At 58.9% G+C, this 115,343-nt stretch carries 93 protein-coding genes, 4 tRNA genes and 1 rRNA gene (1 of these 98 running past the window's edge); 47 read left to right on the top strand and 51 right to left on the bottom strand.

Annotated features, from left to right (window positions below):
- The 5 genes from GE543_RS21820 to GE543_RS21800 all read right to left on the bottom strand — a co-directional run.
- Positions 1-7,248 carry part of the coding region annotated (locus GE543_RS21820) for a calcium-binding protein (protein WP_306092882.1) on the bottom strand (this coding region is incomplete at its 3' end). Its footprint begins 2,902 nt before the window's first position, so 7,248 of the 10,150 annotated nt are shown.
- A 13-nt stretch (positions 7,249-7,261) separates the two neighbouring features.
- The gene (locus tag GE543_RS21815) at positions 7,262-7,711 is read right to left on the bottom strand and encodes a hypothetical protein (protein ID WP_103689987.1); all 450 of its coding nucleotides are present in this window, start codon (positions 7,709-7,711) and stop codon (positions 7,262-7,264) included.
- A 69-nt stretch (positions 7,712-7,780) separates the two neighbouring features.
- Positions 7,781-9,202: an HlyD family type I secretion periplasmic adaptor subunit gene (locus tag GE543_RS21810; RefSeq protein ID WP_103689988.1), complete on the bottom strand. Its 1,422-nt coding sequence runs from the start codon at positions 9,200-9,202 to the stop codon at positions 7,781-7,783.
- Positions 9,195-11,357: a type I secretion system permease/ATPase gene (locus GE543_RS21805; RefSeq protein WP_153222352.1), complete on the bottom strand. Its 2,163-nt coding sequence runs from the start codon at positions 11,355-11,357 to the stop codon at positions 9,195-9,197. The genes GE543_RS21810 and GE543_RS21805 overlap by 8 nt, the downstream gene beginning before the upstream one ends.
- Before the next feature lie 147 nt (positions 11,358-11,504).
- Positions 11,505-12,908, bottom strand: coding sequence for a TolC family outer membrane protein (locus GE543_RS21800; RefSeq protein ID WP_003414802.1), 1,404 nt, complete (start codon positions 12,906-12,908; stop codon positions 11,505-11,507).
- A gap of 187 nt (positions 12,909-13,095) precedes the next feature.
- Between GE543_RS21800 and GE543_RS21795 the strand changes: the two genes are divergently transcribed.
- The 12 genes from GE543_RS21795 to GE543_RS21740 all read left to right on the top strand — a co-directional run bounded on the left by GE543_RS21795 (position 13,096) and on the right by GE543_RS21740 (position 25,029).
- Complete coding sequence (locus GE543_RS21795) at positions 13,096-13,725, top strand: DUF1780 domain-containing protein (protein ID WP_003345130.1); 630 nt, start codon at positions 13,096-13,098, stop codon at positions 13,723-13,725.
- The gene (locus tag GE543_RS21790; protein WP_003317783.1) at positions 13,722-14,255 is read left to right on the top strand and encodes an MOSC domain-containing protein; all 534 of its coding nucleotides are present in this window, start codon (positions 13,722-13,724) and stop codon (positions 14,253-14,255) included. Before GE543_RS21795 ends, GE543_RS21790 begins: the two co-directional genes overlap by 4 nt.
- Before the next feature lie 215 nt (positions 14,256-14,470).
- Entirely contained in the window at positions 14,471-15,769 is a 1,299-nt protein-coding gene (locus GE543_RS21785) for an NAD(P)/FAD-dependent oxidoreductase (protein ID WP_153222351.1), read from the top strand.
- 537 nt (positions 15,770-16,306) lie between these two features.
- On the top strand, positions 16,307-17,524 hold the full coding sequence (locus tag GE543_RS21780) for a methyl-accepting chemotaxis protein (protein WP_153222350.1): 1,218 nt from the start codon (positions 16,307-16,309) through the stop codon (positions 17,522-17,524).
- A gap of 9 nt (positions 17,525-17,533) precedes the next feature.
- Entirely contained in the window at positions 17,534-17,902 is a 369-nt protein-coding gene (locus GE543_RS21775; RefSeq protein WP_002553206.1) for a response regulator, read from the top strand.
- A 23-nt stretch (positions 17,903-17,925) separates the two neighbouring features.
- Positions 17,926-18,216 (top strand): lipid asymmetry maintenance protein MlaB, encoded by a 291-nt coding sequence (locus tag GE543_RS21770; RefSeq protein WP_003347075.1) that lies wholly within the window; start codon positions 17,926-17,928, stop codon positions 18,214-18,216.
- A 46-nt stretch (positions 18,217-18,262) separates the two neighbouring features.
- The gene (locus GE543_RS21765) at positions 18,263-20,380 is read left to right on the top strand and encodes a chemotaxis protein CheA (RefSeq protein ID WP_371927225.1); all 2,118 of its coding nucleotides are present in this window, start codon (positions 18,263-18,265) and stop codon (positions 20,378-20,380) included.
- 29 nt (positions 20,381-20,409) lie between these two features.
- Complete coding sequence (locus GE543_RS21760) at positions 20,410-22,065, top strand: methyl-accepting chemotaxis protein (RefSeq protein WP_046235467.1); 1,656 nt, start codon at positions 20,410-20,412, stop codon at positions 22,063-22,065.
- 36 nt (positions 22,066-22,101) lie between these two features.
- Positions 22,102-22,641, top strand: coding sequence for a chemotaxis protein CheW (locus GE543_RS21755; protein ID WP_003430748.1), 540 nt, complete (start codon positions 22,102-22,104; stop codon positions 22,639-22,641).
- A gap of 9 nt (positions 22,642-22,650) precedes the next feature.
- On the top strand, positions 22,651-23,460 hold the full coding sequence (locus GE543_RS21750; RefSeq protein ID WP_153222349.1) for a protein-glutamate O-methyltransferase CheR: 810 nt from the start codon (positions 22,651-22,653) through the stop codon (positions 23,458-23,460).
- Complete coding sequence (gene cheD / locus GE543_RS21745) at positions 23,457-23,990, top strand: chemoreceptor glutamine deamidase CheD (RefSeq protein WP_153222348.1); 534 nt, start codon at positions 23,457-23,459, stop codon at positions 23,988-23,990. The genes GE543_RS21750 and cheD overlap by 4 nt, the downstream gene beginning before the upstream one ends.
- Positions 23,953-25,029: a chemotaxis response regulator protein-glutamate methylesterase gene (locus tag GE543_RS21740; RefSeq protein ID WP_153222347.1), complete on the top strand. Its 1,077-nt coding sequence runs from the start codon at positions 23,953-23,955 to the stop codon at positions 25,027-25,029. The genes cheD and GE543_RS21740 overlap by 38 nt, the downstream gene beginning before the upstream one ends.
- 94 nt (positions 25,030-25,123) lie before the next feature.
- Here the strand turns inward: GE543_RS21740 and GE543_RS21735 are convergent, their stop codons facing one another.
- The 3 genes from GE543_RS21735 to GE543_RS21725 form a co-directional block, all read right to left on the bottom strand.
- Positions 25,124-25,927, bottom strand: a complete 804-nt coding sequence (locus GE543_RS21735; RefSeq protein WP_003414793.1) for a type III effector — start codon at positions 25,925-25,927, stop codon at positions 25,124-25,126.
- A gap of 165 nt (positions 25,928-26,092) precedes the next feature.
- Complete coding sequence (locus tag GE543_RS27180; RefSeq protein WP_178118654.1) at positions 26,093-26,926, bottom strand: cellulase family glycosylhydrolase; 834 nt, start codon at positions 26,924-26,926, stop codon at positions 26,093-26,095.
- A 555-nt stretch (positions 26,927-27,481) separates the two neighbouring features.
- Positions 27,482-29,590: an NUDIX hydrolase gene (locus tag GE543_RS21725; RefSeq protein ID WP_178118653.1), complete on the bottom strand. Its 2,109-nt coding sequence runs from the start codon at positions 29,588-29,590 to the stop codon at positions 27,482-27,484.
- Positions 29,591-30,295: 705 nt separating this feature from the next.
- Here GE543_RS21725 and GE543_RS21720 point away from each other — a divergent pair.
- From GE543_RS21720 to GE543_RS21680, 9 genes are all read left to right on the top strand, one after another.
- Positions 30,296-31,309 (top strand): LacI family DNA-binding transcriptional regulator, encoded by a 1,014-nt coding sequence (locus GE543_RS21720; protein WP_004409894.1) that lies wholly within the window; start codon positions 30,296-30,298, stop codon positions 31,307-31,309.
- 258 nt (positions 31,310-31,567) lie between these two features.
- Positions 31,568-32,512 (top strand): substrate-binding domain-containing protein, encoded by a 945-nt coding sequence (locus tag GE543_RS21715; RefSeq protein WP_116817766.1) that lies wholly within the window; start codon positions 31,568-31,570, stop codon positions 32,510-32,512.
- Between the two features lie 10 nt (positions 32,513-32,522).
- Positions 32,523-33,299: an ATP-binding cassette domain-containing protein gene (locus GE543_RS21710; RefSeq protein WP_153222344.1), complete on the top strand. Its 777-nt coding sequence runs from the start codon at positions 32,523-32,525 to the stop codon at positions 33,297-33,299.
- A 14-nt stretch (positions 33,300-33,313) separates the two neighbouring features.
- A complete protein-coding gene (locus GE543_RS21705; RefSeq protein ID WP_153222343.1) occupies positions 33,314-34,333 on the top strand; it encodes an ABC transporter permease in 1,020 nt (339 codons plus the stop codon).
- Entirely contained in the window at positions 34,330-35,445 is a 1,116-nt protein-coding gene (locus GE543_RS21700; protein ID WP_153222342.1) for a phosphotriesterase, read from the top strand. Before GE543_RS21705 ends, GE543_RS21700 begins: the two co-directional genes overlap by 4 nt.
- Complete coding sequence (locus GE543_RS21695; RefSeq protein ID WP_004415059.1) at positions 35,442-36,197, top strand: glutamine amidotransferase; 756 nt, start codon at positions 35,442-35,444, stop codon at positions 36,195-36,197. The genes GE543_RS21700 and GE543_RS21695 overlap by 4 nt, the downstream gene beginning before the upstream one ends.
- 12 nt (positions 36,198-36,209) lie before the next feature.
- Positions 36,210-37,352: a M20 family metallopeptidase gene (locus tag GE543_RS21690; RefSeq protein ID WP_153222341.1), complete on the top strand. Its 1,143-nt coding sequence runs from the start codon at positions 36,210-36,212 to the stop codon at positions 37,350-37,352.
- Positions 37,353-37,543: 191 nt separating this feature from the next.
- Entirely contained in the window at positions 37,544-38,071 is a 528-nt protein-coding gene (locus tag GE543_RS21685) for a hypothetical protein (RefSeq protein WP_256664792.1), read from the top strand.
- 14 nt (positions 38,072-38,085) lie between these two features.
- On the top strand, positions 38,086-38,529 hold the full coding sequence (locus GE543_RS21680) for a DUF421 domain-containing protein (RefSeq protein WP_017278666.1): 444 nt from the start codon (positions 38,086-38,088) through the stop codon (positions 38,527-38,529).
- Positions 38,530-38,539: 10 nt separating this feature from the next.
- Here GE543_RS21680 and GE543_RS21675 read toward each other — a convergent pair whose 3' ends face one another.
- The 3 genes from GE543_RS21675 to GE543_RS21665 form a co-directional block, all read right to left on the bottom strand.
- The gene (locus GE543_RS21675) at positions 38,540-39,211 is read right to left on the bottom strand and encodes a haloacid dehalogenase type II (RefSeq protein ID WP_153222340.1); all 672 of its coding nucleotides are present in this window, start codon (positions 39,209-39,211) and stop codon (positions 38,540-38,542) included.
- Between the two features lie 104 nt (positions 39,212-39,315).
- Positions 39,316-39,471, bottom strand: a complete 156-nt coding sequence (locus GE543_RS21670) for a hypothetical protein (RefSeq protein WP_003317799.1) — start codon at positions 39,469-39,471, stop codon at positions 39,316-39,318.
- A gap of 157 nt (positions 39,472-39,628) precedes the next feature.
- Positions 39,629-40,549, bottom strand: coding sequence for a LysR family transcriptional regulator (locus GE543_RS21665; protein WP_153222339.1), 921 nt, complete (start codon positions 40,547-40,549; stop codon positions 39,629-39,631).
- Positions 40,550-40,682: 133 nt separating this feature from the next.
- Here GE543_RS21665 and GE543_RS21660 point away from each other — a divergent pair, with 133 nt between their 5' ends.
- The 3 genes from GE543_RS21660 to GE543_RS21650 are packed head-to-tail and all read left to right on the top strand — an operon-like array spanning position 40,683 to position 42,840.
- Positions 40,683-41,177, top strand: a complete 495-nt coding sequence (locus GE543_RS21660) for a DUF1440 domain-containing protein (protein WP_032697878.1) — start codon at positions 40,683-40,685, stop codon at positions 41,175-41,177.
- A gap of 56 nt (positions 41,178-41,233) precedes the next feature.
- Positions 41,234-41,803, top strand: coding sequence for a hypothetical protein (locus GE543_RS21655; RefSeq protein WP_153222338.1), 570 nt, complete (start codon positions 41,234-41,236; stop codon positions 41,801-41,803).
- Positions 41,804-41,823: 20 nt separating this feature from the next.
- On the top strand, positions 41,824-42,840 hold the full coding sequence (locus tag GE543_RS21650; RefSeq protein ID WP_153222337.1) for an SMP-30/gluconolactonase/LRE family protein: 1,017 nt from the start codon (positions 41,824-41,826) through the stop codon (positions 42,838-42,840).
- 77 nt (positions 42,841-42,917) lie between these two features.
- Here the strand turns inward: GE543_RS21650 and GE543_RS21645 are convergent, their stop codons facing one another.
- A complete protein-coding gene (locus tag GE543_RS21645) occupies positions 42,918-44,495 on the bottom strand; it encodes a carbohydrate porin (protein WP_153222336.1) in 1,578 nt (525 codons plus the stop codon).
- Between the two features lie 167 nt (positions 44,496-44,662).
- Between GE543_RS21645 and GE543_RS21640 the strand changes: the two genes are divergently transcribed.
- From GE543_RS21640 to GE543_RS21610, 7 genes are all read left to right on the top strand, one after another.
- Entirely contained in the window at positions 44,663-45,937 is a 1,275-nt protein-coding gene (locus GE543_RS21640) for an ABC transporter substrate-binding protein (RefSeq protein ID WP_004409861.1), read from the top strand.
- A gap of 21 nt (positions 45,938-45,958) precedes the next feature.
- Complete coding sequence (locus tag GE543_RS21635; RefSeq protein WP_153222335.1) at positions 45,959-46,921, top strand: carbohydrate ABC transporter permease; 963 nt, start codon at positions 45,959-45,961, stop codon at positions 46,919-46,921.
- On the top strand, positions 46,918-47,760 hold the full coding sequence (locus GE543_RS21630; RefSeq protein ID WP_046269812.1) for a carbohydrate ABC transporter permease: 843 nt from the start codon (positions 46,918-46,920) through the stop codon (positions 47,758-47,760). Before GE543_RS21635 ends, GE543_RS21630 begins: the two co-directional genes overlap by 4 nt.
- Positions 47,761-47,787: 27 nt before the next feature.
- Positions 47,788-48,933: an ABC transporter ATP-binding protein gene (locus GE543_RS21625; protein ID WP_371927223.1), complete on the top strand. Its 1,146-nt coding sequence runs from the start codon at positions 47,788-47,790 to the stop codon at positions 48,931-48,933.
- A complete protein-coding gene (locus GE543_RS21620; protein WP_178118652.1) occupies positions 48,930-50,444 on the top strand; it encodes a glycoside hydrolase family 32 protein in 1,515 nt (504 codons plus the stop codon). Before GE543_RS21625 ends, GE543_RS21620 begins: the two co-directional genes overlap by 4 nt.
- 67 nt (positions 50,445-50,511) lie before the next feature.
- A complete protein-coding gene (locus GE543_RS21615; protein ID WP_003414768.1) occupies positions 50,512-51,504 on the top strand; it encodes a LacI family DNA-binding transcriptional regulator in 993 nt (330 codons plus the stop codon).
- A 394-nt stretch (positions 51,505-51,898) separates the two neighbouring features.
- Positions 51,899-53,518 carry a methyl-accepting chemotaxis protein gene (locus GE543_RS21610; RefSeq protein WP_046235449.1) on the top strand — a complete coding sequence of 540 codons (1,620 nt, stop codon included), beginning with the start codon at positions 51,899-51,901 and terminating at the stop codon, positions 53,516-53,518.
- Positions 53,519-54,109: 591 nt separating this feature from the next.
- On the opposite strand, the gene GE543_RS21605 is transcribed toward GE543_RS21610, so the two are convergent.
- The 4 genes from GE543_RS21605 to trpC form a co-directional block, all read right to left on the bottom strand.
- A complete protein-coding gene (locus GE543_RS21605; RefSeq protein WP_371927222.1) occupies positions 54,110-55,291 on the bottom strand; it encodes a glycoside hydrolase family 10 protein in 1,182 nt (393 codons plus the stop codon).
- A gap of 221 nt (positions 55,292-55,512) precedes the next feature.
- Positions 55,513-56,808 carry a glycoside hydrolase family 68 protein gene (locus GE543_RS21595; protein ID WP_004409836.1) on the bottom strand — a complete coding sequence of 432 codons (1,296 nt, stop codon included), beginning with the start codon at positions 56,806-56,808 and terminating at the stop codon, positions 55,513-55,515.
- 11 nt (positions 56,809-56,819) lie between these two features.
- On the bottom strand, positions 56,820-57,005 hold the full coding sequence (locus GE543_RS21590) for a Com family DNA-binding transcriptional regulator (RefSeq protein WP_010207371.1): 186 nt from the start codon (positions 57,003-57,005) through the stop codon (positions 56,820-56,822).
- A gap of 523 nt (positions 57,006-57,528) precedes the next feature.
- Positions 57,529-58,329, bottom strand: a complete 801-nt coding sequence (gene trpC, locus GE543_RS21585) for an indole-3-glycerol phosphate synthase TrpC (RefSeq protein ID WP_046235446.1) — start codon at positions 58,327-58,329, stop codon at positions 57,529-57,531.
- A 645-nt stretch (positions 58,330-58,974) separates the two neighbouring features.
- Between trpC and GE543_RS21580 the strand changes: the two genes are divergently transcribed.
- Positions 58,975-59,874, top strand: a complete 900-nt coding sequence (locus GE543_RS21580; protein ID WP_046235445.1) for a DMT family transporter — start codon at positions 58,975-58,977, stop codon at positions 59,872-59,874.
- A gap of 271 nt (positions 59,875-60,145) precedes the next feature.
- Here the strand turns inward: GE543_RS21580 and GE543_RS21575 are convergent.
- From GE543_RS21575 to rluD, 7 genes are all read right to left on the bottom strand, one after another.
- A tRNA-Pro gene (locus tag GE543_RS21575) sits at positions 60,146-60,222 on the bottom strand.
- Positions 60,223-60,319: 97 nt separating this feature from the next.
- Positions 60,320-60,395 (bottom strand) — tRNA-Lys (locus tag GE543_RS21570).
- A 5-nt stretch (positions 60,396-60,400) separates the two neighbouring features.
- Positions 60,401-60,477 (bottom strand) — tRNA-Pro (locus GE543_RS21565).
- 29 nt (positions 60,478-60,506) lie between these two features.
- Positions 60,507-60,582 (bottom strand) — tRNA-Asn (locus tag GE543_RS21560).
- 293 nt (positions 60,583-60,875) lie between these two features.
- Complete coding sequence (gene clpB / locus GE543_RS21555; protein ID WP_024664665.1) at positions 60,876-63,440, bottom strand: ATP-dependent chaperone ClpB; 2,565 nt, start codon at positions 63,438-63,440, stop codon at positions 60,876-60,878.
- 171 nt (positions 63,441-63,611) lie between these two features.
- Positions 63,612-64,340 (bottom strand): peptidoglycan editing factor PgeF, encoded by a 729-nt coding sequence (gene pgeF, locus GE543_RS21550; protein ID WP_371927221.1) that lies wholly within the window; start codon positions 64,338-64,340, stop codon positions 63,612-63,614.
- Entirely contained in the window at positions 64,337-65,299 is a 963-nt protein-coding gene (rluD, locus tag GE543_RS21545) for a 23S rRNA pseudouridine(1911/1915/1917) synthase RluD (RefSeq protein ID WP_153222331.1), read from the bottom strand. The genes pgeF and rluD overlap by 4 nt, the downstream gene beginning before the upstream one ends.
- A 149-nt stretch (positions 65,300-65,448) precedes the next feature.
- On the opposite strand from rluD, the gene GE543_RS21540 reads away from it, so the two are divergent.
- From GE543_RS21540 to GE543_RS21525, 4 genes are all read left to right on the top strand, one after another.
- Entirely contained in the window at positions 65,449-66,471 is a 1,023-nt protein-coding gene (locus tag GE543_RS21540) for an outer membrane protein assembly factor BamD (protein ID WP_003371138.1), read from the top strand.
- A 119-nt stretch (positions 66,472-66,590) separates the two neighbouring features.
- On the top strand, positions 66,591-66,830 hold the full coding sequence (locus tag GE543_RS21535) for a PP0621 family protein (RefSeq protein ID WP_011266590.1): 240 nt from the start codon (positions 66,591-66,593) through the stop codon (positions 66,828-66,830).
- Positions 66,820-68,412, top strand: a complete 1,593-nt coding sequence (locus GE543_RS21530) for a PAS domain-containing sensor histidine kinase (protein ID WP_371927220.1) — start codon at positions 66,820-66,822, stop codon at positions 68,410-68,412. The genes GE543_RS21535 and GE543_RS21530 overlap by 11 nt, the downstream gene beginning before the upstream one ends.
- 2 nt (positions 68,413-68,414) lie before the next feature.
- Positions 68,415-69,752 (top strand): sigma-54 dependent transcriptional regulator, encoded by a 1,338-nt coding sequence (locus GE543_RS21525; protein ID WP_153222330.1) that lies wholly within the window; start codon positions 68,415-68,417, stop codon positions 69,750-69,752.
- A 129-nt stretch (positions 69,753-69,881) separates the two neighbouring features.
- Here GE543_RS21525 and thiO read toward each other — a convergent pair whose 3' ends face one another.
- The 7 genes from thiO to GE543_RS21485 are packed head-to-tail and all read right to left on the bottom strand — an operon-like array spanning position 69,882 to position 76,815.
- Entirely contained in the window at positions 69,882-70,985 is a 1,104-nt protein-coding gene (thiO, locus tag GE543_RS21515; RefSeq protein ID WP_153222329.1) for a glycine oxidase ThiO, read from the bottom strand.
- 25 nt (positions 70,986-71,010) lie between these two features.
- Positions 71,011-71,418: a type IV pilin protein gene (locus tag GE543_RS21510; RefSeq protein ID WP_046235440.1), complete on the bottom strand. Its 408-nt coding sequence runs from the start codon at positions 71,416-71,418 to the stop codon at positions 71,011-71,013.
- A gap of 11 nt (positions 71,419-71,429) precedes the next feature.
- On the bottom strand, positions 71,430-74,627 hold the full coding sequence (locus tag GE543_RS21505; protein ID WP_046235439.1) for a pilus assembly protein: 3,198 nt from the start codon (positions 74,625-74,627) through the stop codon (positions 71,430-71,432).
- Entirely contained in the window at positions 74,614-75,111 is a 498-nt protein-coding gene (locus GE543_RS21500) for a PilX N-terminal domain-containing pilus assembly protein (protein WP_024641657.1), read from the bottom strand. Before GE543_RS21500 ends, GE543_RS21505 begins: the two co-directional genes overlap by 14 nt.
- Positions 75,112-75,122: 11 nt before the next feature.
- Positions 75,123-75,830, bottom strand: coding sequence for a PilW family protein (locus GE543_RS21495; RefSeq protein ID WP_046235438.1), 708 nt, complete (start codon positions 75,828-75,830; stop codon positions 75,123-75,125).
- Positions 75,827-76,342, bottom strand: coding sequence for a type IV pilus modification protein PilV (gene pilV / locus GE543_RS21490; RefSeq protein ID WP_003408438.1), 516 nt, complete (start codon positions 76,340-76,342; stop codon positions 75,827-75,829). The genes GE543_RS21495 and pilV overlap by 4 nt, the downstream gene beginning before the upstream one ends.
- Positions 76,342-76,815 (bottom strand): GspH/FimT family pseudopilin, encoded by a 474-nt coding sequence (locus GE543_RS21485; protein WP_002551984.1) that lies wholly within the window; start codon positions 76,813-76,815, stop codon positions 76,342-76,344. The genes pilV and GE543_RS21485 overlap by 1 nt, the downstream gene beginning before the upstream one ends.
- A 131-nt stretch (positions 76,816-76,946) precedes the next feature.
- Between GE543_RS21485 and GE543_RS21480 the strand changes: the two genes are divergently transcribed.
- Positions 76,947-77,447, top strand: a complete 501-nt coding sequence (locus GE543_RS21480; RefSeq protein ID WP_153222328.1) for a GspH/FimT family pseudopilin — start codon at positions 76,947-76,949, stop codon at positions 77,445-77,447.
- 6 nt (positions 77,448-77,453) lie between these two features.
- Here GE543_RS21480 and ispH read toward each other — a convergent pair whose 3' ends face one another.
- The 6 genes from ispH to murJ form a co-directional block, all read right to left on the bottom strand.
- A complete protein-coding gene (gene ispH, locus GE543_RS21475) occupies positions 77,454-78,401 on the bottom strand; it encodes a 4-hydroxy-3-methylbut-2-enyl diphosphate reductase (protein WP_003408433.1) in 948 nt (315 codons plus the stop codon).
- 58 nt (positions 78,402-78,459) lie between these two features.
- The gene (locus GE543_RS21470; protein WP_058399122.1) at positions 78,460-78,936 is read right to left on the bottom strand and encodes a peptidylprolyl isomerase; all 477 of its coding nucleotides are present in this window, start codon (positions 78,934-78,936) and stop codon (positions 78,460-78,462) included.
- A complete protein-coding gene (gene lspA, locus GE543_RS21465; RefSeq protein WP_003403535.1) occupies positions 78,929-79,435 on the bottom strand; it encodes a signal peptidase II in 507 nt (168 codons plus the stop codon). The genes GE543_RS21470 and lspA overlap by 8 nt, the downstream gene beginning before the upstream one ends.
- On the bottom strand, positions 79,428-82,259 hold the full coding sequence (gene ileS / locus GE543_RS21460; RefSeq protein ID WP_032702594.1) for an isoleucine--tRNA ligase: 2,832 nt from the start codon (positions 82,257-82,259) through the stop codon (positions 79,428-79,430). Before ileS ends, lspA begins: the two co-directional genes overlap by 8 nt.
- Positions 82,260-82,279: 20 nt before the next feature.
- A complete protein-coding gene (ribF, locus tag GE543_RS21455) occupies positions 82,280-83,206 on the bottom strand; it encodes a bifunctional riboflavin kinase/FAD synthetase (RefSeq protein WP_003371105.1) in 927 nt (308 codons plus the stop codon).
- Positions 83,207-83,338: 132 nt separating this feature from the next.
- Entirely contained in the window at positions 83,339-84,877 is a 1,539-nt protein-coding gene (murJ, locus tag GE543_RS21450) for a murein biosynthesis integral membrane protein MurJ (RefSeq protein WP_153222327.1), read from the bottom strand.
- A gap of 250 nt (positions 84,878-85,127) precedes the next feature.
- Here murJ and rpsT point away from each other — a divergent pair, with 250 nt between their 5' ends.
- Positions 85,128-85,406 (top strand): 30S ribosomal protein S20, encoded by a 279-nt coding sequence (gene rpsT / locus GE543_RS21440; RefSeq protein ID WP_003344603.1) that lies wholly within the window; start codon positions 85,128-85,130, stop codon positions 85,404-85,406.
- A 173-nt stretch (positions 85,407-85,579) separates the two neighbouring features.
- Here the strand turns inward: rpsT and GE543_RS21430 are convergent, their stop codons facing one another.
- From GE543_RS21430 to rplU, 5 genes are all read right to left on the bottom strand, one after another.
- On the bottom strand, positions 85,580-86,050 hold the full coding sequence (locus GE543_RS21430; RefSeq protein ID WP_003318791.1) for a CreA family protein: 471 nt from the start codon (positions 86,048-86,050) through the stop codon (positions 85,580-85,582).
- A 27-nt stretch (positions 86,051-86,077) separates the two neighbouring features.
- On the bottom strand, positions 86,078-87,196 hold the full coding sequence (gene proB / locus GE543_RS21425) for a glutamate 5-kinase (protein WP_003414708.1): 1,119 nt from the start codon (positions 87,194-87,196) through the stop codon (positions 86,078-86,080).
- Positions 87,197-87,285: 89 nt separating this feature from the next.
- Positions 87,286-88,509, bottom strand: coding sequence for an Obg family GTPase CgtA (cgtA, locus tag GE543_RS21420; protein WP_002551973.1), 1,224 nt, complete (start codon positions 88,507-88,509; stop codon positions 87,286-87,288).
- A 216-nt stretch (positions 88,510-88,725) separates the two neighbouring features.
- Positions 88,726-89,001 (bottom strand): 50S ribosomal protein L27, encoded by a 276-nt coding sequence (gene rpmA, locus GE543_RS21415; RefSeq protein WP_002551972.1) that lies wholly within the window; start codon positions 88,999-89,001, stop codon positions 88,726-88,728.
- Between the two features lie 32 nt (positions 89,002-89,033).
- The gene (gene rplU / locus GE543_RS21410; RefSeq protein WP_002551971.1) at positions 89,034-89,345 is read right to left on the bottom strand and encodes a 50S ribosomal protein L21; all 312 of its coding nucleotides are present in this window, start codon (positions 89,343-89,345) and stop codon (positions 89,034-89,036) included.
- Positions 89,346-89,584: 239 nt separating this feature from the next.
- Here rplU and GE543_RS21405 point away from each other — a divergent pair, with 239 nt between their 5' ends.
- Positions 89,585-90,553 (top strand): polyprenyl synthetase family protein, encoded by a 969-nt coding sequence (locus tag GE543_RS21405; RefSeq protein WP_003344609.1) that lies wholly within the window; start codon positions 89,585-89,587, stop codon positions 90,551-90,553.
- A gap of 146 nt (positions 90,554-90,699) precedes the next feature.
- Here the strand turns inward: GE543_RS21405 and GE543_RS21400 are convergent, their stop codons facing one another.
- The 3 genes from GE543_RS21400 to selD are packed head-to-tail and all read right to left on the bottom strand — an operon-like array spanning position 90,700 to position 93,632.
- Positions 90,700-91,464, bottom strand: a complete 765-nt coding sequence (locus GE543_RS21400; protein WP_153222326.1) for a sulfite exporter TauE/SafE family protein — start codon at positions 91,462-91,464, stop codon at positions 90,700-90,702.
- Positions 91,465-91,497: 33 nt separating this feature from the next.
- Entirely contained in the window at positions 91,498-92,598 is a 1,101-nt protein-coding gene (gene mnmH / locus GE543_RS21395) for a tRNA 2-selenouridine(34) synthase MnmH (protein ID WP_153222325.1), read from the bottom strand.
- Positions 92,598-93,632 (bottom strand): selenide, water dikinase SelD, encoded by a 1,035-nt coding sequence (gene selD / locus GE543_RS21390; RefSeq protein WP_153222324.1) that lies wholly within the window; start codon positions 93,630-93,632, stop codon positions 92,598-92,600. Before selD ends, mnmH begins: the two co-directional genes overlap by 1 nt.
- A gap of 235 nt (positions 93,633-93,867) precedes the next feature.
- Between selD and GE543_RS21385 the strand changes: the two genes are divergently transcribed.
- Genes GE543_RS21385 through phnE form a run of 4 tightly spaced genes read left to right on the top strand, consistent with a single transcriptional unit; the run spans position 93,868 to position 97,098 of the window.
- Positions 93,868-94,719: a putative selenate ABC transporter substrate-binding protein gene (locus GE543_RS21385; RefSeq protein WP_003403547.1), complete on the top strand. Its 852-nt coding sequence runs from the start codon at positions 93,868-93,870 to the stop codon at positions 94,717-94,719.
- The gene (locus tag GE543_RS21380) at positions 94,716-95,513 is read left to right on the top strand and encodes a phosphonate ABC transporter ATP-binding protein (protein WP_153222323.1); all 798 of its coding nucleotides are present in this window, start codon (positions 94,716-94,718) and stop codon (positions 95,511-95,513) included. The genes GE543_RS21385 and GE543_RS21380 overlap by 4 nt, the downstream gene beginning before the upstream one ends.
- Entirely contained in the window at positions 95,507-96,334 is an 828-nt protein-coding gene (locus GE543_RS21375; RefSeq protein ID WP_153222322.1) for an ABC transporter permease, read from the top strand. The genes GE543_RS21380 and GE543_RS21375 overlap by 7 nt, the downstream gene beginning before the upstream one ends.
- Complete coding sequence (gene phnE, locus GE543_RS21370) at positions 96,331-97,098, top strand: phosphonate ABC transporter, permease protein PhnE (RefSeq protein ID WP_153222321.1); 768 nt, start codon at positions 96,331-96,333, stop codon at positions 97,096-97,098. Before GE543_RS21375 ends, phnE begins: the two co-directional genes overlap by 4 nt.
- Positions 97,099-97,165: 67 nt before the next feature.
- Here phnE and ggt read toward each other — a convergent pair whose 3' ends face one another.
- From ggt to GE543_RS21355, 3 genes are all read right to left on the bottom strand, one after another.
- The gene (gene ggt, locus GE543_RS21365) at positions 97,166-98,893 is read right to left on the bottom strand and encodes a gamma-glutamyltransferase (RefSeq protein ID WP_153222320.1); all 1,728 of its coding nucleotides are present in this window, start codon (positions 98,891-98,893) and stop codon (positions 97,166-97,168) included.
- 205 nt (positions 98,894-99,098) lie between these two features.
- On the bottom strand, positions 99,099-99,986 hold the full coding sequence (mmsB, locus tag GE543_RS21360; RefSeq protein ID WP_153222319.1) for a 3-hydroxyisobutyrate dehydrogenase: 888 nt from the start codon (positions 99,984-99,986) through the stop codon (positions 99,099-99,101).
- Positions 99,987-100,019: 33 nt separating this feature from the next.
- On the bottom strand, positions 100,020-101,546 hold the full coding sequence (locus GE543_RS21355; RefSeq protein WP_153222318.1) for a CoA-acylating methylmalonate-semialdehyde dehydrogenase: 1,527 nt from the start codon (positions 101,544-101,546) through the stop codon (positions 100,020-100,022).
- Positions 101,547-101,704: 158 nt separating this feature from the next.
- Here GE543_RS21355 and GE543_RS21350 point away from each other — a divergent pair, with 158 nt between their 5' ends.
- The 4 genes from GE543_RS21350 to GE543_RS21335 all read left to right on the top strand — a co-directional run bounded on the left by GE543_RS21350 (position 101,705) and on the right by GE543_RS21335 (position 105,520).
- Entirely contained in the window at positions 101,705-102,652 is a 948-nt protein-coding gene (locus tag GE543_RS21350; RefSeq protein WP_153222317.1) for a LysR family transcriptional regulator, read from the top strand.
- 240 nt (positions 102,653-102,892) lie between these two features.
- Positions 102,893-104,053, top strand: a complete 1,161-nt coding sequence (locus tag GE543_RS21345; protein ID WP_153222316.1) for a polymorphic toxin type 44 domain-containing protein — start codon at positions 102,893-102,895, stop codon at positions 104,051-104,053.
- A gap of 613 nt (positions 104,054-104,666) precedes the next feature.
- On the top strand, positions 104,667-105,101 hold the full coding sequence (locus GE543_RS21340) for a YeeE/YedE family protein (RefSeq protein ID WP_103697182.1): 435 nt from the start codon (positions 104,667-104,669) through the stop codon (positions 105,099-105,101).
- Between the two features lie 2 nt (positions 105,102-105,103).
- Complete coding sequence (locus GE543_RS21335) at positions 105,104-105,520, top strand: DUF6691 family protein (protein ID WP_032697805.1); 417 nt, start codon at positions 105,104-105,106, stop codon at positions 105,518-105,520.
- A gap of 107 nt (positions 105,521-105,627) precedes the next feature.
- Here the strand turns inward: GE543_RS21335 and recD are convergent, their stop codons facing one another.
- The 4 genes from recD to rrf form a co-directional block, all read right to left on the bottom strand.
- Positions 105,628-107,721, bottom strand: coding sequence for an exodeoxyribonuclease V subunit alpha (gene recD, locus GE543_RS21330; RefSeq protein WP_153222315.1), 2,094 nt, complete (start codon positions 107,719-107,721; stop codon positions 105,628-105,630).
- The gene (recB, locus tag GE543_RS21325; RefSeq protein ID WP_153222314.1) at positions 107,718-111,410 is read right to left on the bottom strand and encodes an exodeoxyribonuclease V subunit beta; all 3,693 of its coding nucleotides are present in this window, start codon (positions 111,408-111,410) and stop codon (positions 107,718-107,720) included. The genes recD and recB overlap by 4 nt, the downstream gene beginning before the upstream one ends.
- On the bottom strand, positions 111,407-114,880 hold the full coding sequence (recC, locus tag GE543_RS21320; protein WP_153222313.1) for an exodeoxyribonuclease V subunit gamma: 3,474 nt from the start codon (positions 114,878-114,880) through the stop codon (positions 111,407-111,409). Before recC ends, recB begins: the two co-directional genes overlap by 4 nt.
- A 194-nt stretch (positions 114,881-115,074) precedes the next feature.
- Positions 115,075-115,190, bottom strand: a 5S ribosomal RNA gene (rrf, locus tag GE543_RS21315).
- Positions 115,191-115,343: the final 153 nt, after the last annotated feature.

Here is a 115,343-nt window from a genome sequence, read left to right as displayed (position 1 = left end):
GACATAGGTATCCGAGCCCTTGCCGCCCTCAAGCGAATCGTTGCCCGTACCGCCATCAAGGATATCGTTACCTTCGCCACCCGAAAGGGTGTCATTGCCCGCACCACCCAGAAGGGTGTCATCGCCGGCCTCACCGTTAAGGCTATCCCTGCCATCTCCACCATCGAGCAGATCGTTGCCATTTCGGCCATTGAGAGTGTCATTTCCCGCCAGCCCGGATAGTGTGTCGGCAGTGTCGTAACCCGTAATGGTGTCATTGCCTCCAGTACCATCAAGGAGGGCCGAGGTGATCTGTGCTCGATCCCAAACGCTGCCGTCGGCAAACTGCAGTTGATCGATGGCATAACTCCAGTTGCTGGATTCGGCGCTGAAATGCGAACGAATGCGCAGGGCTTCGCCAGTCTGAAGAATCTGCACAATAAGGTCATCGGATTCGCGGCGCAGACTGACGTCTCCGCTGTTCAAACCATCCAGACGAACGACATCGAGCTTGTTCAGGGTCGTATCGTTGTAAGTCAAATTATCGATTGAATCGGAGCCAGACCCTTTAGCGAAGATATAGGTGTCCGATCCCTTGCCGCCTTCCAGCGTGTCATTACCAGCACCGCCATCCAGAACATCGTTACCGTTGCCGCCAGTCAGGCTGTCGTTGTCGGTACCGCCGAGCAATGTGTCGTCACCGTCTTCACCATATAACGTATCGCGTCCTGCTCCTCCCAGAAGGGTGTCATTGCCAAGCCCCCCATACAGCGTGTCATTGCCTGCCACGCCTTGAAGGGTATCGTCAGTGTCGTAACCGGTGAGCGTGTCATTGAACTCGCCCCCCGTCAGCATTGAAGCCTTGATCTGATCTACACCCCAGACGGTACCGTCAGCAAACTGCAGTTGATCGATGGCGTAGTTGTAGTAACTGCTGGAAGGAGAGAAATGCGAGGAAACACGCAGGGTATCGCCGGTTTCCTTGATCTGGATAATCAGATCACTGTATTCCCGACGCAGGCTGATATCGCTCAGGTTAAGCCCTTCAAGACGAATGACGTCCTGTTTGCCAACAGTGCCCTCGTTGTACACACCGTTGCTGATGGTGTCCTGTCCAGAGCCTTTACGGAAAACGTAGGTGTCAGAACCATAACCACCGTCAAGGCTGTCGTTGCCCGAACCACCATCCAGCACGTCATCGCCATAGCCGCCACTGAGCGAGTCATTGCCTGCGCGCCCCAGCAATATGTCGTTGCCATCCTCACCGTATAAAGTGTCCGAGCCATTGCCCCCGTCGAGCACATCATCGCCCGCACGACCGCTTAGCGAATCGTTTCCATCCTGACCAAAGAGGCTATCTGCTGTGGCATAACCTGTGAGAGTGTCGGCCTCTTCCGATGGCAGAACAACGGCAGCTTTGATCTGTGCGCCATCCCATACGGAGCCATCGGCGAACTTCAGTTGATCAATCGCGTAGGCGGTGACGCCATCCTGACTAAAATGCGAACGCACCGTCAGGGTGTCACCTGTTGCCTTGATCTGAATGACAAGATCGTCACCCGACCGAGAAAAGCGCAGGTCGGCCGGATTCAAGCCATCCAGCTGAATGAGATCAACCTTATCGGCAGCTGTTTCGCCGTAAGAGCTATTGTTGATGCTGTCCTGACCGTACCCTTTTGCAAACCGGTAAGTGTCAGAGCCGCGACCGCCATCAAGCGTATCGTTGCCAGTGCCACCATCAAGGATGTCGTTGCCATCAGCGCCATAAAGAATATCGCTACCGGCGTTGCCCGACAGCAAATCATCCCCGTCCTCGCCATACAGGTAGTCTGAACCGGAACCGCCACTCAAAGTGTCTTGGCCAGTGCCACCGTACAAGTTGTCGTTGCCTTCGTCACCACTGACAACATCGTTGCCGGCAAGACCGTTGAGGACATCATCCCCCTTACCACCAGCAATACGGTCGTCGGATGCATAGCCGGTAAGGGCATCATTACCATCAGTGAAGGTAAAGGCCGCCATGGTCTTGATTTGTTCAACGTTCCACTGAGTGCCGTCAGCAAATCGAATCTGCTCTACGGTATAGGGCGTGTCGCCGTCATTCTGGAAGTAGCCGGAAATCGTTACCTTGTCCGTGGAATTTTTAAGGGACAAGACCAGATCATTATATGAACGGGTAACAATGATATCGGTCGGAAGAATGTTCGTCGCGAACTCGATAACATCTGTCTTTCCTGCACTCGAATCGTAGTTATTGATCGAGTCCTGACCCCAGCCACGGTTGAAACGATAGACGTCGGAGCCCTCGCCACCCGAGAGAGAATCGTTGCCATTACCGCCATCCAGTTGGTCGTTGCCTGAATCGCCATATAGTGTGTCGTTGCCTGAGTCGCCGGTCAGCGTGTCATTGCCCTCGCCACCGGTCAGGTAGTCCGAGCCATCGCCGCCGGATAACTGGTCAATGCCAGCGCCGCCGTACAGGTAGTCGTTCCCCTCCTCACCGAACAGCGCATCATTTCCGGCTTCGCCCGAAAGACTGTCAGCACCCGCTCCGCCTTGAAGGGTGTCATTACCCGCCTGACCATAAAGACTGTCATCGCCTAAACCGCCGTTCAGGGAGTCATCGGTGGCGTAACCCCAGAGGTTGTCATTACCGTCGGTGGTGACAGTGGACAGGGCTTTGATCTGATCGAGATTCCATTCAGTGCCATCGGCAAAGCGAATCTTCTCCAACGCATAGGGAGTAACACCATCATTCTGGAAATAGCCAGAAATCGTGATTCTGTCAGTAGCGTTTTCAAGCGACAGGACCAGGTCAGAGCCTGAACGCGTGACAATGATATCGGCCGGAAGGATGTCTGCCGCGAACTCAATAGCATCCGTCTTCCCTGCGCTCGAATCGTAGTTATTGATCGAGTCCTGACCCCAGCCACGGCTGAAACGATAGACGTCGGAGCCATCGCCACCCGTGAGGTAGTCGTTGCCAGTACCGCCATCCAGTTGGTCGTTGCCTGAATCGCCGTACAGCGTATCGTTGCCTGCATCGCCGGCAAGGGCGTCATTGCCCTCGCCGCCAGTCAGGTAGTCCGCGCCCTCACCGCCAGACAACTGGTCGATGCCGGAGCCTCCATATAGGTAGTCATTTCCAGCATCACCGAGCAGCGTATCGTCGCCGCTCTCACCCGAGAGGCTGTCGCCACCGGCTCCGCCCTGAAGGATGTCATTGCCAGCCTGGCCGTAAAGACTGTCATCGCCCTGGCCACCGCTCAGCGTGTCATCAGTCGCGTAGCCCCACACATTATCATTGCCATCTGTAGTGATGACGGCCGCGGTTTTGATCTGATCGAGAGTCCAAGTGGTACCGTCAGCAAAGCGGATCTGTTCCAGCGCATAAGGGGTAACACCATCATTCTGGAAATAGCCAGAAATCGTGATTCTGTCAGCAGTGTTTTTAAGCGAAAGGACCAAGTCAGAGCCTGACCGGGTGACAATGATATCGGCCGGGAGAATATCCGCCGCGAACTCGATAGAATCCGTCTTCCCTGCGCTCGAATCGTAGTTATTGATCGAGTCCTGACCCCAGCCACGGCTGAAACGATAGACGTCGGAGCCATCGCCACCCGTGAGGTAGTCGTTGCCAGTACCGCCATCCAGTTGGTCGTTGCCTGAATCGCCGTACAGCGTATCGTTGCCTACATCGCCGGTCAGGGTGTCATTGCCCTCGCCGCCGGTCAGGTAGTCTGAGCCGTCGCCGCCAGACAACTGATCGATGCCGGAGCCGCCGTATAGGTAGTCATTTCCAGCTTCACCGAGCAGCGTGTCGTCGCCGCTCTCACCCGAGAGGCTGTCGCCACCGGCTCCGCCCTGAAGGATGTCATTGCCAGCCTGGCCGTAAAGACTGTCATCGCCTTGGCCACCGCTCAGTGTGTCATCAGTCGCGTAGCCCCACACATTATCATTGCCATCTGTAGTGATGACGGCCGCGGTTTTGATCTGATCGAGAGTCCAGGTGGTACCGTCAGCAAAACGGATCTGCTCCAACGCATAAGGGGTAACACCATCATTCTGAAAATAGCCAGAAATCGTGATTCTGTCAGCAGCGTTTTTAAGCGACAGGACCAGGTCAGAGCCTGACCGGGTGACAATGATATCGGCCGGGAGAATATCCGCTGCGAACTCGATAGCATCTGTCTTTCCAGCACTCGAATCGTAGTTATTGATCGAGTCCTGGCCCCAGCCACGATTGAAACGATAGACATCAGAGCCATCGCCACCCGTGAGGTAGTCGTTGCCAGTGCCGCCATCCAATTGGTCGTTGCCTGAATCGCCATATAGGGTGTCATTGCCTGCATCGCCCGACAGGCTGTCATTTCCCTCACCTGCGGTCAGATAGTCAGCCCCTTCGCCGCCGGATAATTGGTCGGCACCAGCGCCACCGTAAAGGTAGTCATTTCCGGTGCCGCCGAGCAAGATGTCGTCACCGGCTTCTCCCGAGAGGCTATCCGCACCGGCACCACCTTGAAGAGTGTCGTTGCCTGCCTGACCATAAATGTTGTCGTCACCCAGACCGCCATTCAAGATGTCATCGGTCGCGTAGCCCCAGACATTGTCATTACCGTCCGTGGTAACAACAGCCATGACTTTAATTTGCTCAAGACGCCACACAGTGCCATCAGCGAAATTAATGGCTTCGAGCTGATAACTACTGAGCCCATCCTGATAGAAATAACTGGAAACTATAATTCTATCAGCCGTATTTTTCAGCGACAGAATCAAGTCATTGCCCGACCGAGTAACCAGTATCTCTTCGGGTTGAATACCCGCTGCAAACTCAATAAAATCCGTCTTGCCAGTACTGGTATCGTAGTTGTAGATAGAGTCCTGCCCCCAGCCACGACTGAAGAAATAACTATCGGAACCTGCACCGCCACTCAGAGAGTCATTGCCTGAGCCGCCGATGAGCAGATCGTTACCTTCCTCGCCATAAAGCGTATCGGCCCCCGCGCCACCTTCAAGGATGTCGATCCCACCGCCCCCAATGAGATAGTCACCCCCCTCACCTCCGACGAGAACATCATTGCCTTCAGCACCACTCAGTTGATCATTTCCAGCGCCGCCATAGAGATAGTCTTCAATGGCAGATCCCGCCAGATATTCATCGGAGGCAAGTCCCAAAATGACTTTGTTTTTGCCACCATAAACTTCAGCAAGCTGCACAGCCTGGCTACCTGTCAGCTCTGCGAGCCAGACAGAAATCTGACCACTCCAATCGGCACGTCCGAGAGCCGAGGACAGCTCAGAGGCATCAACAATCGCATCAACGGGGTTGACGCTGTGGACATCCGACAGTTTTTGAGTGATGAACGATGTATCAAGCAGAACTTCGTCACCGCTAATGGTCAGTTTCAATGCAGAGACGTAGTCACTCAACCGAGTCTGCAATAGAAGACCGGAATAGACAGAAGACATCAAAGCATCGTATGCCTTGTTAATCTGACTAATCTGCTGCGCCTGAAACGAAAAGCTTTCTTCCGTGATATAAAGGGTGCCGATTGGATAAGATACAGATCGAACCGTAGAGGTAGTACGAGTGCCTGTCTTGGCAGAAATGGAGACTTCTTTTTTCTCTTCCTGCCCCGTCTCTGTTTTCTCGAACTGAAAATACTCAACACCGGTAAAAGCCTCAAGTACACTGATCTTCTCAAGCAGATTTTTTATTTCAAGTTGACTGGCTGTTGGCTCTCGTGACGGAGGCTTGGTGGGAGCAGAAGCGCCACCATTATCACTGGCAATAAAAGATGTGTCCGGTTTTTCCCACGAATAGATGAATTGAACTTTATAAAAGCCAGTGGAGAGATCCTCTACCCTGTCATCAAAGCTTTTGAGACTACTCGTCCCCGCCCAAGCCGTTAGTAAGCCTCCGGCTAACGCCAATTGCTCTTGGCGGGTAGTCGCCGAACTGTAACGAGAAACTGCGTCTTGCAAATCGCTACTGAGCATGGCGGCCTGTCGCAGATCACGAACAGCTCCCGCCCCTTTCATATCAGGCAGTGCGTTCACTTGTGGACTAATTACTATTGTATCTGCATAGTCACGATAAAATGTATTCTTGACAAAATTTATACTACCAACGGAGCTTGTCGACTCTTCACCCGTCGCGGGATCAATATGTGTATACGTACTGGTAGCTGTAATAATATTACCGTTATTGTTATGCCCTGCATCAACACTTTTAACGCCAATACTGACAATCCCAAGCTGTTCTAATGTTTTCAACTCCGACGACTGGGAAACACCATCCTGATTGAAGTCCTGCCAGACTTTTACAGCATTGAAGCTTTCATCACCCGCATCAAAAAAACCATCTTCATTACTGTCCAGATCGGCCAAGGCCTCAAAACCATTACTGGCTTTTGTGCCATTAGACATGACACGGTCGACACCAAAAAGCTCTGCGCCACTGTTGATGATATTGTCGCCATTTAAGTCCATGACGAGCAGGCCATCATCACCACTCACCCAGCCGGTGCCTGTTTTATTCTTGTCGCCATCGTGATCGAATACAATCCCGACATTACTGGAGACGGTTTCAATACCATCACCGTCCAGATCCAGCACCAGAGGGTCAACGAATTGCAGTGCAGAATTGAAATAGGAGTAAACGTCGAATGCGATGTCACCCAAACCTTCCATCATAGTATCAAACAGTGACGTCCCAGCATCAGAGGCCCACTTATAAACATCAGACAGCGCAGTTTCAATCATGTCGGAGGTCTTATCAGCGAACTCAATAAAACTATCCGCAAGTTTTTTGAAATCCTCCTTTATCCCATCCCATGACTCTTCAAGCTCTCTATACGTTTCGGGATCAGCCAGCCACTTACCCAAAGATGTCGCATACTCTGCCGTCTGTTCCAACCCCAACCCTATGCCAATAGCACCCGCAACCAGCGCCGCCGCAGGAGAGGCCCCTGCTACAAGTGCTACGGCTGCGATTGTTCCTATCAACGCACCTGTCACCCCAAGAATCTCGTTGGCGGAAAGCTTCCCCTCACTCCCAGACTTGATTGCCGCTGCGCCTTGCCATGTCAGGTTCTGCAACTGCATGCCAGGAGACTTTGCAAGAAGTGCAGCCAACAAACCGTTCGTATTGACTATTCGGTCAAACGTCGTAGTCGACTTATCTAGCTTTACTGCGTTATCTGCAATCGTGTAAGAGTCCATGACACCTGAAGCTAATTTTTCCACCATCGGGTTTACCGCAGCCATAGAAATCTCCCTATTAGATTCGCTTAATTAGATACATAAAAGCAAAAACAGCCAAAATCTTGCACGTCGCCAGACCCCCTTTAAACGCCAGAGAGTACCACTCTCCCCCTTCAACACAGTCCAGACACTGAAGTGTGGGGGGAGACGCCCCCCGCTTTTTAAATTCAAGCTCGCGACAATAGCCATAAAACATGAATGACCAGAGAAGCATGAGAGCCCCCCACCCCTTGACCTGATCTCCAGAAGAGTAAACCACCTCTGGCTCCAGCAGATAAGAAACACCTGCCAAAACAAAAATAAACATACCTACATAAGCCCATTTCTTACGGGCCTTTGGTGATGCTTTAAAATTATTAAACACATCAAAAGGATAAAACCGCTTATCTCGCTGCAACCTATCCTCAAGGGAAACTAAATAACCAGAACTAAACGCAAGCATCCCCACAATCAAAATAAGAATCATATAAAACACTCACTTCTCGCAGAACAAGATTTTAAAAATCAAGGGGCGCATCCCCCCATCAAGCTATACCTACCGCTCCCTCAAACTCTCCGACGCATGCTGCTGCAACGGACTCAGGAAATACTCGATTACCCGCCGCTTGTTGGTCTTCACTTCCGCCGTCACCGCCATACCCGGTGACAACTTGATGTCCACACCATTCACATTCAGCGTGTCGCTGTTTAGGCGGATCTTGCTGCTGTAAATCAACCCGCGCTTTTCATCTTCGATGGCGTCGTTGGAGACGCTGATGACTTCGCCTTCGATCGTGCCGTACTTGGTGAAGGTGAAAGTCTCGACCTTAACGGTAACGGGCTGACCGGCACGGACGAAACCGACGTCCTTGTTCTCCAGCATGGCTTCCACTTCCACGGGCTGGCCGTCGGGGACCAGGACCATCAGTGGTTGTGCAGGGGTGACGACGCCGCCAACGGTGTGCACAGCCAGTTGCTGGACGGTGCCGTCGACCGGCGCTTCAAGGGTGGTGAGGTCTTCCTGATAGCGAGCCTTGGTCAGGTCTTGATTGAAAGACGAGATTTTCTGGTCGGCCTGTTGCAGCAAGTCGAGCATGGCGCGGCGGGTCTGGGCGACTACGCCTTCGCGACGACGTTCTGCTTCCTGGCGGGCGGCGGTGGATTGCAGGACGCTGGCCTGCTGCACGCTCAGTTGGCGTTCCAGGTCCAGGCGGGCCTGTTCCTTTTCCAGGTAAGCGTGACGGGCGATGTACTGCTTTTTCAGGAGGTTTTCGTAGTCACTTGCCAGCTTGGTGGCGATAGGCAGGGTTTTCTGCAAACTCATGACTTGAATACGCGCGGCCTGAATATCGGCCTGGCGTTGCTGAATTTCGGCGTCTACCAGGTCAAGGCTACTGCGGTACTCCTGATACTGGCCCTGCAGCCAGCGCTCAGCCGCCAATACATGCATCGGGTCGGCATCCAGTATGGTGCCGGTCAGATCCCGAGGTGGCTTGCGCTGATTGATTGCGTCGAGCATGGCGGCCGCGCGAGCGCTGTCGATTCGCGCAGCCAGCAAGTCACTGCGAACACGTCCGACATCGGCATCGGCTGATGTGGAATCCAGCTCCAGAAGCAATTGGCCTGCCTTGACGGATTGCCCGTCACGCACATGAATCGCTTTGACCACCGCGGTTTCACTGGACTGAATGGTTTTCGTCTTGCCGCTGGGAATAATTTTGCCGCTGGCTGTGGCGACCACGTCAATCTTGCCCAGGCATGCCCATAGCAACGCCAGGGCGGCAAAAAACATGATTGCCCACATAAAAACACGCGGCGCGGGATGACTGGGCTTATCCTGGAGTTCCAGTGCTGCGGGCAGAAACTGCACTTCATGCGCCAGGCGCTTGGGCGCATCCATTTCTCGACGCTGACGCCACGATTGGCGCCACACACGGCGGTAGCGCTGCAACAGACCGGTAGATTCGGCGTTAGACATGGCTGCCTCCCTGCTGCAGGCGATGAAGGCGCGAGTAATGACCGGCTTGATGTGTGAGCAATTCGGCATGAGTGCCCTGCTCTACAATTTGCCCGCGATCGACTACAACGATGCGGTTGGCATCGCGAACGGCAGACAGCCGATGCGCGATGATGATCACCGTGCGCCCCTTGCAGATGGCCTGCATGTTCTGCTGAACAATGCGCTCGGACTCATAGTCCAGCGCACTGGTGGCCTCGTCGAAAATCAGGATGCGCGGGTTGCCCATCAGGGCGCGGGCGATAGCGATACGTTGGCGCTGACCGCCAGATAACGACGCACCGTGCTCGCCGACCATCGTGTCGTAGCCCTCCGGCAGCTCAAGGATGAAGTCGTGGGCGCCAGCCAGTTTGGCCATTTGCATCACGGCTTCCAAAGGCGCTCCGGCATCGCTCAGGGCGATGTTTTCGCGAATGCTGCGGTTGAACAGCATATTGTCTTGCAGTACCACGCCGATCTGGCGGCGCAGGGAAGAGACGTCTGCCAGGGCCAGATCCATGCCGTCTACCAACACCCGACCGCGCTCCGGTACATAAAGGCGCTGTAACAGGCGCGTCAGTGTGCTTTTGCCAGAGCCGGAACGCCCCACCACACCGATGACCTGGCCTGGCGCGATAACAAGATTGATGCCCCGCAGGATCTCCGAGCCATCGGGACGATAGCGAAAGTGCACCTGATCGAACTCAATGCGCCCCTTGATCGGCGGTAGCGCACTGCGGTTGACTTGCGAGAGTTCGTTACGGGTATTAAGGATGTCGCCCAGGCGCTGCACTGATACGCCGGTCTGCTGGAAGTTGGTCCACAGTTGGGCAAGGCGCATGATCGGTTGGGCAACACGCCCGGCCAGCATATTGAACGCAATCAACTGGCCCACCGAGAGTTGGCCGTCAATCACCAGGCGAGCACCGAACCACAGTGTTGCGACAGTCACCAACTTGCCTATTAGAGAGACACTTTCGTTGGCAATGGTCGACAGGTTCTGAGTTTTGAATCCGGCAGCGACATAGCCCGCCAACTGGTTATCCCACTTGCGAATGGCTTGAGGCTCCACTGCCATCGATTTAAGGGTGTCGATGCCGTTAACCGTTTCGACCAGAAACGCTTGGTTCTCAGCGCCTCGGGCAAAACTGTCGTTAAGGCGTTTGCGCAACACAGGAGTAATGAGCACCGACACCAGAATGTAGAGCGGCAGGGACAACAGCACGATCAACGTCAGCCAACCGCTGTAGTAAAACATCACCGCAATGAACACCACCGAGAACAGCACATCCAGCAACAGGGTGATGGCATTGCCGGTCAGGAAGTTGCGGATGTTTTCCAGTTCACGCACACGCGCTACCGAGTCGCCCACGCGGCGCGCCTGGAAGTACGAGAGTGGCAACGTGATCAAGTGACGAAACAGCTTCGAACCCAGCTCTACGTCGATGCGGCTGGCGGTATGCGCAAATACGTAGGTGCGCAAGCCGGACAGGGCCGACTCGAACAGCATGACCCCCGCAAGACCAATCGCAATGACATCAAGCGTTGTCAGCCCGTGATGAACCAGCACCTTATCCATAACCACTTGAAAGAACAGCGGCGTGATCAGCGAGAAAATTTGCAGGACGAAGGAGACCAGCATCACTTCGCCCAGCAACTTCCGGTATTTGACGATGGCAGGGATGAACCAGGTGAAATCGAAACTTGAAGACTCGCCCGGTGTTCCGGCTTCCGAGCGGATAAGCAATAACTGTCCTGTCCAACGCGCCTGCAAGGCCTCGAAAGTAACAACCTCAGGGCGTTGAGAAAGAGGGTCATGGATGAGCACCTTGCCTTGATCAAGACGCGCAATAATAAAAAAACCACCGTTATTGTCCGCCGCTATAGCGGGAAGTGGTGTACGGTCCAGACGCTCTGTGGTGGTCCTGGCGGCTTTGGCTTTCAAGCCGAGCTTGCGTGCTGCCAGCAACAGGCTGTCTTGCGACAGGCACTGGTCAGGACTGCCGAACTCATGGGCCAGTTGCTCTGGCGAGGCAGCCACCTGATGAAAGCGGGCAAGCATGACCAAAGAGGCCAGCCCGGTATCGAGGCGCGGGGCATTGTCAGGCGTCTGAGCGCCCATTTCCGAATCATTCATTGCGCTTCCCTGCTGACATGCCACTGGTAGGCAAATCTGATCAATCCATCATCTAATAGCAATATGCCATTGTGAAGTGGATCACATTTTTAAAACAAAATGTATATGGATCTTAACTTTTCAGCTACGCCCCTCCAGCAATAGAACTCAGAGACCCGGGGGAAGAAAATCGCGGGAGGGGTCGTAGTTCTGTTTTAGATGTAACGCCAGTGCCTTTAGGTCATCAGGACTGAGGGTTCCGGCAGCCTGTTTCAGCTTGAGGTTGTCAAGAATGTAGTCATAACGGGCATTGTTATAATCGCGAACGGCTGCGTAGAGCTGGCGCTGGGCATTGAGGACGTCAGCTATATTGCGAGAGCCAACGTCCACCCCCACCTGGTTGGCCTCCACAGACTTCTGTCCAGAAACAATACTTTGGCGCCGGGCCGCAATTTGCTCTATGTCTGCATTGATACCGCGAAAAGCGTTACGGGCATTCAAAACGACCTCGCGGCGACGGTCTTCCTGTTCGTCCTGGCTCTGATAAAGACGCTCGGTGGACTCTCTGATCTGAGAGCTTGTCATTCCGCCTGAGTAAAGCGGGATATTAAGCTCAATACCGATGCTGCTTTGCGCGACCTGGTCGCGATAGCCGTTACTGCCGAAGTCCGTCGGATTGCTGTAGCCAAAGCTGTCGTTGTCGCCCTTTCGATAGGACGCAACCGCGTCGATCGTGGGAGCATGCCCAGCTTTGCGCTGGCTGAGCGTCTGTTCTGCGGCACTAACTGCATATTCGCTGGCTTGCAATTGAAGGTTCTGCCGCATCGCTGCGTCAACCCAGGCACGAGCGTCGTTGGGTATTGGCGCCTCCACAGGCAATTGATGCCCCATCCCGGCAATTGACGTGTAAGTGCGCTTGGTCAGACGCTCCAGAGCTTCATAGGCATCATCAACTTTCCGCTGGGCCAGTTGACGATTGGCGCGAGCATTGTCGTAGGCGGCTTGAGCGTCATACACGTCAGTGATGCTTGAGGCGCCATCCTCCAAACGACCTTGAGCCTGATCCCGCTGGCGCAATAATGCAGCCTCTTCTGCCTGAGCTGCGGCATAGGCATCCATCTGACGCAGGGTTTCAAAATAAGCTTGAGCTGCGGTCAAGAGCAGATTCTGTTCCTTGGCAGAAAGCTCAAGCTCCGCCTGGCTCACACTTGACTGCGCAGCCTTCAATTGGAACCAGCGATCAATGCGAACTAACGGCTGACTGACATTCGCGCGAAATGTAGTACCGCTGCGCTCACGGCTTAACGAAGGCTCATCTCGCTTCAGGCTGGTCGCCTCGGTTGTCGCCCCTGCGGTCAGATTCGGCAGGAGGCCTGCCCGCGCCTGAGGTACTGCTTCACGTTGTGCGCTGTAGGCATGACGTGCAGCAGACAGCTGCGCATCGTTAAGCGCTGCGGCCTGGTAAACGCCCAGCAGGTCAGCATGCTGCTCCGTTTGCTCGCGAGAAACAGCTTCGCTGCATGCACAGGTGCAAGCCAGGATGACGATGCCGAGCGGAAGAGAGGGATTCATCTACATTCCATGCGAAAAGAATTCCTGAGTGCCATTAAATTGACCTGTCATGAGTTCGGCGTAATAAAGGAAAGCTTTAGCCTGCTGAAAGGTTTTTTTACGTACTCTCAGACCTCATGAAAAAACTCTCTAAAACACGTCAGTCTTTGTTTATCACCTTCACATTTGAGCGGTAAGCTAGCCCCCTATGGATGACTCAGACTACCTGCGCCTGTTGACGATCCAGGCCGAACAAGCCAACGCCTTTCTTTCCAATGCGCGGAAGTGGGAGCGTGAGCGTTGGGTTTGTCAGCGCCTGTTGCAGGGGCTGAACATTGCGCATCGCAATGAGGACTTCACGCCTGCCAGTCAGGAGCCGCCGGATGTGCTGTTTCGTGACGGGCGCTTCGAGGTGTTTTTCGTGCTGGATGAGGGGCGGCGTCTCAATGACGAGTGGCGTGAGGAGCTGGCGCGACGACGAAGCGCGTTCTCGTTGAGCCAACTGGTACGTCGGGAGGCCAAGCCCAAGCGCATTCCGGCCTCTGAACTGCTGCACCGACTCGCCCCTACCCTGCGCAAGAAATCCACCAACTATCGCGAACGCGGCATTGATCTGGGCGGGCTGGATATCATTGCCTTCGCCAGCCTTAAGCGCGAGGTGCTGGACCTCAACAGTCACTTTCCACCACCGACCGAGTACCTGCGTCAGGGCTGGCGGTCGTTGTCGCTGGTGGGGCCGACCTTCGCTCGGGTATTGTTCGCGCATCCCGGCGCTCCGGATTTTCTGCGTACCAATCTGGGGCGCAGTGTCGTTTTCGATGTTGGAATCAGTTTATGAGCCCCTTGCAGGAACTGCTGGCCGATGTGCCGCAACAAGGTCGTGTGCGCTGGATAGGCGTGCGTCCACAATCGCGGGTCGAGATGATCGAGCTGGATGCCGTGGAAGCGCGTCGCGAAGCGGGTCTGACCGGCGATCACTCGCGGCCCGGCCCGCGTAATGCGCGGCAGGTGACGCTGATCCAGTGGGAACATCTGGCGGTGGTTGGCTCGTTGCTGAACCGCGCGGCGGATAACCCTATCGTGCCGCAGGATTTGCGGCGCAATCTGGTGATCAGTGGCATCAACCTGTTCAGCCTGAAGAATCGCCGTTTCCGGATCGGTCAGGCGATTTTCGAAACCACCGGCTGGTGTCAGCCTTGTGCACGACTTGAACAACGCCTTGGTCACGGGACGTTCCAGGCGGTGCGCGGGCATGGTGGAATCACCGCGCGAGTGTTACAAAGCGGAATCATCCGCCTGGACGATACGCTGCAGGTCGAGCCGCTGGAAATCACCGATCCGTGGCCCCCTGCCCGACAGCACGCCTGAGACAACGGATAAATTGAGCAGACACCTGAACCCGGGACCGCAAAGGTGTGTCGAAGAGTACCTTAGACACACCGGCATCCAGTCGAGCGCAGGCCGCTCCTGACCCGGGCAGTGTGGTGAGGAACCCTTTATTGAGCCTTCTGACGCTATGAGCTGCCTTGCGCTCGCGAAGATCGAGCTACCCCCGAATTCCTTAAACCTTCCGAGTAATCCTTATGACGCATCGTATTGTTATCGTTGGCGGAGGCGCTGGCGGTCTGGAGCTGGCTACCAGTCTGGGCAAGACCCTGGGCAAGAAAGGCACGGCCAGTGTCACGCTGGTTGATGCCAACCTGACGCATATCTGGAAGCCGCTGTTGCACGAAGTGGCTGCCGGTTCGCTCAACTCGTATGAGGACGAGCTGAACTACGTGGCTCAGGCCAAGTGGAACAACTTTCAGTTTCAGCTCGGGCGCATGACCGGTCTTGACCGCGCCAGCCGCCAGATTCATCTGGCCGAGACGCTGGATGAAAACGGCGCAGAACTGGTTCCGGCACGCAGCCTGGGTTACGACTCGCTGGTCATCGCGGTGGGCAGCACCACCAACGACTTCGGCACCAAGGGCGCGGCAGAGCACTGCCTGTTTCTCGACAGCCGCAAGCAGGCCGAGCGCTTTCACCAGCAACTGCTCAACCACTATCTGCGCGCCCACGCCGGTCAGGCCGACAGCGCGCAGGAAATCACCGTGGCCATCATGGGTGCCGGTGCAACCGGTGTCGAGCTGGCGGCAGAGCTGCACAACGCGGCGCATGAGCTGGCGGCTTACGGGCTGGGTCAGATCAAGCCGGAAAACCTGCGCATCACGGTGATCGAAGCCGGCCCACGGGTGTTGCCCGCGCTGCCTGAGCGCATCGGCGCGCCAGTGCACAAGACGCTGGAAAAGCTCGGCGTGACGGTGCTGACCAATGCGGCAGTCAGTGAAGTGACGGCTGATGGTTTGATCACTGCTACCGGGCAGGTCATTCCGGCGAGCTTGAAGGTCTGGGCGGCAGGTATCCGTGCCCCGGCCTTCCTGCATGAACTGGATGGGCTGGAAAGCAACCGGATCAATCAGTTGCAAGTGCTGCCGACGCTGCAAACCACCCGTGACGAAAATATCTTCGCCTTCGGTGACTGCGCGGCCTGCCCGCAAAAAGGCACCGACCGCAACGTCCCGCCACGCGCTCAGGCCGCCCACCAGCAGGCATCCTTGCTGGTCAAATCGCTGCGCTTGCGGATCGAAGGCAAGACGTTGCCGGAGTACACCTACAAGGACTACGGCTCGCTGATCTCGCTGTCGAGCTTCTCGGCCGTCGGCAATCTGATGGGTAACCTGATGGGCAGCGTGATGCTTGAAGGCTGGCTGGCGCGGATGTTCTACGTGTCGCTGTACCGCATGCACCAGATGGCGCTGTACGGCACCTTCCGGACCCTGATGCTGATGCTGGGCAGCAAGATCGGCAAAGGCACCGAGCCGCGGATGAAGCTGCACTAAGGCACGCCAAACGAGAAGTGCACGGGAGAGCACTCTCGTGCCCATGCTCTGAAGTGGGCATGCCTTTCTGGACGCTCTGCGTCTTATCTTGACTGTGCGGGGCAGCGCAGACCTTGCGACGCAGAGCGTCGTGAAATGCATTCCCACGCTGGAGCGTGAGGAACGATCCCCCCTCTATCGTGCGGCGCTCTGCGTCGCATGCCGTTCCGGACGCTCCGCGTCCTCTTGACGACGCAGAGCGTCGTGAACTGCATTCCCACGCGGGAGCGTGAGGAACGATCCCCCCTCTATCGTGCGGCGCTCTGCGTCGCATGCCGTTCTGGACGCTCTGCGTCCTCTCCCAAGTGAATTCGGCTGTTCTGCCAACGCGTTTGCTGCGCCGACTTGCGGTGCCCCGAATACCCGCTATTTTTAACAGGATCGGGTTGTGCGCCAAGCAATCGGACGGAAGGCTCTCGTACTGTTATCAAGTTTGTCTGCGGCGCGCAGATAACCATTGAGTCGTGTACAACGCTGCACTGTTCAGGGATCGAACCCATGATGTCGAATCAATACAGTAGTACTCCTGCACAAAATCATCCGCGTTTCATCTGGTTCTCACTCATTCCCGTCATACCCGCCATTGCCTGGATTCTCACGCAGTTCGGCACGGGTACGGCCAATCTGGTGGCGTGCGCTGTACTGCTGGCGATCGGTCTCGGCGCCTGTGCCTGGGCTGCCCGTTCACAGCAGAACGAAGTGCGCCGCGCCGTGGCTCAGGCGCTGGATCATCACCAGGCGCATAGCGCACAAAGCAGCGCCATGGCGTCCAACGCCCAGTTCAATGAAATACTTCTCGGTGCCATGCCGATCTGGGCCAAGCAGGTCGAGAGCTCGCGCCAGCAGACCGAAACCGCAATTGTCGAGCTGAGCACGCGTTTCATGGGCATTTCCGAGCGCCTGCAGGAAACCGTACAAGCGTCGCAACACGCTGCCGGTGAACTGGACGGTCAGAACGCCGATGGTGCGCTGAAAGTGTTGTCGCAGAGCGACAGCGAGCTGAGCCAGGTGATCGACTCGCTCAAATCCACTCAGGCCAGCCGCGACCAGACGCTCTCCCAGGTCCGCAGCCTCACCGCCTACACCGGCGAATTGCGCACCATGGCGGCCGACGTTGCAGCGATTGCCGCACAGACCAACCTGCTGGCCCTCAACGCGGCCATTGAGGCGGCGCGCGCCGGTGAGGCGGGCCGTGGCTTTGCCGTGGTGGCCGATGCGGTGCGCAGCCTGTCGAGCAAGTCCAGCGAAACCGGTCAGCAGATGTCCGCCAAGGTCGACATCATCAACAACGCGATTACCCAGCTGGTGCAAGCCGCATCGAGCGGCGCCGACCAGGACAGCCATTCGGTGGCCGCTTCCGAACAAAGCATTCAGAACGTTCTGGAGCGCTTCCAGAGCATCACCGGTCGCCTGGCCGAGTCCGCCGACCTGCTCAAGCAGGAAAGCTACGGGATTCGCGACGAAATGACCGAGGTTCTGGTGAACCTGCAGTTTCAGGACCGGGTCAGCCAGATTCTCGCCCACGTACGCGACAACATCGACTCGCTGCACGCGCACCTTCTGCAGGCTAGCCAATCCCCTGACGAGGCCGTCGCCATCGACGCCCGGCAATGGCTGGCGCGCATGGAGTCCACCTACGCGACCGACGAGCAACGTCGCACTCACCGAGGTGAATCGGCAGCACAGCAGGATTCGCAGGAAATCACGTTTTTCTAGGAGTAAATCATGGCTAAGAGTGTATTGGTGGTCGACGATTCAAGCAGCGTCCGGCAAGTCGTCGGTATCGCGCTGAAGAGTGCCGGATACGACGTTATCGAAGCCTGTGACGGGAAGGATGCACTGGGCAAGCTCACCGGGCAGAAGGTGCACCTGATCATCAGCGACGTGAACATGCCGAACATGGATGGCATCACTTTCGTCAAGGAAGTGAAGAAGCTGGCCAGCTACAAGTTCACGCCCATCATCATGCTGACCACCGAATCCCAGGAATCGAAAAAGGCTGAAGGTCAGGCCGCAGGCGCCAAGGCGTGGGTCGTCAAACCGTTTCAGCCGGCACAAATGCTCGCAGCGGTTTCCAAGCTCATCCTGCCCTGAGACCCAGGCCCCTGGAGGCCAGCATGCCCACGCCAGACGAAAACGCTACCGACACTGCACGCGTGCAGATAGACGGCGAGTTGACGATCTACACCGTGACCGAACTGGCCGCCAGGCTACTGCCGCAGATCGGCGCTGCGGCACGCCTGGAGGTAGACCTTTCACAGGTCACCGAGATGGACGGCGCCGGTCTGCAACTGTTGGCTGTGATTCAGCGCGAAGCCGGCAAGACCGGGACTTCGCTGCATTTGACCGGGCAAAGCAAGGCGGTCAGCGAAACCTTCGAGTTATGTAATCCGGGTGTGGTGCTGTAGCGCGTCCATTTGCAGTACTGCCCAGTGATCGATCAAGGAAGTCATCGTGAGTATTAATCTCGATCAGGCACAGCAGACGTTTATCGTTGAAGCGCGTGAGCTTTTGCAGGCCATGGAGGAATCCCTCCTGCAACTCGAAAGCGAGCCCGGCGACCAGGACGCGATCGGCGCGGTTTTCCGCGCAGCGCACACCATCAAAGGCTCGGCCGGACTGTTCGGGCTGACGCCTATCGTCAGTTTTACTCACATCGTCGAAGACGTGCTGGATCGTCTGCGTGAAGGCAGCGTTTCGGTGAACGCCGAGCTGATCGCCGTGCTGCTCAAATCCGGCGATCACATGCTTGAGTTGATCGACGTGGTCGCCAGCCGTGGCCAGCAGATGCAGCAACCTGCACTGGAGCGCGAGGCAGCGCTGCGTCAGGCGTTGCAGGTCTTCCAGGCACCGGCCAGCGCCAGCGCCGCTGACAGCGCGAGTGCGTCGGTCGTCAGCGATGATGAACCGTCAGCCGAAGTACTCTGGCATATCTCGCTACGTTTTGGTGTGGATGTGTTTCGCAACGGCATGGACCCGCTGTCGTTCCTGCGTTACCTCAATACCCTGGGGCAGATGGTCCAGGTCACGACGGTAACCGACAGCATTCCGGCAGTTGAGGCGTGGGACCCGGAATCCTGCCACTTGGGTTTCGAGATCGATTTCCGCTCTGCTGCCGGGCACGCCGCGATCAACGAAGTCTTCGATTTCGTGCGTGAAGACTGCGCAGTGAAAATCACCCCGGTGAACGAGACGCCAGACCCTGTCGAGCCCACCGGCACCGAACTGGTCTCGCAGCCCGAGCACAGCCCTATGGTGGCCAGCGGCGAACTGCTGGGCGATCAGCGCGCAGTGCCACGTACGCCCGCAACGGCAACGGCAACGGCAACCGCTGTAGAGCGCCCTTCTTCGGGCAGCGAGCAGAAAAACAAGGATGGCCGCTATGTGCGCGTCAACGCCGACAAGCTCGACGAGCTGATCAATCTGGTCGGCGAGCTGGTCATTGCCAGCGCCGGCGCCAGCCTGCTGGCCAAGTCGTGCGACAACGACCCGCTTCAGGAAGCCAGTTCCACCGTATCGGGGCTGGTCGAGCAGATCCTGGATGGCGCGCTGCACCTGCGTATGATCCCCATCGGCGACACCTTCAATCGCTTCCGCCGTGTGGTGCGCGATGTCAGCCAGGAACTGGGCAAGGACATCGACCTGATCATCAATGGTGCGGAGACCGAACTGGACAAGACCGTCGTCGAAAAGATCGGCGACCCGCTCATGCACCTGCTGCGCAACTCCATGGATCACGGCATCGAGAGCGCCGAAGCACGTCGCGCGGCAGGCAAACCGGCCAAAGGTCATTTGAGCCTCAACGCGTACCACGACTCGGGCAGCATCGTCATTGAAATCGCCGACGACGGGGCCGGACTCAACCGCGAGCGTATCCTCGACAAGGCCCAGCAACGCGGGCTGGTGGCGGCCGGCGCAAGCCTCACCGATCAGGAAATCTACAACCTGATTTTCGAGCCCGGCTTTTCCACTGCCGAGGCCGTCACCAACCTTTCGGGGCGGGGTGTCGGCATGGACGTGGTCAAGCGCAACATAACCTTGCTGCGCGGCACGGTGGATCTGGACAGTCAGCCCGGTCAGGGCACCATTGTGCGCATCCGCCTGCCGCTGACGCTGGCGATCATCAACGGCTTTCTGGTCGGTATCGATCAGTCGACTTACGTGATCCCGCTGGACATGGTGCAGGAATGCATCGAGCTGGACGAACACAACCGGCAGTTGACCCGCGACAGCGGCTACCTGGACCTGCGTGGCGAAGTGCTGCCGCTGGTCTACCTGCGCGACCACTTCAATCATGAAGGCCCGGCCGCCAGGCGCCAGAACGTGGTGGTGGTGCGTTACGCCGAGCACAAGGCCGGGCTGGTGGTCGACGAGCTGCTTGGCGAGTTCCAAACCGTTATCAAACCTCTGGGCAAGCTGTTCGGCGCGCTGCGCGGCATCAGCGGCTCGACGATCCTGGGCAGTGGCGCGGTGGCGTTGATTCTCGACATCCCCGCCCTGCTCAACCAGATCGTACACATGGAGGCCCGCTCGACCCAGGCGCCTCAATCCCTGTTGCCCACTTCTCGCTGACGGATTCGCAATTCCCAAGGAGTTACTTCATGAAATGGTTCTACGATCTGAAGATTTCCACCAAGCTGATTACCTCGTTTCTGGTGGTTCTGGCGTTGACCGCGGCCATGGGAGTCTTTGCCATCCTCCAGCTCGGCCAGGTCAACCAGGCCGCTCAGGACATCAAGGAAAACTGGATGCCGTCGATGCGTGCGGCCGCGGGCATGCGCTTCTTCGCCGCCAACTATCGCTTGAAGGAAAACCGCCACATTGCAGCCGACACCGCCCAGGAAAAGGCGCAGATGGAGCTTGAAGCAGCGGACGCTCGCAAACAGTTCGAAACCCGCCTGGCCACCTATGAAAAGCTGGTGGTCAGTGATGAGGATCGCCAGCTACTCAACAGCGCTACGGCCACATGGGCTGCGTACCTCAAGAGCAGCGGCGAGTTGTTCGACATGTCCCGTCAGGGCCTCGAAGCCCAGGCACGAGCGATGCTGAAGGGCGAGTCCAAAACGCATTTCGACGAATTGACCGGCCAGTTGCAAAAAATGGTCGAGCTCAACGACGCCGGTGCGACTGTCGCGGGTGACAAGGGCACGAAGCTGTACGAAAACGCACGCATCTCGATCGTCGTTGTGCTGATTGCCGCCTTGCTGATAGGCCTGGGTCTGGCGCTGTTCATCGCCCGGATCATTTCCCGCCCGCTGAAGGAGGCCGCAACGGCCGCCGAGCAACTGGCAGAGGGCAACCTCAACGCCCACATCGGCCACGGTTCCAAGGACGAAACCGGCATGGTGCTCAACGCCATGCGCAACATGGTCGGCAAGCTGTCGCACATCATCGGCGAAGTGCGTAACGCCGCCGACAACCTGGCCAGCGCGTCGGAAGAAGTCAGTGCCACTGCACAGTCGATGAGCCAGGCCACCAGCGAGCAGGCCGCCAGCGTCGAAGAGACCAGCGCATCGGTCGAGCAGATGAGCGCCAGCATCAACCAGAACACCGAGAACGCCAAAGTCACCGATGGCATGGCCAGCAAGGCCGCCAAAGAAGCCACCGATGGCGGCGAATCGGTGCAGCAGACCGTCGTGGCGATGAAGAAAATCGCCCAGCGCATCAGCATCATCGACGACATCGCTTACCAGACCAACCTGCTCGCCCTCAATGCCGCTATCGAAGCCGCGCGCGCCGGCGAACATGGCAAGGGTTTCGCGGTTGTGGCCGCCGAGGTGCGCAAGCTGGCCGAACGCAGCCAGGTGGCCGCGCAGGAAATCGGCGAGCTGTCGTCGAGCAGCGTGGACATGGCCGAGAAGGCCGGCAAGTTGCTGGACGAGATGGTGCCTTCGATCAACAAGACCTCCGACCTTGTGCAGGAAATCAGTGCCGCGTCGGAAGAGCAGGCAGCCGGTGTGGCGCAGATCAACACCGCCATGACCCAGCTCAACCAGGTCACCCAGCAAAACGCATCGAGCAGCGAAGAACTGGCGGCTACGGCGGAAGAAATGAGCAGCCAGGCCGAACAACTGCAACAGGCCATGAGTTTCTTCACCCTCGACGCATCGCCAAGGGCCGTCGCACAAAGCGCTACTTTCGACAGCCGCAACAGCCCGAACCGTCAGCCTCCGCGTCCACCGCAACAGGCTCCGCGCAAGGCATTTGCGCAAAGCATGGCGGGCGCCCCGGACGAATCGGAATTTACCCGTTTCTGATTACCGGCTTCGATAGAGACTCCAGGGGAGAACGACATGGGCTCATTGGTCACGACTCGGCAGACCGCAGCGACGGTCGAAGAAGAGGCGCAGTACCTGACTTTCATGCTCGGTGGCGAGATGTTCGCCATCGGCATTCTGGGCATCAAGGAAATCATCGAGTACGGCAGCCTGACAGTGGTGCCGATGATGCCCGCCTTCGTGCGCGGGGTAATCAACCTGCGCGGTGCGGTGGTGCCGGTGGTTGATCTGTCGGCGCGTTTCGGGCGGCAGAACTCGGCCATCACCCGGCGCTCGTGCGTGATCATCATCGAGGCCAACAGCGAGGACGGCCAGCCGCAGGACATCGGTCTGCTGGTCGACAATGTCTCAGCGGTGCTGGAGATTCCAGCGTCGCAGATCGAGCCGCCGCCAAACTTCGGTGCGCGAATTCGCGCCGACTTCATCAGCGGCATGGCCAAGGTCGACGGCAAGTTCGTGATCGTTCTTGAGGTCGACCGCGTGTTGTCCATCGATGAAATGTCCAGCCTCGCCGAGGCAAGCCAGTCTCTGCCGCCCGACGTCGACGCGACGTGAGGTCTGCACATGCCTGATACAGCGTCGCTCACCGATCGCGAATTCGGCCAGTTCCAGAACTGGCTGTATAGCGCTGCGGGCATCAAACTGACGCTGGCCAAGAAAGCGCTGGTCGCCGGCCGTCTGTTCAAGCGTCTCAAGCATTACGAGCTGGACAACTATGGCGAGTATTTCAAGCTGATCATGAACGATCAGCGCAACGGCGAGCTGCAAGTAGCGCTGGACCTGCTGACCACCAACGAAACGTACTTCTTCCGCGAACCCAAGCACTTCGATTTTCTGCGTCAGCAGGTGCTGCCCAAGGTCACACACGGCAAAATGTTCCGCATCTGGAGCGCCGCCAGTTCGTCTGGCGAAGAGCCCTACAGCCTGGCCATGACTCTGGCCGAGCAACTGGGCACCACGCCTTGGGAAGTGGTCGGTTCGGACATCAGCACCCGCGTGCTGAGCAAGGCGCGCAGCGGTCACTACCCTCTGGAGCGCACCGAAACGTTGCCGCAACCTTTGCTGTTCAAATACTGTCTGAAAGGCATAGGTCGCCAGGAAGGGACCTTTCTGATCGACAAGTCGTTGCGCAGCCGGGTCAGCTTCGTGCAGGTCAATCTCAATGACACCCTGCCGGATCTGGGCGAGTTCGACGTCATTTTCCTGCGCAACGTGATGATCTATTTCGATCAGGAAACCAAAAGCAAAGTGGTCGCGCGGTTGATTCCGCGTCTCAAGCCAGGAGGCTATTTCATCATCAGCCACTCAGAAAGCCTGAACGGTATAAATGACATGTTGAAAATGGTCTCCCCTTCGATTTACCGCAAACCATGAACACGCTTGTAGGTGTCGCCGAAATAGTACTCGGGCCTGGCGAAGTGGTCTTTGAGACCCAGCCGACCCGCCTGCGCACGTTGCTGGGTTCATGCGTGGCGATTACCTTCTGGCACCCGTGGCGGCGTATTGGCGGCATGTGCCACTTCATGCTGCCCGGGCGCATACGCCGGCATCAGCCACTGGACGGCAAGTATGCTGACGAAGCGATGGAAATACTCATTCGCCATGCGCTGGCCAATGGCACCCTGCCCGAGGAATATCAGGTCAAGCTGTTTGGCGGCGGCGAAATGTTTCCTGCTCATCGTCATGACCCGCACATGCAGAACGTCGCTGACGGCAACGTTCACGCGGCGCTTGCGCTGGCCGAACAAAACCGTCTGAAACTGATGGCTCAGGACCTGGGCAGCACCGGCCATCGCAGCATCATCTTCGACCTGTGGGACGGAAACGTATGGGTCAGGCACCAACCAATGGAAGCAATGGAAAAAGATGCCAAACAAAAAAATCAGCGTACTGCTGGTCGATGATTCGGCTGTAGTCCGTCAGGTACTGGTGGCCATTCTCAACGACACCCCCGATATTCATGTCATGGGCGCGGCGTCAGACCCGATATTCGCCATGAGCAAGCTCGCGCAGGAATGGCCGGACGTCATTGTGCTGGACGTGGAAATGCCGCGCATGGACGGCATCACCTTCCTCAAGAAGATCATGAGCGAGCGGCCGACACCGGTGGTGATCTGCTCGTCGCTGACTCAGAAAGGCGCGGAAACCTCATTGCAGGCGCTGTCTGCCGGGGCGGTGGAAATCATCACCAAGCCCACCACCGGGCTGAAGAATTTCCTCATCGATTCGGCTGCCGAGCTGGTTGCAGCAGTACGCGCAGCAGCCAACTCCAACGTCAGAAACCTCGGCAAGCGCACCGCCGCCCCGGTGCTGACCCCGGCCAGTAAACTGACCGCCGATGCCATTCTTCCCGCCGCCAGCGGTCACTCCATGGCGCAGACCACCGAGCGCATCGTCGCCATCGGCACCTCAACCGGCGGTACCCAGGCCCTGGAAGCGGTACTGACCGCCCTGCCTCGCGTGTGCCCGGGCATGGTCATCGTCCAGCACATGCCGGAGAAATTCACCGCATCGTTCGCCGAACGCCTGAACAGCCTGAGTCAGATCGAGGTGCGCGAGGCCAGAAACAACGACCGCATCCTGCCCGGCCTCGCACTGATCGCCCCCGGCGGCAAACACATGATGGTCACGCGCAGCGGCGCCTACTACCACGTCCAGGTCATCGACGGCCCGCTGGTCAACCGCCATCGTCCTTCGGTGGACGTGCTGTTCCGTTCGGTGGCCAAATTCGCCGGCAAGAACGCCACCGGCATCATCATGACCGGCATGGGCGACGACGGCGCACGCGGGCTCAAGGAAATGCTCGATGCCGGCAGCGCGACAGTGGCTCAGGACGAAGCCAGCTGCGTGGTGTTCGGCATGCCCAAGGAAGCGATCAAACTGAACGCGGCGCAGCGGATCATTCCGTTGCAGGAGATTCATCAGGCGATCCTGCACCGGTGAATCCGAAGCTGTCGCCGTGCAGCCAGCGCTTCTTTCGACACCCACGTTTCACGACAGAAACGCCGGGCGCACGGCAATGCTCAGAAAAACAGCCTTATCGGGCCCACGATGGTGTCAGCAAAGCCTGATGGCCAGCGCTGGACCTGGATGACCCTGAAGCCCCGTCAGAGAATGAGACCAACTGGAAAAAAGGCTCTGCCTCCAGGTTCCTGTGCTGATTGGAAGTCCCTGATCTGTTGCTTTTATGCTCATTGCGGTAAGACGCATAGCTCCAGTGCCCCGGGGAGACATCGGAGTCCGGGCGATGGCTGCTCTGCCTTACACCGGCGGCGCTCAACTCCTGTTCGATACTGCTGATCATCCCCCTCATTTTGCCCATGTACTCTGGGCTGTAGGTGTTGTCTGCACGGTCGGGCTTGGCGTAGATCGTGAACTGAGCGCCCAGCGCCACGCGCTGCTTTGCCGCCGGCATCTCTGCTTGCAGGCATTTCATGTCAGTCACTTTCCACGAGTCAACCGGACTGTCGCTCGCCTGCAGTATTTTGCCTATCGCATTGAATGCATCCGGTACATCCTCAGGTGCAACGCTGAGGTGGATCTTGTCTCCGGCAAACTCCCCCTTGCAGTTCGGCTCCAGGCGATCCATATGGATGAAGACCTCAGACCCCGTCATCTTGAAATGATTGGCGGCAGTCCAGCCACCGTGATTTTCACCCAGCGCGCTTTGCGCGACGTCATAAGTGGGGGCACGGTGATTAACGGCAAAACGTGTCTGTGTGTTGGCACGCACTTCGCTCTGATTCAAACGGCGCAATTCCGCACCTGCATCTTTCTTCACAGTCGGCTGGGCAATGGCCGTATTGAGTTTTAAATTGAAGGCGGGTCTGTTGATAGGCATAGCTTTTATACCTGCTACTTATCGGTCATGAAAAAAGGGGGTTGCGCAGACAGCGCAGCATCTGTGCAACCTCTCCAACTCGCCGCTCTGCACTGGTCGTTGACGACCTCACAGATAGCTGCCCGCTGAGTGGTCAACAGGCAAATCAAGTTCCATGAAACAGGATCAGGAAAACTGATCGCCTTTCGAGAAACCGACATCGTGTTTGATCTTGCCGTTCTCGAACTGGTCCATCCATGGCAGCACATCGGCGCCGGCCGCTTTCAAGGCGCCCATGTTGTCCTTCACGGCCTGGTTGGCGCCGTCGCGCTGTTCGAAGTTACCGCCTCCGGTCCAGTTGGCGTTACCGACTTCACCGATTTGCGGCTTGAAGCCCGCGCTCGTAAGCGCCTTGATCTCCGATGACAAACGCGAGGAGGCATCGGCACCGCTGGCGTACTCATGGATGCTGCCAATCAGGCCAGGGTTGTTGCTGCCGTTGGCGGCTTTCAACTGATCAGCGTATTTGACCAGTCCGCTTTCCCCGCCGGCTGTCAGACCACCACCCCAATTGCTGTCCTCCACCACGATGTCGCCTTTGTAACCTGCGTCGCGGGCTGACTTGATCAACGTGCTCTGCATATCGGCCCAACCTTGAGTGGCACTCTTGCCGCCCTCATTGAACGTATCGAGTACAAAACTCGGATGGTTTCCAAGGGCAGACACCACGTTTTTGACATCGTCGGCGGCTTGTTTGAGCTTGTCGCCGGACAAGACGTTGCCCCCACCGCCATTGGCGTTGTCACGAAACGTAAACTGAATCCTGACCCCTTGTTTGTCGCCGGCATCGATCATCGCCTTGAGTTTGGCCATTTGCGCCGGGTCATTGATCTGGTCATGGGTCATCTGGATGCGAAGTGTTTCCCCTCCGGCATTTTTCACGTCTTCGACCATTTTTTGCGCTGCCTCAGGAGACGCAATCCGGTCAGGAACCGTATTCGCGCCGCCATGAGAACCCAAGCCAGTGTTATTGAACGGTTGGGCTTGATTTGGCTGCTCAGACAGTCCTGAGTCTGGCGTCGAACTGGCAGCACCGCCGGGAGAAGCAGAAGCCCGACCTGGACCGGCCGAAGCAGGGGACGGGTTCTCGGAAGGGTTATTTGCAGAAGAGTTACTTGCGAAAGAATCACCGAGCAAGCGTTTCAGCAGCGCCTGAATCAGCGTCGTCAACGCCTCGATCAAGTCACTTTGATCGCCCCCTCCTGCTTGTCCATTCCCGGTGGTGGCGGTTGTCGGCGCGCCATTCCCCCAACTCACCGTGTTCGGCGAGCGCTGGGTACTTTCCGGAGGAAGAAAGTGCACGGCATTGCTCGACGATTTACCTGAATAGTCCGGACTCGGAGCCTGGTCGCCCGGTGAGACAGGCGACCACCCCGGGCTGTTGTTGCTTACAGAGGTATTCATGCTCATTTCATTACTCCTTTTTTGTGGAGGTAACGCGTTTGGGTGAACGGGGTTTTGTGCAGGGTTTCAGAAATCCTCTTTATCGTCTTTCCGCGTTCAAGCAGATGAAATTCATTTGAAAGGGCCCTTTAGATAAGCCTGTTCTGCGTCCCGCAAGATGGCAATATCCAGGGCGTTGGGTAGCAGTCTTTTGGCCTCGGTAATGTTTGCCAGCTTGACGCTTTGAGATTCAAAGCCCATGTCGGACGGTGTGCCATCTATGCGTTTGGCAAGGTAATAACGAGTACGGGATGTCGTTCGGTCGTAGTCACCGATAAAGCCGTGGAATTCCACCAGAAGCCCCGTCTCTTCGTAGACTTCCTTGAGTGCATTGGTCCTCAAGTTCAGACCGGCTTCCTGCTTTCCCTTGGGAAAAGCATGCGTTGCGCCGAACGGGTGATTGGTCGGCTCGGTGATCCATACCCTGCCGTCGGGCTCAAAAATGATCGCTCCACTGGCGGGAGCAAGGTGCGGAGAACGCTTAAATTCCGGCTCTGTGAAGTTGACCGCCCGGGTTGTAAATCGGCGCCAGCCATCCATCGTGTTCGGGGGTGTAAATGATCTGAACGGCAGGTTGTTCATGCTGCCACGGACAGCGCTGTGGGGTACAAAAACGGCTGTTGCGTATCGATCACGCCACGTATCCAAAGCGCTGGGTGACGTGGGTTTTTTAACAGTGACAACATCGCCGCGCTCGTTCTTTTGGCGATGAATATAAGGAAGCGTCTGCTTCATATCGACCAGCCACTTCTTTCGACTGATCAGTCTCTTGCCGAGCTCAATGCGTTCGCTGTGATTGCCAGGTCCGTGTTCTGCGCACAGTGCGGCAATACGCGCGTCCGGTATTTTTTCTATCGCTGCAATACCCTCGCGGATGTCATTACGCTCGATTTTCCGGAAGGCACGACTGGACGAATTGTCTTCACGAGACAGCATCGTGACCAGCTCCATGGGCGTGGTACCGAACTGATGACCCTTGTGCTCCCCTTGGGCGCGGAAGACCAGCGCACCGCCAAGGTCGATGCGCACAGGTTTGTTACGGTGATTGAAGATGACATTGTCCCCCGTCAGACCGATGACATCCCAGTTCGCCAGCCAGGCATCCACCGCGAAGCCGCACTTCAACTGGCTATTTTTTGCCAGCGTATCGAGCTCTTTGGGGTTCCCTACTATCAGTTTTGAAATCAGTGCGGGCTTGCCTTTGCGGGACGCCAGTTCTATGTCAGGAACATCGATTCCTGCGGCACGGTACAGCCTGGAGGCAAGCACCTCGTTTCGAAGCCTATTGGCAGACGGGTTGGTTTTTACATACCACTTAACGCCATTGGGCGCTTGAAACAATCCACCTGGATTAGAGCCCTTGGCGCCAGAGAGTTGTTTCCATTTGTCAGTCTCGACGAGGGCGAATTCACTTCCCCTCTTGGACCGCCCTAAAACCGTCATGTCGACGACAATGAACTCACCGCTCCGGCGAGCCTGCGTAATTTCGTACCGGTTGGTGATATCCAGAATGACTTCATGTTCACTCTTGCTGGCCACCGATAACGGCAACCGGCTCTCACTGAGTGTCACACCCTTTGCACCACTGTGGTTGAGCGCGGGAACGGCAGGCATCGCTTTCAATACAAAAAGAACCGGTGTTTCTTTTTTCCTGTTCGCGTTCACCAGCGCAAAGCCTTGCGAAACGGCTGACACTGTCGAGGCGCTGGCCACCCCAGTCGCGGTGTAAACGCCTTTGACCACGCGCAGGCCGTGAATAAGACCATGGGCTATTTCGCGACTGCGGTAACCCTTGGAGGTATTCAGCAACAGCGACGCCGCCTCATCATCCAGAGATATCCCCCGATAAAGCACCTTAGGGTGATCCGACTTGGCCAACTCAATGGAATAGCGCGGTATGGAGGCCCTCAGGTCCGCAAATTCCTCCTCGGTTGTTTCAGAGGCCGTGTACTTCTGCAGCAGTCGCATGAACTCTTTGCCGTCTATCGAATCCAGTACGCTGTCCTGCCGACCCGCCAAACGACACTCTTCGGCAGTATTGAATTCCTCCACTGGAACTCCCTTGCCTCGCCCTCGCGAAACAAAGTTGGGCACTTTATTACTGGCAGGCCCCAGTGCCGAGGTACTTTGAGCATTTGAAAACCCAAGGTGACTGAAGTTGTGTTTTACGGGATTTATCATTAAGCCCTCCTGAACGTTCGTCTTGCGGCACGCGATGAACATTCGTCCCTGGACTTACAGGCATCAGGACTGTTATCAGACTCGAACGCCATCAGCCGATACTCACAAGGCAAATAGCCACTTTTCGGGTTGATCCAATCATGGATAACGCCTGCTGATAATGAAGAGACCCGAGAAAGCAGCCAGTTGCTATCACCGAGAGAATATTGAAAATAAGCAGCGCTTATAATTGGCTGAATGGCATTCATCGCAAACACTCATCGCCCGCATTTATTGGAAAATTGAGTAACTGAGTGTCGCAGTGTGCTATGCGGTTCCATTAAGCACACAAGAGGGGCTTCTTTAATGAAGAACTATCACTGTAAGTGATCACATTCGTGGCGAATGTCTTAAAGCCAATGCAAGGAATACCTGGGCTACTTGCGTGACCGTAGTGTGTGAAGTGATCAGACATAAGTCATACGACAACATATAAATAATGAGCCATATTTAGTTACGTACCAACAGCTCAAGACGGCAAATATTCGCTCCAGCAGAGCGTGTCGCAAACGTGCAAAAAGTCAACGGTAGCTGGCCGACCAACGCCCCACATGGATTTTTTCGACGCAACCCGCAGAGAAAATCGTCGGGCTGTTCGGGCACGCATGAGAAGATACCGGTACATCACTTCAATGCTTCGTTTTTCAGGCATCAAAGCCGACCGCCATGACCAGACCCGTAACGCTCAAGGATGTTGCCAACCATGCAGGTCTTTCCAAGGCTGCGGTGTCGCGCTATCTGAACCGAAGCATCAGCCTGCCGCCGGAAACCGCGAAACGTATCGACACGGCGATCAAGGCGCTGGACTACCGGGGCAACAGTTTGGCCCGGCGCCTGAGCAAAGGCGGCAGTGAAACCATCGGTCTGGTGCTGCCGGACATCGCCAACCCGTTTTTTGCCGAGCTGGCAGACGCGGCCGAGGAAGAGGCGTCCGCACATGGTTACAACCTGGTGCTGTGTGTCACCCGCAACCTGCTTGAGCGCGAAAGCACGTTTGTGCGTTGGCTGGATTCACGTAACGTCGATGGCTTGCTACTGGTCAGCAACCGCCCCGATGACGGCACGCTGGCCAGCCAGCTGATGAGCTACCGCAATATCATTCTGCTCGACGAAGATGTTCCCGGCACGTCGCAGCCCAAAGTCTTCGCCGACAACCATCAGGGCGGTCGCCTGGCAACGGACTATCTGATCCGCCATGGCCATCGACGCATCGCTCATGTGTCCGGGCCGTCGGCCTTGATGAGTGCCCGCGAACGTTATGCAGGCTACCGGGAGGCGCTGGCGCTCGCGGGCATCGCAGAGGTGCCGGAATACCAGTGCTTCGGGGATTACAGCCGTGAGTTCGGGCGTATCGCAACCGCTCAGCTACTCGCCCTGCCCCATCCTCCGGAGGCGATTTTCGCCGCCAGTGACTTCATCGCTCTGGGCGTGCTCGATGTCTTGCGTGAGCGCAACATCAGCGTGCCCGGTGCCATGTCGCTGGTGGGTTTCGACGACGCCGTGTACGCCAGCCTGCTGACCCCGCCGCTGTGTACCATCCGCCAATCCTCCAGAGAGCTTGGCCGTCTCGGGGTAGCGCAACTGCTGCAGCGAATGACGGGCGGCGACTGTGCGCAGGACGTCGTGCGCGTACCCGTAGAGCTGGTCTGCCGGGGCACGGTAGCAACGCGCAGTGACTGATTGCGGGGCAACCAGTAACACCCGGCATTAAATCAGTGCACTGCCGTTTGCCTTCTGAAAAGCCGATGATTGCGGAAAACTGTGGCGCATCAAGGATGTACGGTCACTGGCAGGCGTCACGAAAAAAATGGCACACAATCTGCTTTCTCCAGTTCTTAAACCTGAAGACAAAGCTCATTTGTCTTTTTTTTGAGACGACTGGTAAACCGGTTTACCGATCTGATCTGCCACACCGGCAATCAGGCTAGGAGGATGGCAATGCTGCGTTTGAGCAAGCGTTTCACCCTGACCCTCGGCGTTGTTTTGGCCTTGGCGTTGTCACCCATCATTCAGGCCCAGACCGGCAAACGTCTGGCTCTGGTACAGGTCAACCAACAGGCGCTGTATTTCACCCAGATTACCCAAGGCGCACAGGCTGCGGCGAAAGCTGCCGGCGCAGAGCTGGTGGTGTTCAACGCCAATGACAATCCGTCAGCCCAGAACGACGCCATCGAGGCCTATATCCAGGACAAGGTCGACGCGATTCTGGTCTGCGCCATCGACGTCAACGGTATCAAGCCGGCAGTCACCGCAGCCGCGCAGGCGGGAATCCCGGTGGTGGCAATCGACGCTGTGATCAATGGCGACAATGCCGTGCAGGTCGGCGTGGATAACCGCGAGGCAGCCCGACAGATCGGCCAGTACACCGGCGAATACATCAACCGCGAACTGGCGGGCAAGGCCAGCATCGGCGTGGTCGGAGCCCTCGGCTCTTATGTGCAGAATCTGCGTCTGGACGGTTTCCGCGAGGGTCTGGCGAAGACCGCCAGCCAGGCGAAGATCGTCAATACCGTCGACGGTAACAATGTGCAGGACACCGCCCAGGCTGCGGCGGAAAACCTGCTGACCGCCAACCCTGATCTGCAGATCATTTATGCCACTGGCGAACCCGCCCTGATTGGCTCGGTTGCCGCGAGCATGTCGCAAGGTGCGGGCGAGCGGGTCAGGATTTTCGGGTGGGACCTGTCCTCTCAGGCAGTGCAGGGTCTGGATGACGGCTCTGTCGCGGTGGTGGTGCAACAGAATACCCAGGCCATGGGCAAGACGGCGGTGGAGTCGGCACTGGCGCTGTTGTCCGGAAAGACCGTGGCGCGCGAACAGAGTATTCCCGTCACGCTGGTGACCAAAGCCAACCTGGCAGCGTATCGCGCCGAATTCAAATAAGGGGCTCAGCATGCAGACGCCTGGCGAAGTGCCTCGGGTACAGATGAGTGCCATCACCAAACACTACGGCTCGATAGCCTCGTTACGCGGTGTCGATCTGCTGTTGCAGCCCGGTGAAGTGCTGGGGCTGGTGGGCGACAATGGCGCAGGCAAATCCACGCTGACCAAGATTCTGTCAGGTGCGGAGTTACCGACCAGCGGACGAATCGCCATCGATGGCGAGGAAGTCAGTTTCAGCGGCCCGGCAGATGCGCAGCGCTGCAATATCCAGATGGTGTATCAGGACCTGTCGCTGTGTGACACCGTCGATGTGGCCGGAAACCTCTTCATGGGCCGCGAACCGATGCGTCGCGTGCTCGGCGTGCCGTTGCTCGATGAGACGCGCATGCACCACGAAGCACGGCAGATTCTTGAAGCATTGGGCATCACCATTCCCGATACCCGCGCGCAGGTACGACACCTTTCCGGTGGCCAGCGCCAGGCCGTTGCGATTGCCCGTGCGGCCGCCTTCGGCCCTAAGGTTCTGATCATGGACGAGCCCACCGCGGCCCTCGCGGTAGCCGAAGTCGAAGCGGTGCTGGAGTTGATTCGTACCATCAGCCGCCAGGGCGTCAGCGTGATTCTGATCACCCACAGGTTGCAGGACCTGTTTCTGGTCTGCGACCGCCTCATGGTGATGTATGACGGCGCCAATCTGGCCGAGCGAAGGATCGCCGACACCGACCTCAACGAGGTCGTCGAACTCATCGTCGGGCATAAATTCACTGCCCGCTCCGCTAGCGCCTGAAAGGATATGACGCCATGAAAACGCTCGATCTCACGCGCCAACGCATTCTGCCTCAGTCGCTGTTCAAGCGCGTGCTGCACGATTTTCCCGGCGTGGTCAGCATCGGCCTGTTTTTCGCCCTGTGCTTTGTGCTATTCGCGCTGGTGACCGATAACTTTTTAAGCGGCGCCAACCTGCTCAACGTTATCCGGCAAAACGCGCCGTTATTGATTGTCGCGGTGGCGATGACGCTGGTGGTCACCACCGGCGGCATTGACCTGTCCGTTGGCTCCACCCTGGCGCTGGTCGGTGCGCTGGCGGCCATGGCGCTCAATGCCTGGCACCTGCCCTGGCCGCTGGTTCTGCTCGGCGGGCTTGCCGTCGGCGCGATGATCGGGGCGCTGAACGGCTACTTCATCGCCTACGCGGGCATCCCGGCCTTTATCGTCACCCTGGCCACCCTGACCATTATTCGTGGCCTGGCGATGCTGCTGACGCAAGGCTATTCGATCCCCGTTCCACGCGAGGAAGCAGCGTTTCTGGCCTTGGGTCGCGGCTGGTTTCTCGGCGTGCCGCTGACCGCCTGGCTGGCCTTGCTGGTCACACTGGGCGGGGTGCTGGTGCTCGGCAAAATGCGCTTTGGCCGCTACCTCACGGGTATCGGTGCCAACGCTGAAAGCGTGCGCCGCGCCGGGGTGAATCATCGCGGTGTGCTGCTGCGGGTCTACATGCTCAGTGGCATGGCGGCCGCCCTGGCCGGCATGATCGTCACGGCCAGGCTGGGCAGTGGCTCCTCGAATCAGGGCGAAGGTTTCGAACTGGAAGTGATTGCCGCCGTGGTCCTCGGCAGCACCAGCCTGTTCGGTGGCTTCGGCACGATTGTCGGCACACTGTTAGGGGTGCTCACCATGGCTGCAATCAAGAACGGGCTGATTCTGGCACACGTCTCACCGTTCTACACGCAAATCGCCACGGGCCTGATCGTACTGCTGGCGATCTGGCTGAACACGCGCATTCTACGTACCGGCCGCCCACTCGGGAGGGCTGGAGCATGAGCCTGTTTCGTCATCCATCACCCCTGCCCATCGGGGTCGACAGCGGCCATGCCATGACGGTGCTGGGGCCAGTGCCGGTCGAGCGTCTTGGCGTCACCCTGATGCACGAACACATTCTGCTCGACGCTTCGGGCAAATGGGTCGCACCCAGTTGCTGCGGCGAGCGACACTTGGCCGAGCGCCCAGTGAGCATCGAACTGCTCGGCGAGCTGCACATGAACCCGCTGGTCAGCAGGGACAACTGTCAGCTGTTCGATGTCGACCTGGCCTGTGAAGAACTGCTGAAGTACCGGGCGCTGGGCGGAGAAACGGTGGTCGATCCGACCAATCTGGGCATCGGCCGCGACCCGCAGGCCTTGCAGCGGATTTCCCGTATGACCGGCCTGAATATCATCATGGGTGCCGGTTTCTATCTGGAACCCTCGCACCCGCATTACGTGCACGAACGCTCGGTGGAACAACTGGCGGAGCAGATCATTCATGACGTGGGCGGTGGTGAAGAGAAGCCCGAGGTGATTGCCGGCCTGATCGGCGAGATAGGCGTTTCCGCCGCGTTCACGGCTGACGAAGAGAAATCACTGCGCGCCGCAGCCCGTGCAAGTGCCGCGACCGGCGTGCCGCTCTCGGTGCATCTGCCCGGCTGGGAACGCCTCGGCCACCGGGTACTGGACATCGTTGAGGCAGAAGGCGCCGACCTGCGCCATACGGTGCTGTGCCACATGAACCCGAGCCACAGCGACCCTGCGTATCAGCATGCGCTGGCGGCACGCGGCGCGTTTCTGGAATACGACATGATCGGCATGGGTTACTACTTCGCCGACGAGCACGCACAGTCGCCCAGCGATGAAGAAAACGCGCGGGCCATCGTCGCCCTGATCGAGCACGGTTTCGGCTCGCAAGTGCTGTTGTCTCAGGACGTCTTTCTGAAAACCATGCTGACCCGTTACGGCGGTCATGGTTATGGCTACCTGCTGAAACACTTTGTCCCGCGCCTGCGCCGTCATGGCGTTACCGGTGAACAACTCGAAAACCTTTTGATCGACAACCCGCGCCGGGTCTTCCAGCGCGGCTTCCAGGCTACTTTTTCATCGCAGAGGAATGCAACGTCATGAAACAGTCCGTATTGCTGGCTGGCGAATCATGGGTCAGCACGTCAACCCACATCAAAGGCTTCGATCAGTTCGACAGCGTCACTGCGCACAATGGCGCTCGGCGCTTGCTCGCGGCGATGGCAGACAGCGATTATCAGATCACGCAGATGTGCGCCGATCAGGCCCAGACCGACTTTCCGGCCACGGTTGAAGCACTCAGTCAGTATCAGGCGGTGATCCTCTCCGACATCGGTGCCAATACCCTGCTGCTGCACCCGGACACCTGGCTGCGTGGCAAGCGTACGCCCAACCGGCTCAAAGCCCTTCGCGAATACGTTTTGCAGGGCGGCGCATTGATGATGGTCGGCGGCTACTTCAGCTTTCAAGGCATCAACGGCGGCGCACGCTACCGTGGAACGCCTGTCGAGGAAGTCTTGCCCGTGCGCTGCCTGCCTTACGACGATCGTGTCGAAGTGCCGGAAGGCTTTCTGCCGCAGATCAACAGTGGTCACCCGATACTGCAAGGCCTGGGCGGCGAATGGCCGTACCTGCTTGGCTACAACGAAGTTGAATTGCATCCCGAAGCTCAATTGCTGGCCACCGTCGAAGGCTCTCAGCACCCGCTGCTCGCCGCGCGTGAGGTCGGTGCCGGACGCACTCTGGCGTGGACCAGCGACCTTTCCGAACACTGGCTGCCAGAAGCGTTTCTCGACTGGGAAGGCTATCGCCGCTTCTGGATCAACAGCCTCGACTGGCTGACTCGCCGCACCTGACCGGAGGCTCCGATGCTTGATGACCCGATAGCCCTGACCCGAGCCCTGCTGGCGTTCCAGACCCTCAACCCGCCGGGCGATGAAGAAGCGTGTGCGGCTTTTCTTGCCGAACAGCTGACCCGCCACGGGTTTGTCTGCGAGCTGCAGCGTTTCGGTGAGCGCCGTTTCAATCTGGTCGCCTGGCTTGAGGGCGACGGACACGGCAAACCGCTGGGGTTCACCGGCCACCTGGATACCGTACCGCTCGGCAATGCCACCTGGAGTCACTCGCCGTTTGCCGGTGAGATCGTCGACGGCCGGCTGTACGGGCGAGGGTCCAGCGACATGAAAGCGGGCATTGCCGCCTTCATCGTGGCCTGCCAGCGCAGCCGTGATTCCATTCGGCGCGGGCCCGGCGTTCGTCTGATACTCACCGGCGGAGAGGAAACCGGCTGTGACGGCGCCAAGGCCTTGTGCAGTGACGCGCCCCATTTGCTGGGCGAACTGGGAGCACTGCTGATCGGAGAGCCGACGGCCAACTACCCGATACTCGGACACAAAGGCGCGTTATGGCTGCGCTGCGCCAGCCATGGCCTGACGGCCCACGGTGCCATGCCGGAAGAAGGCGTGAACGCTATCTATCTGGCCGCCGAACACATTGGCCGCGCGCGGACCTTTGAAGTAGGCCCTGCGCATCCGCTCATGCGCAAGCCGACGCTGAACGTCGGCACTATCAGCGGCGGCCTGAACATTAACTCGGTGCCGGACTACGCAGCGTTCACCCTGGACCTGCGCACTGCACCGAATCTGGACCACGACGAGATTCGCGGACGACTGGCGGCCCATCTGGGCAGCCGCGCGGAGCTGAGCACCCTGATTGATCTGCCTGGTATTTGTGCCAGCCCCGACGAGCCGTGGGTGCAACAGGTTTTTGCACGCTGTCAGGCCTTGCATGACGCCCCTCTGGAGGAAAAGGCGGTGCCCTACTTTACCGATGCCGCGGTGCTGCTCCCCGCAATAGGCTATCCGCCCACCCTTATTCTCGGCCCGGGAGAGCCCAGCATGGCGCACAAGGTCGATGAGTATTGTGAAGTCGACAAACTCCACCAATGCGTCGAGCTGTATGCCGGATTGATCGAAGACTGGACAGCCATGCACGCGCCGCTGAACGACTGACGCAGACTCTTACAACCCTTCATAGCCCTCCTCGTCGGCATTCGCTCCGCTCACATTCAAACCGGCTGCGCAAGGCGGCCACTCACCTGGAACGTGCATAGCCATGGCAAGGATGTAAACCGTTCTGGACAGCGGACGGGGTGAACGCGTAATAAGGTGCCTACAAAATTTCCCTAATGGACAGCACGTTAATGGCACTACGCGGTGATGAGGCGGACGACCATGAGTTCCGCAGCCGGTCATATCCCGTCGAGGAAGATATGGCGCAGCAGCGTCGAGTCTGGCGCTTTGAGCGCATCGGTTGGGCTGGCCTGATTGTGCTGATAGTGCTGACACTCGCCGGCTTGTTCTCCAAAGGGCCATTGAGCCAGGTCGAGCCTCGAACGGCAGACGGCAAACTGCAGGTGAGCTACGAGCGTTTCAGCCGCAACGGCAGTCAGGACGATATGATTGTCACGTCCAAAGGCGCCCCCTCCGAAATGCGTTATCTGGTCGTCGGCAGTGGGCTGCTCGAAGGCGTGTCGATCGAGAAACTTAATCCCCAGCCTGCGCCCCTTCACAGCGAAGGCCGTGATCTGATCATTCCGATGCAGGCCGACAAGGACGGTCTGGCCACCTTGTACCTGACTGTTCGCAGTAACGGGGTGGGACTGTACCGAGGGCAAATGCATATGCTGGGTGGCGAAACGCTGCCGATGCCCAGGTTTATCTACCCGTAGAGAGAAAGCGATTTATGGATGCAGTGCTCAGAGCAGCAGCGATTTATTTTGTCTTGATGGTCTTGTTTCGTGTTGCCGGACGCCGCTCCCTTACCGACCTCACCACCTTCGATTTCGTCCTGTTGCTGATCATTGGCGAGGCCACTCAGCAAGCGCTGCTGGGCGATGATTTTTCGGTGACTAACGCGATACTGATCATCTCCACCCTTATCGCCATAGACGTCGGTTTTTCCCTGGCCAAACGTCGATCGAAGCGGCTGGCCAAATTTCTGGATGGCGGCCCTACGATCATCGTGGAAGACGGCAAGCCACTGACCAAACGAATGAGAGAGGCGCGCATCAGTGAATCCGATGTGATGGAGGCAGCACGAACCACGCAGGGGATCGTGGAGATGAAGGACATCAGGTACGCGATCATTGAAAGGAACGGCGAGATATCGGTCATACCGTTCAAGTGAGGAATCAGCGCTAAAGCTTACCTGCGCAGAGTTTAATGGCGACATCCTGAACATCTTTACCGATCAAGTCAGGCTGGGTGCCGATCGGGTTGAGCACCTTTCCCGGACGCTCGACAAACGCGGTGCGACACCCGGCCTTGTCAGCCCCGGCGATATCCCAGGCGTGCGCAGCGACCATGATCATCTGATCGGTGGCGATGCCCAGGCGCTGTGCGACCATTTGGTAGGTTGCCGCGGCTGGCTTGAATTGACTGATTTCGCTGCCTGCCATGATGTGCTCGAAGCAGTCGGTCAACCCTGCAAATTCGAGCTGTTGCCGCAGCGCTTCCAGCGCGCCATTGCTCAGGGCAATGAGCACAAATCCGTTATCGTTCAATAACTGCAGTGCCTGATGAACGTCCTTGTGCGCAGGAAGAGACTTGATGCCAGCGGCCAGGGCCTGGCACTGATCGTCGCCCACTTCCACCTGATGCCGTGCGGCAACCATTCTCAAAGCGCCCTGCGCCAGATCACCAAACGCCTGGTACTGGCCGGTTATGGTGTTGGTCATCCAGCACTCTTGCAGCGTCAGAAACCATTCGGTGCGCAAGCGGCTGTCGCCGAACAGTCCCGCGAAGAAAGCGTCGAGCGCGGCCAGATCCAGCAGCGTCTCGTTTACGTCAAAAATGATGTGTTTGAGCATGCTATGAGCCCCTGTTGCCTGCCTGAAGTGCTGACCTCGAAGGCGGCGCCCAGCGGATGCTGACATCCGCCAGCACCGCCAAAGGTCACGATCAGATCACTGGCTTACGCCTGCTCTTCCTGCTCGTCATCATCATGCTTGAGTGCCGGCTTCATACCTGGCTGAGGCGCGTGCTCGGCATTCGGCGCGATTTCTTCGCCGTGGTTCTTTTTCTCTTGCTGGACTTTTTTGTCGTGGGCAACGTTACGTGGATCAGTCATGGGAATTCCTTGATTGGCAGAGGATTCGAACACCCATCGACGTGATGCATGGGTTTGAGCGCCGGGGCAAGATTTGGAGTCAGGGCGTAGCAAGGCGTTCAGTGCATTTGAACCGGCATGCGAATAGCGGGTTTGGGCCTGAGCCCAGGCGACGGTGTCATGACTCGGCGGACGCCAGCTTGAACGCCGGCGACTGAACCAGCTCCATGATCACTTCTCGCAAGGACTGCGCACACGGAGACAGCTCGCGATACGCCAGCGCCAGCACATAGGCGACAGGTGTACCCGGGCCCGTCAGCTCACGACAGGCCAACCGCCCCGGCTGTCGTCGGGCATAGCGCTGCGGCATGAGCGCCACGCCCATTCCGCCAGCCACCAGCGCAGCCGTGGTCTGCATCTGGCGAGGCTGTTGCACGACTCGAGGGGTAAAGCCTGCACTCCCGCAGGCCAGCAGAATGTGCGAGTGCATGCCCGGGCCATGATGCGGGGCAAACAGAATCCAGGGTTGGTCTGCCAACGCCGCAAGACCGATGGATGTCTGCTCGGCCAAGGGATGATCCTGCGGCAGCACCGCAACCATGCGGTCCTCGAACAGCGGCTCGATCTGAATATTGCCGGGGTCGATGACCGGCAACACCAGAATGCCGACGTCCAGCCGGTCATTGCGCAGGCCTTCAAGCTGCTCGGGTGGGGTGGCCTCCTGCAGTTGAATATCGACGTTCGGGTTGGCTGCCTGATAGCGACGCAGCAGCGCCGGCAGCAAACCATCGACCACGCTGTCGACAAAGCCCAGGCGAATCGTGCCGATCGTGCCGGCCGCTGAGCGACGTGCCATTTCACAGGCCCGTTCGGCCTGCAGCAGCGTCTGCCGAGCCTCGGCCAGAAACACGACGCCCGCAGTGGTCAATTGCGTGGAGCGCGTACTGCGCAGCAACAACTGCACGCCCAGGCATTCTTCCAGACGACGAATCGCAACGCTCAGGGGCGGCTGTGACATGTTCAAGCGCTGCGCGGCCTTGCGAAAATTCAAGGTTTCAGCGACCACCACGTACTGACGCATCAATTTCAAATCAATCATCTGATATTTTTTTAGTATCAATGAGCTATCAAATTAGTATGTTACAAATAAATGAGCGTTGCACATACTTCATGGTTCAACGGCTAGGGGCGAGATCGCTCACAGCCTGGTCTATCGAAGAAGGGGCGCTGATTTGAACACGCGAGCGTACGGTGTCGCCGCACTGGCCGGCTTTGTTGGGGGCAATGTTTCCAGTTTCATCAAATGGGGCACGGAAATACCCTTCCCGCCTCGCACGCCGGACCGCCCGGTTCCGCCCGTGGAGATGCTTGACTCGCTGGGCATCAACGCTCAGCAGCTGACTTATGTGTATTCAGAGCACGTGGTGAATTACGGCAGTGCTCTGGTCCATCATGGCTTTTCCATCTTCTTCGCCATGTTCTATTGCCTGCTTGTACTCAGGTATCCGCGCGCCGCCCTGTGGCAGGGTCTGGGTTTCGGCCTGTTGATGACCCTGGGGTTTCACGGCGTCATCCTGCCGGCGTTCCATTGGGCACCGCCGCTGTGGGAGTTGCCTGCCTCGGAGTTGTTATCTGAAACGTTCGGGCACTTGCTGTGGATGTGGGTGATCGAAGTCATACGGCGGGATTTGCAGCAGCGCTGGCTGCCTCACACCCGACCGGCCTGAGCAGTACGCTGCCTTGCGACAGGCACATGGAATTTCCCTGTAAACGGAGTGACCCGATGAAATCTCTATACACCCTGGCTCTGGCCTGCGCCGCCTGCGCGGGCATGGCGAGTGCCAATGCCGACGTGCAATCGGTGCCGAAAGAGTCTACGCAAATGACTCAGAGTAATGGTCAACAGCAACCGCCTGTTTCATATGCCACGCTGTGGACTGACGAAAAAGGTGCCACGCATGTGGGCCACTGCCGCCTGGAAGGCCTGGAGTTCAAAAGCTATGCCCCGCCAGCCGCGCCGCAATGGGTTGGCGTCTCCCCTGACGATATTGAAAGCATCGCCTACGCGGTGCTGCCGGTGGGATACGTCGGCAACTGGCACCACGCGCCGGGGCCACAATGGGTCGTCACCCTGCAGGGGCAATGGTCGGTGGAGACCACCGATGGCAGTGTGCTGGTGCAAGGACCGGGAGAGATGCAGTTCAATGCCGACACCCGGTCCCGGCCGCGTCCGGATGACGAGCGTGTAGGCCACCTGACGCGCACCGTGGGTGATCAACCCAATGTTCAACTGATCATCAAACTTAAACCGGGTGCGGCTGACAAACGTACCAATGGCAGCTGTGCCTACTGATCGCCCACGGACCTGAACCTATGAAACCGACCCGTAAAAAACACTTTCTGCGCCCCTCCTCATGGTTATTGGGCGGTGCGCTCCTGGCCGCAGGTTCAGCAGGCGCAACCGACGCCGTCGCCCCTGTTCGGCAAGTGGTTATCGATCCGGCCTTCAACCAACTGGTTGCCCCCCAGGCTCGCGTCGAGCTGCTGACCGATCAGGCGAAGTGGGCAGAAGGCCCGCTGTGCCTGGCCGATGGTCGTTTGATCTGGAGTGACATCAAGGCCAACAAGGTCAGCAGCTGGCAGGCAAAGGATGGCGTGGCCACCTGGCTGGAAAAGGCCGACTTTCAAAATGGGCATACGCTCGACGGCCAGGGCCGTGTGGTGGCGGCCTCGCATGGCAAGCGCGGCATCGTGCGACAGGAGCCCAATGGTGAGTGGCATACGTTGGTCGACACCTACCAGGGCAAACGGCTGAACAGCCCGAACGATGTCGTGGCGGATAAAAGCGGCGCTCTCTGGTTTTCCGATCCCACCTTCGGGGTGCTGAGCAAAAGCGAGGGCTATGGCGGCAAGCCTGAGCAAGGCGGCGAGTTCATCTATCGCTACGTACCCGACACCGGGCAGATCACCCGTCTCGACACTCCCGAAGTCCACTCGCCCAACGGCCTGGCCTTCTCGCCGGATCAACAGCTGTTTTATGTGGCCGACTCACAAATGGCCCACGACTTCACCAACAAGAAGCTGGCACATCGCATCATGGTCTATCAGGTGCGCGACGGTCGCTTGATCAACGGCAAGGTGTTCGCTGACATCCAGCCCGGCATCCCTGACGGGATCAAAGTCGACGCGCTTGGCAACCTGTGGAGCAGCAGCAAGGAAGGTATTCAGGTGTTTTCCGCAGCAGGTAAGCCACTCGGCAAATTGCTGGTCTCGGCGGCCGATACCAGCAACCTGACGTTCTGCTCCAGTGAGCAGGCAAGCTGGGCGTACATTACCGCTGCCAACAAGGTGCTCAGGGTGCAGGTGATGAAGAGCGTAGCGGGTCAGTAGGACTGTCTTGTTGCCCGTTGGGTAGCAGTAGACAGATTCAAAGCCCGGCACATTGCGCCGGGCTTTGAATACCGTGCCTAGAACCAAGTCTCCATCTGAATGCCGAATTGCCATACACCTCCGGAGTTGAAATCACTTTTGCCGAAGTTGCCGGTCGTGCTGTAGCGGTCCAGGTCCGAAGACCAGTTCATGAGGCTTGCGAACACTCGCAGTTCGGGACGTGTGAGCAGGTCACCCATGTCCGGCTTGAAGGTCGGCGCAACCGTAAACTTCCAGAAGCTACCGTCAACCGCATTGCGTTGCAGGTAGCCTTTGGGGTCGAGGTCCATGGTTTGCCAACTCAGCTCGTAGGCCATCTCGAAGTTGCTGTTGATCTCGTTGGCCAGGCGCATGTTCAGCGTGAGCCAGCGGTAATCGTCGCCTTTGACATAGCGGTCTTTGCTCTGCTCGGCCAGCAGGCTCGGGCCGATGCGCCATCCCGGCGCGATAGGCGTCTCGCCATACATGGCCAGACGCAACGCGCGGGCGTCGTCGAGCAGTTCGCCATCCGAGCCAATGTCCTTGACCTGTGCACCCAGGCCCTGCCCATAAAGCAACGCGGTCTTGAAGAAGCCTTCGCGGCCGAAAAAGTCCTTCTGGTGATTGGCCAACATGGTGTGCAGGCCTGAGTCTGCGGGCGCAAAACCGGCTTGATTGGTGCGCGTACCGACGTCGTTTTTCTTTGCACCAATGGCGTTGAACATCCACTGCCACTGACCATTGTCGAAGAATTGGTTGGAAGTCAGGATGTAGCTTTCCACATCGGCATCGACGCCGCCCTCACTGAAATCTCCGTAGTTGCGTCCGATCAGGGAATAGTTCGAGCGCCAGTCCTTGGTCATCTGTACATCGTAAATACCGCCACCGGTCCCGGCCAGAAAGACCACGTCCGAGTCCAGCCAGTGGATATCGAAATTATCCCTGTCGAAGCGCTTGCCGGCCCACAGCGTGGCGTTCTCGAACACTGAATTACCCTTGAAGGCGGCGATGTGGTCGAGTTCGGTAAATACCTGACGCACGTTCAGGCTGCTTTCGGTGGCCGTCCAGTCGTTATAGCTCTCAACGCCATCGGCGATGGATACGGTGAACTTGGAACGCGTGCCGTTCTGCGCGTAGATCTCTTTCGACAGATCGAAGCGCATGTAGGTGTCGTCTTCGTTACCCAGGCGCCCGACCGCCCCACCGACCGAACCTGCGGGGGTTGTATAAGGTCCGCCGCGACCGCCGCCCAAACCGTCGTTGATCAACAGCCCGGAGCGAGCATAGCCCTTGAAGCTGAACCCGTCGGTGAGGTGTCCGACACCGCTTGGCTTCTCCATGCTTTGCTGGCGGGCTTCGAGTTTTGCCACGCGATCATCCAGAGCGGGCTGTGGACTGGTCGCCACCGTCGGCGCGGAAGTGGGCGCGGCAGGCTGCGCAGCGGGGGTGGCGAGTTTGAGTTGCTGAAGCTCACGGGCGAGCGCCTGGGTTTGCTGTTCGGCTGCGGCTGCACGTTTTTCCGCAGCGCTGGCACGTGCTTCGAATGCGGCCATCCGCTCTTCCAGCGTCGCGGCCTGAGCGACGCTTGTCGAGGCGCCGAGTACCCCTGCGAGTAGCCATCTTGATGCGTTCTGCATGTGGACTTCCTGTTTTGTTTTTATTGTTTTCGTGACGTTGGCCGAGCCTTTTCTCTTCAGCGAAAAATTGTGCAGACCGACGAAAAAAGGGTGCCACATCGAAAATACGCTGCTACATTGACGATGTTAACGTTAACTTTTATAAAAACAAAAATAAAGAGGGCTCTATGAAACAGCTGAAATCTCTTCTTCCCGCCGCGCTGCTCACCCTGTCTGCCGGGTTTCCTGCGCTGTCGAACGCAGCCGATCTGACGATCTCGTGCGGGGCCGTCGGCGCTGAATTGCAACTGTGCAAGGAGGCAGTCGATAGCTGGTCAAAACAGACCGGCAACAACGTTCAGGTGGTATCCACACCCAACTCTGCGACCGAGCGCCTGTCGTTCTACCAGCAGATCCTCAGTGCCCAGTCCACCGACATCGACATCATTCAAATCGACATGGTGTGGCCGGGGATGCTCGCCAAACACCTGACGGACCTGCGCGAACTGCTTCCGGCGACTGCGACACAAGGCTATTTCCAGGCCCAGGTGGACAACGCCACCGTCGACGGCCGGCTGGTGTCGATGCCCTGGTTTACCGATTCGGGGCTGCTGTACTACCGCAAGGATCTGCTCGACAAGTATCAACAGCCGGTCCCCCAGACCTGGGAGGACATGACCGCTACCGCCAAAAAAGTGCAAAAAGCCGAGCGCGATGCGGGGAACGCCACTATGTGGGGCTACGTGTTCCAAGGGCGCGCCTATGAAGGCCTGACGTGCAACGCCCTGGAATGGATCAGCAGCCAGCCGGACGGCGGACTGGTCAACCCGCGCGGAGACATCGTGGTCAACAGCCAGGCCTCACGAGTCGCGCTGACCCTGGCCAAAAGCTGGGTCGGCGACATCTCCCCGCCCGGCGTCCTCAATTACACCGAGGAAGAAGGCCGTGGCGTATTCCAGTCGGGCAATGCGCTGTTCATGCGCAACTGGCCTTATGTCTGGGCCTTGGTGCAAAGCAAGGACAGCGCGATAAAAGACAAGGTCGGCGTAGCGCCCCTGCCCAGTGGCGGCGCGAACGGCACCCACGCTTCAACGCTCGGAGGCTGGGGCCTGGCGGTTTCGCGCTACAGCCGCAACCCCAAGCTGGCGGCAGAACTGGTTGCCTACCTGACCAGCGCCCAACAGCAAAAACAGCGTGCTCTGGCAGGTGCCTACAACCCGGTCATCGAGTCCCTGTATGCCGACCCCGAGTTGCTCGCGGCGATGCCTTACTACCCCCAGTTGCACAGCATCCTCAGCAATGGGGTCATGCGCCCCGCCGCCATCACGGCCAACGGCTACCCACGCGTCTCCAACGCATTCTTCGATCGGGTGCATAGCGTGCTGGCGGGCGATATACCGGTCGATCAGGCACTGGTCGAACTGGAACGCGAACTGACCCGCATCAAACGCCGGAACTGGTAAGCCACACGTAAGGAAATCAACATGCCTGTCTCTTCTACCGACTACCCCGGAGACGACGAGCTCGTCACCCGGGAAACGCCTGTACAACGTCGCAGGCTACGCGCCGCCTGGCTGTTTCTGACGCCGATGCTGGTGTGCCTGATCCTGGTGGCGGCCTGGCCGTTGCTGCGCACATTCTGGTTCAGCCTGACCGACGCCGATCTGTCGGATACCGGCAGTGGCTCATTCGTGGGCCTGAGCAATTATCTGCTCTACGACGGCGTCATCTGGTCTGGCGTTCTGGTCGATCCGCAATGGTGGAACGCAGTGCGCAACACCCTGCATTTCACCGTGGTGTCGGTCGGGCTGGAAATGGTTCTGGGACTGGCAGTGGCGTTGCTGTTGAACGTCAAGTTCACCGGCCGCGCGCTGGTGCGTGCGTTGATTCTGATCCCTTGGGCGATTCCGACCATCGTCTCGGCGAAGATCTGGTCATGGATGCTCAACGACCAGTTCGGCATCATCAACCACATGATGCTGGGCCTGGGCCTGATCGACGCGCCGCTGGCCTGGACGGCAGATGCGGACCTGTCGATGTGGGCAGTGATCATCGTCGACGTCTGGAAGACCGTGCCCTTTGTCACCCTGCTGATGCTCGCGGCACTGCAGATGCTGCCAAGCGATTGTTACGAAGCCGCACGGGTCGACGGCATTCATCCGGTGCGGGTGTTCTGGCGTGTCACCTTGCCGTTGCTGATGCCCGCCTTGTTGGTCGCCGCGATCTTTCGCATCCTCGACTCGTTGCGGGTCTTCGACGTCATCTACGTCCTGACCTCCAACTCCTCCAGCACCATGAGCATGTCGGTCTATGCCCGCCAGCATCTGGTGGAATTCCAGGACGTCGGCTACGGCAGCGCCGCCTCCACCCTGCTGTTTCTGGTCGTGGCCGTGATTGCCATGCTTTACCTGTACCTCGGACGCCGCCAGCTGGAGGTGCGCTCATGAACCTGCGCCAACTGAAGAAAGCGCTACTGCGTCTGGCCTTCTGGGGCCTGGTCGGGATCGTGCTGCTGTACGCGATCTTCCCTTTCTATTACGCCGTCCTGACCTCGCTGAAACCGTCCAGCGCCTTGTTTGAAGTGAGCTACTGGATCACTGAAGCCGACTTCTCCAATTACGCAGCGGTCCTCAGTCAGGCGTCATTCCTGCAGGCCATCGCCAACTCACTGGTGGTTGCGCTGAGTGTGGTGGTGCTGGCGCTGTTCCTCGGCCTGACGGCGTCCTATGCCTTGGGCAGGGTCAAGTTCCGAGGGCGCGGCACGGTGCTGATGATGGTGCTCGGGGTCTCGATGTTTCCTCAGGTCGCGGTGCTGTCAGGCCTGTTTGAAGTGATCCGCGCACTGGGTCTGTACAACACCTCGTGGGCGCTGATCCTGAGCTACACGATTTTCACCCTGCCCTTCACCGTCTGGGTGCTGACCACGTTCATGGGGCAACTGCCGCATGAACTGGAAGAAGCGGCAATCATGGATGGCGCATCGCCTTGGGTCACGCTGACCCGCGTGCTGCTGCCGTTGCTGTGGCCCGCACTGGTCACGACCGGCCTGCTGGCGTTCATTGCCGCGTGGAACGAGTTCCTGTTTGCCCTGACCTTCACCCTGACAGACGCGCAACGAACGGTCCCGGTCGCCATCGCCCTGATCTCGGGTGGCAGCTCCCACGAATTGCCCTGGGGTCTGTTGATGGCGGCGTCGGTACTGGTGACCGTGCCACTGGTGATTCTGGTGCTGATCTTCCAGCGCCGCATCGTTTCCGGCCTCACTGCCGGCGCGTTGAAAGGTTGATGCACACAACTGACAAGGAACAGCATCGTGATGAAATTGAAGCTAGCCAACATCAACAAGCAATTGGGCGGCACGCGTATTCTGCGCGACGTCAGCCTGGAGATCGCTGCCGGTGAGTTCGTGGTGTTCGTTGGCCCGTCGGGCTGCGGAAAGTCGACGCTGCTGCGCTTGATCGCCGGACTGGATTCGATCTGTGCTGGCGACCTGCTGATCGACGGACGGCGGGTCAATGACCTGGAACCGCGCGAGCGTGGTGTCGGTATGGTCTTTCAGTCCTACGCCCTGTACCCGCACATGAGCGTCTACGACAACATCAGTTTTGGCCTCAAGCTGGCCAGGACGGAAAAAAGCAGCCTGCGCGAACGCGTGCTGAAAACCGCGCAGATCCTGCAACTGGACAAACTGCTGCAACGCAAACCCCGGGAACTGTCCGGCGGGCAGCGTCAGCGTGTGGCCATGGGCAGAGCCATGGCGCGGGAACCGGACATCCTGTTGTTCGATGAACCGCTCTCCAACCTGGACGCCTCGTTGCGGGTTCAGATGCGCAACGAAATCGCCCGGCTCCACAAGCGGCTGGGCTCGACGATGATCTACGTCACCCACGATCAGGTCGAGGCGATGACCCTGGCGGACAAGATTGTCGTGCTCAACAGCGGCCAGGTCGAACAGGTCGGCTCGCCACGCGAACTCTACGAGCGCCCTGCCAGCCTCTTCGTCGCCGGTTTTCTGGGCTCGCCGAGAATGAATTTTCTGCCCGTGAGCTTGCAGGCACCGGGTCGCAGCAGCCTGATCGATATCCCGGCACTGGGCATGAAATCCCTGCCCTTCGACAGCTCGAATCTGACCGAGGATGCGCAACTGACCCTGGGTGTGCGCCCGGAGCACATCACCCTCAATGCTGCGAACAATGGCGTTGGCGTCACGGTATCCGGTGTCGAATACCTGGGCAGCGAGGTCTATGTGCACCTGGCTACCGGGGCGAGCGAGCCCTTGATTTGTCGCTGCGATGCCAAGGCCGGCTGGCAGGTGGGCGACCAGGTCGCGCTGCAATTCGACGACAGCAACCTGCACCTGTTCGACGCCGATGGCCTGGCCCTGAAGCGCCACGCAGACGCCAGTCAACACCTGACACCAGGCACCACACCGCACCTCGTACAAGCAGGCACCCTATGAGTTTTTCTGCAAATGCCATGAGCAACCCGATGTCTCCCGCCCTCGAGCGCGCGCACCATGCGCTGGAAGAGGGTCTGTCGCAGCTCGTCCACGATTATCGGCCCGGTTATCACCTGGCCCCGCCGGCAGGCTGGATGAACGACCCCAACGGGGTGGTGTTCTTTCGTGGCGAATACCATGTGTTCTATCAACACCACCCGTTCGACGCGAAATGGGGCCCGATGTACTGGGGCCATGCAAAGAGTGCCGATCTGGTCCATTGGCAACACCTGCCCATTGCCTTGGCACCCGGTGATGACTTCGATCGGGACGGCTGTTTTTCCGGCAGTGCAGTGGTGTGTGGCGACACCCTGGCGCTGATCTACACCGGGCACACATGGCTGGGTGAAGTGGGCGACGAGCGCTTTATCCGTCAGGTGCAGTGCCTGGCCACCAGTACCGACGGCATCAGCTTCAGCAAACACGGCGCCGTCATCGACACCCCGCCGCAAGACGGGATGATTCATTTCCGTGACCCGAAGGTCTGGCGACAGGATGGTCACTGGTACCTGATTGCCGGCGCACGCCTGGGTGAAAAACCGCTGCTGCCGATCTATCGATCCAAGGACCTGCACGCGTGGGAATTCGTCAGCTATGTGTCCACAGGCGACGAAGGCGACGGCTATATGTGGGAATGCCCGGACCTGTTTGGCCTCAATGGACGCGACGTACTGCTTTACTCCCCCCAGGGCATGCCGGCAAAGCGCTACGAGCGACTGAACCGGTTCCACACCGGCTATCGAGTGGGCCAGGTCGACAATCAATGGCAGTTCACCGGCGGGCCTTTTATCGAGCTGGACAGCGGCCACGATTTCTATGCGGCGCAGACACTGGTGGCTGCCGATGGCAGGCGTCTGCTGTGGGCCTGGATCGACATGTGGGAAAGCCCGACCCCAACCGAGGCACATCACTGGCGCGGCATGCTCGGCCTGCCGCGAGAACTTGAAGTGCGCGAAAATCGCCTCTGCGTACAACCCGCACGCGAGCTGACAGCGCTGCGCAACGAGTCACTGCCAGGCACTCCCTGGTGGAGCGAAGCCGGTAGCCAGTGGCTGGCCGACATACACGGCGACATGCTCGAAATCCACGTGTACCTGGACCTGCTCGACTGCACCGAAGGTCACCTGGGCGTGGCATTGCGCTGCAGTCCGGATGGCCAGGAGCAGACTCTGCTTTACTACGATGCGTCGCTAAAACGCTTGGTACTCGACCGTACTCAATCGGGTACCCACGTCAGCGGTCAACGCAGCGTAGCGATAGATCCACAACAGAATCAGCTTGAACTGCGGATCTTCCTTGATCGCTCGTCCATTGAGGTGTTCGAGCAAAACGGCAGTTTCAGCTTCAGCAGCCGCCTTTATCCACAGACCGACAGCCTGGGGGTGAAGCTTATTGCCAACGGAACCGGAGGCCGAGTCTGCATTGCCGACGCTTGGCAACTCTCCTCGGGATACCTGTCGGTAAATCATTGAAGTCGCGAAAAAAATCAGGTCTCTGTAGCATGATAATCATCAGTCAACCCGACAGGCCCCGCCTCGCATGACCTCAGTTAAAGACGTTGCAAAACTGGCCGGTGTGTCCCTGATGACGGTGTCTCGGGCGCTCAATGATCCGGGAAAGCTGAGCCCCGAGACTTATCAGCGAGTGCGCAACGCGATCGATGAGCTTCAATTCGTCCCCAGCCTGTCGGCTCGCCGGATTCGCGGCGACAACCTGCAGACCCGAACCATCGGCGTATTTGCCCTGGACACCGCAACGACGCCGTTTGCGGTCGAGCTGCTGCTGTCCATCGAACAGACCGCGCAGCAGGCAGGCTGGAACGTCTTTATCCTCAACCTGCTGAGCAATCCGCCCACCGACCAGAACATCGACCTGATGCTCTCGCACCGCCCCGACGGGTTGATCTTCAGCGCCATGGGCTTACGCAAAGTAAGTATCCCCCAGCGTTTGAAGAGCAAACCGCTGGTGCTCGCCAACTGCGTAGCCGATGACAGCAGCCTGGTCAGTTATGTGCCGGACGACGAAACAGGTCAGTACCGCGCCTTGCACCACGCGTTCAGCAAGGGCTATCGACGCCCGCTGTTCATCAACCTGCCAAAACAGAGCCTGGCCTGGGAAATCCGCCAGGCGGGTATGTTGCGTGCCTGCGAGGCATTCGGCCTGGCTCGCGACGAACTCCTGCAATACAACCTGTCCGAGCATGACGCTTATTGGGAAACCGCCGCCATCCTGGCCCGGCACATGGTGGATGGCCGTCCGCAGTTCGACATTCTGATCTGCGGCAATGACCGCATTGCCTTTTGTGCCTACCAACTGCTGCTGGGCCAGGGTCTGAAAATCCCTGGCGATGTCGCCGTATTGGGTTATGACAACATGATCGGCATCGCCGAGCTGTTCATTCCTGCGCTGACCACGGTGCAACTGCCGTATTACGAGATCGGTCGCAACGCCGCCCGGCACTTGATCGAAAGCCTTGAAGTGTCGGGCTCCCAGCCGGTGGATTGTCCGCTGGTGGTCAGAGAATCGTTATGAAGCCTTGCGTGGGATAGCCCACGCATCGAGTCGTCACGCGGGACGATCCTGACAAAAACGACGGCTATTGAGTTCTGATTGACGCCCCTGAAACGCTGACCGTATTGAATGGTTACGATTGAGAGGGGTGAGAGCGGCTGGGCGTATGCCCCCCTAAAAGCTTGGCTTTGTCCTTCTGTTTCAATCGCCTACTGATGAATAGCTGCAACTAAGCAAGCTGCACCACCCTTCGCCTACATAAGTTTCCGCCCCAAAAAAGCGCACTAAAAACTAAAGAAACACAAAAATGTGCACAACTAATACAGCAACTAATTCTCACACCCTAAAGTTATACTATTAGTAGCCGATAGTTCTACAACCGTGAAAAATCAATTCTACAAGGAGGTCAGTGGCAATGAGAAACCTGAAAGTATCTGCGCGCGCAGCACTCAGCTTTATGTTTATTGCGCTCCTATTGGTCGCCTTGGGCGGTATTTCAGTATGGAAAATGGGGGAAATTCGCGAGACGGCCAGAGACCTTGAAAACGACGCCCTGGCCAGCGTGGTGGTTGCAGACAGAATCAACGCCACGATGCTGCGCCTGCGCCTGGAAGTCCGCAGAATGCTGTCCCAGACCAATCCGCAGGACATGGCCACTACGACCGGCATGATCGCTTCGCTGAGCGAAGAGTTGAAAAAGCAGGTAGCCCTTTACGCCCCGTTTGTCGCCAGCGATAAAGAAGGACAACTGTTCAAGGCCGTGTCTGAAAACACCGATAAAGCACTGGTTGCATTCGATCAGGTGACTGCACTTATCCGTAAAAACGCAGCCAACGAAGCGCTGGCCTACCTGAGCTCCAATGTCACCCCTGTTACCCGTCTTCTCGACGACGCTGTAAACGGACTTGTTCAAATGAACATTGACGAGGCCGCCAACTCAGGAAAAGAATCCGAGGATTCGTATCAAAGCGGCTTAACGTTTGTGATCTTCATTATTGCAGCCGCGACGCTGGCGACGATTGTGCTGGCCGTGCTGTTTACCAAAAGTATCGTTGCACCATTGCGCGACATGCTGCGGGTCAACGACACCATCGCCAAGGGTGATCTGCGCAGCGTGATTACCGTCACGGGCAAAGACGAATTCTCCGACCTGATGCGCGCTACCCAGGTGATGCAAAACAACCTGCGCGATACGATCAAGCTGATCGGCGATTCATCCACTCAACTGGCGTCCGCCGCCGAGGAAATGAATGCGGTCACCGAAGAGTCGAGCAGAGGTTTGCTGCGCCAGAATAACGAAATCGATCAGGCAGCCACCGCCGTCAACCAGATGACCGCTGCAGTCGATGAGGTGGCGCGTAATGCTGCCGCGGCATCGGATGCAGCCAAAGCCTCTGATCAGTCAACCCGCACCGGCGCGGCACGGGTGACCAGCACGGTCGACGCCATCGAGAAACTGAGCAAGACCGTGCAGAACACCAGTGCCGATGTAGAGCGTCTGGCCGTGCAGTCCAAAGACATCAGCAAGGTATTGGAAGTCATTCGTACGATTGCGGAGCAAACCAATCTCCTGGCCCTGAACGCGGCAATCGAAGCGGCCCGGGCAGGTGAACAGGGACGTGGTTTCGCGGTGGTGGCCGATGAAGTCAGAGCGCTTGCACATCGCACCCAGACCTCGACCCAGGAAATCGAGAAAATGATTGGCGACATCCTCACGGGCACTGCGCAGGCCACCAAGGCCATGAGCGAAAGTTGCGACCAGGCCGATGGCACACTCACCATCGCTCATGAGGCCGGAGCAGCGCTCACGCTGATCGCGAAAGCAATCAATGAAATCAACGAAATGAACCTGATGATTGCGACCGCATCGGAGCAGCAGGCGCAGGTCGCACGTTCGGTCGACGGCAACCTGATGAGTATTCGCGATCTTTCCATCCAGAGCGCAACGGGGGCCAATCAGACAGCGGCGGCCAGTTCCGAGCTCTCAGTGCTTGCTGCAGACATGAACAAGCTGGTGGCAAGGTTTTCGCTCTAAGGGTTTTCTACTGCTTCGGGTCGTGATGCTGTGGATACTGATTCCACGGCATTCTTGGCACGCTTACCTGAAGATCCATCTCACCGCGATTAACTCAACATCTTCACGCCACAGAAATCGTGGTCGGTCAGAACGAGTACACCAGCATTTTCTGTTGCCCATTCTGCCCCGCAAGAAATACCAGTACATCGAACGGGTGTCGGTCACTCCCTCAAAACAGGTCTGTAATCGATGAGCATTGACTTCATGGTGCCTGACGTCCAAAAGCTGCCGCCGCTGACTAGGCTTTGTACGAAAAGTCGGCGAGCGAAGGTCAGGCGAGGCAAAAACAGGCGAGGAAGCGGAGTCTACGTGTTGTAAATGAGCATTCCGAGCCTGTTTTTAACGAAGCATCACCGAGCGCAGCCACTTTTCGTACAGAGCCTAATGCCCAGATGTTGGCCGGAGCGCCGCCCGGTGAGAAATGGGCGCAGATCAGCAGTTACTTCACGCCAGGTCGCTCCTGCAAGTAGCCTGGCTGCACGAGGGTTTACGGACTTGCACGGGGCTTAAGTGCACTTTCTGTTACGTGCCCCCCAAACAATAAATATATTAGACGTCGGCCCAGCGACGCTTCAGGTAGTCAACCACCTGCTGAGTCTGTGAGGCCCGCAGAAACATATGTCGAAAAAACATGCACCCGGATACCTCAGTCAGAGAATCATTCAGGTCAAGCTGACGGGTCATTTCAGGCACGCCTCCCTCAACCGTCCAGTCGGGCTCGGCTGCTGATGCCGTTCCCACTTTATACAGAGCCATACCAATATATAACGCTGTGCCGGTACCCCTGACGGTATCCGCCCACCACTGTGTGATGACGTCATAGCGGGCAACCTCCCGGGCAAACGGCCAGTAGACCTGTGGGGCGATATAATCAATGATGCCGTCAATGACCCATTTCCGCGTGTCTGCATACGCGAAATCGTAATTAGGCGCACCGGCCTGCGTATCAGACCCCAGCGGGTCGTCAGATTTATTCCGCCAGACGCCTGCCGGGCTAACGCCAAACAAGACATCTGTGTTAACTGCGGCTATTTTTTTATGACATGCCTCAACCAGCGAGTAAGTGTTATTCCGTCGCCAGTCGGCCTTTGTGGTAAAGGTCGTATTGTAGGTCTGGTAGGTAGCATCATCATTGAGCAGGGAATCGGCGGATTCATAATAAAAGTAATCGTCGAACTGAATGGCATCCACATCGTATTGAGTGACAATTTCTTCAACAATGCTACTCACCCACGCCTGAACTTCAGGTATGCCGGGATCGAGAACAAAGCGCTTCGCTGAAGTGCATGTCCATTCAGGATGCCGTTTAAACACACTGGCCGGCGAGTCAGAGGATGAGTTATTCAGCTCTTCTATTGTGGCATCACTGGTGTTCATTGATACGCGGTACGGGTTCACCCATGCGTGCAGCTCAATATGACGAGCGTGCGCCTGCTCAACAGCATAAGCCAGTGGGTCGAAGCCGGGATTTTTCCCGAGCGTCCCCGTCAGGTATTTCGACCATGGAAGCAGGTCTGATGCGTAGAATGCATCTGCGCAGGGAACAACCTGGAATATAACCGCATTCATTTTCATTGCCGCAATGTCATCAAGAATGCCGGTCAACTCTTCTTTCTGTGCACTGACACGTGCGGCCTCATCAGTGATGGCCAAAGACGAGACTGACGGCCAGTCAAGATTCGTAACGGTTGCGACCCAAGTCGCCTTGAGATTTTTAGTCGCGGTCGCCACTGCGGTTTCTCCTTTGTGTAGGGTTCTGAGGAAACGAAATACGCTGTCCATGCATGGGCATTTTGAAATACCTATTCATTAACGAGTACGACACCTTCCAAGACGCTGGTAGGTAACCATGGCCGAGCAAATCATCGCGATGAGCAAGCTGCTGGTCTGAACGTCTGAAAAGAACGCCTGCTCGCACAGGCGCTCTTCAGGCATCGTACGCGGACGGCGTGTCAGCTCAGTTGCACGTCTTTCATCGCAGGAATGTAACCGTAGTCATATTCTTCCTGCACGAACGAGCGATCCCCCTTCAACAGGATTCTCACCGTGGGCGCTTCGGTGCCGCCGATACGATAATCCTCACCTTCGGTGGGTACGCTGTCGATGAATGAAGTCACCAGACCGTTCGGCATGACGCAGTGGGAATACGTCTGGAAAGGCTGCTCGGGCGGATTGCCGAGCACCAGGCCGGAAGCGTTCATTGGCCGGTACGGACCGAACAAATGTTCGCCGACAAAACCGTAGACACCGTCTGGCCCTGTAACGCCATCGGCATACGTAAACTTGTGACTGATGGTGAACAAGTAATACTTACCGTCTTGAAAGACGTAGTGCGGGCGCTCGGTCTGATCATTCACGCCGACGGCTGTCACCAAAGGCGGAAGTATCTCCCACTCTTCACCACTGAGATCTTTTGCGACCGCCAGACCGATACAACCTACCTGAAATCTGGCCCCGCCCACCTCTTCATGACCTGGTGGCACAGGACCCAGCTCGACACTCCCTACTGTGTGCGAGCCCCGTTCACCGGCGACGTTGCCTTCAAACACCATGTACAACTTGCCGTCACGGGGGTCAATGAACGGGCTGGGGTCGCGAAAGTTCCAGCTCGAGTTCTGCGCTTCGGTTTGATAGTAGGTGCCGTCGGCCTCGAACAGTTTTTTGACCTGGGTAAAGTCTTTCAACTCCACGCCCTGATCGGACGTCACAATACGACCACGTACTTTGGCGATCGCTGCGCCGGGCGTGACGCAGGTGTAATAAAGATCAATATCGCCTTTGTCATTCAACAATATCGGGGTGCCCGCCCACTCTCGCGTGGTGGGCGATACCCCCTCGGCCATTACACGACCACCAAAGATCCAGTCCTTGCCGGTACGCGAGTACCAGTAGCACATGCGTGCGCGGCCATGACGATCTTCCCAGTCACGCTTGATGTCATAGCGGCCATTGGCGTCGAGGTATTGCGGATCATTGGGATGACGGTCAGCCGTGAGGGTCAGGATGACCGACCAGCCGTTGACCGAAACCACCGTGCCATCCAGCTCGCGCAGCGGCATGGTGTCCCAGATGAATACCGTATCACTCATGACCGGGAAGTCGGCACTGACCAGTGGCTGCGTGGTGGTCGGGTCATTTTCATTGACCTTCAGCGCATCAGCGCGGGACCAGACAGTGGGTGCGTAGTTGATGTTACCTGCTAGAGGACTATTTTTGAGCTGGCTTACAGCAGAGCTGCTAGTGGACATAATTGATACCTTTAAATAGCTTTGGGAGGCAGCAGCGACGCTGCTGTACCTCTTTCGCTCAAAGGCGATAACTCAAGGCTCACGGCCTTCACATGATTCAGCGTCCCGCAGCGGGAGCACTTGATTTGGAGTTCTGTGTAGTCACCCATGCGAGCCAGCAGCTTCTTGCACTGTCCGCATCGGTAGTCTTTCAACATTTGCACGGGTCTCCTTGTATTTCGCCCAATAAAAAACCCCGCCGAGGCGGGGTTTGGGGTGGATCGCAATGTATCGGTTGGCGCCGATAAAAAGCCCGTATCCGATGGCTGCCCTGAGGCGCAAATCGCATATCGTGGTGTCTTTTTACCCCCCTCCGGAAAAGCTGAAAAGGGGCCATTTCGGAGTGGGTCGAGTCTGGCCGGAGTTCAACAAGAGTTCGACCACAGCTGAGCAATCGACCCGGATAGACGGTGCGGAACAGCACTTTGATTGGAGGCGCGATGGGGCTTATCACCCTTGATGACGACACGCTCAGCCGCCCTCAAGCGGAAGTGGCTGCGATGAGCAGGTATCGTTCATGAGTCCTGCTTATCTTTCAATTAAACACCGCCAATAGACTCATCCAGAGTTTTCCAAGGCGTCGACATCTAATTAACAGTATCCAGATCAAGTTGGACACTCTCCGCAGGCTGCATCAGAGGAGCGCATAACCGCCCCTCTGAGCCGGGAGTTTCCTACGCGTCAGTCAGCGCTGCCGGTCAGCAGTGTTCTTGTCGCCGCTACAACATCCTCTTTGCGCATCAGGCTTTCGCCGACCAGAAAGGTAGTAATGCCGGATTTTTTGAGTCGCAGGCAATCGTCATGGTTGCCGATGCCACTTTCACCGACCAGCAGTTTGCCTGCGGGCACCATGGATGCCAGTCGCTCGCTTGTGCCGAGGTCTACTTCGAAGGTATGCAGGTTGCGATTATTGACGCCGAGCAGCGGAGAAGACAGTTTGAGCGCACGCTCCATTTCATGTTCGTCATGCACTTCCACCAGGACGTCCATCCCCAACGTCATGGCCGCACTTTCAAGTTCGGCAGCCAGGTCATCACTCAATGAGGCCATGATCAACAATATGCAGTCCGCGCCCCAGGCACGTGCCTCATACACCTGATACGTATCGAACATGAAGTCTTTTCGTAACACAGGAAGGGCGCAAGCGTTTCGCGCATCGATGAGAAACTGCGGCGAGCCCTGGAAGCTTGGCGTGTCGGTCAGAACGGATAAACAGGCGGCCCCACCGGTTTCATAAGCCTTCGCCAGCTCGGGCGGGTTGAAGTCTTCGCGAATCAGGCCTTTTGATGGACTGGCTTTCTTTATTTCTGCAATTAAGCCTATCAGGCCCTGCTGCTCTTTTGCTTTCAGTGCTTTATAAAAACCGCGTGGGCTGGGTTGTTCAAAGGCAAGCTGCTTGATGCGGCTTAGTGGCAAGTTCGCTTTCGCCGTTTCTATCTCTTGAAGTTTATAATGTTTTATTTTGTTTAGAATATCACTCATGGCAGTCACTCATATTAGCGGGCAGTCTATTGAATTAAACCCTGTGGCGTCTCGACGGACACATGCTCATGATCGCCCTCTGGCAATATTTAAATGAGCGTACATTCACTGATCGAGAAATAATAATTAAATTTAATTTATCCACCTTTAGACACACTATCGTATTAATATATCATGCTCGCTTATGATGTAAACCCAGGGAATACGGTCTCTGTAACATACATCACAACTGAACCCGGACGATTAAGATGGCGAAACAATATCAACTTTCCGGCGCAGCCTTGCGATTTACCCGGGTGAGTCCACGCACTGGCTGTGACCACTGGCAATTCTGCCGATCGGCATACCGGCAAGCCTGAAGTATCTGCTGGGTCAATCGGCTGATTCGCAGCCCCAGCAAGCGGGACCTGCTTTCAGTGGCCGTGTGCCAAAGTCTGCTCGCACTGCTTTCGACGCTCGTGTCAGGCGTTGAGGATTACCTGCTTTATGGGTTGCTGCCGTATTTGACAACTTTTCAGGCCTTGACCTGGTTCATCGAACTCGTCGAACATTAACGATGATTGCCAAGGCCAGCGTGGATCTGCAGGCCACCCGCAATCGCTTCAGTCCTCTCAAACGACAAACCAGCGACAGGGAACGTCATCAATGCCATCCAATTTCAGCAAGGGCGTTATCTTTGCGCTCTCCGCCGCTGCACTGAACGCAACCATTGGTGTGCTCAGCAAGGTACTCATGAGCAATGGCTTCACTTCCAGCAGCGTTGCCGTCATCAAAACGATACTGGGGTGCATCCTGCTCTCGATCGTGCTGCTTTTCCTCAAGCGTCCGACATCAGCCGCCAAATGGAGCCAGGCAGCGATCTGCGCGTTCCTTGGCATTTTCGTGCTGTTCCATTTCGAAACATCCGCCTACCGGCATTACGCTGCGGCGGGTGTCGTCGTCGTACTCATGGCCAGTGCCTCAATCTCGTCGATCATTCTGGGGCGCCTGTTACTGAAGGATGCCATCACTGCAAACGCAACCGTGGGTGCCGCACTTGCCATCTCAGGGATTGCAGTGATCTTCGGCGCTGATTTGCAACAGGGCTTCACTCTGGAAGGTGCAGCGCTGGCCTCGATCGCAGGCTGTGGCTACGGAGCGTTTTCAGTTGCCATGAAAAAAATGGGCGTTTCGGGAGGCCTGCATTTCACTCGTCAACTGCTCTTCTTCGGCAGCCTGTACCTGCTGATGCCTGCCACCGCCGATGGTTTCGTGATTGGCGAGCTGTCATCAATGGCCATCGCCGCACTGCTGGCGCTGGCCGCCCTGCCGACCATCCTAGGCTTTTTCTGCACGACCAAGGCCATTGAGTACCTCAAGCCATCCCAAGTGCAAGCGCTTGAACTCACCGAACCGCTGTTTGCGGCACTGCTGGCATTTGTAGCCCTCAATGAGGTACCGCGCGAAAGCCTTTATCTGGGAGCGGCCCTGATCATCGCTGGTTTGTGTTTCTCCAACGAACTGATACGCCTGGGTCACAAAGTGCCGACGCGGGCCAGTCAGTAAGGCAGGCAGCGGCCTGTCAGTTGCGAGCACGCTGACTCCAGTACCCGATGTCATGCGTGAGGCCCCGTACACAAGCATTCGCTCGGTACGGGGCGCTCCGGTTTTACATCGCAGCTTGCTGATACCAGAGTCGCATCAGGCAGCGGCTGAGCGCGATCTCACCTGAAAATGCACCCAACAAAAAAGGCGTCCCGAAGGACGCCTTTTCTGTTGGACTCAAAACGACTGTTCTTGAGTCCTGATCTTCAACCCTGATACAGCTGGGCGAAAATGGTCGGGGTAAGGGGATTCGAACTCCTGACATCCTGCTCCCAAAGCAGGCGCGCTACCGGACTGCGCTATACCCCGATGATGCTAAAAAACACCTCCGAGGAGGCGTTTTCTATTTGGGTGACGCTTGTGGCGTCACTCCCTAAGATCCAGCCAGATACAAACTGACCAAAAATGGTGGGTCGTGTGGGATTCGAACCTACGACCAATTGGTTAAAAGCCAACTGCTCTACCAACTGAGCTAACGACCCAAATATGGTCGGGGTAAGGGGATTCGAACTCCTGACATCCTGCTCCCAAAGCAGGCGCGCTACCGGACTGCGCTATACCCCGACTGAAACTGCATTGAACCTTGCGAAATCTGGCTCCACGACCTGGACTCGAACCAGGGACCCAGTGATTAACAGTCACTTGCTCTACCAACTGAGCTATCGCGGAACTATCGATTTCAGATTCAACTTTACAACCTGTCGCCTTGAAATCAGCTTGCTGTTAACTCGTTGATTTCAATCTCATCGACCTTTGCGCTTCGTTTGTATCGTTGCGTTCACGTCTCTGAGGCGCGCTATTCTACAATTTTAAAAACACCTGTCAACCCTATAAATTGCTTTTTAAGACAATGATTTGCGATTTTTTTTCAGATCGCCTCTCGGGCCTGATTCTACTGCTGACCGCGCCTCAAAAAAAGGCCCTCGGTTCGAGGGCCTTCTATAGAGCGTTGACGAGCGCAGTCAGACAAACGTGATCTCGTCGTCGACCACCTTGCCGGTGATGGTCGTGCCGGGCATGAAGCTGCCCGAGAGGATCATCTGCGCCAGCGGGTTCTCGATCCAGCGCTGGATCGCCCGCTTCAGCGGCCGTGCGCCATAGACCGGGTCGTAACCAACGGCGATCAGCTTGTCCAGCGCCTCGGGGCTCAGGGTCATCGACAGCTCGCGCTCGGCCAGACGCTTGCGCAGGCGACCCAGCTGGATGTCGGTGATACCGGCGATCTGATCACGCGCCAGCGGTTCGAAGATCACTACTTCATCGATCCGGTTAACGAACTCCGGACGGAAGTGCGTACCGACTGCGTCCATCACCGCAGCACGCTGCGCCTCACGATCACCGACCAGTTCCTGGATCTGCGCCGAGCCCAGGTTGGAGGTCATGACGATCACGGTATTACGGAAGTCCACCGTGCGCCCGTGGCTGTCAGTCAGGCGTCCGTCTTCAAGCACCTGCAAGAGGATGTTGAATACATCGGAATGCGCCTTCTCGACCTCGTCGAGCAGAATCAGCGAATACGGTTTGCGACGCACGGCTTCGGTCAGGTAGCCGCCCTCTTCGTAACCAACGTAGCCTGGCGGCGCACCGATCAAACGAGCCACGGAATGTTTCTCCATGAACTCGGACATGTCGATACGCACCATCGCCTCTTCGGTGTCGAACAGGAACTCGGCCAGCGCCTTGCACAGCTCGGTCTTGCCCACGCCGGTCGGGCCGAGGAACATGAACGATCCGCTCGGACGATTAGGGTCGGAAAGCCCGGCACGCGAACGACGCACGGCATTGGAGACCGCGACCACCGCTTCTTCCTGGCCGATCACCCGGTTGTGCAGCAGGGTTTCCATGCGCAACAGTTTCTCGCGCTCGCCTTCGAGCATCTTCGACACCGGGATACCGGTCCACTTCGACACCACTTCGGCGATTTCTTCCTCGGTCACCTTGCTGCGCAGCAACTGGTTTTCCGGCTTGCCGTGCTGGTCGACCATTTGCAGGCTGCGCTCCAGGTCGGGAATGATCCCGTACTGCAACTCGGCCATGCGGTTCAGATCGCCCCGGCGGCGCGCAGCTTCCAGCTCCTGACGAGACTGTTCGATTTTCTGCTGGATCTGTGCCGAGCCGGTGACCTCGGCTTTTTCCGAAGTCCAGATTTCTTCAAGATCCGCGTACTCAAGCTCAAGACGCTCGATTTCGCCCTGGAGTTTTTCCAGGCGCTTGATCGCCGCCTCGTCCTTTTCCTTCTTGAGGGCCTGAGCCTCTACTTTCAGCTGGATCAGGCGACGCTCAAGGCGGTCGAGCACTTCAGGCTTGGAGTCGATCTCCATGCGAATGCGGCTGGCCGCTTCATCGATCAGGTCGATGGCCTTGTCCGGCAACTGGCGGTCGGTGATATAGCGATGGCTCAGCTTGGCCGCTGCGATGATCGCGCCGTCGGTGATGGCGACCTTGTGGTGCACTTCGTAGCGCTCTTTGAGGCCACGCAGGATCGCGATGGTGTCTTCTTCGCTTGGCTCGTCGACCAGGACTTTTTGGAATCGACGCTCCAGCGCCGCATCCTTCTCTATATATTGGCGGTACTCGTTGAGCGTGGTGGCGCCGACACAATGCAGCTCGCCACGCGCTAGCGCAGGTTTGAGCATGTTGCCAGCGTCCATCGAGCCTTCGCCCTTGCCGGCACCAACCATGGTGTGCAACTCGTCGATGAACAGAATGATCTGGCCTTCCTGCTTGGACAGTTCGTTGAGCAGCGATTTGAGGCGCTCTTCGAACTCGCCACGGTACTTGGCACCAGCAATCAACGCGCCCATGTCCAGCGACAGCAAGCGCTTGCCGCGCAGGCCATCGGGTACTTCGCCATTGATGATGCGCTGCGCCAGGCCCTCGGCAATGGCGGTCTTGCCCACGCCAGGTTCGCCGATCAGCACCGGGTTGTTCTTGGTGCGGCGCTGCAGGACCTGAATGGTGCGACGAATCTCGTCATCACGTCCGATCACCGGGTCGAGCTTGCCCTCTTCGGCACGCTTGGTCAGGTCGACGGTGTACTTGTCCAGCGCCTGACGCGACTCTTCGACGTTCGGGTCATTCACGGCACCTTCGCCGCGCAGGTTGTTGATGGCATTTTCCAGGGCCTTCTTGCTGACGCCCTGCCCCAGCAACAACTTGCCGAGCTTGCTGTTCTCGTCCATTGCCGCGAGCAGCACCAACTCGCTGGAAATGAACTGGTCGCCTTTCTGCTGCGCCAGACGATCGGCCTGGTTGAGCAGGCGCGCCAGATCCTGCGACATGTTGACGTCGCCGGTCGGGTTCTGGATTTTTGGCAGGCGGTCCAGCTCTGCACTCAGTTCCTTGCGCAGGCTGTTGATGTCGAAGCCTACCTGCAACAGCAGAGGCTTGATGGAACCGCCCTGCTGCTCAAGCAGCGCCTGCATCAAGTGCGCAGGTTCGATGGCGGGATGGTCGAGGCCAACGGCCAGCGACTGGGAATCGGATAACGCTAACTGTAATTTACTGGTCAATCTGTCGATACGCATTTGTCACCTTCCTTTAATGCAGGCCGGAGCAATGAACACACCTATAAAGAAAACCTGCTGAATAGCCAGTTAGATGCGGACGATTCTGCGCGTTTCAAGCGGGCCGGGGTTGATACAGATCAGACGAGTGCTCAGGCAAGCCTAGCTGGCTTGTGCAAAACAGCCCGGCAATCAGGCGTGTTCGATCCAGATCAGCGAGGCGAAACGGCCAGTACTCGCGGCACGGCGGTAGGAAAAGAAGCGCGGATCGGTGAAGGTATCCAGCCCGCCGCCGTACACGGCAGAGATACCTTGGGCTGCCAGTCGTAACCGGGCGAGCGCGTAGATGTCGGCCATGAAACGATCAGGATTCGAACTGGCGACAAACGCAGCGGCTGTCTGCGGGTGGCTTGCGGTAAAGGCCTCGCGCACCTCGGGACCCACTTCGAACGACGGCTGACCGATAGACGGTCCCAGCCAGACCATGATGTCTTCGGGAGCACTTTGCAGGCTGTTGGCCGTCGCTTCCAGCACCCCGGCCGCCAGTCCACGCCAGCCGGCGTGCGCTGCTGCTACCCGCGAGCCGTCACGACGGCAGAACAGCGCGGGCAGGCAATCGGCGGTCATGATGGTGCAGGCCACGCCATGCGTGCTCGTCCAGCTGGCATCGGCTTCAACGACGCGGGATGGATCGGCAGGTACGACGTCTACGCCGTGCACCTGCTTCAACCAGGCGGGCCGAGCATTGAGACTGGCGGTCAGGCGCTGGCGATTGGTCGCAACGGCCTGCGGGCTGTCATCGACGTGATCGCCCAGATTGAAGCTGTCGAATGGGGCCAGGCTGACCCCACCCGAGCGAGTGGTAACGCAGGACTTGATCTGTGCTGGCGCAGGCCAGTCAGGTATCAGCCAGTCATTCACCCGATGAACGCCTCGCGATCCTGCTTGAGCAAGGACAGCAACCAGACGAAATCGTCCGGCAACGGCGATTCCCAGCTCATGCGCTTACCGGTGGTCGGATGATCCAGCTCCAGGAAGCGGGCATGCAACGCCTGCCGCGGGAAGGTCTTGAGCGAATCGACCATGGACAGGCTGGCCGCTGGCGGAATACGGAAACGACCGCCATAGGCCGGGTCGCCGACCAACGGATAGTTGATATGCGCCATATGTACGCGAATCTGGTGAGTACGCCCGGTTTCCAGCTTGACCCGTACATGGGTGTGCGAGCGGAAGCGCTCCAGCACGCGGTAATGACTGACCGCCTGCTTGCCGCCTTCCATCACCGCCATGCGCTGGCGCTGCTGGCCGTGACGGCCGATCGGCGCGTCGATCTTGCCGCCTGCGGTCACCACGCCAATCACGATGCACTCGTAGATACGACTGACGCTGCGACTCTGCAACTGGGTAACCAGCTGTGTCTGCGCCTGAATGGTCTTGGCGACCACCATCAGACCGGTGGTGTCCTTGTCCAGACGGTGCACGATGCCGGCACGCGGAACATTGATGATGTCCGGCACGTGGTGCAGCAAGGCGTTGAGCAGCGTGCCATCGGCATGACCGGCAGCCGGATGCACCACCAGCCCGGCGGGCTTGTTGATGACGAGGATCTGGTCGTCTTCATAGATGATGTCGAGCTCGATGTCCTGAGCGACCCATTCACCCTGGGCCTCCTGCTCGGCAATCAGCTCGAGAACAGCGCCACCGTGCACGATGTCGCGAGGGCGCAGAACGCCTCCGTCCACAGTCAGGCGGCCGTCCTTGATCCAGGCGGAAAGGCGCGAGCGCGAGTGCTCAGCGAATAATTGTGCGGCGACTTGATCGAGGCGTTGACCGCCCAATTCGGACGGCACCTCTGCGCGAAGTTCTATATTTTCGGACATGACCAGACTAGGTGGCGGCTAGCCTTTGGTTTCGGCAGCGCGCTTGTGGTTAAATACGGCGTCTTTTGTCCCGCCGGTATCGCGGGGCGCTCATCATAACAGGACGGCCCCGCCCAAGACAGCAGGCCGTTATAGGGACGCAAGCCGCCATGCAAGTGAAACACCTGCTGCTGATCGCCATCCTCGCATTGACTGCGGCCTGTTCGTCGAAGGAAGTCATCGACGAAAACCTCAGCGAAGTCGAGCTGTACCAGCAGGCGCAGGCCGACCTGGGAAATAACAGCTATAACAGTGCCACTGAGAAGCTCAAGGCGCTGGAATCTCGCTATCCGTTCGGTCGCTACGCCGATCAGGCTCAGCTCGAGTTGATCTACTCGAACTACAAAAATGGTGAACCCGAAGCAGCCAAATCCGCTGCCGAGCGTTTCATCCGCCTGCATCCGCAGCACCCGAACGTCGACTACGCGTATTACATGAAGGGCCTGACCTCCTTCGACCAGGACGTGGGCCTTCTGGCGCGCTTCCTGCCGCTGGACCAGACCAAGCGTGACCCGGGTGCTGCCCGCGACTCGTTCAACGAGTTCGCCCAGTTGACCAGCCGCTTTCCGAACAGTCGCTATGCGCCTGACGCCAAGCAGCGCATGATTTACCTGCGCAACCTGCTGGCGTCCTACGAAATCCACGTAGCCGACTACTACCTGACCCGTCAGGCCTATGTCGCCGCCGCCAACCGCGGCCGCTACGTAGTGGAAAACTTCCAGGAGACGCCTTCGGTCGGCGACGGTCTGGCAGTGATGGTCGAGTCTTATCAGCGTCTGCACCTTGACGACCTGGCTGCCACCAGTCTGGAAGTGCTGAAGACCAACTACCCGAACCACCCGCAACTGGCTGACGGCAAATTCACCCCGCGTGAAGCAGAAGCCGATAACCGCTCATGGCTGTCGAAAGCGACCCTTGGCCTGATCGACGGTAGCGCACCGCTGCCACCGGGCCAGACCCGCGCCGATCAGGACATGAAGAAGCAGTACCAGGACGCCAAGGACTCCATTCCGAAAGAGCTGCTGCCGGAGAATCAGGCCGAGCTGGACGAGCAGGCGGAAAAAGACGCCGAAGCGAAAGGCACCAAGAGCCGTTCGTGGTTCAGCTACATGACCCTGGGTCTGTTCGACTGATCCTGAGCGCATGAAAAAAGAGGCCTTCGGGCCTCTTTTTTTGTGCATCAATTTTGCCACTGTGCGCCCGCTCGCGGCTTGGCTACACTGCGCCATCGTCAATCACTAAGCTGGTAGTCATGATTCGCTTACTTATGTGGGTCGCGTTGATCGCGGCGGTGGTCTGGTTCGTCAAGCGTCTGATCAATCCGCCCAAGCCCAAACCCCGCGCCGAGCCGCCTGAACTGGCGTCGACACCCATGGTGCGATGCGCGCAATGTGGCGTTCATCTGCCACAGGATCGTGCGCTGAGCCAGGCACAGCAATGGTATTGCAGCGAGGCACACCGGCTGCAAGGCCCCGCGGCACGTGACCGCTGACTCACCGTCCCTTGTCAGCCCGCAGGCACAGCGGATTCTGCGGCTGTACCACCTCTATCGACTGACCATCGGCATCGTACTGGTCCTGTTGATTTCCAGCAGCCTGGAAACCGAGCTGCTGCAACTGGCCAACCCGAACCTGTTCCGCTCGGGCTGCTGGTTGTATCTGGTGTTCAACATTCTGGTCGTCGTGCTGCTGGAACGCCCCAGCCGTCAGGCACAGTTTTTCGGCCTGGCGATGACCGACGCGATCATGCTCTCCGCGCTGTTCTACGCAGCCGGCGGGCCTTCCAGCGGTATCGGCAACCTGTTGATTGCCTCGGTGGCGATCAGCAACGTGTTGCTGCGCGGCCGTATCGGCTTGTTGATCGCTGCGGTTTCGGCCATCGGCATCATCTACCTGACGTTCTACATCAGCTTCGGCACACCCTCGGTTTCCAACGACTACGTGCAGGCTGGCTCGCTGGGCGCCTTGTGCTTCGCCGCCGCCCTGCTGGTGCAGGCGCTGACAGCGCGCATGCAGGTCAGCGAGGTACTGGCCGAACAGCGCGCGGCGGATGTCGACAGCCTCGAAGCACTCAACGCACTCATTCTGCAACGCATGCGTACCGGCATTCTGGTGCTGGATGCCAATCACCAGGTGCTGCTGGCCAATCAGGGTGCCTTACACCTGCTGGGTCAGGAGCAACTGGTCGGCCAGATCATCGACACCTGCTCGCCACAACTGGTCGAACGCCTGCGCCAGTGGCTCGTCAATCCAATCATGGTGCCGCGCAGTATCACCACCGCCCCCGTCGGGCTGGTGCTGCAACCGAGTTTTGCCACGCTCAACCGTGGCGATCAGCGTCAGACGCTGGTTTTTCTCGAAGACCTGTCGCAGATCGCCCATCAGGCGCAGCAGCTCAAGCTCGCCGCACTGGGACGCCTGACCGCCGGGATTGCCCATGAGATACGCAACCCGCTGGGCGCCGTCAGTCATGCGGCTCAACTGCTTAATGAATCGGAAGAGCTCAGTACAGCGGATCGACGCCTGGGGCAGATCATTCATGAGCAGTCGGGACGCATTGACCGGGTCATCGAAAATGTCCTGCAATTGTCGCGCAGACGCGAAGCGCAACCCGAACTGCTCGATCTGAAAACCTGGCTGGAACACTTTGTCGCTGAATTTCGCAGTTCCGCTGCGCTCAATCAGTCGATTCATATCGACATCAGCCCCGGCACGCTGACAACCCGCATGGATTCTGGACAACTGACGCAGATCATGAACAACCTGGTGCAGAACGGCCTGCGCTACAGCGGCAAAAATCATCCGTCGGCACAGGTCTGGCTGAAACTGCACAATGACCCGAGAAGCGAGTTGCCTACGCTGGAAGTGCTGGACGACGGGCCGGGGGTCAGCGAGCAACACCTGAGCAAGATGTTCGAACCGTTTTTCACCACAGAGAGCAAAGGCACCGGCCTTGGTCTATATCTGTCACGTGAACTGTGCGAAAGCAATCAGGCGCACCTGGAATATGCGCCCCGCCCCACGGGTGGCAGTTGCCTGCGCATTACCTTCGCCCACCCGTTCAAGACGAGCTGAGCATGAGCCAACGGCAAAAAATCCTGATAGTCGATGATGAGCCGGATATTCGCGAACTCCTGGAGATCACGCTGGGACGCATGAAACTCGACACGCGCAGCGCCCGCAACGTTGCCGAAGCCCACGACTGGCTGGCCCGCGAGCCGTTCGACATGTGCCTGACCGACATGCGTCTGCCTGATGGTAATGGCCTTGAGCTGGTGCAACACATACAGCACGGCTACCCCCACGTGCCGGTGGCGATGATCACTGCCCACGGCAATGTGGATACCGCGATCAACGCGCTGAAGGCCGGGGCTTTCGACTTTGTGACCAAGCCGGTCGACCTCGGCAGGTTGCGCGAGCTGGTCAATAGCGCGCTGAGCCTGCCCGGCGCACCACCCACGCGAAGCATCGACAATCGCCTGCTGGGCGACTCGCTGGCAATGCGTACCTTGCGCAATCAGATCGGCAAGCTGGCCCGCAGCCAGGCGCCGATCTACATCAGCGGCGAGTCGGGCAGCGGCAAGGAGCTTGTAGCGCGTCTGATCCACGAGCAGGGCCCACGCATCGACAAACCTTTCATACCAGTGAATTGCGGTGCCATCCCTTCCGAACTGATGGAGAGCGAATTCTTCGGCCATCGCAAAGGCAGCTTCAGCGGTGCCCACGAAGACAAGCCCGGTCTGTTTCAGGCGGCGCACACCGGCACGCTGTTTCTCGATGAGGTCGCCGACCTGCCGCTGGCCATGCAGGTCAAACTGCTGCGCGCCATCCAGGAAAAATCCATTCGCAGCGTCGGCGGCCAGCAAGAGCAGATCGTCGACGTGCGCATTCTGTGCGCCACCCACAAGAATCTGAATGCGGAGGTCGCGGCCGGTCGGTTCCGTCAGGATCTGTATTACCGATTGAACGTGATCGAAGTGCGCGTGCCCTCGTTGCGCGAGCGGCGTGAGGATATCGACCAACTGGCAGCCAGCGTGCTCAAGCGCCTTGCCGGGAACGGCACACAACCCGTCGCGCGCCTGAACGCGCAGGCGCTGGAAACGCTGAAGAGCTACCGCTTCCCCGGTAACGTGCGCGAACTGGAAAACATGCTGGAGCGCGCCTACACGCTGTGCGAGAACGATGAAATCCACGCCAGCGACCTGCGCCTGACAGAGTCCGCCAGCCCTCAGGAGAGCGACGGGCCGAGCCTGGCCGACATCGACAACCTTGAAGACTACCTGGAAAGCATCGAACGCCAGCTCATCCTGCAGGCACTGGAAGAAACCCGCTGGAACCGCACCGCTGCAGCAGAAAGGCTCAGCTTGTCGTTCAGGTCACTGCGCTATCGCCTGAAGAAACTGGGCCTGGATTGAATGCGTTGCGCGGCGAAAAACGTGTGACGCAGAGCGTCATGAAAGGCGTTCCCGCGCTGGAGCGTGCGGAACGATAGGTGCGCGCGAGAACATCGTCGCGCCCCACGCTCCGCGTGACCGACAGGATGACTAGCCTGCGAGGCGACCAGTCGGCGCGTAGGGTGCCGGATCGATGATCGGCTCGCGCTCCAGCAGCAGGTCAGTGATCAACTGGCAGGACGCCGGAGCCAGCACCAGGCCGTTGCGGTAATGCCCGCAGTTGAGCCACAGGCCGTCAAAACCTTCCAAAGGTCCGATAAAGGGGATGCCTTCGGGCGAGCCAGGGCGCAGGCCTGCCCATTGGGCGACCGGCTCGGCATGGGCCAATGGCGGAAGCAATTCGACGGCCGACGCCTTCAAACTTTCCAATGCGGCCTGCGTGGTGGTTTTGTCGAACCCTTCATGCTCCAGGGTGCTGCCGATCAGGATATGCCCGTCACGACGCGGGATCGCGTAGCGCCCTTTCGCCAGCACCATGCTCGACAGAAAGTCCGATGCACACTTGTAGAGAATCATCTGGCCTTTTACCGGCTCGACCGGCAACTCCAGACCTAGGGTCTTGAGCAACTCGCCGCTCCATGCACCCGCCGCCAGAATCACCCGATCACCGGTGATATCCCCTGCTGGTGTCTGCACACCCGAAATCCTGCTGCCTTCACGGGTAAAGCCGCTGACTTCACAGTGCTCGCGAATCTCGACATTGGGCAATGCCAGCAAGGCGGCCTTGAGCGATTTGACCAGACGGGGATTACGTACGTTGGCCACATCGGCCATGTAGATCGCCCGCGAATAGCCCTCACCCAGCACCGGCACGGCATCATTTACCGCCGAGATATCCACGCGGTTCAACGAACGCTTTTCGCGGGCAGCCCATTCAAGCGCAGACTGCTCGTCATCAAGATCGAGCCAGTACAGGCCGGTCTTGTGCACTTCAGGGTCGATACCGGTCTGAGCCAACAAACGCTCGGCGAGGTACGGGTAGAAGTCCTGCGACCAATGCGCCAGCGCGGTGACCGCAGGGCTGTAGCGCCACGGGTAAAGCGGCGAAACAATCCCGCCGCCCGCCCAGGAAGATTCCTGGCCAGCGCCCGAACGATCCAGCAGCACGACGCTGGCCTGCTCGGACGCCAGATTGAAGGCGGTCAACAGACCTATGACGCCACCGCCTACGATGACTACTTTCTGCTTGGACATCTTGGTCTCGTGACAAGAAAACGATTTAGCGGCCCCAGCAGTCTTTGACAGTGACGCCGCTGGTTGCGCCCGTGTTGGTACGCGCTCCGGTGTTAGTGATCACGAAACTGCCGCACTTGTCGCCAGCCATCAGCGTGCCAGCGAGAGGGTCAGCTGTCAGGGTGAAGTCGGTGGCAGTGAGGGTCGGCGTTATCTTGTAGTACGTATTACCTAAGCTCACGTTGGCCCCCATGTAAGTGGGCTGGGGGGTCGCTCGTGAGTAAAACCGCTCCAGCGCCTGGGTCTGCTCGGACAGCAGACTGGCAATCGCCGACCGCTGGGTACGCTTCACATATTCGGTGTAGCTGGGATACGCGATGGCCGCCAGAATACCGACAATCGCCACGACGATCATGAGTTCGATCAACGTAAAGCCCCTGGATGTCGCTCGCATGTCTAGTTTCCCTATTGGATTTGTCGCCACATGATGCGCTGGAAGACGTTCGCACTGCCGCCCTTCTCATTAATCTTGGTGGGCGTGCCGCCGCTGGAGTCAATCACGTACTTGTTATCGTTGGCCCCATTGGTACCGGCAACGATAGAAGCCACTACCGGGATACCAGTACCGATACCGAGACCGCCAATGATCAAATCCGAAGAGTTGATATCGCCGTCATTGTTGGTGTCCAGTACCTGGTAATTAAGCATGCTGCCGGTCGCGGCGTTCAGCTCGAACAAGCGCCCGGTCCCGGTGCTTTCGCAGGGGTCGGTAGAGTTGACGGCTGCCGTGGTGAAGATGATACGACCGCGAGAGGTTTGTGCCGGATAGATAATCCGCTCGCCGACATAAGGGGCCGTGGTTGCCAACGGCAGGTACCAGCCTTTCTTGGTGCCCCAATCCACATCATTGGAAGTCGTGGTGTAATACGTATTGCCACTTCCGACTACCGTCCCGTTAATGGCCTGAGGCTGCAGATTGGCCTCAACGATGTTGCCTGAACCGTTGTCGCCATCCCAGATGGCATAGAAATCCTGCAACGAGCTGGTCTGCTTGTCCGCGGTTTCGCTGAATTTCCCGGTGCCGAAATACACGATCTTGCCGTTGAGTGGATGGTCCAGCAACAAGGGCTGAACGGTAATCGACTGACTGGCTCCTTGAGGTGCAGTGAACAGGGGTGAGCCATTGAAAGCGACTTTCCAGCTGGATGCTGCGGCCCCGCTCATGTCGAACTTCCACAGGCGGCCCTTGAGATCGCCCGCATAGGCTGCTTGAACGACATTCTGCGAATTGACCCGAAGTTTCACCGAAGACAACCCGTTATCCGTTTCGCTGCCAGTGACCGGAGTCGGAATTTCAGCAATGAACTGTCCGGTATTGGCGTTGAGTACATACAGGGACGCCCTCCCGGTAAAACTGCCGTAACCGTTGCCAACGACAACGATCCCGGTGCCATCGGCCATACGCGCTACATCCGGCTTGGAGTAGGTGTATCCAAGGTTGTTGAACTTGTTGTTGGTGTCTGAAGTGTCGGGAGCCTTGACCTCCCACAATGCCCCGATGCTGTCTGCCGAACCTTCGAAAAGCTTGATCGCAAAAAAAGCCTTGCCGCCAGCGCCCAGCCCGGAATACGCCACCGTGCGCCATACACTCCCTGCGGATGCCTGCGTATCGAAGACTGCAATCTGACCATCCACCGTAAAACGGTGAACGCCGGAACCGTAGGAAGAGGATGAAATGGTCGCCAATGAACTCAGAGACGTAGACGGCATATACGCGTATTTACGCGCACCGGAGCTGGCGTCGATCACGTTGAAGAAGCCATCGTTGGCGTTGGCCAGCAGACTGGAACTCATGTTGCTGGACTTGGCAGAAAGGTACGTCGTGTAAGTGGTGTCGCCGAGCAAATCAGACGCCGTCTTCTCTGTCGGCAGCCCGGCCCCCAATGATGAATTGACGATATCGCCCAAGAGTGTGGCACGAGTACGAAGCTTGGCATTGGCCGTGCCTTTGGCCCAGGCAATAACCTCCGCGCCGGTCACTCCGGTCGGCAGCGTAGCGGTAAAGGCATCGCGTTGCGCCTGCGTAAAATTCAGAAAATCCAGGGTGATTTTCGTCGGTGTCGCCGCTGTGCTCCATGACTCGAAAACAGGCGCCTTGGTGCTGCTGGTGATCGTGGTATCAGTGGTCCAGACAGGGGCGCTCAGCGCTCCTGTCGTAGCGTCCAGATTGTAAGCCTTGATCGTGCCATGCCAGTCCGTCGGGTCATAAAGCGTCTGATAGAAGCGGCTGCCCGCCTGAAGGGTGGACGAGTTTGCCACGCCACCGCCGCCCGAACCGGCCTTGGCATAGATATCGCTCAATGCGAGGTTCAAGGCGTTGTTCAAACCGGCACTGTCATTGGTCTGGAAATACTTGCCGTGCCCGTGATTATTGTCGGCAGCGTCTATCAGCATCTGGTTGGCGGCTGTGAAACCAATGGTGTAGGTAGTCATGTTCTGTTGAGAGAAGCCGTCTGTATCCCAACTTTTCTTGGTCAGGTCAGTGGCAGGTGTACTGCTCGCTCTTCGCATGTCGATGTCATAGGCGAACTTGGCGAGGTCGTCCAGATAAAGCGTATCGCCCTCACCATCACCATTAAGATTGGCCCCGTCATTGGCCGCATTCAAGTCCCAATTGGGCAGCGAGCGGGAGGTATTGAGTACATCCTCCGGATCGTTGCTCGGGAACGTTCGATCGTACGTCGGCAAGCCGTCAGTAATCACCACGCCAAAGTTTTTCTGGCAGCGGTACTGTATTGGGCTGGTGTAGGTTTCCGGTGCACCGTTATAGCCGTAAAACGGAGTCATGCCCCGAAAGTAGCGGGTTATCTCATAGTACGTTTCAGCCAACGGCGTATTGGAGTCGCCTCGCAGTGCATTGATGGCCGTATTGAGGGCGGTAACATTGTCGTTTGCATCACGCTGGCTGACACCGCCGTTGTTGTAAGGGTTACTGGCAACAGGGGACAGGTCTGCAACAGGTCTGGAAATCTTCCCTCCACGCCCGGGGTCAGCGTTGGTCGGAGGATTGAACCCGGCCAGACCGATTCTCAGGGATTTGTTGTTTTCAACCAGCTTCAATGAAACGTTGCGCGCGACGTTGATACGGTAATCGTTGGGAATGATGTTGTTGACGGTGAAGTCTTTGGTAGTGGTGTTGGCGGCCCGCGTCAGGTCAACCAGATAAGAGAGGTAATCTGCAGTGTAGCGTGTGGTGCTCTCGTTGCCGGCCGGATCGGGCAACTTCAGGCAGTAACCCACGTTGTCACGCGCAACGTAGGTGTAATCGCTTCTGCACGTGTAGGGCCCGGCAGAGTCCAGCGAAAGCGTATCGTCGCCCTGAATGGAAACGCCTCTGCAGTTAAGAAAACCGCATGACCCTGGCTGCGCATAGATAATCGACGGACGATTGGTCACCGTCGGATCAAAGCCGGCTGCCCAGATGATGTTGTACATACTCCCGGAGTTATCCACCAGCAGCATCAGGTTAGGCGGCACGGCCGACGCACTGAGCAAAGGTACTTGTGCTGGCGTAAACGCATACACGGGCGTAAGGGCATAAAAAGCCAAAAGCGCACCGCCGAGATACTTCAGGCTGCGACGGAGTTTCTCAGCAATTGGCATAAATACTCTCCAGCACCGTGCGCGACGTGCCTTGAATAGCGACTGATGTCACGCGATAGAGCGTTACTGTTCCGGTACAGATCGGTGGCCGATTCACAGGTGTCGCAGTGGTCCCCAGATTCTGTATACCGTAGAAACCGCCTGCCGCAGCGATCCAATTAACCCCGGATGCTCCTACCCCAGCCGTCGTCAAAGAAGTGGATTCCGCAGGCGGTGCACAAGATGCAGTTGTACACTTGGCCATGGTAAAGCCAGTCATCTTGATCGAAGACTCTCCCAGCCTTAATGCCGCTTCGGCCTTCTGGAAGGATTGATTGCGCAGGGTGACGCTGCCCGCCATCTTTTCCTGCAGCGTGGCGTTCTGCATGGAAGAGATACCCAGCAGAGTGAGCAGCAGCAGAAACACCAGACTGACCAGCAACACCATACCGCCCTGCCGTGCAGGGAAAGCCTGTATCGATTTGAATCGCACGATCCTGTTCATGCCCGGCCCGTTCAAAAGCGATTACGCAAGTAAGCGACAACATTGTACTGTTGAGACTTGACGATGCCGTTCTGCCCATCCTGCAGCGTCAGGCTGATACGCACACTGCGCACAGCGTCGGCGTTGGCCTTGGTAACAGCCGTGGTATAGGACATCGGGTTACCCGTCATGCCGAAAGAAACACTGAAGTCCGCGACGTTCTGCAACAGCGGCTGCGGAGTGCCGTCCGTGCCATATTTTATGGTCAAGTCTGTTCCGCTGAGCGTGTAGACCAACTGCCGCAACGGAAAGGCCGTCTCCCCCGTAGCCGGCGCACGAGTACTGGCGTAAAGCTGCGTCTTGGACTGACAGTCTGAAACGATGGTCCAGGTGGGCGTACTGCCTGTGGTCCCTACGTCGGCAGTCACCAGCGTCAGCGTCCTGCTCGGATTATCCCAGAGAATTGGAGTATCCAGTGCGATCGGCCACGGGATAGCAGGAGATACAGGCGTGTAGTTTTTGAAGCTCAGGCAGCCATACATGCCGGTCATCCTGATTTCCTGAATCAGTTTGCTCAGCAGGAAACGCGCATCCTCCTGCATCCGCGCTGCGGCATTCTGGCTCTGGTAGGTGCCTCTGGCAGCCGTGAATATCTGCACGATACCCAGGCTGACCACCAGCCCCAGGACCAGCGCCACCATGATTTCGACCAGGCCGAAGCCTCTGGAAAGCTTTCTCATGGGTTGACCCCGATCCGCGAGGTCAGCGTAAAATTCCGGTTGGTCGGGCTGCCGTTCGTGTTTCCGGTTGCCTGATTGCTCGATCCCGCAGCCCTTGTGTCGCTCCAGCCGATGTTAATGGTCACCTCCGGAGCCCCGGTGATATCAATGCTGCCGGTACCGCTCGAGCCTGCAAAGTTGATGATGTTGCTTCTGAAATCAGACAGATCCTGCGCTCTGGCATCGTTCGGATTGGCCGCTGGCGCCGCATCCAGATTCGCCAACGCATAAGTCGCCAGCACGTTGGTCGACCCATTGGCACTGGCATTACCATCAACATTGGCGCGGATACGATCCATCATGTCGTAAGCAATGAAGCTGGCCTGACTGCTCATGGTCGCGCTGTCGGTGTACTTGAGCGCGTTGAGCTGAATGGCCGCCGCGCCCAGCAGGCCGATGGCCAGAATCAATACCGAGACCAGTACCTCGATCAGAGTCATACCGATCTGGCGATGTCGGGTTTCACCGGCCATCAGCAGCCTCCACCCAGGGTGATCCGGCCGGTCAGACAGACCTTTATGGTTTTGCTAATGGTGCCTCGGGTGTAGGTCATGGTCACCGCCGCAGCCGGGGCGATGAGCGCGCCCAGGTTGTTGAAATCAATTGCCGTGGCATTGTTATCGGCCACCAGCGTGGCGCCGCTGCTCATGGCCGCTATTTTTCGCAGCGCAGTGGGCGTCGTCTGAGTATCGGAAACCAGATACACCTGCAATTCGTTGGTCCACGCCGTCCCGCTGGTCGGCGCTATACGCACCGCCACTCCCCTGTTTATCGCCTCGAGTCGCGCATAGTTGAGCGCCCGCTGCAAATCGCTGAGTTCGGTATCGGCCTTGTTGCTCTGGATGGAGCTGGTGAAATTCGGGATAGCGATAGCCGCCAGGATGCCCACCAGGGACACAGTGACTAACAATTCGATGAGGCTGAATCCCTTGGCTATATGACGCATTGAGTGTCTCCTAGACGTTACGACTATAAGGCAGCAACGCCGCTGGAAAATCCATAGCGGGACGTACGGTTGTTTTGCCACGACGAACGCCCGCAGTGTATTGAAACGGCGGTTTCCAGGGAGGAAAGCATATGAAGCATGCAGGATTCACACTGGTCGAATTATTGATCGTCGTTGCACTGGTGGCCATTTTGGCCAACGTCGCAACCCCCTCTTTCAAGGAATTCATCGATTCCAGCCGTGGCCTTGCGACCGCCCGGGAGCTGGCCAGCGGCATTCGCTCGGCGAGAGCGGCCGCAGTCACACGCAACCAGATCGTTACGCTTCATGCCATCGAGAACGACTGGAGCAACGGCTGGCGGATCATACTCGACGCAGATGGCAAAGGTCCCGACGAAAACGATCCAGTGCTGATAGAACGCGCCAATAGCGGCACAGCGCGAGTGGTCGATAACCGCAAGCGTGTGGAGGAGATCAGTTTCAATGGTTTGGGGACGTTGCGGCGCAGAACCGCCAGGACGTTGCACGTATGTGCCGCAGACCAGCCGGTGAGCAACTATCGAGTGATAGTCGCACCGGCCGGGCGCGTGAGGGTCGAGGACACGAAAATCGATGCAGCGCTGTGTGGCTGAATAGCCTCAGAGCAGCGACTTGACGCGCAGTTCCTTGGGCATCGAGAAGGTGATGTTCTCCTCGCGGCCGGCAAGCTCATCCGCACCGGTCGCGCCCCAGGCCTGCAATTGCTGGATCACGCCGCGCACCAGCACTTCGGGGGCCGAAGCGCCCGCAGTGATGCCGATACGCTCTACACCGTCGAACCAGCCCCGTTGCATGTCTTCGGCGCCGTCGATGAGGTACGCCGGAGTCGCCATGCGCTCGGCCAGCTCGCGCAGGCGATTGGAGTTGGAGCTGTTCGGGCTGCCCACCACCAACACCACATCGCATTCGTCGGCCAGTTGCTTGACCGCGTCCTGACGGTTTTGCGTGGCGTAGCAGATGTCATCCTTGCGCGGCCCGCCAATGGCCGGGAAGCGCGTGCGCAAGGCATCGATCACCCGGCTGGTGTCATCCATGGACAAGGTAGTCTGGGTCACGAAGGCCAGGGCTTCTGGGTTGCGCACCTGCAGGCTGGCAACATCCTCTTCGTCCTCGACCAGATAGATCGCACCGCCGTTGGCGGCGTCGTACTGGCCCATGGTGCCTTCGACTTCCGGGTGACCGGCGTGGCCGATCAGGATGCACTCGCGGCCATCACGGCTGTAACGGGCGACCTCGATATGCACCTTGGTCACCAGCGGACAGGTAGCATCGAACACTTTCAGACCACGGCCTGCCGCCTCGGTACGCACAGCCTGGGAAACACCGTGGGCGCTGAAGATAACGATGACGTCATCCGGCACCTGATCCAGCTCTTCGACGAAGATCGCACCGCGAGAGCGCAGGTCTTCGACGACAAATTTGTTGTGAACGACTTCATGGCGCACATAAATCGGCGGACCAAACACTTCCAGAGCGCGATTGACGATTTCGATCGCGCGGTCCACTCCGGCACAAAAGCCGCGGGGGTTGGCGAGTTTGATTTGCATGCGGTGCCTCATGATTGGTACGGGGTAGCCCGGCCTGGGCCGGGCTTGACGGCGAAGGTCAGGAAGCCAGAATCGCCTTCACTTCGAAGATTTCCACTTCAAAGCTCAGAGTCTTGCCTGCCAGCGGGTGATTGAAGTCGATGGTGACCTGCTCGTCATCGAACGCTTTCACCACGCCGGGCAACTCGGTATTGGCGGCGTCATTGAAGATCACCAGCAACCCTTCGGACAGTTCCATGCCCACGAACTGCGAGCGTGGCATGATCTGCACGTTTTGTGGGTTGGGCTGACCAAAGGCGTTTTCCGGCAGAATCTCGACGGTCTTTTTATCGCCCGCCTTGAAACCGAAAATCGCCATTTCGAAGCCAGGCAGCAGGTTGCCGTCACCGACCTTGAACGTGGCCGGAGCCTTTTCGAAGGTGCTGTCGACGGTATCGCCGTTTTCCAGACGCAGGGCGAAGTGCAGAGTGACCTGCGTATTCTGACCGATGCGCAGCTCGTCAGACGAGCCTTGAGTCGAAGGTTGCTCAGTCATTGACGGTCTCTCCGGTTTTCTTGCTCTTGAACATGTCCAGCGCCAGCATGATTGCGCCGACGCTGATGGCACTGTCCGCGACGTTGAACGCCGGGAAGTACCAGCGGTTCTGCCAGTGAACCAGGATGAAGTCGATCACGTGGCCCAGCACGATACGGTCGTAGAGGTTACCCAGTGCGCCGCCCAGTACCAGCGCCAGTGCAACGGCCAGCCATGTGTCGTCACGCCCCAGACGCTTGAGCCAGACGACCAGCACAGCGCTGACCACCACTGCGATCAGGGCGAACAACCAGCGCTGCCAGCCGGCACCGTCAGCCAGAAAACTGAAGGCGGCACCGGTGTTGTAGGCCAGGGTCCAGCTGAACAGGTCGGGAATCACGATGATCTGCTGATACAGGCTCAACGCGTTCTCGAAGTAATACTTGCTGGCCTGGTCAATGACCAGAACCAGCACGCTCAACCACAGCCAGGCCAGACGGCCAAACGAGGCGTTAGGCATAGTGACGGACCTCGCCTGCACCGCTGATGTTGTCTACGCAACGGCCGCAGATTTCCGGATGCTCGGGATTCACCCCTACATCCTCGCGGTGATGCCAGCAACGGGCACACTTGGCATGACTTGACTTGAGCACTTTCAGTTTCAAGCCGGCAACTTCGGTGACCACGGCATCGGCTGGCGCGGATGCGAACGGTGCCACACTGGCTGTCGAGGTGATCAGCACGAAGCGCAGCTCGTTGCTCAGCTTCGACAGGTCAGCCACCAGCGACTCCTCGGCGTACAGGGTCACTTCGGCCTGCAGGTTGCCGCCAATGGCCTTGGCAGCGCGCAGGTTTTCCATTTCCTTGTTGACCGAGGTCTTCACCGCCATGATCCGCTCCCAGTAGGCGCGGTCCATGTCGAAGTCGGCAGGCATTTCGGTCAGGCCTTCGTACCAGGTGTTGAGCATCACCGATTCATTGCGCTCGCCAGGCAGGAACTGCCACAGCTCGTCGGCGGTGAACGCCAGGATTGGCGCGATCCAGCGCACCAGCGCTTCGGAGATGTGGAACAGTGCCGTCTGGCACGAACGACGCGCAGTGCTGTTGGCCGCCGTGGTGTACTGACGATCCTTGATGATGTCGAGGTAGAAACCACCCAGCTCCTGCACGCAGAAGTTGTGGATCTTCGAGTACACGTTCCAGAAGCGGTATTCGCCGTAATGCTCTTGCAGCTCGCGTTGCAGCAACAGGGTGCGATCCACGGCCCAGCGGTCCAGCGCGAGCATTTCCTCGGCAGGCAGGATATCGGTCGCCGGGTTGAAGCCCGTCAGGTTGGAAAGCAGGAAGCGTGCAGTGTTGCGGATACGACGATAGGCGTCGGCGCTGCGCTGCAGGATCTGGTCGGAAACCGCCATCTCGCCGGAATAATCGGTCGCCGATACCCACAGGCGCATGATGTCGGCACCCAGCGAGTCGTTGACCTTCTGTGGCGCTACCACGTTGTTCAGCGATTTGGACATCTTGCGGCCGTTCTCGTCGACCACGAACCCGTGGGTCAGCAGCTCGCGATACGGTGCGTGATCGTCCAGCATGCAGCCGGTCAGCAGTGAGGAGTGGAACCAGCCGCGATGCTGGTCCGAGCCTTCCAGGTACAGGTCGGCACGCGGACCGCTTTCATGGCCCATCGGGTGCGAACCGCGCAGCACATGCCAGTGCGTGGTGCCCGAGTCGAACCAGACGTCCAGGGTGTCGGAGATCTTGTCGTACTTGCCGGCCTCGTCACCGAGCAACTCGCTGGCGTCGAGCTTGAACCAGGCCTCGATGCCCTCTTTCTCGACACGCTGCGCCACTTCTTCCATCAGTTCGACGGTACGTGGGTGCAGGTCGCCGCTTTCCTTGTGCAGGAAGAACGGAATCGGCACGCCCCAGTTGCGCTGACGCGAAATGCACCAGTCAGGACGGTTGGCGATCATCGAGTGCAGGCGCGCCTGCCCCCACGCCGGAACGAACTCGGTGTCTTCGATGGCCTTGACCGCACGCTTGCGCAGGGTGTCGCCGCTCTCAGGCTGCTTGTCCATGCCCACGAACCACTGCGCGGTAGCGCGGTAGATCAAGGGCGACTTATGGCGCCAGCAATGCATGTAGCTGTGGCTGATGGTTTCGGTGTCCATCAGGCTGCCGACTTCGACCAGCTTGTCGATGATGTTCTGGTTGGCCTTGAAGATGAACTGGCCACCGAAGAACTCCAGCGACTCGACATACACACCGTTGCTCTGCACCGGGCTGATGATGTCGTCGTTGCTCAGGCCATACTGTTTGCAGATAGTGAAGTCGTCTACGCCATAGGCAGGCGAGCAGTGAACGATGCCCGTGCCCGCACCCAGCTCGACGTAGTCAGCCAGATAGACTGGCGACAGGCGGTCGTAGAACGGATGGCGGAAGTTGATCAGCTCAAGCGCCTGACCGGTGGTGGTCGCGATGACGGTGCCTTCCAGCTTGTAACGGGCCAGACAGCTCTCGACCAGTTCGGCAGCCAGCACCAGCAGTTTGTCGCCGACATCGACCAGTGCGTATTCGAATTCCGGATGGACGTTCAGCGCCTGGTTGGCCGGGATGGTCCACGGTGTGGTGGTCCAGATCACGATGGACGCAGGCTTGCCCAGCGACGGCACGCCGAATGCGGCTGCCAGTTTTGCTTCGTCGGCGATCGGGAACGCCACGTCGATGGTCGAGGACTTCTTGTCCTGATACTCGACTTCGGCTTCAGCCAGTGCCGAGCCGCAATCGAAACACCAGTTGACCGGCTTGAGGCCCTTGAAGACGAAACCGCCCTTGACCATCTCGGCCAGGGCGCGGATTTCTCCGGCTTCGTTGGCGAAGTTCATGGTCAGGTACGGATTGCTCCAGTCGCCGAGCACGCCCAGACGGATGAATTCGGACTTCTGGCCTTCGATCTGCTCGGACGCATAGGCGCGGCACAGCTCACGCGTACGGTCTGCGGAGAGGTTCTTGCCGTGGGTCACTTCGACCTTGTGCTCAATCGGCAGACCATGGCAATCCCAACCCGGCACATACGGGGCATCGAAGCCCGCCAGGGTCTTGGAACGCAGGATCATGTCCTTGAGAATCTTGTTGACCGCATGACCGATGTGAATATTGCCGTTGGCGTACGGAGGACCGTCGTGCAGGACGAACTTGGGACGATCCTTGCCAATCTCGCGCAGCTTCTGGTACAGGCCAATGCTGTCCCAGCGCTGCAGAGTTTGCGGCTCGCGCTGGGGCAGGCCGGCCTTCATAGGGAAGGCGGTGTCCGGAAGGTTTAGCGTGGCTTTATAGTCAGTCATTTCAGGCTCTTGTTTAGCGGTTAGCCATGCCAATGGGCACGGGCGGCGGCGACGTCCGCATTGATCGCCGTCTTGAGCGCCTCCAGTGAGGCGAAACGCTGCTCATCACGCAGCTTGTGGTGGAAAGCCACCGTCAAACGCCGGTCATAAAGATCGCCGGCAAAATCCAGAAGATGCACTTCAAGGTGGGCACTGCCATCACCCGTTACCGTCGGGCGTACGCCGATGTTGGCGACCCCCGGCCAGGCTTTGCCATCGATCTCCGTGCTGACCAGATAGACCCCGCTCAGCGGCACACGACGACGCTTGAGTTGCACGTTGGCGGTGGGCGTACCCAACTGACGGGCCAGCTTCTGGCCGTGCAATACCCGCCCGGCTATCTGGAACGGACGACCGAGCATGCGCTCGGCCAGGGCAAAGTCCGACGCAGCCAGAGCCTTGCGCACCTTGGTACTGCTGACCCGGATGCCATCTATTTCAACGGTCTGCGCCGCTTCTACGGTAAAACCATACGTTGTGCCGGCCTGTTGCAGGAAGTCGAAGTCACCGACCCGGTCGAAGCCGAAACGAAAATCGTCGCCCACTTCGAGGTGCTGGACACCGAGACCGTCGATCAGCACGGTCTCGACGAAACTCGCCGCGCTGAGCTTGCACAGACGCTGATTGAAGGACAGGCAAAGTACCCGGTCAACGCCTTCGGCACTCAGCAGTTCGAGCTTGTCACGCAGACGGGCCAGACGGGCCGGCGCTGTCTCGGGCGCAAAAAACTCACGCGGCTGCGGCTCGAAGATCACCACACAACTGGGCACACCCAATTCGACGGCACGCTCGCGCAGGCGCGCCAGGATAGCCTGGTGGCCGCGATGAACGCCGTCGAAATTGCCAATCGTGGCGACGCAGCCCCGATGTTCGGGGCGCAGGTTGTGAAGGCCTCTAACCAGCTGCATAACGCACTTCTTGCTCATAAAGTGGCCGATTATAACCACACACGGCCGTGGACGACAGGCAACACACCAAGACCGGATGAAGGTTCTCGGCGTGTGGCGACAAAAACCGAAGATCAACCCCTGCGACGCGCCCTACATAATGGCTTTGCGGGCGAAATCCCGGAGGCGGAAGCCTAATAAAAGAAGCATGGCGAAATAGGTCACGACGCCGGCTGCAACCAGCGCACCCAGACGCAGAAAACGCTCCAGCATATGACCTTCGTCCCACGCCGGCATGACATGCATGAGCCCCAGCAGCACCGCCGACATCACCGAGACGGCAATCACCAGCTTGAACAGGAACTTCGTCCAGCCAGGCTGCGGCTGAAACAGATCCTGCTTGCGCAACTGCCAGAACAGCAACCCGGCATTGATGCACGCCCCCACACTGATCGCCAGCGCCAGACCGGCATGCTGCAAGGGCACGATAAAGGCCAGGTTGAGCAATTGAGTCACTATGAGGGTGAAGATCGCGATTTTCACCGGGGTGCGGATATTTTGTTGAGCATAAAAGCCGGGGGCCAGCACCTTGATCAGGATGATCCCCAGCAACCCGACCGAATAGGCGACCAGCGCACGTTGGGTCATGGCCGCGTCGAGTGCATCGAATTTACCATACTGAAACAACGAAACGGTCAACGGCTCAGCAAGCAGCCCCAGCGCCAGGGTGCAAGGCAGAACCAGCACGAAACACAGTCGCAGGCCCCAGTCGAGAATTCGCGAATATTCCTGGCGATCCCGTTGCGCGTAGGTTTTGGACAGTATCGGCAGCAGAATCGTACCCAGCGCCACACCCAGCACGCCGGAAGGCAGCTCCATCAGGCGGTCGGCGTAGTACATCCATGACACTGAGCCGGCGACGAGGAACGAGGCAAAGATCGTGTTGATGATCAGAGAAATCTGACTGACAGAAACGCCAAGGATGGCGGGCAGCATCTGCTTCATTACCCGCCAGACCCCGGTGTCGCGCAGATTAAGGCGAGGCAGCACCAGCATGCCGATCTTTTTCAGGTGCGGCAGTTGGTAAAGCAGTTGCAGCAGGCCGCCGACCAGAACCGCCCAGCCCAGCGCCATGACCGGCGGATCGAAATACGGCGTCAGGAACAGCGCGAAGAAAATCATGCTGACGTTGAGCAGCGTAGGCACGAACGCTGGCACCGAGAAGCGGTTCCAGGTATTGAGGATCGCACCGGCCATCGAGGACAGGGAGATCAGCAATATATAAGGAAAGGTCACCCGCAGCAGATCCGAGGTAAGCGCGAATTTCTCCGGGGTGTCGACAAAGCCCGGCGCGGTGGCCCAGATCACCCAGGGCGCAAAGATCACTCCGAGCAGCGTCACCAGCGCCAGCGCCAGGGTCAGCAACCCGGTGACATAGGAAATGAAGGTACGCGTCGCCTCCTCCCCCTGCTGGCTCTTGTATTCGGCCAGGATCGGCACGAATGCCTGGGAAAAGGCACCCTCGGCGAAAATACGGCGCAGCAGATTGGGCAGCTTGAAGGCGATGAAGAACGCATCCGTGGCCATTCCGGCACCGAAAGTGCGCGCGATGATGGTGTCGCGTACAAAGCCCAAAACCCGGGAAACCATGGTGATAGAGCTGACGGCGGCGAGTGACTTGAGTAGATTCATTGAAAGAGTTGTGCGCCTCGGCAAAGGATGGGCGATAAAGCCAGCCATTTATGCAATACTTCGCGCCGCAAAAACGCCCGAAGCAAAGGCCGCGAGTTTACAGGTCACAGGCCGGAAATAAATCCTCCAGTCAAATGTAGCAACCACTCAGCGGAACACCTTAACTGCCCTTGACAAGACTTCAACTCATCGGCATGATTCGCGGCCTATTTTGTTTGCTATTTCACAAAGTCTTTCGAGGAGCTCGACGGTGGCCAACACACCTTCCGCCAAAAAACGTGCAAAACAGGCTGAGAAGCGTCGCAGCCACAACGCCAGCCTGCGTTCCATGGTTCGTACCTACATCAAGAATGTAGTTAAAGCCATCGACGCAAAAGACGCAGAAAAAGCGCAAGCCGCTTATGTTCTGGCTGTTCCTGTTATCGACCGTATGGCCGATAAAGGCATCATCCACAAGAACAAGGCTGCTCGCCATAAAGGTCGTCTGAACGGTCACATCAAGGCTCTGAGCCTTGCTGCTGCAGCCTAAGCGACCCGCTTGTTAAAAAACCGACCTCAGGGTCGGTTTTTTATTGCCTGCTGGAAAGTAGCGGGAAACGCAAACGCGCGGCGCGGCGCGGACCTGTGACGCAGAGCGTCACGAAAGGCATTCCCACGCTGGAGCGTGAGAAACGATAAGCCTGTAACTATCCTGCTACAGACTCAAGGCGCAGGCGCGGTTGTCCATGGCAGGATCGGAATGGCGGTCACGGCATTCTGCGGGCTGCCTTCGATGACACGGTCGCTGTAGACCAGGTACACCAGTGCATTGCGCTTCTTGTCGAAGAAACGCACCACCTGCATGGTCTTGAAGACCAGCGAAGTACGCTCCTTGAACACCTCGTCGCCGTCCTTGAGGGTTTCCTTGAAACGGATCGGCCCGACCTGACGACAGGCGATGGACGCCTCGGCACGGTCCTCGGCCAACCCCAGACCACCCCTCACGCCGCCCGTCTTGGCGCGTGACAGGTAGCACGTCACCCCGTCCACCTTGGGATCATCAAACGCCTCGACCACAATTCGATCGTTGGGCCCGACCATCTTGAACACGGTCGACACCTGACCGATCTCTTCGGCCGAGACCAGCACCGGCATCAGCAACGCAGCGGCCAATAAACCTTTCATGAAACGCATCAAATAGTCCTTTTTTTCAGCCTTGAGTCAGACGAGGATCAGGTTATCCCGATGAATCAGCTCGGGCTCGGCCATATAGCCCAGCTCGCGCACGATGGATTCGGAAGAGTGACCAATGATTTTCTGGGCTTCGATGGCACTGTAGTTACTCAGCCCGCGAGCGATCTCGCGACCGTCCGGGGCGACGCATACCACCATCTCGCCACGCCGGAAGCTGCCCTGGACAAGCTTGACGCCTACCGGCAGCAGGCTTTTATGATCCCTGGCCAGCGCCGCAACCGCACCATCATCCAGCACCAGCGTACCGCGGGTCTGCAGGTGCCCTGCCAGCCACTGCTTGCGCGCTGCGAGCATGCCACGCTCAGGGGACAGCAGCGTGCCCAACCGCTCACCACCCTTGAGCCGCGCCAGAACGCGCTCGATGCGCCCGCCGACGATAACGGTATGCGCACCGGAACGCGCCGCCAGACGCGCTGCACGCAACTTGGTCTGCATGCCGCCACGCCCCAGCGCACCGCCCGTACCACCGGCCACTGCATCCAGCGCCGGATCATCGGCACGCGCTTCGTAAATCAGCTGCGCCTCCGGGTTGTTGCGCGGATCGGCGTCGAACATGCCGTCACGGTCGGTCAGGATGACCAGCAGATCAGCCTCGACCAGATTGGCAACCAGCGCCGCCAGCGTGTCGTTATCGCCGAAACGGATTTCGTCGGTAACCACTGTGTCGTTTTCGTTGATGACCGGCACAACCCCAAGCTCGACCAGCGTGCGCAGGGTGCTGCGGGCATTCAGGTAGCGTTTGCGGTCCGACAGGTCGTCGTGGGTCAGAAGGATCTGCGCGGTATGCCGGCCATGCTCGGCAAAGCTCGATTCCCACGCCTGTACCAAGCCCATCTGACCAATCGCCGCAGCAGCCTGAAGCTCGTGCATGGCACTGGGTCTGGCCGTCCAGCCAAGACGGCTCATGCCGGCAGCCACCGCCCCGGAAGACACCAGTACCAGCTCGACACCCGCCTCATGCAGCGCCACCATCTGCTCCACCCAAACACCCATGGCGTTGCGATCCAGGCCCTTGCCATCAGCCGTCAGCAAGGCACTGCCAATCTTCACAACCCAGCGCTGGGCGCCCGTCACTTTGCTGCGCATCTTCTTCCAACCCTAGCCAGAGATTTTCAAATTCGGGATACAAAAACGCCGCTAACAATCGTAGCGGCGTTCAAGTTTACTTCAAGCGATCAGTCACGGACGTAAATGATTTCCGGACCGTCTTCATCGTCCACGTCTTCTTCATCCCAGTCATCGTCACCGATGTCATGCACGCTCTTCACGCCGCTGCGACGCAGGGCACGCTGATCGTCCAGTGCCTGCAACTGGGCACGGGCTTCATCTTCGATGCGCTGATCGAGCTCGGCCAGCTCTTCGGCGTAACCAGGCTCTTCGGCGATACGCTGGCTGCGCTCTTCGAGGTAACGCATGATGTCGCGAGTCAGCTGCTCGGTGCCTTCTTTGGCAATGGCAGAGATCACGTAAACAGGGCCGGTCCACTCCAGACGATCGACGATCTCCTGCTTGCGTGCCTCCTGCTCCTCTTCGAGAATCTGATCGCACTTGTTCAGCACCAGCCAGCGATCACGCTCGGCCAGCGACGGACTGAATTTCTCCAGTTCGTTGACGATCACTTCGGCCGCATCCGGAGCACTGCTTTCATCCAGCGGCGCCATATCGACAAGATGCAGCAACAGACGGGTACGCGCCAGGTGCTTGAGGAAGCGAATCCCCAGGCCCGCGCCGTCGGATGCACCCTCGATCAGACCTGGAATGTCGGCAACCACAAAGCTTTTCCAGCGATCGACACTGACCACGCCCAGGTTTGGCACCAGCGTGGTGAACGGATAGTCGGCAACCTTTGGCTTGGCCGCAGACACCGAACGGATGAAGGTGCTCTTGCCAGCATTTGGCAGGCCCAGCAGGCCGACGTCGGCCAGGACTTTCAGCTCGAGCTTGAGATCACGTTGATCACCAGGCTTGCCCGGCGTGGTCTGGCGCGGAGCGCGGTTGGTACTGGACTTGAATCGGGTGTTACCCAGACCGTGCCAGCCGCCCTGGGCAACCATCAAGCGCTGACCATCCTTGGTCAGGTCACCGATGATTTCCTGAGTGGTGGCGTCGATGATGGTGGTCCCGACCGGCACACGCAGTACCAGCTCTTCACCCTTGCGACCGGTGCAGTCGGCGCTGCCACCGTTGGAGCCGCGCTCGGCGTCGAAGTGACGGGTGTAACGGTAGTCGACCAGCGTGTTCAGGTTGACGTCGGCGACCATGAAGATCGAGCCGCCATCACCACCATCACCACCGTTGGGACCACCGTTTTCAATGAATTTTTCGCGGCGGAAGCTCATGCAACCGTTGCCGCCATCACCGGCTTTTACTCGAATGGATACTTCATCTACAAATTTCATAACGCACGCCTCCCGCCACAGGGACGAGCAGAACCACATAAATTACATAAGACTCTTGCAAAAATGAGCGTTGCGATACCGATCAGAAACCAGCGACCCCATGGGTCAACATCACAACAGCCCGCACAAACAGTTTTGCAAGAGACTCACCTGCCTCTCTACCTCTACAAACAAAAAAGCCCCGTCGCAAGACAGGGCTCTTAAGCTACTGCGTGATTACGCTGCGGAGACTTCAGTCTTCGGAACGATGCTCACGTAGCGGCGACCGAAGGCGCCCTTGACCTGAAACTTGATCACGCCTTCCACTTTCGCGAACAGGGTGTGATCTTTACCCATGCCAACGCCGTAGCCAGCGTGGAATTGGGTGCCGCGCTGACGCACGATGATGTTGCCAGGGATGATAGCCTGGCCGCCATACATCTTCACGCCAAGGCGCTTGGCTTCTGAGTCGCGCCCGTTACGGGTACTACCACCAGCTTTTTTGTGAGCCATGAGTCAATTCTCCAGTTGAGGATTAGGCTGAATTAAGCCTGAATACCTGTAATTTTGATCTCGGTGTACCACTGGCGGTGGCCCATACGCTTCATGTGGTGCTTACGACGACGGAACTTGATGATACGAACCTTATCGTGACGACCTTGCGAAACCACTTCAGCCACAACGGTAGCGCCAGCAACAACGGGAGCACCGATATTGACGTCGTCGCCATTGCCAACCAGCAGAACGCGGTCAAACGTGACGGATTCGCCAGTAGCGATTTCCAGTTTTTCAATTTTCAGGTATTCACCTGGGGCGACTTTGTACTGCTTGCCACCGGTAACAATTACTGCGTACATGGTATTTCTCCGAAAATCCTGCTCACCCAGCTCTTTATAAGAAGAGTATCGGCTGGCATGGCTGCATGGGGCTGGAACGGCCCGTTTGCATTGCGTAAGGCAGGTGCTGCCCAGGAAAGTTAGGGTGCGCGATTGTACGCAAGGCATTCGCGTGTTGCAAGAGGCGGCTCGTCATACCTTGACACGCTCTACCCCGCGACCTAGCATGCGGCGCAACCTATCCGGAGCACCTGTCGCTGATGCAACCCCAAGCCTTCTACCGCGCGGTGGCGGACGACTTTAGTGCCGTTGACCTTATCATCAAAAAGCAACTGACGTCGCGCGTACCGCTGGTCTCGAAAATCGGTGATTACATCACGTCGGCAGGTGGCAAGCGCCTGCGCCCGTTGCTGGTGCTGCTGTGCGGCAAGGCACTGGGTCGCGAAGGCGATGATGTTCGCCTGCTCGCCGCCACTATCGAATTCCTGCACACCGCCACCCTGCTGCATGACGACGTTGTCGACATGTCCGGCATGCGTCGCGGTCGTTCCACCGCCAACGCGCTCTGGGGCAATGCGCCCAGCGTATTGGTGGGCGACTTCCTTTATTCGCGCTCGTTCGAAATGATGGTCGAACTGGGCTCGATGGAGGTCATGAAGATTCTGTCCAAGGCAACCCGCATCATCGCCGAAGGCGAAGTGCTGCAGCTCTCGAAGATCCGTGACGCCAGCACCACCGAAGAAACCTACATGGAAGTGATTCGCGGCAAGACAGCCATGCTGTTCGAAGCCTCGACCCACAGCGCCGCGGCCCTGTGCAACGCCCCCCAGGAACAGAGCGAAGCACTGCGCACGTTCGGCGACCATCTGGGTGTGGCCTTCCAGTTGGTGGATGACCTGCTGGACTACCGGGGCGATGCCGAGACGCTGGGCAAGAACGTCGGTGACGACCTCGCCGAAGGCAAGCCGACCCTGCCGCTGATCTACACCATGCGTGAAGGCAGCCCGGAGCAGGCCGCACTGGTTCGCCAGGCGATCCAGAAAGGTGGCCTGGAAGATCTGGAAAGCATCCGCAACGCAGTAGAAAGCGCCGGCGCCCTCGATTACACCGCACAGCTGGCCCGCGACTACGCGGCACGCGCCATTGCCTGCCTGGACGCGCTGCCGCCCAGCGAGTACCGCGACGCACTGGTCGAACTGAGCGAGTTTGCAGTCGCCCGTACGCACTGATATTCGTAGCAGTCAAAAGCCCGTCCAGCGACGGGCTCGGCAAATGGCAGTCAGCGCGTAATCCTTCATCCTCTCCTGCATGAAATCCGGAAAACACTGAATCCTCAGTGCAAGTCGCGCATGCCCGCGATACAGCGCATGACTCATCAGCCTTTTATCAGCAGATGCAGCCCCAGCAGGCCCATGCCGATAAAGAACACACGCTTGAACAGCACCGCGCTGATTCGCTGGCGCAGCCATTGCCCCAGCAGCATGCCCAACAGGGCCGGAATCAGCGCCAGCGTGGAGGCGCCCAGCTCTGCGCCGCCCAGTGCGCCGTTCCACGACAAACCCGCCGCCAGCGCCAGCGTCGAGACAGTGAAGGACAACCCCAGCGCCTGGACCAGTTGGTCGCGCTCAAGCCCCAGCGCCTGCAGATAAGGCACCACGGGAATCACGAACACCCCGGTGGCCGACGCGATCACCCCGGTAATCAAGCCGCACAGCGGACCCAGCCAGCGCTCGGCAGCGGCGGCAACCCTGAAGGTCGGCAAGAACAGCCCGCTCAACGCGTAGAGAAACAACGCGCCACCCAACGCGCGGGTCATTGAATGACCGCCACTCATGCCCAGCCAGAACGCCCCGGCCAGCGTGCCGATGAAAATCATGCTCAGCATCGGCCATAGCCGCTTCAGCAAAGGCCGCAGATTGCCACCCGTCGCCAGTTGCCAGACGTTGGTGAATGTCGACGGAATAATCAGCAACGCCGCAGCCTGCGCCGGCAGCATGGCCAGCCCCAGCAACCCCATTGCCACCGTGGGCAAGCCCAGACCGATCACACCCTTGACCGTTCCGGCCAGCAGAAAGGTGACGATCACCAGCGCCGAAAGGCCCCAGCCCAGCGTTTGATAGAAGTCGAGAATCGAGTGCATGGCGTCCCTTGCCAGATGGATAGAGGTCGAGGCTTAACGTTGATCAGAGCGCTCGCGCAGATAGGCCAGCACTTGCGCTTGGTCACCTGCGAATTCGATACGCGCCGCTTTGTGTTCGCGCTGGTAAGCGTACATCGGGTCGTAATATTCGCCGAGCAGCCCTTCGATCCAGCCTCGGTGCAGATCAACCGCACCGTTGCGCTGCTGTTCTTCCAGCGCCGCCTGCATAAGGCCCGACAGGCGCTGGTGACGCTCGCCGCCGAGGCGTTTGTGAATGTTGTTCAGGCTTTGCAACAGACGCTCGGCGAACAGGCCGAAGCCCTGCTCTGCGCCCTTGACGGTGATAAACTCTGCGCAGAGGTTGATCACATAGTCCTCGAGAATGCGCTCGACGCGATTCTCGAAGCTGTCTTCCAACCAGACCATCGCGCAGCCCTGCATCGCCTGGTGCAGCTCCAGCGGCACGTTGCAACTGCCGACCAGACGGCTTTCATCTTCCACAACGAATTGTTCGATACCGGCTGCGCGCTTCTTGAGCAGGTCGATGGCCAAGCGGTTCTCGAAGTCGATCTGCGCCGGTTGTCCGGTGGCACGCTTGCCGAAGCTGGAGCCGCGATGATTGGCGATGCCTTCCAGGTCCACGCTGTTGGGCAGCTGCGTCAATACTTCGGTCTTGCCCGTGCCGGTCATTCCGCCGAGCACGACGATAGCGCATTCGCTCACCGCCTCGTGCAGGGTATCCAGCAGAAACGTGCGCATCGCCTTGTAGCCGCCAAGAACCCGCGGGTAATCGACCCCGGCATCCTTCAGCCAGCGCTGTACCGTCTGCGAGCGCAGCCCGCCGCGAAAGCAGTACAGGTAGCCATCCGGATTGGCTTTGGCGAACTCGATCCACGCATTGACGCGTTCATCCTTGATCTGACCACAGACCAATTGATGCCCGAGCTGGATAGCGGCGTCCTGGCCGTGTTGCTTGTAGCAGGTGCCGACCTTTTGCCGCTCGATGTCATTCATCAGCGGCAGGTTGATCACGCCAGGAAAAGCCCCTTTGGAAAACTCCACCGGAGCGCGAGCGTCCATCATCGGCACGTCGTTGAGAAACAGTGCACGGTAGTCGCTGCTGTTGCCGGCCATCAGAACACCTCGACGGCGTGGGTCTGTCGCTCGTGCAGGGTGCCGATAGGGTTGAGCAGCAGCCCCAGTTCGGCAGCCACGATCAGAAACTCGGCTTCACCTTCAGGGCTGACCGCGACCAACAGACCGCCGCTGGTCTGTGGATCACACAACAGGTCACGCTGGGCATCGCTCAGTGCGCCGATCCTGTCGCCGTAACTTGCAAAGTTGCGCAATGTGCCGCCCGGCACACAGCCCTCGGCAATGTAATGCTCGACGCCGGGCAGACGCGGTACAGCCGCGTAGTCCAGACGTGCGGTCAGACCTGCGCCGTCCGCCATTTCAACCAGATGCCCGAGCAGACCGAAGCCGGTGACATCGGTCATTGCCTGCACCCCGTCGAGCTTGCCGAAACGGCTGCCCGGCTTGTTCAGGGTGCACATCCAGTCACGCGCCAGACCGATGTCTTCATCGCGCAACCTGGATTTTTTCTCGGCCGTGGTGAGGATGCCTATGCCCAGGGGCTTGGTCAGGTACAGGGTGCTCCCCGCCAGGGCCGTGTCGTTGCGCTTCATGTGCTTTTTCTGCACCACGCCGGTCACCGCCAGACCGAAGATCGGCTCAGGCGCATCGATGGAATGCCCTCCCGCCAGCGGGATACCGGCAGCGTCGCAGACGGCACGGCCACCGCGAATGACTTCACGCGCCACTTCGGGTGGCAGGATGTTGACCGGCCAGCCGAGAATGGCGATGGCCATCAGCGGGTCACCGCCCATCGCATAGATGTCGCTGATGGCATTGGTCGCGGCGATACGGCCGAAATCGAACGGGTCATCAACGATGGGCATGAAGAAGTCCGTGGTCGAGACCACGCCGCGCTCGTCATCCAGCGCATAGACCGCCGCGTCATCACGCGAGGCATTGCCAACCCAGAGTCTGGGGTCAAGGTTCTGAGCGCCGCTGCCAGCGAGGATCACGTCCAGCACCTTGGGGGAAATCTTGCAGCCACACCCTGCTCCGTGACTGTACTGGGTCAGGCGGATTGGCTCATTCATCGCGACACTCTCGGTTACCGGGAAACAGGCTGTGGAGTCTAGGGGCTGTTCCCTTATCAGCGCAAACCGCGTCGTGCGCCGGTCGTGCATTCGGGCGGTGAATCTGCCGAACTGGCCTTTCTCGCCATGCCTCTTATAATCCCCGCGCATCACCACCGAATCCTGTGAAGCGCCGCCTGCTCGTGCACGCGGGCTTAACGTTATCCTTTTTCCGCTATTGAACCGGAGAACCTCCATGCTCAAGCGTACCCTGGCGCTCGCCGCCGGCCTTGCCCTGTCCTTCTCCGCCCTGACCAGCCACGCTGCCGACACCCTGCGCGTCTCGGCCATTCCCGACGAAGCGCCCACCGAACTGCTGCGCAAGTTCAAGCCGCTGGGGGCTTATCTGGAGCAACGGCTGGGCATGAAAGTCGAGTTCGTTCCGGTCGCGGATTATCCGGCAGTGGTCGAAGCGCTGGCCACTGACCGGCTCGACATGGCCTGGCTGGGCGGTTTCACCTTCGTTCAGGTCAACCTCAAAACCGGTAATGCGGTGCCACTGGTACAGCGTGAGCAGGACGCCAGGTTCACCAGCAAATTCATCACCTCCGATCCGAACGTGAAAACCCTGGCAGACCTCAAGGGCAAAACCTTTGCCTTCGGCTCGGTGTCGTCGACATCCGGCAGCCTGATGCCGCGCTATTTCATGCTCAAGGAAAACATCAAGCCGGAAACGTTCTTCAGCCGCGTCGCCTATTCCGGCGCGCATGACGCAACCGCCGCGTGGGTTCAGGCGGGCAAGGTCGATGCAGGCGTGCTCAACGCCAGCGTGTGGGACAAGCTGGTCGCCAGCGGCAAGGTCGACACCAACAAGGTTCACGTCTTCCAGACCACACCGGCTTACTTCGACTACAACTGGACCGTACGCGGCAGCCTCGACCCGGCACTGGCAGCGAAGATCAAACAGGCCTTCCTCGACCTCGACCCGGCCAACCCGGAGCAGAAGGCAATCCTCGATCTTCAGGCCGCCAGCCGCTTCATCGAGACCAAGCCAGAGAACTACAAAGGCATCGAAGAAGCCGCACGCGCTGCCGACCTGCTGAAATGACCCTGCGTCTGTCCGCCATCGAGCTGCGCCACAGCGACGGCACACTGGCGTTGCGCGGCCTGGACCTGAGCATCGCTCGTGGCGAACGGGTAGCGATCATCGGGCCGTCCGGTGCGGGCAAGACCACGCTACTCAACCTGCTGGCCAGCGCTCTGCCGCCCAGTGCCGGGCAACTGCAGGTGCTGGGGACTGATCCCTGGCAGCTCTCCAGCACACGACGCCAGCGCCTGCGCAGCCGCATTGCGCTGATTCATCAGGCACCGCCGTTGCCGGCGCGCCAGCGGGTGGTGACTGCGGTGTCGGCGGGCAGGCTTGGTCAGTGGGGGCTGGGCAAAAGCCTGCTGAACCTGCTGTATCCACTCGACATCAGCGGCGCCCGCGAGGTGCTGGCGCGTCTGGACCTGGCGGACAAATTGTTCGAGCGTTGCCAGCAGTTGTCCGGTGGGCAGCTGCAACGTGTCGGCATTGCCCGCGCCCTGTATCAGCAACCCGAACTGCTGCTGGCCGACGAGCCGGTTTCGGCGATGGACCCGCGCCTCGCCGATCACACCCTGGCGCTGCTGTGTCAGCACGCCATCGAGCACAACGTGACGCTGGTCGCCAGCCTGCATGCGGTGGAACTGGCACTGGCACATTTCCCGCGGGTCATCGGGGTGCGCGACGGGCGAGTTCACTTCGACCTCGCCGCCAGCGAGGTCGGCCGGGAGCATCTCGACACGCTGTATGCCAACGAACAACTCAGCCCTCAGGCGGTTTCGGATGCGGCTGAAACACGCTGGACGCCACGATGCTGAGTCGGGATCAGCGCGACCCGGCGGCAACGCCACGCCTGTTGCTGACATTGCTGGCGGTCGCCCTGCTCTGGCCGGGCATTCGTCTGGCCGAACTGAATCCGCTGGTGCTGCTGCAAGCCGATAATGCGCGGACGATGGGCAGCTTTCTCGCCGGGTTCTGGCCGGTGGCGCACTCTGCGGAATTCCTCGGGCTGCTGCTGGATGCGACGCTGCAAACCCTGGCGATCGCCACAGCCGGCATTGCCCTTGCCTTGCTGCTGGCCGTTCCGGCAAGCCTGCTCGCCAGCCAGTCATTGTCGCTGTCGGCCGCCTCACGTGGCGGCCGCCCCGGCTGGCTCGGCCAATGCCTGCGCTGGCCGGCACGCGGGGTATTGATCTTTCTGCGCAGCGTGCCGGAAATCGTCTGGGCGCTGTTGTTCGTGCGCGCGGTCGGCCTGGGCCCGACGGCAGGCGTGCTGGCCATCGCCATCACCTACGCAGGCATGCTCGGCAAAGTGTACGCCGAGATTTTCGAATCGGTGGACCAACGCCCGGCCCACGCGCTGCTCCAGGCCGGCAGCAGTCGCCTGGCCGCACTGGCTTACGGCATCCTGCCCAACGCGGCAGCCGAACTGACCTCCTACACCGTGTACCGCTGGGAGTGCGCCGTGCGCGCTTCGGTGGTCATGGGTTTCGTCGGCGCAGGCGGACTGGGTCAGCAGATCGACCTGTCGATGCGCATGTTCGCCGGTGACGAAGTGGCGAGCATGCTGCTGACCTTCCTGCTGCTGGTGCTGCTCGCCGACCAGCTCAGCCGTTTGCTGCGCAGGCAGTTCACATGAAGCGCGCAGGCAATCTGCTGCTGGTGCTGACGATGATTGCGGCCGTGGTCGCATCGTTTGTGTACCTCGGCCTCGACCTGCTGACCCTGGGCAGCCACGACAACCTGACGCAGATGGGCCGTTACGCGTTGCGCTTCATGAGCCCGGACCTGAGCGCCCCTCATCTGCAGGCAATCGGCCAGGGCGCCCTGGAAACCCTGGCCATGTCGGCACTCGGCACCTTGCTGGCCGCCATCGCAGGTTTGCTCCTGGCACTGCCCGCTGCCGGACGCTTCGGCTGGTTCCTGCGCAGCCTGAGTCGCCTGCTGCTCAATGCACTGCGCGCCATTCCGGAACTGGTGTGGGCCGTGTTGATGGTGCTGGCTGCCGGGCTCGGCCCCAATGCCGGCACGCTGGCACTGGCACTGCACACCACGGGCGTTTTGGGCCGTCTGTTTGCTGAGGCGCTGGAAAATACCGCGCCGCAACCCGCTGCAGCGATTCGTCTGCAGGGCGGCAGCGCCTGGCAGGCGTTCAGCTACGGCACCCTGCCCAACCTCTGGCCACAACTGCTGGCGTATACGCTGTATCGCTGGGAGAACAACATTCGCATGGCCAGCGTGCTGGGCTTTGTCGGCGCGGGCGGTCTGGGGCAAATGCTGTACGTCAGCCTCAGCCTGTTTCAGGAAGCGCAGGCCAGTACCGTTATTCTGGCGATGCTGATACTGGTATTCGCCGTCGACGCGTTGAGCAGCTGGAGCAGGCAGCGCTGGGTGCGTAACTGAGCAGACCTCAGAACGCAAAACGCCACGACCCTGAAGCTCAGGGCCGTGGCGTGATTAGCAGCGTGACTCAGTAGCCGAGCGACAAGCCGGTGTTGCGACGCGGGTCGTTAGCGCCGTAGAAGCGGTTGTTACCGACCGGTTTGCCACCCAGCGAAGGCGCGCCCACCAGAATCGCCGCCACATGATTGAGCGGCTGCGGACCTGCGAACTTTTGACCCCAGCTCTGGAGAATCTTCAGCGTGTCAGGGCTGACCGCGAAGGTATCGATGTTGGTTTCCTCAGGCTGCCATTGCTGGTGGAAACGCGGCGCGTCCACCGCTTCCTGAATGTTCATGCCGTAGTCGATGACGTTGAGCATGGTCAGCAGCGTGGCGGTAATGATGCGGCTGCCGCCCGGCGTGCCGACGACCATCACTGCCTTGCCGTCCTTGGTGACAATGGTCGGGCTCATCGACGACAGCGGCGTCTTGCCCGGCGCGATCGCGTTGGCTTCGCCCTGCACCAGTCCGTACATGTTGGGCACGCCGACCTTGACGGTGAAGTCATCCATTTCGTCGTTGAGGATCACGCCGGTCTTGCTGGCCATGACGCCCGCGCCGAACCAGTTGTTCAGGGTGTAGGTCACCGAAACCGCATTGCCCCATTTATCGACAATCGAATAGTGAGTGGTGTTGCTGCCTTCATGGGGCGCGACGCCGGGTATGATCTTGTTCGAGTCACCGGCCTTTTGCGGATCGATGGCAGCGCGCAGCTTGGCGGCATACTTGACGTCCAGCAGGTGCTCGACCGGATTCTTGACGAAGTCCGGGTCGCCCAGGTAGCTGTTGCGGTCCGCGTAGGCGTGACGCATGGCCTCGATCTGATAATGCATGCCCTGCGCCGAGCGGAAGCCCAGCTCTTTCATCGGGTAGCCTTCGAGGATGTTCAGAATATGGCAGATGACCACACCGCCAGAGCTCGGAGGCGGTGCCGAGACCACGTGGTAGCCACGGTAATCACATTCGACCGGTGCCAGCTCGCGGGTCTTGTAATGGTCCAGGTCCGCCTGGGTGATGATGCCCTTGCCCGCCTGACTGGAGTCGACCAGCGCCTTGGCAACCCAGCCCTTGTAGAAACCGTCGCTGCCCTTCTCGGACACTTCCTTGAGGGTCTTGGCCAGGTCTTTCTGCACCAGCTTCTGACCGACCTGCATCGGCTCGCCCTTGTTGAGGAAGATCGAGCCGGAATCGGCCATGTCCGCCTTGAACACATCCGTGGCGCTCGACAGCATGTCGACATCGCCCCGCCCCAGCACAAAACCTTCCTCGGCGAGCTTGATCGCCGGCGCGATGACTTCTTCCCGCTTGCGGGTGCCGTACTTGCTCAGGGCCATTTCCATACCGGACACAGTGCCGGGCACGCCGACGGCCAGATGGCCTTTGGCGCTCAGATCAGGGATGACCTTGCCGTCCTTGTCCAGGTACATATCGGCGGTGGCCGCCAATGGTGCCTTTTCACGGAAGTCGAGGAAGGTCTTGCGCCCGTCGGCCAGCTGGATGGTCATGAACCCACCACCGCCGAGGTTGCCCGCAGCGGGATAGACCACCGCCAGCGCGTAGCCGACCGCCACGGCCGCATCGACCGCATTGCCGCCAGCCTTGAGTACATCGACACCCACGTGGGTAGCCAGGTGCTGAGCCGTCACGACCATGCCGTTTTCGGCAGCGACCGGGGCTTGTGACGCGGCGAATGTGGGGGAATACGCGACAATCAGTGCCGTCGCGATCAACGATCTGGCGAGGGGTTCGAACTTCATGGTCGATCTCTTCTTTTTCTGGGTCAGGGACGTTTGATGAGTGAAGCGCCAGCCTCCGGGCGAGGATGCGGCACTTCTCGTCGAAGCGTACCGAGCATCCCTGCGCGGGTCTGACGAGGTCCAAAGTAGCCGGTTCTGCCGCGATTTCCTAATGTAAAAACCGGATACACAGCAACGCCCCACGGATTCCCGACACGGGTGACGCCTAGGCTTTCGGGCGATACCCCTCAATGATCGCCGAGAAATCCTTGCCACCATCGCCACGCAGGCTCATGGCCTGATACAGCTGTTGCGCCACTGCGCCGAGGATGACCGGTTGATGCGCCGAGCGCGCGGCCTCGGTTGCCAGGCCCAGGTCCTTGAGCATCAGCTCGGCGCCAAAGCCGCCGCTGTAACCGCGTGACGCGGGAGCGGTTTCGACGATGCCGGGCCACGGGTTGTAGGCCTCCGAACTCCAGCAACGGCCCGTCGAGGTGTTGATGATGCCGGCCAGCACTTCGGTGTCGATACCCAGTGCATTGCCCAGCGCCATGGACTCGGCCACGCCGATCATGGAAATCGCCAGCAGCATGTTGTTGCAGATCTTGGCGATCTGGCCGGTGCCCACGTCACCACAATGCACGATGTTGCGGCCCATCTGTTCCAGCACCGGTTTGAGCACAGCGAAATGCCCGGCAGAACCTCCGACCATGAAGGTCAGGGTTCCGGCCTGCGCACCACCGGTGCCGCCCGACACTGGCGCATCGCCCAACACCACGCCTTGCTGCGCAGCGACAGCGGCGATGTCGCGGATGGTCTGCGGGTCGATGGTGCTGCAATCAACTGCCGGGACACCGGACGCGATGCCTTTCAGCACGCCGTCGTCGTTGAGGTACACGCTGCGCACATGCGCCGCTGCGGGCAACATGGTGATGACCAGTTCAGTGCCCTGGGCCGCCTGTGCGGGTGAGTCGCTGACCTGTGCGCCCAGCTCGGCGAACTCAGCCAGTACACTCTTGTTGAGGTCGAACACCTGCAAGGCGTGACCGGCTCTGATCAGGTTGCGGGCCATGGGCGCGCCCATATTGCCCAGACCGATAAATGCGATGTTCATGGTTGTTCTCCCGGGCGAATTGACCGCCAGCGCTCAGCGCAGATTGATCGTGGTGTTCACGCCATCGTTGACGCTCTCGTCATCGAACCAGCGACTGGTGACGGTCTTGGTCTGAGTGTAGAACTGCACCACCTGTTTGCCGTACGGGCCCAGATCGCCCAACTTGGAACCCCGCGAGCCAGTGAAACTGAAAAACGGCACCGGCACGGGAATCGGAATATTGATCCCGACCTGCCCGACATCGATCTCACTTTGGAACTTGCGTGCCGCCGCACCGCTCTGGGTGAACAGCCCGGTGCCATTGCCGAACGGGTTGGCGTTGACCAGCGCGATAGCCTCATCGAGGGTATCGACTTCCAGCACCACCAGCACCGGCCCGAAAATTTCCTGGGTGTAGATCTGCATGTCGGTGGTGACGCCCGAGAACAAGGTCGGCCCTACGAAGTTGCCGCCCTCGTAACCTGGCACTGAAACCTCCCGACCATCCAGTTCCAGCGTCGCACCTTCACGCACGCCGCTCTCGATCAGATCCAGAATGCGTTGTTTGGCCCGTCGTGAAATCACCGGCCCGATGTCGGTGCCCGGTTCCTGGCCGGCATTGACCTTGAGTTTCTGCGCCCGCGCCTTGAGGTCGGGCAGCCACTGTCTAGACGCGCCGACCAGCACCACCACAGAAGTCGCCATGCACCGCTGACCCGCCGCACCGAAACCTGCGCCCACCAACGCGTTCAGGGTTTGCTCGCGATTGGCGTCGGGTAGCACGACGGCATGATTCTTCGCCCCCATCATTGCCTGCACCCGCTTGCCATGCCGACCGGCCAGATCGTAGACATGCGTGCCGACCGCCGTCGAACCGACGAAGGAAACAGCCTTGATGTCCTGGTGCGTGCAGATCGCGTCCACCACCTCCTTGCCACCATGCACCACGTTAAGCACACCAGGCGGCACCCCCGCCTCGATCGCCAGCTCGACCAGCAACAGGGTCGACAGTGGATCCTGCTCGGAAGGCTTGAGCACGAATGTATTGCCGCAGGCGATCGCCATCGGAAACATCCACAGCGGAATCATCGCCGGGAAGTTGAACGGCGTGATCCCGGCGCACACGCCGATCGGCTGGCGCAGGGTATAGGTGTCAACGCCACTGGCGACGTTCTCGGCAAACTCGCCCATTTGCAGCGTGCCGATCGAACAGGCGTGCTCGACCACTTCCAGGCCCCGAAAGATATCGCCCTCGGCATCGGCCAGCGTCTTGCCCTGCTCGGCACTGAGTACCGCCGCGATACGCTTGGAGTGCTCGCGGATCAGCGCCTGCAACTTGAGCATGATGCGCATGCGCACACCGATCGGTGTTTCACGCCAGGTTCGATAGGCCGCGTGAGCGGCTGCGACGGCGGCGTCCACTTCACTGGCCGTGGCGAATGGCACCTGGGCGAGGATTTCCTGAGTGGCCGGGTTGACGATGTCTACCCATTCGCTGCTTTGCGAGTCGGTCCACTCGCCGTTGATCAGCAGTTTCACGCGAGCAATCGAGGTCGTCGTGTGGTTCAGTGAGGCATTCATTTCAGCGATTCTCCCTTCAGCAAACCACGCATCCACAGCCTGTGCAGAAGGATGATCGTGGCCTCCCGGCAGTCTTGTTTTTGAATTGGTCAGGGGGCGTGCTTTGGAGTATAGATGTGCAAACTTCTAACAAGAACGCAGATAAAAGCAGGGTCAACATGCAAAAAAACATCACCTCCTTGGGGCTGTTGAACTGGGATGACCTGAAGTTTTTCCTCGAGGTGGCACGCACTCGAAAAGTCAGCAGCGCGGCCCGGCGCCTGGGCGTCGACTACACCACCGTATCGCGGCGCATCAACTCGCTGGAAACCTCACTGGGCACGCTGCTGTTCGAGAAATCGCGCAACAATGGCTTCATCATGACCGCCGAAGGTCAGCGCCTGCTGGGCTATGCCGAGTCCATCGAAAGCACACTGCACATGGCCTGCGAACAGGTTTCCGGGTCCAGTGTCGCGTTGTCCGGGCATGTGCGCATGGGCTGCACCGAAGGCTTCGGCAGCTTCTTCATCACCCCGCAACTGAGCCACTTTCTCGACAGCTACCCGAGCATTTCGCTGGACATCCTGCCGCTGCCGCACTTCATCAGCCTGTCGAAACGCGAGGCGGATATCGTCATCGCCCTGGAGCGGCCCGAACACGGCCCCTACGTGTGTTGCAAGCTCTGCGATTACAGCCTGGGTCTGTACGCGACCCAGGCCTACCTCGACAACCACTCGCCCATCGAACACAAGGCGGACCTGAGCGAGCACGTCTTCATCAGCTACGTCGACGACCTGGCGTTCAGCTCCGAGCTGCTGTACATGAGCAACCTGCTGCCCAACGCCCAGGCACAGCTGCGCAGCACCAGCGTCATCGCCCAATACACCGCCGCCCTGCAAGGCCGCGCACTGGCCATCCTGCCATGCTTCCTCGCCGCTCAAGACCCACGGCTACTGCCGGTGCTGAGGGAGGAAGTGAACATTACTCGTCAATTCTGGATGTACTGCCGGGAGGACCTGAGAAAGCTCAAGCGGATTACGTTGTTGTGGGATTACATCCGCGAGGTGACGGAGTTGAATAAGGGGTTTTTGTTGGGGGAAAACCGCGTTATTCACTTTGTGTCGTGACCGATTTTCAAGGGATCAGGTGGCCGTATCGTAGCGGGGGCAGACCGGAGTTGGCCGACGGTTTGTGACACGGATGCTGGTTCGCAACCATTGAGGTCACCCCGACTCTTCGATCAGGTTCTCAAGGTCCTTCGCAAAACTAAGATTTCCCCTACATACCGCTTTTTGCGCTTCCGGTAGCCTCCCATGCGTCAACTAAACGCTGGTTGTCTACGGATCAAAACGCAGGGACGGCATGCAATGATTTCTTCAGCCCGATTGGGCGACAAGCACGCCTGCCCATTACCGGGGCACGGTACAACGCCTATCGCTTCTGCATCCGGTGACGTCAACATCAACGGCATGGGCGCGGCACGTGTGGGGGATACCTGCGGGTGTGGCGCGGTCATCACTACAGGCTTTCCTACCATTCTGGTGAATGGCCGTCCTATGGCCCACCTAGGAAGCCCCACCAGTCACGGCGGGACAATCATCACCGGCTCAGGCAATGTGGGTGGCGGCTTCGTCATGGGCGACGCTGGTGGCGCGACCATTATTAACTTCATGGCGCTGGGGGCCTTCCGGCCAGACGGTTCCGTGGACGACGAGAAGATGGCGACCTTGCTGGCTGACCCGAAGCTCACGGAGAAAGCCTTGGCGGCGAACGCTTCGGTAGGCCCTGAGGCAGCCGGTAAGGCGTCAGAGGCGAAGCCTGAGCCAAGGGCGGAATCTGTTGTTTGCAAACACCCTGACAGGATGGAAGAGCTGGCGACATACATTGCGGACGAGATGAATCGCAATATTCATCACCCTTCTGTTTTGAAAATGAAAAAACTGCTCAGTTATGACGTTGCCGAAGAGACTCGCAAGCAAATGGACCTGCCTTGGTATGCTCAAGTTGGCGCGACGAGCCCCCAAACTATTGGCGCAGCAAATGGCGCTGCTGCGTTGGTGATTTGGACTGAGCGTGTCGGGCAGTATAGGGATTGGGACCACAAGCCGAAAATCCATAAGAAGTTCGGTGGGTATTACCACAAGCAAGAAGAGTACGAGTATTTTTATGATATTTGGTCTAACATCCACTACGGTTATGTTGGCCGCGCAGGCGGTCTTTCAGAAAGCGTGCTTGCCGACGGTGCGGGGTTAGAGCAGATAGTCTCAGACTCTGTCGGGGCGATCAGTGACATAACAAAACCACCGGTAAGCAGAAAATACCGGGGACCTCAACGTGCCGAGAACGTAGAGGGACTCCGCGCCTGGGACGACGATCCCGACCGAATATCTGTCGGGATCGGGATTAAACTATTTAACCTGCATCCTCATGGCGGCATAACAGCGAAAATGATAATGGAAGAGGTTCTTTCGGTTGCACCACAAGCATGGGGAGCGGGTGTCATTGATCATCAATGTGAGAAAACTTAAGTTGCGTCATGCAGTTCTGTTCGCGTTTATAGCTCTGCTAACGGCTTGGTATGCTGCTGCCCCCAGCGTAGTTATTCATTACTCCAAAGAAGCTACGGATGAACTTCGTTTAGTATGGGATACGCAACACCAAATTCATAGAGAGAGGATGCTTCCGGGAGAAGCGTCATCTGATGTTGGTCATCTATTCCCCGATGAAGACTTTTTTATGGTTTTCTTTTGGGGCCCCATCAAGGGCCATATGAGATGTATCGACATAACGCCCAAGCGCTGGGCTACGTTAGATATATACCTAACGGAATCGGGTAGAGTCGACATTAACAAAACATCTCCCGCCATTATTGAACGCTTGAAAAAATGTGAGGGCGAACCTGATCCTTTCCGGCACTAAGGCGTGCTACCAGCGCCACGTCAAACTCGGCACAGCCAATGAGTAAACACAGAAGATACTCCCATGGCTGCCTTGGTAGGCCGAGCCGATAGCTGACTCCTCCATTAACTCTCGCACAGCAGCCGCGCAACCCACCCGGGCAGATGGTTATCATGCCGGTGATAGTGCTTTACCAGTCAACGTCCCCCCCCCACAGGCCCCCCTTTGTGCAGGAAATACGAAATGAGCATTGATTGGATCAACTTCACACCCTGGACGTCATTGTGCGGAGGAGCATTGATAGGGCTGGCCGTCAGCTTGTTCGTTCTCGCGAATGGTCGTATTGCCGGCATCAGCGGCGTGTTGGGGGGCGTTTTGCAATTGGGCAGTGAAGGTTGGGGCGAGAAGGCGCTGTTCCTGCTTGGCCTGTTGATTTCGCCATTATTGTGGGCGGCGTTCACAGCGTTGCCGGAGATAGAGATTAATTCAGAATGGCCCGCCCTGGTCATCGCGGGCCTGCTCGTTGGCGTGGGTACCCGTTACGGTTCGGGCTGTACGAGTGGTCATGGCGTGTGCGGGATATCCCGCTTGTCTCCTCGCTCCATCGTGGCGACGCTATGCTTTATGGCTACCGGATTTGCGACGGTATACGTCAGTCGCCATGTACTGGGGGTCTGAAGATGCTCAAGGTGACCGCATTTTTTGCAGGCTTGATATTTGGCTTCGGTCTGCTTTTGGCTGGCATGGCAAACCCTGCCAAGGTATTGGCTTTTCTTGATGTAAGCGGAACGTGGGATCCATCGCTTGCTCTGGTAATGGCAGGTGCCATCTCGGTGGCGGTCGTCCCCCTGAACTGGGCGCGCAGGAACAGGCAATCCTTGCTGGGTGCCCGTATGCAGCTCCCGGTGAAAACCCAGTTGGACGCGCGCTTGATCGTTGGCAGCCTGGTGTTCGGGATTGGCTGGGGCATTGCGGGAATCTGCCCTGGGCCAGCGGTCGCCACTCTGCTTACAGGACACTGGAAAATCCTCATATTCCTATCAGCCTTACTGGCCGGTATGTACCTGTTTTCCGCTCTCGAGAAACGACGCACGTAACTCTCAGGTTGTTGCGGCCGGGGCTGCGCCCACAGGACTGACAGCCCTCGCAAAGCATCACCGACAGCATGCCAACGCGGAGCATCGGTACGAGAGTCGACTGCTGATCAAAGCCCCAACATCAAACCACTCAGACGTTTGACCTTGCGGCGCAGGGCTTCTTCGAAGATGCCTTGGCGCGGTTCGATCAGGCTGAACCAGTGCTTGGCGCGGGTGATGCCGGTGTAGATGAGCTCCTTGGTCAGTACCGGGTTGAGCGCTTCGGGCAGGATCAGGGCGGTGTGGGCGAATTCCGAGCCCTGGGATTTGTGTACGGTCATGGCGTACACGGTTTCGACCTCGTTGAGGCGGCTGGGCAGGACGAAGCGTACGCCTTCGCTGCCGTCGTTGCGGGGGAAGGCGACGCGCAGTACCTGTTTGCCCTCGCCGTCGCGCTCGGGCAGGCGCAGGGTGATGCCGATGTCGCCGTTCATCAGGCCGAGGCCATAGTCGTTGTGGGTCATCAGCACCGGGCGACCTTCGTACCATTGCTGTTCGCTTTCGATCAGCTTCGCGCTGAACAGCGCGTGCGTGATGCGCAGGTTCAAGCCCTCCACGCCCCACGGGCCTTTGCGTACGGCACACAGCAGTTGAAAAGCGTCGAAGGCGCTGAGTACCGAGCGCGCCCAACGGGTCCAGCACGCGTCGTCCAGTGCCGAATCGTCGGCGGGACGCTCGGCGGCGAGTACGTTCAGGTAATGCCGGTAACCCTGCGGGCCTTGCTCGCCCATGCCAAGACCGTCGAGCACCAGGCGTTCGAACTTGAGGTCCTGCTCGCCCTTGAGTGCCAGGGCGAACAGGTCGTCGTGACTGCCCGCCGACAGCAGCGCGCGGGCCTGTTGGTCCTGCTGCTGGTTGACCAGCCGGGCCAACTGGCCGATGCCGCTGCCTTGGCCGAAGCGACGCGAGTGGCGCAGCATCACCACTTGCTGAGCCAACGGATGCTGCTGCGCATCGCCCTGGCGCAAACCGCCCTTGCCGAGGTCTTCGCCGCTGACGGCTTCCAGCCAGGCCTGGGTGTCGGGGCTGTAGAAACCTTCTTCGGCGTCGCGGCACAAATCCCCGAGTACCGCCCCCGCCTCAACGGACGCCAGCTGGTCCTTGTCGCCCAGCAGAACCATGCGTGCATGCGGCGGCAGTGCGTCGAGCAGATTGGCCATCATTTCCAGGTCGATCATGGAGGCTTCATCAACCACCAGCACATCCAGCGGCAGTAAATTGCCCGCATGGTGGCGGAAGTGCCGGGTACCGGGGCGACTGCCCAGCAAGCGGTGGACGGTGGTCACCTCGCTGGGGATTTTCTGTCGTACGTCGTCACTGACATCCAGGCCCTGCACCTGTTGGCTGATGGACTCGGTCAAACGTGCCGCCGCCTTGCCGGTGGGCGCCGCGAGACGAATGCGCAGCGGTTGGCCACTCTGTACCGCCGGAGCCTGCAACAAGGCCAGCAGGCGTACCACCGTGGTGGTTTTGCCGGTGCCGGGGCCGCCGGTGATGATGCTGAAGCCCTTGCGGGTCGCTAGCGCGCAGGCAAGTTTCTGCCAGTCGATGACGGCTTGTGGCGAGGGATCGGCCGGGCCGAACAACGCGTCGAGCTGCTGCGGCAGACCCTCCGGCGGCGTTTCACGCTGGGCCAGGCGCTGACGCAAGGCTGCAGCGATACGCCGTTCGTAAGTCCAGTAGCGACGCAGGTACAAACGCCGCTCGGCCAGCACCAGTGGTTTTTGTCGCGCTTCGGCACTTGAATCGCCCACCTCGGCAACCAGCATGCTGCCTGCCAGCGCCTGGCACCAGGCGGCGCCATCCAGCGCTGCCAGCAGTTGTGATGGCAGCAGCATCGGCGCGCTCTGCTGATCGCCTTCGGGCGGCAGTGACAGGGCGAAGTCCGGTTCTTTGAGGGTCTCGTACAGATCGAGGCAGACGTGACCGTGGCCGAGCTGATGGCTGGTAAGCGCCGCTGCCACCAGCACCAACGGATCGGCCTGCGGATCGAGGTCACTGAGGAACGCGACGAACGCCTTGTCCAGAGCACGCAACCAGCCGCGCTCGACCCAGCGCTCGAGCAGGATCAGCAGATCGCTGACACGCGTCAGCGGGCTCAACTCAGCGAGGCTGATGTCGTCCAGCGCGGTAGGCAACAGATCATCGAACGAGCGGCTCATGCCAATGCTCCCGGCAGGTCATGCGCTATCGGTTTGCCCTGAAACAGCAGGTCCAGACTCTCGATCAGCTCACGTGGCGGACGGGTGAAATACGCTCCCTGATAGGCCGAGCGACTGCCCCGCAGAAACAGGTACAGCGCGCCGCCCATGTGCTGGTCGTAATCGTAGTCGGCCATCCGCGTCTTGAGCTGACGGTGCAGGGCCAGCAGGTAGAGGACGTATTGCAGGTCGTAGCGGTTGTCGAGAATGGCGGTTTCCATCGCCAGTTGGGTGTACGCACTGTCGTCACTGCCCAGCCAGTTGGACTTGTAGTCGGCCACGTAATACCGGCCCTCATGTTCGAACGTCAGGTCGATAAAGCCCTTGAACATGCCGTTGAGCGAGACCGTCTCGGTCGCAGCACGCGCCGCATTGTCGTGGGTGAAGCGGCGCACGAGGGCGTCCATCTGCGCGACGTTGACGTTACTGCTGGCGAACCAGAATTCCATTTCCACACGGTACTGATTGGGCTGATCCAGTTCGCCCAGGGCCACCGGTGCGGCATCAGGCGACAAGCGCAACGGCATGTTCAGCATGTGTTGCAGCCAATCGCTCAGGGTATTGATCCAGCCTGCCCAACCGCGTCGATTGCAGCGCCGGGCGACGGCGTCCTGCAGTTTCTCCGGCGCGTGCGCGGTCATCGCAAACCCTTCGTTGCCAGCCCATTCGAGCAGCCCGTGCAGAAAGGTGCCGGGATTGGGGCCACGCGGAAAACGATGGATATCGCCGCCGCTGGTCAGGATGTCGCGCGGGGCTTCGGGGTCCAGACGCTCGTCGTCGAACAGTTTCTGTGCCTGCGGGCTGTCAGGCGATTCATCGGCACCGGCCGTTACCGTGTCGCCGATACGCAGGGCACTGTAGGACGCGATCCACCAGTTCTCGGCAGCGCGGCGTTTGGGCACCAGCAGCTTGACCAGCGCCGCTTCGTTGCGCGGCGCACTGAAGCGCTCGTCGGTGGGCTCCGGAACAGGCTGCAAGGCAATCGCCTCACACCCCTGGGCCAGATCACGCAGCCAGACGTTCAACTCCGCCGACTCGGCCAGCACTGCGCCACCGCCCAGCAGGTAACCCAGTGCGGAACGGTGCAGCATCGAGGTATTGGCATTGCCACGCTTGAGGTCGGCGACGCCCAGCCAGCAGGCATGTTCCGATCGGGTGAGGGCGACGTAGAGCAAACGCAGGTCTTCGGCCAGACGCTCATCATCGGCTTGCTGAATCAGCGCCTCGGTAGGCTGCAGGCTGATCTGTGACTTGCCGTCGGCGTCATGAAACTGAAGAGGCAAGCGACTGCCGTCCACCGGTTTCGAGGAGCAAATGAACGGTAGGAATACCAACGGGTACTGCAAGCCCTTGGACTTGTGGATGGTGACCACCTTGACCAGTTGCTCGTCGCTTTCCAGACGCAGGATCTGCTCTTCCCCGGCCTGACCGGAGAGTGCCAGGTGGTCGCCCAGATGACGGATCAGCGCCTGCTCGCCATCCAGTTCGGCGGCGGCCTGCTGCAGCAGTTCCGACAGGTGCAGCAGGTTGGTGAGCACTCGCTCACCGTCATTGCGGATCATCAAAGTCTGTGGCAGGGCAAAGTCATGCAGCAGACGGCGCAGCATCGGCAGCACGCCCTGGCTGCGCCATATGGCGCGATAGCCACGAAACTGCATGACGCGCCGCTCCCATGCCAACTCGTCCTGATTCAGGCGTTCCAGCTCGGCCAGCGGCAGGTCCAGCGTGATACACGCCAGCGCGGCACGCAGCGTGCGTTCGGAGTCCGGCTCGGCACAGGCCTTGAGCCAGGACAGCAGGTCGTGGGCTTCCTGAGCGGCGAACACCGAATCCTTGTCGGACAGGTACACGCTGCGCACTCCACGCGCGGTCAGTTGTTGACGCACCGCCTGCGCTTCCTTGCCGTCGCGGACCAGAATCGCAATGTCGGCCGGACGCAGCCCGCGCAGTGTGTTGTCGGGCGTGACGAAACCGGCACTGCCCTGCTGACCGGCATTGAGCAGACGCACGATCTCGCTCGCGCAACTGGCTGCCAACTGTTGACGATAAACCACGCCGGACACCGGCTGGTCACTTTGCAGGTGCCAGACCGTCAACGCCGTCAGGGGTGTACCGTCGACGTGCAGCGTCTCTTTGCAGCCTTGGGCCAGCGCATCGGAGAACGGCACCTGATTGCCGTGCTCATCACGAAACAGGAACGCACCGCGACCTTGCTCACGTTGCTCTGCCCGCGCGAAGACGTGGTTGACCGACTCGACCATCGCATGACTGGAGCGGTAGTTGGTGTCCAGCGTATGCCAACGGCCATCGGTCGCCTGGCGGGCACGCAGGTAGGTGTAGATATCGGCGCCGCGAAACGCATAGATCGCCTGTTTCGGGTCGCCAATCAGGAACAGCCCTGTCTGCTCATCGTTGGCCTCGAGACGATAGATGCTGTCGAAGATCCGGTACTGCACCGGGTCGGTGTCCTGGAATTCGTCGATCAACGCCACCGGAAACTGCTCGCGAATCAGGGTGGCCAGACGCTCGCCGCCAGCGCCATGCAAGGCAGCGTCGAGCCTGAGCAGCATGTCATCAAAGCCCATCTCGGCGCGGCGACGCTTCTCTTCTTCAAAGCGCGCGCTGACCCACTGCGCCGCATGCTGCAACACAGCAGCATCGGGTTTGGGCAAACCGTCGAGCGCCGCCTTCAGCTGCGCCATGGCCTCGAAGGCCGGGTGCACAGGTGGATCGCTCTTCCAGGCTTCGGCAATGCCGTCGGGGGTCAGGCGAGTGAAACCGGTGCCCAGATCGAGCGCTTCCTGTGTGTCGTCAGCGGCCCAGGCGGCAAGCTTTTCGAACCAGGGTTTGAAATAACGCTCCTGCATCTTGCGGCCATCGACTGCCTTGCGGGCGACAGCGTCCTGACACAGCGCATATAACTCATCGGCCCACACGGCCCAAGGTGCTTTCAGCGCGGCAAGCGCTGCCCGGCGCTCTTGCAATGACGCCGCGATCAGTTCGCCCGGTTCCTGGGTGAGTGGGCTGCGATCGCGTCCGAACAGACCTCGCACACGCGGCAACAACGCCGCCGGACCGCTGAGGTTTTCCCGCACCCAGAGCAATGCGTCGCCGCTCATGGGGTAGCAGAAGCGGCGCCAGTAATCACGCAGGACTTCGCCGAGCAAATCGCTGTGGTCGGTTTCCAGCGTCTGGGTGAACAGACTGCCGCTGTCGAATGCATGCTCGCGCAACATGCGCTGGCACCAACTGTGGATGGTCGAGACCGCGGCCTCGTCCATCCACTGTGCGGCGATGTCCAGACGGCTGGCGCAGGCTGGCCATAGCGACGCTTCGAACTGTTCACGCAGGTCGGCAATCAGGCCATCGGGGGCGGCGATCTCGTCACGGAAGAAGCGCGCAGCCTCCGCCAGCCGGGTACGAATTCTGTCACGCAACTCTTTGGTCGCGGCGTCGGTGAAGGTCACCACAAGGATCTGCGGCGGCAGCAGTTCGCGACCAAAGCCGGACTGTTCGGTGCCGTGGCCGAGCACCAGACGCAAGTACAGAGCGGAGATGGTGAAGGTCTTGCCGGTCCCGGCGCTGGCCTCGATCAACTGGCTGCCGCGTAGTGGAAAGCGCAGCGCGAGAGGAAGGGATTGCTCGCTCATGCGCCGCCCTCCCCGCCGGACAACGACTGCCAGGGCGCTTCGTAAATCGGTTTGTAGAGCGTCTCGCACCAGCCTGCGAATTCTTCACTGCCCATCAGTGCGTCAAAGTCCGGGAACTGCCGAGCCAGTGCCGTGCTTTCGCGACGCTCGCCATCGGTGGTCTGTCCGTCACCTTCGTAGGCTTTGCGGGCGGCCGCCTCGGCTTTGTCGGCAGGCTGGCCCAACCAGGCGAAGGCGGTTTTGACCGCGACCGGAAGGGGTTCCTGCATGCCGTGCAGCCAGGCCGTCAGCAAGTGATTGAGCGTGGTGACGGCACTCGCCTTGTCCAGCGGCTCCAGCATCAGGGTTTCATCACTGGCGACCAGTGCCGTGCTCAACGGCAGATCGCAGGCGCACGCCACCAGATGATTGACCCACGGCCGAATCAGCCGGTGCCACTTGCGGGTCTTTTTCGAGCCGATGCTGTTGGGAATGGCGGTGACCAGCAACAGCTCGCCACGGGCATTACGGTGCAACCCGCCCAGCCAGCCGTCGATGCTGACACCCGCATGGCTGAAGCTGATCGGTAAAGCACTGCTCAGGGTCTCGGGCCAGAGGGTCAACAGATCGTGGTAGCGCCTGAGTACGTCCGGCAGCGGTTCGATCAGCTCGCTCTGCATCAGGGTGCCGAAACCTGCGAGCGGCAACAGGCCACTGGCTTGCAGTTTCAGCGCTTGAGTCTGCAGAGCAGCATCCATGTTGTCCGGCGAGGACATGCCAGCGCCAAGCAGGCTTTCACTCAGGCCATAGCGCTCAAGGGCATCGAGCACGAACGGCTCTTCATCGGCGAGCGGCGCTTCAGCGACTTCGAAATAAATCTTCAGGCGCTGGCTGAAAAAGTGCTTTACCGGGTTTCTCAGGAAATCCTGTAGCTGCGCAATGGACAGCGGTTCGTCCTGTTCATGAGCGGGCAGTGCTTGAGGCACGGGCACCTGAATGTCGGTTTCATGCAGCAGGCGCCATTCGCGGGCGAAGCTGAAATACCCCGTGCCGGCGTGGAAGTAATTGGCGCTGAAGGGTTGCAACGGGTGATTCACAGTCAAGGCTTTCAGCAAGCGCTCATCATCCTGTTTAACGTCCGGGTCGGTCTCGCCGGCCAGCTTCCAGCCGCTGGCGAGGTGATCGCGCAACTGTCCGATGAGTACCGAAGCAGGACGCTCACTGTTGTCACGAATGCTGTGGCCAACCCAACTGACATACAGCTGGTCCCTGGCCGAGAGCAAGGCTTCCAGCAACAGGTAACGATCGTCTTCACGCCGGGAACGGTCGCCGGGGCGGTAATCGCTGCCCATCAGGTCGAAATCCAGCGGCGGTTGCGCGCGCGGGTAATCGCCGTCGTTCATGCCCAACAGGCAGACCACTTTGAACGGGATGGCGCGCATGGGCATCAATGTGCAGAAGTTGACCGAGCCCGCGAGAAAACGCTGGGACAGGCGCCCTTGATCGAGCCCGGCCAGCCAGGCCTCACGCACAACGGTCAGCGGCAACTCATCGGTCAGCCTTACCGTTGCACAGGTTTCCAGCCAGTTCTCGCGCAGTGTTTCCAGCTGGGCAAGCAGGTAATCGTCATGCTCGCTGTCGGCGAGGAAGAACAGCTGCAGCAGCGATTGCAGGCGGGCACCCCACGCTTCCGGAGTAGTGGGTGTCGACAGCTCGGTGTGGGCGACCTGAAGGGCGTCAATCAGCGCGACCAGCGGACCGATCAACGCTGCATCAAGCCCGCCGATCTCATCGTAAGGTTCGATGCCGTCGTAAGCCGCACCCGCACCCACGGCGTAACCCAGCAACATGCGACGCAGGCCGAAATGCCAGCTGTTCTGCTCAAGGGCATCCGGCAGCCCCAGACCAGCACGCTGTTGAGCATTAAGACCCCAACGAATGCCTGCACCTTCTATCCAGCGATGCAGCGTTGGCAGGTCACGCTCCTGAATCCTGAAGCGTGCGCGCAAGGCTGGAACGTCCAGCAGGTCAAGAATCTCGCTGACCGGGAAACGGCTGTCCGGAAGTTTGAGCAGGTGCTCGACGGCAATCAGCAACGGCTCGCGGCCGCGCTGGCCCTGATCAGCCAGCGTAAAGGGGATGAAGCGACGATCTTCGCGTTCGATCTGCCCGAATACCGCGCGTATGTGTGGGGCATAGCTGTCGATATCCGGGACCATGACAATCACGTCACGCGGGCGCAGGCCAGGGTCTTTGCTGAATCTCGCCAATAGCTGGTCATGCAGCACTTCCACTTCGCGCTGCGCGCTGTGGGCCACATGGAAGCGGATCGAGCGGTCCTCGATAGGATCGACTGCCGGCCAGAGCTCACGGGTTTCATCCAGCGGACGCAGCTCGAGAATATCGTCCTGCAACTGGTTCAGTAGTGTGGTGGGCTGCGCTTCACTGAACAGATCAATGCGCTCGTCCTTGAACGAGGAACGGTAGCTGCGTGGGTCGTCATGGCTGTCCAGCAGGTTGATGTAATCACGTCCCTGCTTGCCCCAGGCCGCGAGCAATGGGTGAGCGTGCTGATGCAGCGCTTGCGGGTCGAGGACCATCGGCATTCCGCTCTTGCGCGCCTGGCGTTTGTACTGGTGACGCAGCAGGTCCTTGTCGGCGACGATGTCGGTCCAGTGGTGACGGCACGGATTGTGGACACAGAGCAGAACCTGACTGAACCTGGCCAGCCCTGCCAACGCCTCGAGCGCTTGTGCCGGCAGTGACGAAATGCCGAAAACGATGACCCGTGCCGGCAAGCCCGGTGGCGCTTCGGTCATATTGCCGATGCGCTCGATGAAACGCTGATGCACGCCCGCGCGGCTCTGCGACATCCCTTCAGCCCCGACGTCGTCCAGCAACGCACGCCACAGTTCTGCTTGCCAGCAATTGGCAGCTGACAATGGTCTGGACTGACCTCGTACGTCGCGCAATTGATGACGGCCAGCGGCCCAGTCTTCCAGCCAGTCAGCGCGGTAAACCTGATATTGGTCGAACAGATCAGACAGGCGTTCGGACAATTGATAGCGCTTGCGCAGATCAGTGTCGTCGGTCAGGAAGCGCTGCAGCGGTTCGAAGTGTGGCTGATTGATCAGCGACGGCAGCAAGCGCATCAAGCGCCAGGTCAAAGGGGTCTTGTCGAGCAAGGACGTCTGGGGGATCTCGTCCGCACCCAGCACCATGCGATACAGCGTCCACATGAAACTGCCGGGCAACTGGACGTCTATGGCGGCGGCGATACCACAGCCACCGTTATCTTCATCCTGGGCATCTTCGGCCAAGGCCAGCTTCAGCCATTGTGCAATGCCGTTGCTCTGCACCAGAGCAATCTCGTTTTCCAGGGGCGCCAATGGATATCGCCGCATCCAGGAGACAACCAGACTGCGCAGTTCATCCGGGCGGTTGCCTTGAACCACCATGAAGCCTGCACTCAGAGAGGTTGTAACGGACATGCTTGCTTCCTTGACGGGTGCGTGGAACCTGATGCCGAACCATAAGGGCAAGCGCGCCGGATTGCCATAAGCACGTGGGTCTGGATGACTGCCGGAGAGATAGAGTTATGAGCTCAGGAGGATGCAGAGGTTTCTGGAACCCCAGACAAACAAAAACCCTCAACGCGTAAGCGATGAGGGTTTCTGGAATTTAATCTTGACGATGACCTACTCTCACATGGGGAAACCCCACACTACCATCGGCGATACATCGTTTCACTACTGAGTTCGGGATGGGATCAGGTGGTTCCAATGTTCTATGGTCGTCAAGAAATTCGGGTACCGAATCGTGCCGTACGGCGCGCTTCAGCAAATCGGGTATGTGATAGCAAGCTGTTCAGGTGTCGTTCGTGACGCAAACTTTCGGTTCGTGTCATCTTCACAGTCACCGCAATCTGGTCGTTCGACGCAAATTGCTTGGGTG

This window comes from Pseudomonas sp. SZ57, from assembly GCF_009495975.1.
In the GTDB taxonomy this organism is placed as follows: Bacteria; Pseudomonadota; Gammaproteobacteria; order Pseudomonadales; family Pseudomonadaceae; genus Aquipseudomonas; species Aquipseudomonas syringae.
The sequence above is the reverse complement of the archived record's forward strand: the minus strand, read 5'-3'. Positions and strand labels throughout refer to the sequence as shown.

Bases quoted from the DNA above. Each gene is read 5' to 3' on its own strand.
- GE543_RS21500 (WP_024641657.1), bottom strand. From the start codon at position 75,111: ATGAACAGGATCGTGCGATTCAAATCGATACAGGCTTTCCCTGCACGG.
- GE543_RS21650 (WP_153222337.1), top strand. From the start codon at position 41,824: ATGAAACCGACCCGTAAAAAACACTTTCTGCGCCCCTCCTCATGGTTA.
- recC (WP_153222313.1), bottom strand. From the start codon at position 114,880: ATGTCCGTTACAACCTCTCTGAGTGCAGGCTTCATGGTGGTTCAAGGC.
- GE543_RS21755 (WP_003430748.1), top strand. From the start codon at position 22,102: ATGGGCTCATTGGTCACGACTCGGCAGACCGCAGCGACGGTCGAAGAA.
- GE543_RS21695 (WP_004415059.1), top strand. From the start codon at position 35,442: ATGAAACAGTCCGTATTGCTGGCTGGCGAATCATGGGTCAGCACGTCA.
- GE543_RS21580 (WP_046235445.1), top strand. From the start codon at position 58,975: ATGCCATCCAATTTCAGCAAGGGCGTTATCTTTGCGCTCTCCGCCGCT.
- selD (WP_153222324.1), bottom strand. From the start codon at position 93,632: ATGAATGAGCCAATCCGCCTGACCCAGTACAGTCACGGAGCAGGGTGT.
- GE543_RS21795 (WP_003345130.1), top strand. From the start codon at position 13,096: ATGGATGACTCAGACTACCTGCGCCTGTTGACGATCCAGGCCGAACAA.
- ggt (WP_153222320.1), bottom strand. From the start codon at position 98,893: ATGAAGTTCGAACCCCTCGCCAGATCGTTGATCGCGACGGCACTGATT.
- GE543_RS21760 (WP_046235467.1), top strand. From the start codon at position 20,410: ATGAAATGGTTCTACGATCTGAAGATTTCCACCAAGCTGATTACCTCG.
- GE543_RS21340 (WP_103697182.1), top strand. From the start codon at position 104,667: ATGAGCATTGATTGGATCAACTTCACACCCTGGACGTCATTGTGCGGA.
- lspA (WP_003403535.1), bottom strand. From the start codon at position 79,435: ATGCCTAACGCCTCGTTTGGCCGTCTGGCCTGGCTGTGGTTGAGCGTG.
- GE543_RS21800 (WP_003414802.1), bottom strand. From the start codon at position 12,908: ATGAATCCCTCTCTTCCGCTCGGCATCGTCATCCTGGCTTGCACCTGT.
- GE543_RS21595 (WP_004409836.1), bottom strand. From the start codon at position 56,808: ATGTCCACTAGCAGCTCTGCTGTAAGCCAGCTCAAAAATAGTCCTCTA.
- GE543_RS21815 (WP_103689987.1), bottom strand. From the start codon at position 7,711: ATGATTCTTATTTTGATTGTGGGGATGCTTGCGTTTAGTTCTGGTTAT.
- GE543_RS21645 (WP_153222336.1), bottom strand. From the start codon at position 44,495: ATGCAGAACGCATCAAGATGGCTACTCGCAGGGGTACTCGGCGCCTCG.
- GE543_RS21640 (WP_004409861.1), top strand. From the start codon at position 44,663: ATGAAACAGCTGAAATCTCTTCTTCCCGCCGCGCTGCTCACCCTGTCT.
- GE543_RS21685 (WP_256664792.1), top strand. From the start codon at position 37,544: ATGGCACTACGCGGTGATGAGGCGGACGACCATGAGTTCCGCAGCCGG.
- GE543_RS21430 (WP_003318791.1), bottom strand. From the start codon at position 86,050: ATGCGTTTCATGAAAGGTTTATTGGCCGCTGCGTTGCTGATGCCGGTG.
- GE543_RS21505 (WP_046235439.1), bottom strand. From the start codon at position 74,627: ATGCCAATTGCTGAGAAACTCCGTCGCAGCCTGAAGTATCTCGGCGGT.
- GE543_RS21665 (WP_153222339.1), bottom strand. From the start codon at position 40,549: ATGATTGATTTGAAATTGATGCGTCAGTACGTGGTGGTCGCTGAAACC.
- trpC (WP_046235446.1), bottom strand. From the start codon at position 58,329: ATGAGTGATATTCTAAACAAAATAAAACATTATAAACTTCAAGAGATA.
- GE543_RS21485 (WP_002551984.1), bottom strand. From the start codon at position 76,815: ATGCGTCATATAGCCAAGGGATTCAGCCTCATCGAATTGTTAGTCACT.
- GE543_RS21635 (WP_153222335.1), top strand. From the start codon at position 45,959: ATGCCTGTCTCTTCTACCGACTACCCCGGAGACGACGAGCTCGTCACC.
- GE543_RS21620 (WP_178118652.1), top strand. From the start codon at position 48,930: ATGAGTTTTTCTGCAAATGCCATGAGCAACCCGATGTCTCCCGCCCTC.
- GE543_RS21790 (WP_003317783.1), top strand. From the start codon at position 13,722: ATGAGCCCCTTGCAGGAACTGCTGGCCGATGTGCCGCAACAAGGTCGT.
- GE543_RS21610 (WP_046235449.1), top strand. From the start codon at position 51,899: ATGAGAAACCTGAAAGTATCTGCGCGCGCAGCACTCAGCTTTATGTTT.
- GE543_RS21540 (WP_003371138.1), top strand. From the start codon at position 65,449: ATGCAAGTGAAACACCTGCTGCTGATCGCCATCCTCGCATTGACTGCG.
- GE543_RS21510 (WP_046235440.1), bottom strand. From the start codon at position 71,418: ATGCGAGCGACATCCAGGGGCTTTACGTTGATCGAACTCATGATCGTC.
- cheD (WP_153222348.1), top strand. From the start codon at position 23,457: ATGAACACGCTTGTAGGTGTCGCCGAAATAGTACTCGGGCCTGGCGAA.
- GE543_RS21785 (WP_153222351.1), top strand. From the start codon at position 14,471: ATGACGCATCGTATTGTTATCGTTGGCGGAGGCGCTGGCGGTCTGGAG.
- GE543_RS21345 (WP_153222316.1), top strand. From the start codon at position 102,893: ATGATTTCTTCAGCCCGATTGGGCGACAAGCACGCCTGCCCATTACCG.
- GE543_RS21780 (WP_153222350.1), top strand. From the start codon at position 16,307: ATGATGTCGAATCAATACAGTAGTACTCCTGCACAAAATCATCCGCGT.
- GE543_RS21375 (WP_153222322.1), top strand. From the start codon at position 95,507: ATGCTGAGTCGGGATCAGCGCGACCCGGCGGCAACGCCACGCCTGTTG.
- GE543_RS21350 (WP_153222317.1), top strand. From the start codon at position 101,705: ATGCAAAAAAACATCACCTCCTTGGGGCTGTTGAACTGGGATGACCTG.
- GE543_RS21710 (WP_153222344.1), top strand. From the start codon at position 32,523: ATGCAGACGCCTGGCGAAGTGCCTCGGGTACAGATGAGTGCCATCACC.
- GE543_RS21380 (WP_153222323.1), top strand. From the start codon at position 94,716: ATGACCCTGCGTCTGTCCGCCATCGAGCTGCGCCACAGCGACGGCACA.
- thiO (WP_153222329.1), bottom strand. From the start codon at position 70,985: ATGTCCAAGCAGAAAGTAGTCATCGTAGGCGGTGGCGTCATAGGTCTG.
- GE543_RS21690 (WP_153222341.1), top strand. From the start codon at position 36,210: ATGCTTGATGACCCGATAGCCCTGACCCGAGCCCTGCTGGCGTTCCAG.
- GE543_RS21655 (WP_153222338.1), top strand. From the start codon at position 41,234: ATGAAATCTCTATACACCCTGGCTCTGGCCTGCGCCGCCTGCGCGGGC.
- GE543_RS21750 (WP_153222349.1), top strand. From the start codon at position 22,651: ATGCCTGATACAGCGTCGCTCACCGATCGCGAATTCGGCCAGTTCCAG.
- GE543_RS21615 (WP_003414768.1), top strand. From the start codon at position 50,512: ATGACCTCAGTTAAAGACGTTGCAAAACTGGCCGGTGTGTCCCTGATG.
- GE543_RS21675 (WP_153222340.1), bottom strand. From the start codon at position 39,211: ATGCTCAAACACATCATTTTTGACGTAAACGAGACGCTGCTGGATCTG.
- GE543_RS21535 (WP_011266590.1), top strand. From the start codon at position 66,591: ATGATTCGCTTACTTATGTGGGTCGCGTTGATCGCGGCGGTGGTCTGG.
- GE543_RS21740 (WP_153222347.1), top strand. From the start codon at position 23,953: ATGCCAAACAAAAAAATCAGCGTACTGCTGGTCGATGATTCGGCTGTA.
- murJ (WP_153222327.1), bottom strand. From the start codon at position 84,877: ATGAATCTACTCAAGTCACTCGCCGCCGTCAGCTCTATCACCATGGTT.
- mmsB (WP_153222319.1), bottom strand. From the start codon at position 99,986: ATGAACATCGCATTTATCGGTCTGGGCAATATGGGCGCGCCCATGGCC.
- GE543_RS21400 (WP_153222326.1), bottom strand. From the start codon at position 91,464: ATGCACTCGATTCTCGACTTCTATCAAACGCTGGGCTGGGGCCTTTCG.
- GE543_RS21590 (WP_010207371.1), bottom strand. From the start codon at position 57,005: ATGTTGAAAGACTACCGATGCGGACAGTGCAAGAAGCTGCTGGCTCGC.
- GE543_RS21680 (WP_017278666.1), top strand. From the start codon at position 38,086: ATGGATGCAGTGCTCAGAGCAGCAGCGATTTATTTTGTCTTGATGGTC.
- recD (WP_153222315.1), bottom strand. From the start codon at position 107,721: ATGAGCCGCTCGTTCGATGATCTGTTGCCTACCGCGCTGGACGACATC.
- GE543_RS21385 (WP_003403547.1), top strand. From the start codon at position 93,868: ATGCTCAAGCGTACCCTGGCGCTCGCCGCCGGCCTTGCCCTGTCCTTC.
- rluD (WP_153222331.1), bottom strand. From the start codon at position 65,299: ATGTCCGAAAATATAGAACTTCGCGCAGAGGTGCCGTCCGAATTGGGC.
- GE543_RS21705 (WP_153222343.1), top strand. From the start codon at position 33,314: ATGAAAACGCTCGATCTCACGCGCCAACGCATTCTGCCTCAGTCGCTG.
- GE543_RS21735 (WP_003414793.1), bottom strand. From the start codon at position 25,927: ATGCCTATCAACAGACCCGCCTTCAATTTAAAACTCAATACGGCCATT.
- GE543_RS21405 (WP_003344609.1), top strand. From the start codon at position 89,585: ATGCAACCCCAAGCCTTCTACCGCGCGGTGGCGGACGACTTTAGTGCC.
- ileS (WP_032702594.1), bottom strand. From the start codon at position 82,259: ATGACTGACTATAAAGCCACGCTAAACCTTCCGGACACCGCCTTCCCT.
- GE543_RS21630 (WP_046269812.1), top strand. From the start codon at position 46,918: ATGAACCTGCGCCAACTGAAGAAAGCGCTACTGCGTCTGGCCTTCTGG.
- phnE (WP_153222321.1), top strand. From the start codon at position 96,331: ATGAAGCGCGCAGGCAATCTGCTGCTGGTGCTGACGATGATTGCGGCC.
- clpB (WP_024664665.1), bottom strand. From the start codon at position 63,440: ATGCGTATCGACAGATTGACCAGTAAATTACAGTTAGCGTTATCCGAT.
- rplU (WP_002551971.1), bottom strand. From the start codon at position 89,345: ATGTACGCAGTAATTGTTACCGGTGGCAAGCAGTACAAAGTCGCCCCA.
- ispH (WP_003408433.1), bottom strand. From the start codon at position 78,401: ATGCAAATCAAACTCGCCAACCCCCGCGGCTTTTGTGCCGGAGTGGAC.
- GE543_RS21480 (WP_153222328.1), top strand. From the start codon at position 76,947: ATGAAGCATGCAGGATTCACACTGGTCGAATTATTGATCGTCGTTGCA.
- GE543_RS21715 (WP_116817766.1), top strand. From the start codon at position 31,568: ATGCTGCGTTTGAGCAAGCGTTTCACCCTGACCCTCGGCGTTGTTTTG.
- GE543_RS21720 (WP_004409894.1), top strand. From the start codon at position 30,296: ATGACCAGACCCGTAACGCTCAAGGATGTTGCCAACCATGCAGGTCTT.
- GE543_RS21810 (WP_103689988.1), bottom strand. From the start codon at position 9,202: ATGTCTAACGCCGAATCTACCGGTCTGTTGCAGCGCTACCGCCGTGTG.
- GE543_RS21670 (WP_003317799.1), bottom strand. From the start codon at position 39,471: ATGACTGATCCACGTAACGTTGCCCACGACAAAAAAGTCCAGCAAGAG.
- cgtA (WP_002551973.1), bottom strand. From the start codon at position 88,509: ATGAAATTTGTAGATGAAGTATCCATTCGAGTAAAAGCCGGTGATGGC.
- GE543_RS21355 (WP_153222318.1), bottom strand. From the start codon at position 101,546: ATGAATGCCTCACTGAACCACACGACGACCTCGATTGCTCGCGTGAAA.
- GE543_RS21700 (WP_153222342.1), top strand. From the start codon at position 34,330: ATGAGCCTGTTTCGTCATCCATCACCCCTGCCCATCGGGGTCGACAGC.
- GE543_RS21525 (WP_153222330.1), top strand. From the start codon at position 68,415: ATGAGCCAACGGCAAAAAATCCTGATAGTCGATGATGAGCCGGATATT.
- mnmH (WP_153222325.1), bottom strand. From the start codon at position 92,598: ATGGCCGGCAACAGCAGCGACTACCGTGCACTGTTTCTCAACGACGTG.
- GE543_RS21725 (WP_178118653.1), bottom strand. From the start codon at position 29,590: ATGATAAATCCCGTAAAACACAACTTCAGTCACCTTGGGTTTTCAAAT.
- GE543_RS21495 (WP_046235438.1), bottom strand. From the start codon at position 75,830: ATGAGAAAGCTTTCCAGAGGCTTCGGCCTGGTCGAAATCATGGTGGCG.
- recB (WP_153222314.1), bottom strand. From the start codon at position 111,410: ATGAGCGAGCAATCCCTTCCTCTCGCGCTGCGCTTTCCACTACGCGGC.
- pilV (WP_003408438.1), bottom strand. From the start codon at position 76,342: ATGGCCGGTGAAACCCGACATCGCCAGATCGGTATGACTCTGATCGAG.
- GE543_RS21335 (WP_032697805.1), top strand. From the start codon at position 105,104: ATGCTCAAGGTGACCGCATTTTTTGCAGGCTTGATATTTGGCTTCGGT.
- GE543_RS21775 (WP_002553206.1), top strand. From the start codon at position 17,534: ATGGCTAAGAGTGTATTGGTGGTCGACGATTCAAGCAGCGTCCGGCAA.
- GE543_RS21805 (WP_153222352.1), bottom strand. From the start codon at position 11,357: ATGAATGATTCGGAAATGGGCGCTCAGACGCCTGACAATGCCCCGCGC.
- ribF (WP_003371105.1), bottom strand. From the start codon at position 83,206: ATGCAGCTGGTTAGAGGCCTTCACAACCTGCGCCCCGAACATCGGGGC.
- proB (WP_003414708.1), bottom strand. From the start codon at position 87,196: ATGCGCAGCAAAGTGACGGGCGCCCAGCGCTGGGTTGTGAAGATTGGC.
- rpmA (WP_002551972.1), bottom strand. From the start codon at position 89,001: ATGGCTCACAAAAAAGCTGGTGGTAGTACCCGTAACGGGCGCGACTCA.
- GE543_RS21770 (WP_003347075.1), top strand. From the start codon at position 17,926: ATGCCCACGCCAGACGAAAACGCTACCGACACTGCACGCGTGCAGATA.
- GE543_RS21470 (WP_058399122.1), bottom strand. From the start codon at position 78,936: ATGACTGAGCAACCTTCGACTCAAGGCTCGTCTGACGAGCTGCGCATC.